General features: G+C 65.8%; 103 protein-coding genes (2 of these 103 only partly in view). 53 read left to right on the top strand and 50 right to left on the bottom strand.

The features are described 5' to 3' along the window. On the top strand, window positions 1-287 hold the 3' end of the coding sequence (locus AC27VL_RS06230; RefSeq protein WP_089236174.1) for a superoxide dismutase. 325 nt of this gene lie to the left of the window's left edge; the window shows 287 of its 612 coding nt (coding positions 326-612); the start codon falls outside the window, past its left edge; it ends in the stop codon at window positions 285-287. 142 nt (window positions 288-429) lie between these two features. Here AC27VL_RS06230 and AC27VL_RS06235 read toward each other — a convergent pair whose 3' ends face one another. Beyond that, window positions 430-1,266, bottom strand: a complete 837-nt coding sequence (locus AC27VL_RS06235; RefSeq protein ID WP_100553004.1) for an endonuclease/exonuclease/phosphatase family protein — start codon at window positions 1,264-1,266, stop codon at window positions 430-432. A gap of 162 nt (window positions 1,267-1,428) precedes the next feature. On the opposite strand from AC27VL_RS06235, the gene AC27VL_RS06240 reads away from it, so the two are divergent. Both AC27VL_RS06240 and AC27VL_RS06245 read left to right on the top strand, forming a co-directional pair. Further along, window positions 1,429-2,994, top strand: coding sequence for a POT-type proton-dependent oligopeptide transporter (locus tag AC27VL_RS06240; RefSeq protein ID WP_191077864.1), 1,566 nt, complete (start codon window positions 1,429-1,431; stop codon window positions 2,992-2,994). Window positions 2,995-3,001: 7 nt separating this feature from the next. Continuing rightward, a complete protein-coding gene (locus tag AC27VL_RS06245; RefSeq protein WP_025876742.1) occupies window positions 3,002-3,628 on the top strand; it encodes a rhomboid family intramembrane serine protease in 627 nt (208 codons plus the stop codon). Window positions 3,629-3,686: 58 nt separating this feature from the next. On the opposite strand, the gene AC27VL_RS06250 is transcribed toward AC27VL_RS06245, so the two are convergent. After that, on the bottom strand, window positions 3,687-3,848 hold the full coding sequence (locus tag AC27VL_RS06250; protein WP_488765845.1) for a hypothetical protein: 162 nt from the start codon (window positions 3,846-3,848) through the stop codon (window positions 3,687-3,689). A gap of 208 nt (window positions 3,849-4,056) precedes the next feature. On the opposite strand from AC27VL_RS06250, the gene AC27VL_RS06255 reads away from it, so the two are divergent. Genes AC27VL_RS06255 through cfa form a run of 3 tightly spaced genes read left to right on the top strand, consistent with a single transcriptional unit; the run spans window position 4,057 to window position 6,415 of the window. Next, window positions 4,057-4,359 (top strand): GNAT family N-acetyltransferase, encoded by a 303-nt coding sequence (locus AC27VL_RS06255; protein WP_089236171.1) that lies wholly within the window; start codon window positions 4,057-4,059, stop codon window positions 4,357-4,359. 36 nt (window positions 4,360-4,395) lie between these two features. Further along, the gene (locus AC27VL_RS06260) at window positions 4,396-5,277 is read left to right on the top strand and encodes a DUF3298 and DUF4163 domain-containing protein (RefSeq protein ID WP_488765846.1); all 882 of its coding nucleotides are present in this window, start codon (window positions 4,396-4,398) and stop codon (window positions 5,275-5,277) included. Between the two features lie 19 nt (window positions 5,278-5,296). Next, window positions 5,297-6,415: a cyclopropane fatty acyl phospholipid synthase gene (gene cfa / locus AC27VL_RS06265; protein ID WP_488765847.1), complete on the top strand. Its 1,119-nt coding sequence runs from the start codon at window positions 5,297-5,299 to the stop codon at window positions 6,413-6,415. Window positions 6,416-6,554: 139 nt separating this feature from the next. Here cfa and AC27VL_RS06270 read toward each other — a convergent pair whose 3' ends face one another. Continuing rightward, window positions 6,555-8,720: a M3 family metallopeptidase gene (locus AC27VL_RS06270; RefSeq protein WP_488765848.1), complete on the bottom strand. Its 2,166-nt coding sequence runs from the start codon at window positions 8,718-8,720 to the stop codon at window positions 6,555-6,557. 162 nt (window positions 8,721-8,882) lie between these two features. On the opposite strand from AC27VL_RS06270, the gene AC27VL_RS06275 reads away from it, so the two are divergent. Beyond that, window positions 8,883-9,362, top strand: coding sequence for a glutathione peroxidase (locus tag AC27VL_RS06275; protein WP_488765849.1), 480 nt, complete (start codon window positions 8,883-8,885; stop codon window positions 9,360-9,362). Between the two features lie 111 nt (window positions 9,363-9,473). On the opposite strand, the gene AC27VL_RS06280 is transcribed toward AC27VL_RS06275, so the two are convergent. The 4 genes from AC27VL_RS06280 to AC27VL_RS06295 form a co-directional block, all read right to left on the bottom strand. Beyond that, window positions 9,474-10,253: a ferredoxin--NADP reductase gene (locus tag AC27VL_RS06280; protein WP_100552998.1), complete on the bottom strand. Its 780-nt coding sequence runs from the start codon at window positions 10,251-10,253 to the stop codon at window positions 9,474-9,476. 79 nt (window positions 10,254-10,332) lie between these two features. Beyond that, window positions 10,333-12,204, bottom strand: a complete 1,872-nt coding sequence (locus tag AC27VL_RS06285; protein WP_488765850.1) for an ABC transporter ATP-binding protein — start codon at window positions 12,202-12,204, stop codon at window positions 10,333-10,335. A 455-nt stretch (window positions 12,205-12,659) separates the two neighbouring features. Beyond that, window positions 12,660-13,109, bottom strand: coding sequence for a carboxymuconolactone decarboxylase family protein (locus AC27VL_RS06290; RefSeq protein WP_100554153.1), 450 nt, complete (start codon window positions 13,107-13,109; stop codon window positions 12,660-12,662). A gap of 36 nt (window positions 13,110-13,145) precedes the next feature. Next, complete coding sequence (locus AC27VL_RS06295; RefSeq protein ID WP_488765851.1) at window positions 13,146-14,042, bottom strand: RNA polymerase sigma-70 factor; 897 nt, start codon at window positions 14,040-14,042, stop codon at window positions 13,146-13,148. Between the two features lie 148 nt (window positions 14,043-14,190). On the opposite strand from AC27VL_RS06295, the gene AC27VL_RS06300 reads away from it, so the two are divergent. The 4 genes from AC27VL_RS06300 (at window position 14,191) to AC27VL_RS06315 (ending at window position 17,282) form a co-directional block, all read left to right on the top strand. Next, a complete protein-coding gene (locus AC27VL_RS06300; protein WP_100552995.1) occupies window positions 14,191-15,708 on the top strand; it encodes a fumarate hydratase in 1,518 nt (505 codons plus the stop codon). Window positions 15,709-15,997: 289 nt separating this feature from the next. Further along, the gene (locus AC27VL_RS06305) at window positions 15,998-16,234 is read left to right on the top strand and encodes a hypothetical protein (RefSeq protein WP_488765852.1); all 237 of its coding nucleotides are present in this window, start codon (window positions 15,998-16,000) and stop codon (window positions 16,232-16,234) included. 14 nt (window positions 16,235-16,248) lie between these two features. Beyond that, window positions 16,249-16,593 (top strand): hypothetical protein, encoded by a 345-nt coding sequence (locus AC27VL_RS06310; protein WP_100552994.1) that lies wholly within the window; start codon window positions 16,249-16,251, stop codon window positions 16,591-16,593. A 53-nt stretch (window positions 16,594-16,646) separates the two neighbouring features. Next, on the top strand, window positions 16,647-17,282 hold the full coding sequence (locus AC27VL_RS06315; protein ID WP_488765853.1) for a glutathione S-transferase family protein: 636 nt from the start codon (window positions 16,647-16,649) through the stop codon (window positions 17,280-17,282). 88 nt (window positions 17,283-17,370) lie between these two features. On the opposite strand, the gene arsC is transcribed toward AC27VL_RS06315, so the two are convergent. The 3 genes from arsC to AC27VL_RS06330 all read right to left on the bottom strand — a co-directional run bounded on the left by arsC (window position 17,371) and on the right by AC27VL_RS06330 (window position 19,474). Further along, window positions 17,371-17,712: an arsenate reductase (glutaredoxin) gene (gene arsC, locus AC27VL_RS06320; RefSeq protein WP_488765854.1), complete on the bottom strand. Its 342-nt coding sequence runs from the start codon at window positions 17,710-17,712 to the stop codon at window positions 17,371-17,373. Further along, window positions 17,712-18,866, bottom strand: coding sequence for a phospholipase A (locus AC27VL_RS06325; RefSeq protein ID WP_032951931.1), 1,155 nt, complete (start codon window positions 18,864-18,866; stop codon window positions 17,712-17,714). Before AC27VL_RS06325 ends, arsC begins: the two co-directional genes overlap by 1 nt. A gap of 122 nt (window positions 18,867-18,988) precedes the next feature. Continuing rightward, window positions 18,989-19,474 carry a DUF456 domain-containing protein gene (locus AC27VL_RS06330; protein WP_099821145.1) on the bottom strand — a complete coding sequence of 162 codons (486 nt, stop codon included), beginning with the start codon at window positions 19,472-19,474 and terminating at the stop codon, window positions 18,989-18,991. A 237-nt stretch (window positions 19,475-19,711) separates the two neighbouring features. On the opposite strand from AC27VL_RS06330, the gene AC27VL_RS06335 reads away from it, so the two are divergent. Further along, window positions 19,712-19,921: a cold-shock protein gene (locus AC27VL_RS06335; protein ID WP_025876765.1), complete on the top strand. Its 210-nt coding sequence runs from the start codon at window positions 19,712-19,714 to the stop codon at window positions 19,919-19,921. 88 nt (window positions 19,922-20,009) lie between these two features. Here AC27VL_RS06335 and AC27VL_RS06340 read toward each other — a convergent pair whose 3' ends face one another. Together AC27VL_RS06340 and AC27VL_RS06345 are read right to left on the bottom strand one after the other, a co-directional pair. Next, window positions 20,010-20,507, bottom strand: coding sequence for a glycine zipper 2TM domain-containing protein (locus AC27VL_RS06340; protein WP_099821144.1), 498 nt, complete (start codon window positions 20,505-20,507; stop codon window positions 20,010-20,012). A 130-nt stretch (window positions 20,508-20,637) separates the two neighbouring features. Continuing rightward, window positions 20,638-21,072, bottom strand: a complete 435-nt coding sequence (locus AC27VL_RS06345; protein WP_488765855.1) for a hypothetical protein — start codon at window positions 21,070-21,072, stop codon at window positions 20,638-20,640. Between the two features lie 79 nt (window positions 21,073-21,151). On the opposite strand from AC27VL_RS06345, the gene AC27VL_RS06350 reads away from it, so the two are divergent. Next, on the top strand, window positions 21,152-21,979 hold the full coding sequence (locus tag AC27VL_RS06350; protein ID WP_089236156.1) for a tRNA threonylcarbamoyladenosine dehydratase: 828 nt from the start codon (window positions 21,152-21,154) through the stop codon (window positions 21,977-21,979). Window positions 21,980-22,058: 79 nt separating this feature from the next. Here the strand turns inward: AC27VL_RS06350 and AC27VL_RS06355 are convergent, their stop codons facing one another. Further along, entirely contained in the window at window positions 22,059-22,832 is a 774-nt protein-coding gene (locus AC27VL_RS06355; RefSeq protein ID WP_488765856.1) for a TatD family hydrolase, read from the bottom strand. After that, entirely contained in the window at window positions 22,829-23,044 is a 216-nt protein-coding gene (locus AC27VL_RS06360; RefSeq protein WP_100460497.1) for a DUF6116 family protein, read from the bottom strand. The genes AC27VL_RS06355 and AC27VL_RS06360 overlap by 4 nt, the downstream gene beginning before the upstream one ends. Before the next feature lie 163 nt (window positions 23,045-23,207). Between AC27VL_RS06360 and AC27VL_RS06365 the strand changes: the two genes are divergently transcribed. The 11 genes from AC27VL_RS06365 (at window position 23,208) to AC27VL_RS06415 (ending at window position 36,836) form a co-directional block, all read left to right on the top strand. Further along, window positions 23,208-24,047: a glycine zipper 2TM domain-containing protein gene (locus AC27VL_RS06365; protein WP_488765857.1), complete on the top strand. Its 840-nt coding sequence runs from the start codon at window positions 23,208-23,210 to the stop codon at window positions 24,045-24,047. Window positions 24,048-24,149: 102 nt separating this feature from the next. Further along, window positions 24,150-24,698 (top strand): GNAT family N-acetyltransferase, encoded by a 549-nt coding sequence (locus tag AC27VL_RS06370; RefSeq protein ID WP_488765858.1) that lies wholly within the window; start codon window positions 24,150-24,152, stop codon window positions 24,696-24,698. A 164-nt stretch (window positions 24,699-24,862) separates the two neighbouring features. After that, window positions 24,863-25,522 (top strand): glutathione S-transferase family protein, encoded by a 660-nt coding sequence (locus AC27VL_RS06375; protein WP_488765859.1) that lies wholly within the window; start codon window positions 24,863-24,865, stop codon window positions 25,520-25,522. Between the two features lie 89 nt (window positions 25,523-25,611). After that, window positions 25,612-27,891: a thiamine pyrophosphate-dependent enzyme gene (locus tag AC27VL_RS06380; RefSeq protein ID WP_488765860.1), complete on the top strand. Its 2,280-nt coding sequence runs from the start codon at window positions 25,612-25,614 to the stop codon at window positions 27,889-27,891. A 3-nt stretch (window positions 27,892-27,894) separates the two neighbouring features. Then, a complete protein-coding gene (gene asnB, locus AC27VL_RS06385) occupies window positions 27,895-29,838 on the top strand; it encodes an asparagine synthase (glutamine-hydrolyzing) (protein ID WP_488765861.1) in 1,944 nt (647 codons plus the stop codon). A gap of 66 nt (window positions 29,839-29,904) precedes the next feature. After that, window positions 29,905-30,465 carry an NADPH-dependent FMN reductase gene (locus AC27VL_RS06390; RefSeq protein WP_099821135.1) on the top strand — a complete coding sequence of 187 codons (561 nt, stop codon included), beginning with the start codon at window positions 29,905-29,907 and terminating at the stop codon, window positions 30,463-30,465. Between the two features lie 213 nt (window positions 30,466-30,678). Continuing rightward, window positions 30,679-32,109 (top strand): replicative DNA helicase, encoded by a 1,431-nt coding sequence (locus tag AC27VL_RS06395; RefSeq protein WP_100552983.1) that lies wholly within the window; start codon window positions 30,679-30,681, stop codon window positions 32,107-32,109. Window positions 32,110-32,310: 201 nt separating this feature from the next. Next, window positions 32,311-34,554, top strand: a complete 2,244-nt coding sequence (locus tag AC27VL_RS06400; RefSeq protein ID WP_205405961.1) for a TonB-dependent receptor — start codon at window positions 32,311-32,313, stop codon at window positions 34,552-34,554. Next, entirely contained in the window at window positions 34,554-36,146 is a 1,593-nt protein-coding gene (locus AC27VL_RS06405) for an alkaline phosphatase D family protein (RefSeq protein ID WP_488765862.1), read from the top strand. Before AC27VL_RS06400 ends, AC27VL_RS06405 begins: the two co-directional genes overlap by 1 nt. A gap of 214 nt (window positions 36,147-36,360) precedes the next feature. Then, complete coding sequence (locus AC27VL_RS06410) at window positions 36,361-36,579, top strand: hypothetical protein (RefSeq protein ID WP_100552980.1); 219 nt, start codon at window positions 36,361-36,363, stop codon at window positions 36,577-36,579. Beyond that, entirely contained in the window at window positions 36,576-36,836 is a 261-nt protein-coding gene (locus tag AC27VL_RS06415; protein ID WP_099821130.1) for a hypothetical protein, read from the top strand. Before AC27VL_RS06410 ends, AC27VL_RS06415 begins: the two co-directional genes overlap by 4 nt. A 62-nt stretch (window positions 36,837-36,898) precedes the next feature. On the opposite strand, the gene AC27VL_RS06420 is transcribed toward AC27VL_RS06415, so the two are convergent. The 7 genes from AC27VL_RS06420 to purB form a co-directional block, all read right to left on the bottom strand. Further along, window positions 36,899-37,135, bottom strand: coding sequence for a hypothetical protein (locus AC27VL_RS06420; RefSeq protein ID WP_488765863.1), 237 nt, complete (start codon window positions 37,133-37,135; stop codon window positions 36,899-36,901). 277 nt (window positions 37,136-37,412) lie between these two features. After that, the gene (gene lpdA / locus AC27VL_RS06425) at window positions 37,413-38,849 is read right to left on the bottom strand and encodes a dihydrolipoyl dehydrogenase (RefSeq protein ID WP_100552977.1); all 1,437 of its coding nucleotides are present in this window, start codon (window positions 38,847-38,849) and stop codon (window positions 37,413-37,415) included. Between the two features lie 63 nt (window positions 38,850-38,912). Further along, entirely contained in the window at window positions 38,913-40,112 is a 1,200-nt protein-coding gene (sucB, locus tag AC27VL_RS06430) for a dihydrolipoyllysine-residue succinyltransferase (protein ID WP_089236140.1), read from the bottom strand. 39 nt (window positions 40,113-40,151) lie between these two features. Continuing rightward, window positions 40,152-42,983, bottom strand: coding sequence for a 2-oxoglutarate dehydrogenase E1 component (locus AC27VL_RS06435; RefSeq protein WP_488765864.1), 2,832 nt, complete (start codon window positions 42,981-42,983; stop codon window positions 40,152-40,154). Between the two features lie 187 nt (window positions 42,984-43,170). Then, on the bottom strand, window positions 43,171-44,073 hold the full coding sequence (locus AC27VL_RS06440; RefSeq protein ID WP_488765865.1) for a GNAT family N-acetyltransferase: 903 nt from the start codon (window positions 44,071-44,073) through the stop codon (window positions 43,171-43,173). 3 nt (window positions 44,074-44,076) lie between these two features. Then, window positions 44,077-45,474: a JmjC domain-containing protein gene (locus tag AC27VL_RS06445; RefSeq protein WP_488765866.1), complete on the bottom strand. Its 1,398-nt coding sequence runs from the start codon at window positions 45,472-45,474 to the stop codon at window positions 44,077-44,079. A 751-nt stretch (window positions 45,475-46,225) separates the two neighbouring features. After that, window positions 46,226-47,593: an adenylosuccinate lyase gene (gene purB / locus AC27VL_RS06450; RefSeq protein ID WP_488765867.1), complete on the bottom strand. Its 1,368-nt coding sequence runs from the start codon at window positions 47,591-47,593 to the stop codon at window positions 46,226-46,228. A gap of 235 nt (window positions 47,594-47,828) precedes the next feature. Here purB and AC27VL_RS06455 point away from each other — a divergent pair, with 235 nt between their 5' ends. Continuing rightward, window positions 47,829-49,268 (top strand): class II fumarate hydratase, encoded by a 1,440-nt coding sequence (locus AC27VL_RS06455; protein WP_488765868.1) that lies wholly within the window; start codon window positions 47,829-47,831, stop codon window positions 49,266-49,268. A gap of 82 nt (window positions 49,269-49,350) precedes the next feature. Here the strand turns inward: AC27VL_RS06455 and AC27VL_RS06460 are convergent, their stop codons facing one another. From AC27VL_RS06460 to AC27VL_RS06485, 6 genes are all read right to left on the bottom strand, one after another. Next, complete coding sequence (locus AC27VL_RS06460; RefSeq protein ID WP_100552971.1) at window positions 49,351-49,776, bottom strand: hypothetical protein; 426 nt, start codon at window positions 49,774-49,776, stop codon at window positions 49,351-49,353. A gap of 106 nt (window positions 49,777-49,882) precedes the next feature. Continuing rightward, window positions 49,883-50,485 (bottom strand): DUF2884 family protein, encoded by a 603-nt coding sequence (locus AC27VL_RS06465; protein ID WP_488765869.1) that lies wholly within the window; start codon window positions 50,483-50,485, stop codon window positions 49,883-49,885. 30 nt (window positions 50,486-50,515) lie between these two features. After that, window positions 50,516-51,400, bottom strand: coding sequence for a GIN domain-containing protein (locus AC27VL_RS06470; protein ID WP_488765870.1), 885 nt, complete (start codon window positions 51,398-51,400; stop codon window positions 50,516-50,518). A 23-nt stretch (window positions 51,401-51,423) separates the two neighbouring features. Next, window positions 51,424-52,446: a hypothetical protein gene (locus AC27VL_RS06475; RefSeq protein ID WP_100552968.1), complete on the bottom strand. Its 1,023-nt coding sequence runs from the start codon at window positions 52,444-52,446 to the stop codon at window positions 51,424-51,426. Further along, window positions 52,443-53,333, bottom strand: a complete 891-nt coding sequence (locus AC27VL_RS06480) for an ABC transporter ATP-binding protein (protein WP_089236130.1) — start codon at window positions 53,331-53,333, stop codon at window positions 52,443-52,445. The genes AC27VL_RS06475 and AC27VL_RS06480 overlap by 4 nt, the downstream gene beginning before the upstream one ends. Then, the gene (locus AC27VL_RS06485) at window positions 53,333-53,692 is read right to left on the bottom strand and encodes a GntR family transcriptional regulator (protein ID WP_012511573.1); all 360 of its coding nucleotides are present in this window, start codon (window positions 53,690-53,692) and stop codon (window positions 53,333-53,335) included. The genes AC27VL_RS06480 and AC27VL_RS06485 overlap by 1 nt, the downstream gene beginning before the upstream one ends. Before the next feature lie 622 nt (window positions 53,693-54,314). On the opposite strand from AC27VL_RS06485, the gene AC27VL_RS06490 reads away from it, so the two are divergent. The 5 genes from AC27VL_RS06490 to AC27VL_RS06510 all read left to right on the top strand — a co-directional run bounded on the left by AC27VL_RS06490 (window position 54,315) and on the right by AC27VL_RS06510 (window position 58,275). After that, on the top strand, window positions 54,315-54,902 hold the full coding sequence (locus tag AC27VL_RS06490) for a glutathione peroxidase (RefSeq protein WP_100552965.1): 588 nt from the start codon (window positions 54,315-54,317) through the stop codon (window positions 54,900-54,902). Between the two features lie 96 nt (window positions 54,903-54,998). Next, window positions 54,999-55,976 carry an FKBP-type peptidyl-prolyl cis-trans isomerase gene (locus AC27VL_RS06495; RefSeq protein ID WP_100552964.1) on the top strand — a complete coding sequence of 326 codons (978 nt, stop codon included), beginning with the start codon at window positions 54,999-55,001 and terminating at the stop codon, window positions 55,974-55,976. Between the two features lie 23 nt (window positions 55,977-55,999). Further along, complete coding sequence (locus tag AC27VL_RS06500; protein WP_100552963.1) at window positions 56,000-57,349, top strand: UDP-glucose dehydrogenase family protein; 1,350 nt, start codon at window positions 56,000-56,002, stop codon at window positions 57,347-57,349. After that, on the top strand, window positions 57,342-57,581 hold the full coding sequence (locus AC27VL_RS06505; protein WP_025876828.1) for a SlyX family protein: 240 nt from the start codon (window positions 57,342-57,344) through the stop codon (window positions 57,579-57,581). Before AC27VL_RS06500 ends, AC27VL_RS06505 begins: the two co-directional genes overlap by 8 nt. Window positions 57,582-57,591: 10 nt before the next feature. Beyond that, window positions 57,592-58,275 carry a DUF2058 domain-containing protein gene (locus AC27VL_RS06510; RefSeq protein WP_488765871.1) on the top strand — a complete coding sequence of 228 codons (684 nt, stop codon included), beginning with the start codon at window positions 57,592-57,594 and terminating at the stop codon, window positions 58,273-58,275. An 80-nt stretch (window positions 58,276-58,355) separates the two neighbouring features. Here AC27VL_RS06510 and metH read toward each other — a convergent pair whose 3' ends face one another. Genes metH through AC27VL_RS06525 form a run of 3 tightly spaced genes read right to left on the bottom strand, consistent with a single transcriptional unit; the run spans window position 58,356 to window position 63,129 of the window. After that, window positions 58,356-61,040: a methionine synthase gene (metH, locus tag AC27VL_RS06515; protein WP_488765872.1), complete on the bottom strand. Its 2,685-nt coding sequence runs from the start codon at window positions 61,038-61,040 to the stop codon at window positions 58,356-58,358. 57 nt (window positions 61,041-61,097) lie between these two features. Next, complete coding sequence (locus tag AC27VL_RS06520) at window positions 61,098-62,192, bottom strand: homocysteine S-methyltransferase family protein (protein WP_488765873.1); 1,095 nt, start codon at window positions 62,190-62,192, stop codon at window positions 61,098-61,100. A gap of 7 nt (window positions 62,193-62,199) precedes the next feature. Further along, window positions 62,200-63,129, bottom strand: coding sequence for an ArsR/SmtB family transcription factor (locus AC27VL_RS06525; protein ID WP_100460457.1), 930 nt, complete (start codon window positions 63,127-63,129; stop codon window positions 62,200-62,202). A 163-nt stretch (window positions 63,130-63,292) separates the two neighbouring features. Here AC27VL_RS06525 and AC27VL_RS06530 point away from each other — a divergent pair, with 163 nt between their 5' ends. After that, window positions 63,293-64,441 (top strand): acyl-CoA dehydrogenase family protein, encoded by a 1,149-nt coding sequence (locus AC27VL_RS06530; RefSeq protein WP_089236120.1) that lies wholly within the window; start codon window positions 63,293-63,295, stop codon window positions 64,439-64,441. 351 nt (window positions 64,442-64,792) lie between these two features. On the opposite strand, the gene AC27VL_RS06535 is transcribed toward AC27VL_RS06530, so the two are convergent. From AC27VL_RS06535 to AC27VL_RS06550, 4 genes are all read right to left on the bottom strand, one after another. Continuing rightward, entirely contained in the window at window positions 64,793-65,443 is a 651-nt protein-coding gene (locus tag AC27VL_RS06535; RefSeq protein WP_488765874.1) for a hypothetical protein, read from the bottom strand. Between the two features lie 325 nt (window positions 65,444-65,768). Next, complete coding sequence (locus tag AC27VL_RS06540) at window positions 65,769-68,942, bottom strand: multidrug efflux RND transporter permease subunit (RefSeq protein ID WP_229978598.1); 3,174 nt, start codon at window positions 68,940-68,942, stop codon at window positions 65,769-65,771. Window positions 68,943-68,956: 14 nt separating this feature from the next. Next, on the bottom strand, window positions 68,957-70,222 hold the full coding sequence (locus tag AC27VL_RS06545) for an efflux RND transporter periplasmic adaptor subunit (protein ID WP_488765875.1): 1,266 nt from the start codon (window positions 70,220-70,222) through the stop codon (window positions 68,957-68,959). Continuing rightward, a complete protein-coding gene (locus AC27VL_RS06550) occupies window positions 70,222-70,878 on the bottom strand; it encodes a TetR/AcrR family transcriptional regulator (protein WP_488765876.1) in 657 nt (218 codons plus the stop codon). Before AC27VL_RS06550 ends, AC27VL_RS06545 begins: the two co-directional genes overlap by 1 nt. A 250-nt stretch (window positions 70,879-71,128) precedes the next feature. Here AC27VL_RS06550 and AC27VL_RS06555 point away from each other — a divergent pair, with 250 nt between their 5' ends. The 3 genes from AC27VL_RS06555 to AC27VL_RS06565 all read left to right on the top strand — a co-directional run bounded on the left by AC27VL_RS06555 (window position 71,129) and on the right by AC27VL_RS06565 (window position 77,988). Continuing rightward, window positions 71,129-76,105: an NAD-glutamate dehydrogenase gene (locus AC27VL_RS06555; RefSeq protein WP_488765877.1), complete on the top strand. Its 4,977-nt coding sequence runs from the start codon at window positions 71,129-71,131 to the stop codon at window positions 76,103-76,105. Between the two features lie 118 nt (window positions 76,106-76,223). After that, entirely contained in the window at window positions 76,224-76,997 is a 774-nt protein-coding gene (locus AC27VL_RS06560) for an NAD kinase (protein WP_089236114.1), read from the top strand. 46 nt (window positions 76,998-77,043) lie between these two features. Beyond that, on the top strand, window positions 77,044-77,988 hold the full coding sequence (locus AC27VL_RS06565; RefSeq protein ID WP_033831508.1) for a 5'-nucleotidase: 945 nt from the start codon (window positions 77,044-77,046) through the stop codon (window positions 77,986-77,988). Window positions 77,989-78,063: 75 nt separating this feature from the next. Here AC27VL_RS06565 and AC27VL_RS06570 read toward each other — a convergent pair whose 3' ends face one another. From AC27VL_RS06570 to asnS, 11 genes are all read right to left on the bottom strand, one after another. Continuing rightward, window positions 78,064-78,615: a DUF2939 domain-containing protein gene (locus AC27VL_RS06570; protein WP_488765878.1), complete on the bottom strand. Its 552-nt coding sequence runs from the start codon at window positions 78,613-78,615 to the stop codon at window positions 78,064-78,066. 73 nt (window positions 78,616-78,688) lie between these two features. Continuing rightward, entirely contained in the window at window positions 78,689-79,375 is a 687-nt protein-coding gene (locus AC27VL_RS06575) for a DUF2461 domain-containing protein (RefSeq protein ID WP_488765879.1), read from the bottom strand. Continuing rightward, window positions 79,372-80,811 carry an exodeoxyribonuclease I gene (sbcB, locus tag AC27VL_RS06580; RefSeq protein WP_100552953.1) on the bottom strand — a complete coding sequence of 480 codons (1,440 nt, stop codon included), beginning with the start codon at window positions 80,809-80,811 and terminating at the stop codon, window positions 79,372-79,374. Before sbcB ends, AC27VL_RS06575 begins: the two co-directional genes overlap by 4 nt. Beyond that, window positions 80,811-82,178: an FAD-dependent oxidoreductase gene (locus AC27VL_RS06585; protein ID WP_488765880.1), complete on the bottom strand. Its 1,368-nt coding sequence runs from the start codon at window positions 82,176-82,178 to the stop codon at window positions 80,811-80,813. Before AC27VL_RS06585 ends, sbcB begins: the two co-directional genes overlap by 1 nt. A gap of 29 nt (window positions 82,179-82,207) precedes the next feature. Next, on the bottom strand, window positions 82,208-83,482 hold the full coding sequence (gene kynU, locus AC27VL_RS06590) for a kynureninase (protein WP_100552951.1): 1,275 nt from the start codon (window positions 83,480-83,482) through the stop codon (window positions 82,208-82,210). A gap of 167 nt (window positions 83,483-83,649) precedes the next feature. Next, complete coding sequence (locus AC27VL_RS06595; protein WP_089236108.1) at window positions 83,650-84,171, bottom strand: 3-hydroxyanthranilate 3,4-dioxygenase; 522 nt, start codon at window positions 84,169-84,171, stop codon at window positions 83,650-83,652. A 23-nt stretch (window positions 84,172-84,194) separates the two neighbouring features. Next, window positions 84,195-84,857: a carbonate dehydratase gene (gene can, locus AC27VL_RS06600; RefSeq protein ID WP_089236107.1), complete on the bottom strand. Its 663-nt coding sequence runs from the start codon at window positions 84,855-84,857 to the stop codon at window positions 84,195-84,197. A gap of 73 nt (window positions 84,858-84,930) precedes the next feature. Continuing rightward, window positions 84,931-85,569 (bottom strand): FMN-binding negative transcriptional regulator, encoded by a 639-nt coding sequence (locus AC27VL_RS06605; RefSeq protein WP_375070060.1) that lies wholly within the window; start codon window positions 85,567-85,569, stop codon window positions 84,931-84,933. 9 nt (window positions 85,570-85,578) lie between these two features. After that, window positions 85,579-85,893, bottom strand: coding sequence for a hypothetical protein (locus tag AC27VL_RS06610; protein ID WP_089236105.1), 315 nt, complete (start codon window positions 85,891-85,893; stop codon window positions 85,579-85,581). A 7-nt stretch (window positions 85,894-85,900) separates the two neighbouring features. Further along, window positions 85,901-86,200, bottom strand: coding sequence for a hypothetical protein (locus AC27VL_RS06615; RefSeq protein ID WP_006376524.1), 300 nt, complete (start codon window positions 86,198-86,200; stop codon window positions 85,901-85,903). A 33-nt stretch (window positions 86,201-86,233) separates the two neighbouring features. After that, entirely contained in the window at window positions 86,234-87,628 is a 1,395-nt protein-coding gene (gene asnS / locus AC27VL_RS06620) for an asparagine--tRNA ligase (RefSeq protein WP_099820767.1), read from the bottom strand. Between the two features lie 130 nt (window positions 87,629-87,758). Between asnS and AC27VL_RS06625 the strand changes: the two genes are divergently transcribed. From AC27VL_RS06625 to zipA, 6 genes are all read left to right on the top strand, one after another. Next, entirely contained in the window at window positions 87,759-88,097 is a 339-nt protein-coding gene (locus AC27VL_RS06625) for a HesB/IscA family protein (RefSeq protein WP_033831500.1), read from the top strand. 223 nt (window positions 88,098-88,320) lie between these two features. After that, entirely contained in the window at window positions 88,321-88,758 is a 438-nt protein-coding gene (gene rpsF, locus AC27VL_RS06630) for a 30S ribosomal protein S6 (RefSeq protein ID WP_025876882.1), read from the top strand. A gap of 11 nt (window positions 88,759-88,769) precedes the next feature. Then, window positions 88,770-89,000 carry a 30S ribosomal protein S18 gene (gene rpsR, locus AC27VL_RS06635; protein ID WP_002804494.1) on the top strand — a complete coding sequence of 77 codons (231 nt, stop codon included), beginning with the start codon at window positions 88,770-88,772 and terminating at the stop codon, window positions 88,998-89,000. A 105-nt stretch (window positions 89,001-89,105) separates the two neighbouring features. Continuing rightward, window positions 89,106-89,558, top strand: coding sequence for a 50S ribosomal protein L9 (gene rplI, locus AC27VL_RS06640; RefSeq protein WP_089236101.1), 453 nt, complete (start codon window positions 89,106-89,108; stop codon window positions 89,556-89,558). Window positions 89,559-89,948: 390 nt separating this feature from the next. Further along, window positions 89,949-93,452 (top strand): chromosome segregation protein SMC, encoded by a 3,504-nt coding sequence (gene smc / locus AC27VL_RS06645; RefSeq protein WP_488765881.1) that lies wholly within the window; start codon window positions 89,949-89,951, stop codon window positions 93,450-93,452. 46 nt (window positions 93,453-93,498) lie between these two features. After that, the gene (gene zipA, locus AC27VL_RS06650; RefSeq protein WP_089236099.1) at window positions 93,499-94,236 is read left to right on the top strand and encodes a cell division protein ZipA; all 738 of its coding nucleotides are present in this window, start codon (window positions 93,499-93,501) and stop codon (window positions 94,234-94,236) included. A 77-nt stretch (window positions 94,237-94,313) separates the two neighbouring features. Here the strand turns inward: zipA and AC27VL_RS06655 are convergent, their stop codons facing one another. Next, a complete protein-coding gene (locus AC27VL_RS06655; RefSeq protein WP_488765882.1) occupies window positions 94,314-95,438 on the bottom strand; it encodes a pyridoxal phosphate-dependent aminotransferase in 1,125 nt (374 codons plus the stop codon). A gap of 182 nt (window positions 95,439-95,620) precedes the next feature. On the opposite strand from AC27VL_RS06655, the gene ligA reads away from it, so the two are divergent. From ligA to AC27VL_RS06700, 9 genes are all read left to right on the top strand, one after another. Beyond that, a complete protein-coding gene (gene ligA, locus AC27VL_RS06660) occupies window positions 95,621-98,092 on the top strand; it encodes an NAD-dependent DNA ligase LigA (RefSeq protein ID WP_488765900.1) in 2,472 nt (823 codons plus the stop codon). Window positions 98,093-98,143: 51 nt separating this feature from the next. Beyond that, complete coding sequence (locus AC27VL_RS06665; protein ID WP_488765883.1) at window positions 98,144-98,629, top strand: GNAT family N-acetyltransferase; 486 nt, start codon at window positions 98,144-98,146, stop codon at window positions 98,627-98,629. Next, entirely contained in the window at window positions 98,626-99,582 is a 957-nt protein-coding gene (gene epmA, locus AC27VL_RS06670) for an EF-P lysine aminoacylase EpmA (protein ID WP_488765884.1), read from the top strand. The genes AC27VL_RS06665 and epmA overlap by 4 nt, the downstream gene beginning before the upstream one ends. A 137-nt stretch (window positions 99,583-99,719) precedes the next feature. Further along, window positions 99,720-100,454: a DUF3011 domain-containing protein gene (locus AC27VL_RS06675; RefSeq protein ID WP_488765901.1), complete on the top strand. Its 735-nt coding sequence runs from the start codon at window positions 99,720-99,722 to the stop codon at window positions 100,452-100,454. 46 nt (window positions 100,455-100,500) lie between these two features. After that, complete coding sequence (gene mtnA / locus AC27VL_RS06680; RefSeq protein ID WP_100552941.1) at window positions 100,501-101,565, top strand: S-methyl-5-thioribose-1-phosphate isomerase; 1,065 nt, start codon at window positions 100,501-100,503, stop codon at window positions 101,563-101,565. 232 nt (window positions 101,566-101,797) lie between these two features. Next, window positions 101,798-104,512: a DNA gyrase subunit A gene (gene gyrA / locus AC27VL_RS06685; RefSeq protein ID WP_100552940.1), complete on the top strand. Its 2,715-nt coding sequence runs from the start codon at window positions 101,798-101,800 to the stop codon at window positions 104,510-104,512. Window positions 104,513-104,643: 131 nt separating this feature from the next. Continuing rightward, window positions 104,644-107,175 (top strand): membrane-bound PQQ-dependent dehydrogenase, glucose/quinate/shikimate family, encoded by a 2,532-nt coding sequence (locus AC27VL_RS06690; protein WP_488765885.1) that lies wholly within the window; start codon window positions 104,644-104,646, stop codon window positions 107,173-107,175. Window positions 107,176-107,298: 123 nt separating this feature from the next. Further along, on the top strand, window positions 107,299-108,387 hold the full coding sequence (locus tag AC27VL_RS06695) for a lysozyme inhibitor LprI family protein (protein WP_488765886.1): 1,089 nt from the start codon (window positions 107,299-107,301) through the stop codon (window positions 108,385-108,387). Between the two features lie 47 nt (window positions 108,388-108,434). Further along, complete coding sequence (locus AC27VL_RS06700; RefSeq protein ID WP_488765887.1) at window positions 108,435-110,066, top strand: peptidoglycan-binding protein; 1,632 nt, start codon at window positions 108,435-108,437, stop codon at window positions 110,064-110,066. Between the two features lie 50 nt (window positions 110,067-110,116). Here AC27VL_RS06700 and AC27VL_RS06705 read toward each other — a convergent pair whose 3' ends face one another. After that, entirely contained in the window at window positions 110,117-111,106 is a 990-nt protein-coding gene (locus tag AC27VL_RS06705; protein ID WP_488765888.1) for a zinc-dependent alcohol dehydrogenase family protein, read from the bottom strand. Window positions 111,107-111,228: 122 nt separating this feature from the next. On the opposite strand from AC27VL_RS06705, the gene AC27VL_RS06710 reads away from it, so the two are divergent. The 4 genes from AC27VL_RS06710 (at window position 111,229) to AC27VL_RS06725 (ending at window position 112,993) form a co-directional block, all read left to right on the top strand. Beyond that, window positions 111,229-112,137, top strand: a complete 909-nt coding sequence (locus AC27VL_RS06710) for a LysR family transcriptional regulator (RefSeq protein WP_488765889.1) — start codon at window positions 111,229-111,231, stop codon at window positions 112,135-112,137. 82 nt (window positions 112,138-112,219) lie between these two features. After that, complete coding sequence (locus AC27VL_RS06715) at window positions 112,220-112,474, top strand: DUF4952 domain-containing protein (RefSeq protein ID WP_488765890.1); 255 nt, start codon at window positions 112,220-112,222, stop codon at window positions 112,472-112,474. Window positions 112,475-112,498: 24 nt separating this feature from the next. Next, entirely contained in the window at window positions 112,499-112,684 is a 186-nt protein-coding gene (locus AC27VL_RS06720) for a hypothetical protein (RefSeq protein ID WP_488765891.1), read from the top strand. 96 nt (window positions 112,685-112,780) lie between these two features. Continuing rightward, window positions 112,781-112,993 (top strand): energy transducer TonB, encoded by a 213-nt coding sequence (locus tag AC27VL_RS06725; protein ID WP_488765892.1) that lies wholly within the window; start codon window positions 112,781-112,783, stop codon window positions 112,991-112,993. A 4-nt stretch (window positions 112,994-112,997) separates the two neighbouring features. On the opposite strand, the gene AC27VL_RS06730 is transcribed toward AC27VL_RS06725, so the two are convergent. The 3 genes from AC27VL_RS06730 to AC27VL_RS06740 form a co-directional block, all read right to left on the bottom strand. After that, window positions 112,998-113,390: a DUF3037 domain-containing protein gene (locus tag AC27VL_RS06730; RefSeq protein ID WP_447935141.1), complete on the bottom strand. Its 393-nt coding sequence runs from the start codon at window positions 113,388-113,390 to the stop codon at window positions 112,998-113,000. Then, entirely contained in the window at window positions 113,368-114,144 is a 777-nt protein-coding gene (locus tag AC27VL_RS06735) for a HipA family kinase (protein WP_488765893.1), read from the bottom strand. The genes AC27VL_RS06730 and AC27VL_RS06735 overlap by 23 nt, the downstream gene beginning before the upstream one ends. 64 nt (window positions 114,145-114,208) lie before the next feature. Next, window positions 114,209-114,303: the final stretch of an XVIPCD domain-containing protein gene (locus tag AC27VL_RS06740; protein WP_100552933.1), read on the bottom strand. Its footprint extends 1,336 nt past the window's final position; only the last 95 of its 1,431 coding nucleotides appear in the window; its start codon lies off the right edge, out of view; its stop codon occupies window positions 114,209-114,211.

Consider the following 114,303-nt stretch of genomic DNA (forward strand, 5'->3'; position numbering starts at 1 on the left):
GCGGTTTCGACAAGTTCAAGGATGCCTTCACCAAGGCCGCGCTGACCCGTTTCGGCAGTGGCTGGGCGTGGCTGAGCGTGACCCCGGACAAGAAGGTCGTGGTCGAAAGCAGCGGCAACCAGGACAGCCCGTTGATGGAAGGCAACACCCCGATCCTCGGTCTGGACGTGTGGGAACACGCGTACTACCTGAAGTATCAGAACCGCCGTCCGGAATACATCGGCGCGTTCTTCAACGTCATCGACTGGAATGAAGTCGAGCGTCGTTACCAGGAAGCGATCGCCTGATCGTAGTGCCTGCGTGAACGCGAAAAGGCCGGGGGAGACCCCGGCCTTTTTGTTTGTCTGTGACCGCACCCGCCGGGCATGGCCCGGCGCTACCGGAAACGGGGGTAGCGCCGGGCCGTGCCCGGCGAGCGCAGCGGCGCGCTCATTCGGTGGTGGCGGGCACGTCCTGCAGCCGCAGCGTTGCCATCACGCCCAGGCGCAGGCCGGGCAGGTCACCATCGGCGGGCAGCAGGATCGCCTGTTGGCGGATGCCGCCGAAGTGCTTGACCTGGAACAGCACATCCAGCCCATGGCCACTGGCACCACCGCCGCTGGCCGTCGGTGCGCCAGGATTGCGCCGAGCCGGCTGGAAGCCGGGCGTGCTGCGCACCAGCTCGACGGTGCTGGCGGAGAAATCCCCGGCGATCAGGCTCGGCATGCCCTCGGCCGTGGCGCCGATCCAGGTCATCAGGTCGCTGGTCTGATGTTGCCGGGCATTGACCTCGTCGGGATCCGGGCGCAGGCGCGCGATGTAGACGTTGACGTCGTTGTCGCCCAGCCGCAGGCGCATCATGCCGGCGGCGCTGAAGGTGCCCGGCGGATGCAGCAGGGTGACCCCGTCCTCGCTGACCGGCAGCCGGCTGAGCATCGCGTTGCCGTGCCGGACCGGCTGGCTCGGCGGGTCAGCGGTGACGAAATCGCAGCTGTAGCGCAGCCGGCTGGCCAACCAGCAGGCCGGATTGCGCCCCTGCTGCTGCAGTACCTGCTGCACCGAAATCACATCCGGCTGCAGATCGGTCAGCAGCTGCAGCACCTGTTCGCGGCGCTGCTTCCATTGGCCTTCGTCACGGCTGGGCAGTTCCAGCGCGGCGACAGTCAATTGCCGCACCTCTGTGGCAAGGCCTGTGGCCGGCGGCGCCTGTGGCCGGGCCAGCGCAGGCACGGCCAGCATGAGGGCAAGGCAGCTGGGCAGAATGCGGGCAAAGGGCAGGGGGCGCATAACGATAAGTTTACGCTTTTGCCGTGCAGGTTCCGTGACTTCCGGCAGGGCTGCATGTGCCTGCCATGCTTTGGCGCGGCTGTCATGCAGCCCTGCAGCGTGCTTCGCACGCACAGGTTCCGGTACTCTTGCGCCTTTCGTTTTGCAGGAATGCCTTACAGGATGAGCCACGACGCAGTCGCCCCCATCGCCGGCCAGGGAAAGATGCCGCGCCAGATCCCGTACATCATCGGCAATGAGGCCTGCGAGCGGTTCAGTTTCTACGGGATGCGCAACATCCTGGTGCAGTTCCTGATCACCTCGCTGCTGCTGCAGGAACTCACTGCGGAAGGCCGTGCCGGTGAAGCCAAGGACATCATGCACAGCTTCATGATCGGCGTGTATTTCTTCCCGCTGCTCGGTGGCTGGCTGGCCGACAAGTTCTTCGGCAAGTACCACACCATCCTGTGGTTCAGCCTGGTCTACTGCATGGGCCACCTGTGCCTTGCGTTGTTCGAGGGCAGCCGTGAGGGCTTCTTCCTCGGCCTGGGCCTGATCGCGCTGGGTGCCGGTGGCATCAAGCCGCTGGTGGCCTCGTTCATGGGCGACCAGTTCGACCAGAGCAACAAGCACCTGGCCAAGATCGTCTTCGACGCGTTCTACTGGATCATCAACTTCGGCTCGTTGTTCGCCTCGCTGCTGATCCCGCTGGTGCTGAAGAACTGGGGCCCGCAGTGGGCGTTCGGCATTCCGGGCATCCTGATGTTCATTGCCACCTTCGTGTTCTGGCTGGGCCGCAAGCGCTATGTGCTGGTGCCGCTGCCGCCGAAGGATCCGCATTCGTTCGCCAATGTGGTGCGTACCGCGCTGACCGCGCGCGTCGCCGGCCAGGGCCGTCCGGGTCTGGTGATCGCCGTGGTCGGGCTGGTGCTGGCCGTGGCCTCGTTCGGTCTGGTCGGCTCGCTTGGCATCGTGATCTGCCTGTGCCTGGCGCTGGTGTCGATCCTGGCAGGCATCGGTGGTGGCACCTGGCTGCAGCTGGACCGCGCCCGTGGCCAGCACCCGGCCGAAGCCGTGGAAGGCGTGCGCTCGGTGCTGCGGGTGCTGGTGATCTTCGCGCTGACCACCCCGTTCTTCTCGCTGTTCGACCAGAAGGCCTCGACCTGGGTGCTGCAGGGCCAGCAGATGCAGATGCCGAGCTGGTTCACCGCCTCGCAGATGCAGGCGCTGAATCCGCTGCTGGTGATGATCCTGATTCCGTTCAACAACCTGGTGCTGTACCCGGCCCTGCGCCGTTTCGGCTTCGAGCCGACCGCGCTGCGCCGCATGACCGTTGGCATCGCCTTCAGCGGCCTGGCCTGGATCGTGGTGGGTGGCATCCAGGTGGTGATGGACGGTGGCAACGCGATGTCGATCTTCTGGCAGATGCTGCCGTACGCGCTGCTGACCTTCGGTGAAGTGCTGGTCTCGGCCACCGGCCTGGAGTTCGCCTACAGCCAGGCACCGCAGGCCATGAAGGGCGTGGTGATGAGCTTCTGGAACCTGACCACGACCATCGGCAACCTGTGGGTGCTGCTGTCCAATGCGGCCGTGCGCAATGACACGGTCACCCACAGGATCGCCAGTACGGGCCTGAGTGAGGCGGCATTCCTGATGTTCTTCTTCGCCGGTTTTGCTTTCGTCGCGGCGTTGGCCTTCGGTTGGTATGCGAAACGCTATCGTATGGTCGACAACTACCGCACCGCCTGAGCCTGACATGACCCCCGTCAATCTGCTGTTGATCGCCATCACCGCCATCCTGTCGTGGATGGCGTTCAACAACCGCAAGCTGGCTGACCGCCTGATCCTGTGGCCGCCGGCGGTGGATCGCCACCGCCAGTACGACCGCCTGATCACCTACGGCTTCATCCACGCCGACTGGTCGCACCTGATCTTCAACATGATCACCCTGTTCTTCTTCGGGGGATTCATCGAGAGCGTGATGGTGCAGCTGACCGGCAGCTACCTGGTCTATCCGGCGTTCTACGTCGGTGCGCTGCTGGTCTCGATCCTGCCCAGCTACCTGAAGAACCAGAAGAACCCGAACTACCTCAGCCTCGGTGCGTCGGGGGCGGTGTCGGCGGTGCTGTTCGCCTTCATCCTGATCAAGCCGTGGTCGATCATCCTGGTGTTCTTCATCCCGGCGCCGGCGATCGTCTATGCCGCGTTCTACGTCGGCTACAGCATCTGGATGGACAAGCGCGGTGGCGATCGCATCAACCACAGCGCGCACCTGGCCGGTGCGGCGTTCGGCGTGATCTTCATGCTGGCCATGCAGCCGAGCATCTTCAGTCACTTCCTGCGCGAGCTGTCCAACCCGACCTTCCGCCTCGGCGGCGGCTGAGGGTGGCTGGGGTCGGATCCACGGGATCCGACCCCCGGGGCTGCGGCCCCGCTCCGGGTCAGGCCCGGGTTTCCTGACCGTAGGTATCGAGCAGGCGGGAGAACACTTCCTCGCCGATGCTCTGGAACGCCTGGTCTTCGGTCTGTCCCTCCACGGCCAGTTGCAGCAGGCCCTCCAGCAGGGCGTGATCGGTATCGGAATGGGAATCGATGGGGTGCATCGCGGGCCTCCACGGCAGATCGCTTGGTCGACTGTCGCAAGGGGCATGCCAGCCTGGCGCACCCCTGCAGAGGGGTTAGCGGCCGGCCGGGCTGCAGCTTGAGGGCGATAACTGACGCAGCAGGCACAGACTTGTCCCTGTTCAGGCTTCACGCGATCATGGCGCCCGTCTGCGCACCATCCACGCAGTCGCCGCAGGAGACAGTCCCATGGCTTCGGTCACGCCCCCAGGTCTGGCTTACGAGGTCGAACACGATCAGGTCAACCACCGGTTCACCGCCCGCGTGCGCGGGCAGGTGGCACTGCTGGACTACCAGATCAAACGCAGGCGGATGGTCATCACCCATACCGAAGTGCCCGAGCCGATCGCCGGCCGTGGCATTGCCGGTGAGCTGACCCGGGTCGCACTGCGTTTCGCCCGGGAGCAGAAGTACAAGGTGGTGCCGGCATGTGCCTATGCGGAGGCCTTCCTGCAGCGGCACGAGGAGTATCACGATCTGCTTGTGGGCTGAATCCAGCGGGCCACGCTTCAGCCAGGGCAGGCGATGATGTATGAACATGAACAGGGGATCCCGATGAAGATTGGAAACAACCGGCCACTGCACGCCAGCGTGCTGGCCGGCGCTATGGGCGTGCTGTTGCTGGCCGGTTGCCAGCGCGAGAACGAGGCGGCACCGGCCACCGACGCCGCGCCTGCGGCCGAAGCCACTGGCACCGCCGAGACACCCGCAGCGGAAGCGCCGTTGGATCTGCGCGATGTGATCGAGAACAATGAACGTGAAGTGGTCGGCATCAGCTACCCGGCGGGCATCGATCGCTATCCGGGGCTGGCGCGCGCGCTGCAGGCCTATGCCACCTCCGCCCGCGGCGATCTGCAGCAGGCGCTGGACGGGCTGGGCAACGACAAGCCGACCATGCCCTATGAGCTGTCGCTGAGCTTCGAGAAGCTGCTGGAGACGCCGCAGCTGGTGGTGGTCAGTGCCGACGGCAGCCGCTACACCGGTGGCGCCCACGGCGAACCGCTGGTTGCGCGTTTCGTGTGGCTGCCGGCGCAGCAGCAGATGCTGAACGCTGACAAGCTGGTGACCGATGCCAAGGGCTGGAAAGCGATCAGCGATTTCGTCGCCGACCAGCTGCGTGAGCGCGTGGCCACCCGCCTCAGCGGCGAGGACATGGACCCGTCGCAGCTGCAGGAATCGCTGCGCAATGCCTCGCGGATGATCGCCGACGGCACCGGTCCGCAGGCCGATAATTTCAGCCAGTTCCAGCCGCTGACCGACGACAAGGGTCAGATCACCGCGCTGCGCTTCGTGTTCCCGCCCTACCAGGTGGGTCCATACTCGGATGGCACCCAGACCGCCGATGTACCGGCCTCGGTGGTGTTGCCGCACGTGGCCAAGGACTACGTGGAGCTGTTCGCGCGCGGGTAACCGCAGACGAGGAGGTGTCGTGGATACAGGGTTGCAGGAGCGGGTCACCGGCCTGCTCCACGAAGCCGGGGTCCAGATCGATGGAACCCGGCCGCAGGATATCCAGGTGCATGACCCGCGCTTCTTCGCGCGGGTCATGGCGCACGGCTCACTCGGCCTGGGCGAGAGCTACATGGACGGCTGGTGGGATGGCAACGTCCTCGATGAATTCCTGTTCCACCTGATGCAGGCGCACCTGGACGAGCGGGTGCACGGCTGGCGCGAGGTGGCCGACGCCCTGAAGGCGCGCCTGTTCAACCTGCAGGCCGGGCAGCGCAGCTATGAAGTCGGCCGCCGCCACTACGACCTGGGCAATGATCTGTACCAGGCCATGCTCGGCCAGCGCCTGGTCTACAGCTGTGGCTACTGGCGCAACGCCAACGATCTGGATGCGGCGCAGGAAGCCAAGCTCGATCTGGTGTGCCGCAAGCTCGGGCTGCGCCCCGGGCAACGCGTGCTGGATATCGGCTGCGGTTGGGGCGAGGCGCTGAAGTTCGCGGCCGAGCGCTACGGTGTCAGTGGTGTCGGCGTCACCATTTCGCAGGAGCAGGCCGACTACGCGCGTGAGCTGTGCGCTGGCCTGCCCATCGAGATCCGGCTGCAGGACTATCGTGAGCTAGACGAGCCGTTCGATGCGATCTTCTCGATCGGCATGTTCGAGCACGTCGGCGACAAGAACTACCGCAGTTTCTTCGACGTGGCGCGGCGTTGCCTGTCGCCGCGTGGCCTGCTGCTGTTGCACACCATTGGCAGCAACATCTCGCGCCATCGCACCGACCCGTGGATCGCGCGCTACATCTTCCCCAATTCGATGCTGCCGTCGGCGGCGCAGATCAGCCGCGCATTTGAAGGGCGTTTCGTGCTGGAGGATTGGCACAACTTCGGCACCGACTACGATCTGACGCTGCAGGCCTGGCGACGCAATGTGGAAGCGGCGTGGCCGACACTGGATGCGCGACGCTATGACGAGCGGTTCCGTCGCCTGTGGCGGTTCTACCTGGCTGGATCGATGGCGACGTTCCGCAGCCGGCATGCGCAGCTGTGGCAGCTTGTGCTGTCGCCGCAGGGCGTGCCGGGGGGATATGTGGCGCCGCGGTGATCTGGAAGAGCATCCACGCATGGCGTGGATCTACTGGGATCACGCAACCCTGCGGTAGATCCACGCCATGCGTGGATGACGCGTAAAAAAACCGCCCGGTCTCCCGGGCGGTTTTCATTTCACGCTACGGTGCCGGCGATCAGTTGCCGGTGCCGGTCAGGCCACGCTTTTCCAGCAGCGGTTCGATCTGCGGCTCGTGGCCGGCAAAATCGCGGAACAGCTGCATCGCGTCCACGCTGCCACCCTTGGACAGCAGGGTCGCGCGGAAGTGGTCGCCGTTCTTGCGGCTCAGGCCGCCGTTGTCGCGGAACCACTTCTGGGTGTTGGCGTCCAGCACTTCCGACCAGATGTAGGCGTAGTAGCCGGCCGAGTAGCCGCCCATGATGTGGCTGAAGTACGGGGTCTTGTAGCGCGGCGGAACCGGCGCGTAGTAGATGCCGTCCTTCTCCAGCGCGGCGCGCTCGAAGGCCATCACGTCCTTGGCGGCCGGCACCTGGTCCGGGCCGATCTGGTGCCAGCGCTGGTCGAGCATGGCAGCACCGAGGTACTCGGTGGTGGCAAAGCCCTGGTTGAACTTGGCCGCGGCCAGCACCTTGTCCAGCAGCGCCTGCGGCATCGCCGAACCGTTCTGGTAGTGCTTGGCGTAGTTCTTCAGGATGGCCGGGTTGTCGGCCCACATCTCGTTGACCTGTGAGGGGAACTCGACGAAGTCGCGCGGCACCGCGGTGCCCGAGAAGTACGGGTACTTCACGTTCGAGAACATGCCATGCAGGGCGTGGCCGAACTCGTGGAAGGTGGTGCTCACTTCATCCCAGGTCAGTAGGGTCGGCTGGCCGGCCGGCGGCTTGGGAATGTTCAGGTGGTTGGCCACCACCGGCTTGAAGCCGGTCAGCTTGGACTGCGAGACGTACGAGTTCATCCATGCACCACCGCGCTTGGAGGCGCGTGCGTACGGGTCGAAGATGAAGATCGCCAGCTGGCTGTCGTCAGCATCGAACACGTCATAGACGGTGACGTCAGCGTGGTACACCGGCAGGTCGGTGCGCTGCTTGAAGGTCAGGCCGAATTCCTGGTTGGCGGCGTAGAACACGCCGTTTTCCAGCACGTTCTTCATCTCGAAGTACGGCTTCAGCTGCGACTCGTCGAAGTTGTACTTGGCCTGGCGCACCTTTTCGCTGTAGAACGCCCAGTCCCACGGTTCCAGCTTGAAGGTCGGCTTGCCGGCGGCCTTCTGTTCCTGGTCGATCATCGCCTGCAGGTCGGTGGCTTCGCGCTTGGCATTGGCCACCGCGGCCGGGGCCAGCTTGCCCAGCATCGCGTTGACCGCTTCGGGGGTCTTGGCGGTCTGGTTGGTCAGGTTGTAGGCGGCGAAGTTGGCAAAGCCCATCAGCTTGGCCTTGTCGGCGCGCAGCTGCATGATGCGCGCGACCAGCGCGGTGTTGTCGAACTCACCGCCGCGGCTGCCGCGGGTGGTCGAGGCTTCGTAGATCTTCTGACGCAGGGCGCGGTTGGCCAGGTTGGTCAGCGGCGGCTGGCCGGTGGTGTTGAGCAGGGTGATCACGTACTTGCCGTCCAGGCCACGGGCCTTGGCGGCTTCGGCGGCGGCGGCGATCTGTTCCTTGGACAGGCCGTCCAGTTCCTTGACGTCGTTGACGGTGATCGCTGAGGCGTTCACCTCCGACTGCACGTTCTGGCTGAACTTGGTGCCCAGGTTGGCCAGCTCGGCGTTCATTTCCTTCAACTTGGTCTTGTCGGCCTCGGACAGCTTGGCGCCGGCGCGCACGTAGTTGTCGTAGTACTTCTCGACCAGGCGCACGCCTTCAGCGTCCAGGCCCAGGGTGGTGCGGCTGTCATACAGCGCCTGGATGCGCGCGAACAGCTTGCCGTTCAGCGCGATCGCATCGCTGTGCGCGGCGAACTTTGCCGAGTATTCGGCCTGCAGCTTCTTGCGGGTGTCGTTGGTATCGGCGCCGACCAGGCTGAAGAAGACGGTGGTCGCGCGGTCCAGAGTGTCACCGCTCTTTTCCAGGGCGATGATGGTGTTGTCGAAGGTCGGCTTGGCCTTGGTGTTGGCGATCGCCTCCACTTCCTTCAGCTGCTGCGCCATGCCGGCGTCGAACGCCGGGGCGAAGTCGCTGTCCTTGATCTTGTCGAACTGCGGGAAATGCAGCGGCAGCGGGCTGTCGGCGAAGAACGGATTGGCCTGCTGGGCGTTGGCGGCGGCCGGGGTGGCGGCGCTGGCGGAATAGGCGGGCAGGGCAAGGCCGAGGGTCATGGCCACGGCAAGGGCAAGGCGGGTGGTCAAGGTCGATACTCCGGTAAGGCAAACAAGGGCCCGAGGGTAACCCGGCCCGGCGCGCCTGCACTTGTGTCAAAAGGCATGTTGGCAACGCAGCCCTGCTGCAGAGTCACTCCATGGGTGGCTGCCCGGGTACCATGGAGAACACCGCCCTCCAGGCCCGTTGCCATGACCACCGCCTACGATTTCAGCTTCCGCGACCTCGACGGCCAGCCGCAGGCGCTGGCGCAGTACCAGGGCCGTCCGCTGCTGCTGGTCAACGTGGCCAGCCGCTGTGGTTTCACCCCGCAGTACACCGGGCTGGAACAGCTGTGGCAGGACTACCGTGATCGCGGCCTGGTGGTGATCGGCTTTCCCTGCAACCAGTTCGGCGCGCAGGAACCGGGCGACGCCGCGCAGATCCGCCAGTTCTGTTCGATCGATTACCCGGTCAGCTTCCCGCTGTCGCAGAAGATCGAGGTCAACGGTGAGGGAGCCGACCCGCTGTGGGCGTGGCTGTCGCACGAGAAGCGCGGGTTGCTGGGCATCGCCCGCATCAAGTGGAACTTCAGCAAGTTCCTGCTTGATCGCAAAGGGCAGGTGGTGGACCGCTATGCGCCGACCACCAAGCCGGAGCAGCTGCGCGGCGGCATCGAAGCGCTGCTGTAGCCGCTCTCTGTAGAGCCGAGCCCACGCTCGGCTTGCGCGCGCAGCGTGCGTGCCTGCCATGGTCGGCCGGCAGAGCAGCCGAGCGTGGGCTCGGCTCTACCACAGCCCGGCTTATTTCTCGACGAACGCGCGCTCGAACACGTAGTGGCCGGGCGTACCGATGCGCGGCGAGGTCTGGAAGCCGCGGCTGTCCAGCACGGTGCGCAGGTCGGCCAGCATCTGCGGGCTGCCGCAGATCATCGCGCGGTCGTTTTCCGGGCTCAGCTCCGGCAGGCCGAGGGTGCGCTGCATCTCGCCGCTTTCCATCAGCTGGGTCAGGCGGCCCTGGTTCGGGAACGGTTCGCGGGTCACCGCCGGGTAGTACAGCAGCTTGTCACCGACCATTTCGCCTAGGAACTCATGCTCGCGCAGTTCCTTTTCGAAGTAGTCGCGGTAGGCCAGGTCCTTTTCGTAGCGCACGCCATGGCACAGGATCACCTTGTCGAATCGCTCGTAGGTTTCCGGGTCCTTGATGACCGACAGCCACGGCGCCATGCCGGTGCCGGTACCCAGCAAGTACAGGTTCTTGCCGGGGTGCAGGTCGCTGATCAGCAGGGTGCCGGTGGGCTTCTTGCCGACCAGCACCTTGTCGCCCGGCTTGATGTGCTGCAGGCGCGAGGTCAGCGGGCCGTCCTGCACCTTGATGCTGAAGAACTCCAGGTGCTCTTCCCAGTTGGCGCTGGCGATGGAGTACGCGCGCAGCAGCGGCCGCGCGTCGGTCTCCAGGCCGATCATCACGAACTGGCCGTTCTCGAAGCGGAAACCGCTGTCACGGGTGAGGGTGAAGCTGAAGTAGGCGTCGGTCCAGTGGCGGACCTCAAGCACCGTTTCGGCGCCGAAAGCGGAGGACATGGGCGTATCTATCGGAAGTCGTCGGGACAATTCTATCTCAAATGAGACAGGTTCTCATTAGGCGGAACGAGAGGCGTTCTCAGCGGTAACCTGCCGCCTGCAGTTCGAACAGCTCGGCATAGCGGCCACCCTGTACCATCAGCTCCTGGTGGGTGCCGCTGGCCTCGATCCGGCCATCGGCCAGTACCAGGATGCGGTCTGCCATGCGCACGGATGAGAAGCGGTGGGAAATCAGCACTGCAGTGCGATTATCCGCCAACTCCCTGAACCGCTGGAACACCTCGAACTCGGCGCGGGCATCCAGCGCCGCGGTGGGCTCATCCAGGATCATCACCTGTGCATCGCGCATCCACGCGCGGGCGATCGCGATCTTCTGCCACTGGCCCCCGGACAGGTCCACGCCCTGCTTGAAGCGGCGGCCGATCTGCTGGTCGTAGCCGCCGGGCAGGGCAGCGATCACTTCCTCGGCCATGCCGCGGCGGGCAGCATCGGTGATCCGCGCACGGTCGTCCATCGCTTCCACCTGGCCGACACCGATGTTCTCGCCGGCACTGAGGTTGTAACGCACGAAGTCCTGGAAGATCACGCCGAGGTTGGCGCGCAGGTCGTCCAGGTCGTAGTCGCGCAGGTCGCGGCCATCGAGCAGGATGCGGCCTTCGTCCGGTTCGTACAGGCGTGCCAGCAGCTTGACCAGGGTGGTCTTGCCTGCACCGTTCTCACCGACCAGTGCCAGCACTTCGCCCGCGTGCAGCTGGAAATCGAGGTGACGCACGGCCCACTGCTCGGCATCGGGGTAGCGGAAGCCCACGTCTTCGAACACGAAGCCTTCGCGGATCGGCTGCGGCACGCGCACCGCGTCCTTGCGCGAGTGGATTTCCGGTTCGATCTGGAAGAACGAATACAGGTCGTCCAGGTACAACGCCTGGCTGGCCACCTGCGAGAAGCCGATCAGCAGGCCTTCCAGCAACTGGCGCAGGCGCAGGAAGCTGCCGGCGAGGAAGGTCAGGTCACCGATCGAAAAATCGCCGCGCACCGTGCGCCAGGCGATATAGGCATACGCGGTGTAGTAGCCCAGCGTGCCCAGCGCGGCCAGCAGCGTGCCCCAGAACGCACGCCGCCGGGCGAGCGCGCGGTTGGCCAGGAACAGTGCCGCCGACAAGCTGCGGTAACGGTCGACCAGGAACCGGTGCAGGTTGAAGATCTTTACTTCCTTGGCCGTCTCCACACTGGCACCGAGCTGGCGCAGGTAGTCCAGCTGGCGGCGTTCCGGCGTCCACAGGAAATTGAGGCTGTAACCGGCGGCATTGAAGTGCGATTCGCCGATGAAGGCCGGCACCAGCGCCAGCGCCAGCAGCAGGATCAGCCACGGCGCGTAGACCAGCAGGCCGACGGCCAGGCTGGCGACGGTGATCGCATCCTGCACCTGGCCGAACAGCTGGCTCATCAGGTTCATCCGGCCCATGGTCTGGCGCCGCGCACGGTCCAGCTTGTCCTGCAGGTCCGGGTCCTCAAAGTCCTCCAGGTCCAGGGTCGCCGCATGTTCCATCAGGCGCACGCTGGTGGCGTTGGCGAACAGTTCCGACAACAGCGCATCGGCGTAGCTGACCAGACGGCCGAGCAGGTCCGAGGCGATGGCCAGGCCCAGTTCCAGCGCCAGCAGGCCGAGCAGCGGATTGAGCAGCCCACTGGACAGCGCCTCACCCAGCGGCGGGAAGCCGGCATCGTGCTGGCTGAGATGCAGTGCGGTATCGATGATCAGCTTGCCGACGTACAGCATCGCCACCGGCAGCAGCGCACGGATCAAGCGCAGGCCAAGGCTGGCGATGGTCAGGGCGCGGCTGGTCTGCCACACCTGGCGCAGGAACGGCGGCAGGTTGCGCATCGCCTTGAAGCGTTGACGCAGGCTGGGTTTCTTGGCGCCGGCAGCGCCGGCAATGGGGGAAGCAGGCATGCCGCCATTGTGCGCGCCTGATGCGTGCAGATGGGGTCAGTGCAGCCGTGTGGCAGCGCGGGGTCGGATTCCTTTGCTGCGCAAAGGGCTCTGACCCAACCACATCCACGCGTGGCGTGGATCTACTGTGTCGACCAAGGTCGACAGCTACCGAACAGCCGCAGGAAACTGTCGAAGGCGGGGTGGGGCAGGTCGCAGGGGCGTGAGCCGCATGGGCCCGAGGCATGTCTCGGGCGGGTTGGGCAGGACGCCCAACCCCGGTCTTGCCGTGTGCGCAGGACAGCGCATACGCGCAAGCGGCGACCGAGCTTACATGGACGTACTTGCAGCGTCCCCTGCGACCTGCCCCACCCCGCCATCCCGCAGGAAGCCAGCTTCTGCTGTTGCTGTTGAGGTTGCCGGCCAGCGGCCGGCACTACAGGCGGGTGCCGGGCGCAGCCCGGCCGGCAACCCCCTTACGGCAGCGGCGGCAGCAGCCCGGCGCCCAGCCGGTTCCAGGCATTGATCACCGCAATACCCATGCTCAGGTCGCTGATGCCCTTCTCATCGAAGTGCGGCGCCAACGCATCGAACGTCGCCTGCGACGGCGCACCGTCGGTCAACCGGGTCAGCGCCTCGGCCCAGCCCAGCGCCGCGCGCTCGCGGTCGTCGAAGAAGCGGCTTTCGTGCCAGGCAGGCAGCGTATCCAGCTTGCGCGGTTCGATGCCGCCCTTGCGCAGCGTGGTGGCATGCATATCCATGCAGTAGCCGCAGCCGTTGAGCTGCGAGACGCGCAGGAACACCAGTTCCATCAGGGTCGGATCGATCGAACTGTCATGCACCGCCTTGCTGGTGGCCAGCAGACCCTTGAAGGCTTCGGCTGCGAGGCGGGTGTAAGGAACGCGGGGAGAGGCATGGTTGGACATCTTCAGCTCCACGGCGACCACCATGGCCGCCTTTCGTTACAAGGACGCCGCAGTGTCGGCGCGCGTGACAACCGCAGGCAGCTTTTCCGGATTCAGCACGCTGTAGAGATTGGCGATGCGGCCATCGACCACCTCGATGGTTGTGATCGAGTGCAGGTGGTCACCTTCGAAACGCAGGATCGCCGGCTCGCCGTTGACGTAGCCGAGCTGTGCCGGATGCGCTGCGCCGCGGCGGGCGATCGCCCAGTACAGGCGGCCAATGCGCTCGGCGCCCAGCAGCGGACGCACCGCCGCGGTAACCACGCCACCGCCATCGGAGACCAGCAGCGCATTGGCATGCAGCAGCGCCTGGATCGCTTCGCTGTCACCGCGCTGGGAGGCATCCATGAAGCGCGCCAACAGTTGCCGGTGCTGGCTGGCGTCGGCGTTGAAGCGTGGCCGCCCCGCCTGCAGGCGCTGCCGGGCACGGTGCACCAGCTGCCGGCAGTTGGCCTCGCTGTGGCCGATCAGATCGGCGATTTCGCGGTAGTCATGGTCGAAGGCTTCCTTCAGCAGGAACGCGGCGCGCTCTTCCGGGCCGAGCTGCTCGAGCAGGGTCAGGAAGGCCACCGAGACATCGTCGGCCAGCGCGTGCAGCTGCGCCGGGCCGGGCGCCGGATCAGGTTCGAGGGTGATCGCCAGAGGTTCAGCCAGCCACGGGCCCACGTAGTGCGCGCGTTCGCGCTTGGCCGTGCGCAGCCGGTCCAGGCCCAGGCGGGTGGTGGTGGTCACCAGCCAGGCCTCGGGGTCGACGATGGCCGCCGTATCGGTGCCTGACCAGCGCAGCCAGGCATCCTGGACCACGTCTTCGGCGTCGGTGCGGCTGCCCAGCAGGCGGTAGGCCAGCGCCATCAGGCGCGGGCGGTGGGTATGGAAGGCGGTTTCGGCGTTCATATGGGCAAGGACGCCGGGGCAGGCGCGGGTGTGACAGAGGGCAGGGCTCAGATCTTGCCGGCCGGCGGCCGGCACTGCCACCCCGCGGCCGAGGGAGGGGGTAAAATGGGCGGATTACCCCCGCCAGCCTTCAGCAAGCGAGCAATCCGTGACATCGATCAAGCAGGAAGACCTCATCCAGTCCGTCGCCGACGCGCTGCAGTACATCTCGTACTACCACCCGGTCGACTACATCAAGAACCTTGCCGCCGCCTACGAGCGCGAGGAGTCGCCGGCAGCGAAGGAGGCGATCGCGCAGATCCTGATCAACTCGCGGATGTGCGCCGAAGGCCACCGGCCGATCTGCCAGGACACCGGCATCGTCACTGTGTTCCTGGAAATCGGCATGGACGTGCGCTGGGATGACGCCACCATGGGCGTGGAGGACATGGCCAACGAGGGCATCCGTCGCGCCTACCTGTACCCAGACAACAAGCTGCGCGCTTCGGTGCTGGCCGATCCGGCCGGCAAGCGCATCAACACCAAGGACAACACCCCCGGCGTGGTCAACGTCAAGGTGGTGCCGGGCAACACCGTCGAGGTGATCGTCGCCGCCAAGGGCGGTGGTTCGGAAGCCAAGACCAAGTTCGCCATGCTCAACCCGTCCGACTCGATCGTCGACTGGGTGCTGAAAACCGTGCCGACCATGGGCGCAGGCTGGTGCCCGCCGGGCATGCTCGGCATCGGCATCGGTGGCACCGCCGAGAAGGCGATGCTGCTGGCCAAGGAAGCGCTGATGGAGCCGATCGATATCACCGAGCTGCAGGCCCGCGGTGCGTCCAACCGCATCGAAGAGCTGCGCCTGGAGCTGTACGAGAAGGTCAACGCGCTGGGCATCGGTGCGCAGGGCCTGGGTGGTTTGACCACGGTGCTCGACATCAAGATCAATGACTACCCGACCCACGCGGCCAACCTGCCGGTGGCGTTGATTCCGAACTGCGCCGCCACCCGCCACGCGCACTTCACGCTGGACGGCAGTGGCCCGGTGATGCTGGACCCGCCGTCGCTGGAAGACTGGCCGAAGCTGACCTATGACGCCTCCAAGGGCACCCGCGTGGACCTGGACACGATCACCCCGGAAGACGTGGCCAACTGGAAGCCGGGCCAGACCCTGCTGCTCAACGGCAAGCTGCTGACCGGCCGCGACGCCGCGCACAAGCGCATGGTCGACATGCTCAACAAGGGCGAGCAGCTGCCGGTCGATCTCAAGGGTCGCTTCATCTACTACGTCGGTCCGGTCGATCCGGTGCGCGACGAAGTGGTGGGCCCGGCCGGTCCGACCACCGCCACCCGCATGGACAAGTTCACCGAACAGGTGCTGAGCGAAACCGGCCTGCTGGGCATGGTCGGTAAGGCCGAGCGCGGCCCGGCCGCGATCGAAGCGATCAAGAAGCACAAGTCGGCCTACCTGATGGCCGTCGGTGGTTCGGCCTACCTGGTGTCCAAGGCGATCAAGGCGGCCAAGGTCGTCGGCTTCGCCGACCTGGGCATGGAAGCGATCTACGAGTTCACCGTGGAAGACATGCCGGTGACCGTGGCCGTCGATTCCACCGGCGAGTCGGTGCACAAGACCGGCCCGCGCGAATGGCAGGCCCGCATCGGCAAGATTCCTGTCGTGGTGGAGTGATCGGCGCGGCGACATCCACGCCTGTCCGATTGCAGAACGGCGCCCTGGTGGCGCCGTTTTTCGTTTAACGCATGCGCATGCGCTGCTTTGCTAGGGTGTGCGCGTTGCCACGGAAGGGAAGCTGCTTGTGCGTCAAGGAACAAGTGCAGTTCTTGTTGTAGTTGCCACCCTGTTGCTGGCGGGCTGCGCGCCGCAGTACTACGTGGAGCAACCCACCAGCGAGGCAGGCCGCGTGTGTGCGGCAGGGTGCGCACAGCGGCATCTGCAATGTGCGGGTCAGGCGCGCTCGATGGCCGAAACGGCGCAGCAGGGCTGTCAGGCGGACAAAGCACGTGTCATCGACAAGTGCAGCGATATCGCTGACGAAAAGATGCGGCATCGTTGCGAGGGCGCACGTGGCGCCGGCGCGTACTGCGCCGTTGCAGCCGATACGCGCGCCTGTGATGCGACCCGGGCCCAGTGTGTGCTCGATTGCGGCGGATCGGTGAGCGAAACCCGTTCTTCCGGCAGTCTTCCGGTCTATTGAACAAGGAGTGTCCTGTGAACCTGTTGCGCAGCCTTTGCTTTGTCGGCCTGCTGGTTCTTGCCGGATGCAGTACATCGTCTTTGTCGTATGACGGTGGGGGCGGCTTCAGCGCCGGTGCCCAGTGCCAGATGCAATGCCAGGCCAGCTATCGCAGCTGCATGGCCGAGGACCAGGGGATCGGCAGCCGCCAGTCCAGTTGCGAGCAGCAGGTGGCACCAACGCCGGACAAGCGCTGCAAGGACATCGAGCATCCGGAACTGCGACGTTCCTGCGAATTGAAAGCGCACGACTGCACGCTGCGGGCGCCGATGATGGGCTGCGGCGAGCGTCGTGATACCTGCATGAGCAGCTGCGGCTGACCACGCCGGTGACAGCGCGCATAATCAGCCGTTCCCCGCACAGGACCGGTCATATGCGCACCACCTTGTATGGTTCCACCAGCACCGCCTCGCTGGTGGTGCACTGGCTGCTGATCGAGCTGGGTATCGAGCACGAACTGGTGCTGCTCGATTTCGACACGCGCGAGCACAAGTCGGCCGACTACCTGGCCCTGAATCCGGCCGGCAAGGTGCCGACCCTGCTGATCGACGGCCAGGTGCTGACCGAGGCGGCCGCGATCGCGCTGTATCTGGCAGACCGTCATCCGCAGGCGGGGTTGTTGCCTGCCGTCGGCACGCCGGCACGCGGCGAGGCCTATCGTTGGATGTTCTGGTGTGCCAACACCGTGCAGCCGGCGTACCGCGCCTGGTTCTACGCGCACGAAGCGGCGGGTGGCGAGTGCATGGAGGCCGTGCGTGCGATGGCGCGGCAGCAACTGGAAGCGGCGTGGCAGCACGTTGCCACGCACCTGCAGGACGGCGGCCCCTACCTGCTCGGCGATGCGCCGAGCGTGGTCGATTTCATGCTGGTGATGTTGATGCGCTGGTCACGCAACATGCCCACGCCCAGCGACCACTGGCCGGTGTTGAAGGCGTATGCGGACCGCCTGAAGGCGCGCCCGGCGTTCGCCGAGGTCTATCGCCGCGAAGGCATCACCGACTGGCGGTAAATCGTTCTGTAGAGCCGAGCCATGCTCGGCTGCATTTAGCACGCGGATCGCAGCCGAGCATGGCTCGGCTCTACCAAAGCGGGGCGGGTTACAGGATCTCCAGCACCGTTTCCGGGGGCCGGCACAGGCGGGTGCCCTTGGTGGTGCGTACTACCGGGCGGTTGATCAGCCGTGGGTGGGTGGCCATCGCGGCCAGCAGGGCGTCGTCGTCGCTTCCCTGCAGGCCCAGTGCGGCGAACTCGGGTTCCTTGCTGCGCACCAGTTCGGTCGCTGTCAGGCCGGATTCGGCCAGCACCTGGCGCAGCGTGGCCACGTCGGGTGGGTTGCCCAGATACTCGATCACCACCGGTTCGACACCCGCGTCGCGGATCAGTTTGAGCGCCCCGCGCGAGTTGCTGCACGCGGGGTTATGCCAGATGGTCACCTCCATCAGAACCATTCCAGCAGCGACACGCCCACGCCGACATAGGTCGCCTTGTGGTTGTAGTCGATCAGGCTTTCGCCATAGCCGTCGAAGATCTGCACATGGCCGCGCAGCAGGTTGCTGATCGGGAAGCCGTAGTCCAGCTGCAGGGCGCCGTGCGAGCGGTCACCGGTACGCAACGAGTGACGCGCCATCAACGAGACCTCGTGACCCTTGTGGTTCCAGGTCAGGGTCGCGTCGCCGCGGCCCATGTAGTCCTCGATGTCCGGGTTGTTGTCGTCGCTGCGGGTCTCGGGAATGCGGTACCAGGGACGCAGCACCAGTGCCCAGTTCTCGCGGTCCAGGCCGACATTCAGGATCACCCGGTTCCAGCTGCGCGACAGCGGATCGGCACGGCCGTTGGACTGGTGGTTGAGGCTGATGCCGGTCATCCGCCCACGCCAGCCACCGATCGAGTAGCCGTTGCGGAACACCATCATCACTTCCGGCTCGTAGTTGGTCTCGCGGAACGGGCGCGAGTCCTCGCCGTTGTAGGCCTGCCAGCGCGAACTCTGGGTGTAGCCGGCCCAGATGTCGCCGTTGTCGCCGAACAGGTTCTCGGCGATCTTGGTCTTGAAGCTGATCTGGAATTTCAGCTCGGCACTGTCCAGCACCTGCGGGGTGGTCACGCTGTTGGCCGGGTTCGGCGAGTGCGGCATGGTGTTGCGATCGCTGGTCCAGAAGGCCGGCAGCAGGTACACGGGCTTGTACGCACGCAGCTGGAACGGGCCCAGCTTGGAGTCCTCGGCCAGTTCCCAGCGGCTGTCCAGCAGCGAACCACGGCCGGCGTTGGCAAGTGCGCTGTCCGGCGCTTCGGAACGGAACAGATCGCTGACACGTTCGCGCAGTTTTTCTTCGCCCTGGCTTACCCGCGTGGTGTCGCGCTGCTCGCGGCGCGCCTGGGCGGCGGCTTCGGCGGCCGCATCAGCTTCGGCGGTGGCCTGCGGCGTGCGCCCGAACTGGCGGTCGTAGCAGGCCAGACGTGCCGCATCGGTGGTGATGGCTGCGCAGGCGGCCGGCGAGGCCTCGGCACTGGGCGCGAATTCCTGCGCTGCCACTGGCGCGCTGGCCAGGGCCAACGCCAGCGGTGCAAGGCGGGGGAACAACGGAGAGAGGGTCATTGCAGCAGGCCCTTCGGAATGAATGCGGAAAGAGGGACAGTGTGGCGGTTGCATCCGGTAACGGCCAGCCCCACGGGTTTATGCCCGGCGTGTGCGTGCGCGCTGCGTGAAGGCCGCCTGCCTCACAGGAACCAGGCGAAGGCGAACAGGCCCAGCATCGCGATCACCAGCGCCAGCTTCAGCGCCAGACCCAGCAGGATGCCGAGCCACGTGGCCAGCCCGACCTTGGTCGAGCGGCCGAGCTCGCGGGTATGCCAGTACTCGCCCAGCAGGGCGCCGAGCAGGGGTCCGGCGAACAGGCCGATCGGCATGAAGAACAGACCAACGATGCTGCCGATGAACGTGCCCCAGAGCGCTTTGCGGCTGGCGCCCACGCGCTTGGCGCCAACCACGGTCGCCAGCACGTCGACCAGCAGCGACAGCGCAGTCAGTACGCCGAGGATCAGCAGGGTCGGCCAGCCGACATGGACGAAGCCGTCTGCCCACGCAGCAAGTACCAATCCGACGAAGACCAGCGGGATGCCCGGCAGGGCCGGCAGGACGATGCCTGCGATGCCGATCAGGACAAAAATGACCGCTAGCAGATACAAGATGAATGAGAGGTCCATGCTGTCCAGTATGGTTGTGTTTTTGGGGTTGACAGTGAAAGGTTTTTGCCAGTTGCTTTTTCGTTTTGGTCGGGTTAAGTTGCAGTCGCTGAGCTTGGCAAGGTCACCGTGGATCGTGGCCTGATGAAGCAAGATCGTTCCGATCCGCTGCATCGATGCACCTCGCTTCCCCCTTGCTTGTCAGCCGCCCAACAGGCGTATCCAACAACAAGTAGAGAGTCAAAGGGAGTTAGTGAGATGGCTGATCGCGAGAACGGTACCGTGAAGTGGTTCAATGATGCCAAGGGCTTCGGCTTCATCAGCCGGCAGAATGGCGAGGACGTGTTCGTGCACTTCCGTGCCATCGAGACCCAGGGCTTCAAGAGCCTCAAGGAAGGCCAGGCTGTGAGCTTTGAAGTCGTGCAGGGCCAGAAGGGCCTGCAGGCCGACAAGGTCCAGCCGGCGTAATTCCTGCCGCTTGCCGGCATGAAAAAGGCCCGCGCAAGCGGGCCTTTTTTTGTTGCTCCGGTTCTGTTCGGCCGGGGCCCGCTTCGGTTCAGCGCAGGATGACCTTGCCGTTGACCACGCGGACATAGGTGTTTTCGCGGATGCCGCCGAGGTCGCGCTGGTTGACCACGATGGTGCGGCCGTCATCCATGCGCACGCTGATGTCATACGTATCGCTGGTGACGTTCTTCTGGATCTGATTGCCCGCCAGTGCACCACCCACGGCGCCGGCGGCGGCGGCGATGTTCTTGTTGCCGCGGCTGCCGCCGGTGTGGTCGGAGATCTCATGGCCGGCAACCGCGCCGACGATGCCGCCGAGGATCGCGCCGGTGGCGGAAGGCGCGGTACGGCCAGACTGCACGGCATTGATGCGGGTGACGATGCCGCAGTCGGCGCAACGGCCCTGGTTGTAACCGGAGTTGTTGCCGTAGCCGCCGTTGTTGTAGCCGCTGTTGTTGTAACCACCACCGCCATAGCCCGGCGAGGTGGCACAGCCGGCCAGGGCGAGGGTTGCGATGACACTGGCGGCGATGAGCTGGATCTTCATGGGGCGTCTCCTGGCCGTGAAGGCGGGTGCGTTGGGTGGTACTGCGTCATGCAGCAGGGTGAGCGAATCCTCCTCTTTTCAACGTGAACAAGGCGCCAACCACATCGGCCTTCGCCCACTCGAAGATGAATCAGCGGAAATCCTGATGACAGGCCCGGCAATCGTCCTTCAGGGCCTGCACCTGCTGCGCCAACGCGGTGCAGTCAGTGGGAGGGCTGGCCAAGGCCGCATTGAGGTCGGCGCGGTACTTGCTGGCGTGCTGCTGGAACTGCCGGCTGTCCTTCAACCCGGGGAAGGCCAGGTCCAGGTCGTTGGACAGCAGTCGCAGCACCTGCAGGCGCGGGACGCTGTCGGCCAGGCTGCAGCGGTTCTGCTGCTGCGCCTGCTGCAGCAGATCCGCCTGCCGCTGCATCACCTGCATCAGGCTGTCCGGAAACGGATCGCGGCGCGCCTGCAGGGCACGGCCGACCATCACCGTGGCAATCAGGCCGATCAGCAGGCCCATACCGAGTACGAACAGATAGCGGTAGGCGGTGGACGGGCGGCGGGGTGGGCTGGCACTCATGGCGGGCGCTCCGGGCATGCAACGGTGGGTTCGGTGTCGGCGTGCAGTAGTGAGGGGATCTGCACGCTAAAATAGCCCGATGAACGAACAGGTCAAACAACGCTTCGCCGGCATCGAACGGCTGTATGGCGTCGGCGCGCTCGAGCGCCTGCAGGGCAGCCGTGTCGCCGTGGTTGGCATGGGCGGCGTCGGCTCGTGGGTGGTGGAGGCGCTGGCGCGCTCGGCGGTCGGCCATCTGGCCCTGATCGATGCCGATGACATCTGCGTATCCAACACCAACCGGCAGCTGCCGGCGCTGGAGGGCAACTACGGGCGCAACAAGGCCGAAGCCATGGCCGAGCGCTGCCGGGCGATCAATCCGCAGATCGAGGTCGACGCCGTGCAGGCGTTCCTGACCCCGGCCAACATGGCCGAACTGCTGGACCGCGGTTTCGACCTGGTGATCGATGCCTGCGACAGCTTCCGGGTGAAGGTGGAAACCATCGCCTGGTGCCGCCGCCGCAAGCTGCCGTTGCTGACCGTTGGCGCGGCCGGCGGCCGTACCGACCCCACCTTGGTGCGTATCCGCGATGTCTCGCGCACCGAGCACGACGCGATGCTGGCGCTGATCCGCAAGAAGCTGCGCAGCGAATTCAACTTCCCGAAGAATGCCAAGCGCTATTTCGGCGTGCCGGCGGTGTATTCGCTGGAGAACGTGAAGTATCCACAGGCCGACGGCAGCGTCTGTGGCCTGCGGCCGAACCTGGGCGCGGATGCGGCCCTGAAGCTGGATTGCGGCGCAGGCCTGGGCGCGGCCACCCACATCACCGGCGCGTTCGCGTTCGCGGCGGTGGGCAAGGCGCTGGAGATGCTGCTGGAGCCGAAGAAGGTGAAGGCCGAAGCGGTTGAGGCAGAGGCCGGGGTGTGATCGGGTAGTGCCGGCCGCTGGCCGGCATCTGCGCTGATTCAAGCGTTCCGGGGTTGCCGGCCAGCGGCCGGCACTACCTTCACGGGGTGGGCAGGTTGAACAGCCGCCGCGCGTTGTCCGTGGTGACCCGCGCCACGTCTTCAATGTCCATTCCGCGCAGCGCGGCGATGTGGCGGGCAATGACCGCCAGCCGCGCCGGCTCGTTGCGCTGGCCACGGATCCCCGCGTCGGGCTGGTCCGGCGCATCGGTCTCCAGCAGCAACTGCTGCAGTGGCATCTCGCGGACAAGCCGTTGCAGGCGCTGCGCGCGCTCGTAGGTCAGTGGTCCGCCCAGGCCGAGCAGGAATCCCAGCTTGTGCAGCTGCGCGGCCTGTTCCGGGCTGCCGGAAAAGCTGTGCACCACTCCGCGCAGGCCACCGATGCGGCGGATCGCGGCGATCACCGCATCCACTGCACGGCGGGCATGCACGATCACCGGCAGATCGAACTCGCGTGCCAGCGTCAGCTGGCCGAGGAAATACGCCTGCTGGGCCTCGGCATCCAGGCCCTCGACGAAGAAATCCAGCCCGCATTCGCCGATCGCGCAGGGTCGCTCCTGCTCGATCCACGCACGCAGTTGCGGCAGGTGTTCAGGCCGGTGCTGGTCCAGGAACATCGGGTGCAGGCCATAGGCGGGGTAGAGCCCCGTAGCCTGCTGGCAGACTTCGCGCAGCTTCGGCCAGTTGGCCGCAGTGACGGCCGGAACCACCTGCCACTGCACGCCGGCAGCGCGTGCGCGGTCGATGACCGCCTCGCGGTCACCGTCGAATTCGCTGGCATCCAGATGGCAGTGGCTGTCGACCAGCAGGTTCAACGCTGCTCCAGCGGTGGTGGCGTGGTCGCGCTGCGGCTCTTCCAGTTGGCCAGCAGCAGGGTGCCCAGGCCCAGCATCAGTTCGTCGACGAACGGAATCGGGTCGGGGATGAACAGGGTCAGCGCGAACAGGCCGGCGGTCAGCTTGAACAGGGTGGGGTAGCGCAGCCGGCGCGCCCACTGCAGGACCGGCAGCAGCATCGGGTTGGCCATGACGGGGTCCTCCTGGGGGAATGTGCAAACGCTACCACGGGCCCAGCATTTCCCGATGCTGAATGGGTTACGGCGGTGAGCAGGAAATGTGGAGATTCCGTTCAGGCACCGCATGCTGCAATCTGGCCTGAGAACGTTGCGGACGGTCCGCAAGGAGCAGGTCATGAAAAGCACAACTACAACTGTCCTGGTCGCAGCGGGCGCGCTGCTGGTCGGTGGTATCGCAACCGCCGCCTTCATGAAGAGTGGCGACAAGTCGCCTGAGCAGCTGAGCGCCGGAAACCCGAGTGAATCGCGTCTGGTCGATGGCAATGCCACCGACGATGGCGCGCGTGGCGACGCAGTGGACGCCACTGCGCCGCGTGGCCTGGAATACGCCGATGTGCTGAAGGTCGATCCGATCACCGAGAAGCAGAAGGCCTATGCCACCGTGATCGGCACCGATCCGGTGCGCGAGACGTCCACTACCCAGACCCCGCATGAGGTCTGTCAGGACGTGGTGGTGCAGGAGCGCCTGCCCGAGCGTGATGGCAACGTCGGTGGCACCGTGGTCGGTGCAGTGGTCGGCGGCCTGCTGGGCAACCAGGTGGGCGGCGGCAACGGCAAGAAGGCTGCAACTGCCGCCGGTGCCGTGGCCGGTGGCTTCATCGGCAACCAGGTCGACAAGCGCCACGTGGGTGGCCGCGTGGTCAATCGCACCGAGCGCCAGTGCCACACCGAAACGGCGACTTCCGAGTCGAGCCGTGTCACCGGCTACAACGTGACCTACCGTAATGAAGACGGCACCACCGGCACCATGCGCATGGGCAGCAAGCCGGGCAACCGCATTGCCATGGGCACCAGCGATGTGGTCAAGGGCTACAACGTGACCTACCGCTACGACGGTGCAGAGAAGACCGTGCGCCTGGACGACAAGCCGGCCAGCGATCGCCTGCCGGTGGTGGATGGGCAGCTGGTCACCCAGACCGCCGCCGCCGCGGATTCGACGGCCAACCGCCAGTAATCCCAGGCTACGACGCAGCATCGAACAGGCCGGCTTTTGCCGGCCTGTTTTTTTTGCAGGGATGGGGTTCATCCACGCGTGGCGTGGATCTACCATGACCCCATGAGCATCTTCGACCTGCGCATCGAAACCGAACGCCTGATCCTGCGCCCGCCGCAGCGGCAGGACTACGCACCCTATCAGGCGTTCTGTGCCGACGAAGAGGTGATGCGCACGCTGGGTGGCGTGCAGGCACCCTCGGTGGCATGGCGCGGCTTCTGCAGCCTGGCCGGCGCATGGCAGTTGTTCGGCTTCTCGATGTTCAGCGTGATCGAGAAATCCAGCGGTGAATGGATCGGCCGCATGGGACCGTGGCAGCCGCAGGACTGGCCCGGTACCGAGGTCGGCTGGAGCATCCGCCGTGCCAGCTGGGGCAAGGGCTACGCACCGGAGGCGGCGATCGCCGCCATCGACTGGGCGTTCGATACGTTGGGCTGGGACGAGGTGATCCACACCATCGCCGAAGACAACGAGAACTCGAAAGCGGTTGCGCGCAAGCTGGGCAGCACGCTGTTGCGCATGGGGCAGTTGCCACCGCCGTATGAAGGCAAGCCGTTGGAAATCTGGGGGCAATCGCGCGAGCAGTGGCGACAGCGCCGTTCGCCGTTGTAGAGACGAGCCGATGCTCGACTGCATTTGGCGAGCAGCAGCCGAGCATGGGCTCGGAATCTACAGGATGCATCGCCCGCCATGCTGCACCCGCGCTTGGCAATCGCCAGGCTGCTTGCCAGACTGCGGGCAGCCGGCTGCAGGCCGGAACCTCACTGGAGCAGGCAATGGTGGAAGAGCGCATTCCGTTGACGGTGCATGGCATGTCGGTCTCGGGCAATTGCCACAAGGTGCGCCTGCTGCTGGAACAGCTGGGCAGCCGCTACCGTTGGGTGGAGGTGGACAGTGCCCACGGCCAGACCCATAGCGCGGAATTTCTCGCTCTCAACCCCAACGCCAAGGTGCCGTTGATCGTGCGCGACGACGGCCGCGTGCTGACCGAATCCAATGCGATCCTGTTCTGGCTGGCCGAGGGCACGCCGTATCTTCCGGCCGACGGTTGGCAGCGTGCGCAGGCATTGAGCTGGATGTTCTTCGAGCAGTACACGCATGAGCCCTGCGTGGCGGTGGCGCGCTTCATCCGCGGTTGGACACCTTCCGACTCACCACGCCGTGCTGAACTGCCGTGCCTGCATGAGCGCGCTGCCAGCGCGCTGGCGGTGATGGAACAGCATCTGCAGCAGGCGCAGTGGTTCACCGGCGCCGACTACGGTATCGCCGATATCGCCCTGTTCGCCTATTCCGATGTCGCCGCCGACGGTGGCATCGCGCTGGATGCATTCCCGCAGGTGCGGGCCTGGTTGCAGCGGGTGCGCGCGCAGCCTCGCTTCGTGGCCATGCCTGCGGTGACCGCCGAGGTGCGCGCGCGGTTCAACGCACCGGATTGATTCCCCTGCAGCGTCGGGCGTGCGCGACCGGCGGAAGGGTCGTGCAGGCCTGGCGCCACGGTTCGCAACAACGGCACGGAGGGTGTTCGATGTTCGCTGTGGTTCCAGATCCCATTCCCGCACGCATGCGCGGTCTCAACCGCGCCGAAGTCTGTGACGTCAATTTCCTCGAGGCCGTGCGCGCCTGGCGCGGCATGCCGCGACCGCGCCCGGCGCCGGATGCGCCGATCCTGCCGGGCAGCACCCTGACGGCCGCCGCCTTCTGCGAACTGTTCGAAGCGCAGCTGCTCAGTCGCCAGCTGGACCTGATGGCGCGCGTGCTGCGCGTGCAGAACAAGGTCTTCTACACCATCGGCTCGTCCGGTCACGAAGGCAACGCGCTGCTTGCGCGCGCCTGCCGGCACACCGATCCCGCCTTCCTGCACTACCGTTCCGGCGCCTTCATGGCCGAGCGCGCTCGGCTGGTGCCCGGCATGGATCCCGTGCGCGACGCCGCGCTGTCCTTCGCCGCCAGTGCCGACGATCCGGCCAGTGGCGGCCGTCACAAAGTGTGGGGCAGCAAGCCGCTGTGGGTGCTGCCGCAGACCTCGACCATCGCATCGCACCTGCCCAAGGCGCTCGGTACCGCGCTGGCGATCGAAAGTGGCAGGCGCCTGAGCCAGCCACTGCCGATTCCGGCCGACAGCATCGTGATGTGCTCCTTCGGCGATGCCTCGGCCAACCATGCCACCGCGCAGACCGCGTTCAATACCGCGATGTGGTCGGCCTACCAGAAGCTGCCAGTGCCGATCCTGTTCGTGTGCGAGGACAACGGCCTCGGCATTTCGGTGAAGACGCCTGAAGGATGGATCGCAGAGCGTTTCAGCCGGCAACCGGGCCTGGACTATTTCTTCGCCGATGGCCTGGACCTGGCGGCCGGGCACGCGCAGGTGCAGGCGGCGGTCGAGCATTGCCGGCGCATGCGTCGGCCCACCTTCCTGCACCTGCGGACCACGCGGTTGATGGGCCACGCCGGCACCGACTTCGAAGTGGAATGGCGTGCGCTGGCGGAACTGTGCACGGCCGAGGCGCAGGACCCGCTGCTGCGCTCGGCGCAGATCGCTCTGGAATCGGGCTGGATGGATGCGGCGGGTGTGGAAGCCGCCTATGAAACCCTGCGCGCGCGCTGCATGGCCGCTGCTATCGATGCCGATACGCGTCCGAAGCTGCAGACATTGCAGGAAGTGATCACGCCGTTGGCACCCTATACGCCGGCAGCGGTACAGGCCGAGGCCGAGCGCGTGGCGCCCGTCGAGGCCCGGCAGGCGCTGTACGGCGGTGCCGACGCGCTGCCCGAACGGCAACCGCCGCGGCACCTGGCGATCCAGATCAACCACGGGCTGCAGGAACTGCTGGGCAAGTATCCGCAGGCGCTGCTGTTTGGCGAGGACGTCGCGCAGAAAGGCGGCGTCTACACGGTGACGCGCGACCTGCTGCGCCGCTTCGGCCCGCGCCGGGTATTCAACACGCTGCTGGACGAGACCATGATCCTGGGCATGGCCCAGGGTCTGGCCAACATGGGCATGTTGCCGATTCCGGAAATCCAGTACCTGGCCTACCTGCACAACGCCATCGACCAGCTGCGCGGCGAGGCCTGTTCGCTGCAGTTCTTCTCCAATGACCAGTTCCGCAACCCGATGCTGGTGCGGGTGGCCGGGCTGGGCTACCAGAAGGGGTTCGGCGGCCATTTCCACAACGACAACTCGATCACGGCGCTGCGTGACATCCCGGGGCTGGTGGTGGGCTGTCCGTCGCGTGGCGATGATGCGGTGATGATGCTGCGCACATTGGCGGCATTGGCCCGCGTGGATGGCCGGGTGGCGGTGTTCCTGGAACCGATTGCCCTGTACATGACCAAGGATCTGCACGCGGCCGGCGATGGCCAGTGGTTGTTCGACTACCCCGCACCCGGGCAGGCGCTGGTGCTGGGCGAGGGCAGGGTGTACGCGCCGGATGCCACCGATCTGGTGATCTTCACCTACGGCAACGGTGTGCCGATGGCGCTGCGCGCAGCGACCGCTATCGAGCAGAAGCTGGGCTGGCAGGTGCGGGTGGTCGACCTGCGCTGGCTGGTGCCGTTGAATGCCGCCTTCATCGGCGCCCAGGCCGCCACCGCGCAACGGGTGCTGGTGCTGGACGAGGGGCGGCAGAGCGGGGGCGTCGGCGAGGGCGTGATCACCGCGCTGGTCGAGGCCGGCCATGGCCACCTGCCGGTGCGCCGGGTCTGTGGTGCCGATACCTATACGCCGCTGGCGGGGGCAGCAATGTTCGGGCTTCCAAGCGACAATGCAGTGATTGGCGCCGCCCTCGACCTGGCGCAGGAACCCTGATGCATGTGTGGATTGGCGGGAATGTTGTTGCCGGCGGCTCAGACGCCGGCCGAGGTCCTGCAGGCGCAGGCGCTGGCCATGGGCCAGGCGCTGCACCATCGCGGGCCGGATGACGGCGGTACCTGGGTCGATGCCGCCGCCGGCATCGCCCTGGCCCACCGGCGCCTGAGCATCCTCGATCTTTCACCGCTGGGCCACCAGCCGATGGCCTCGGCCGACGGCCGCTATGTGATGGCCTACAACGGCGAGGTTTACAACTTCGCCGAGCTGCGCGCGGAACTGGAGCCGCTCGGCCATGCGTTCCGTGGCCATTCCGATACCGAGGTGCTGCTGGCCGCGATCCTGCAGTGGGGCGTCGAGGACACCCTGCAGCGCGCCAACGGCATGTTCGCCATTGCCTTGTGGGACCGCCAGGAACAGTGCCTGTGGCTGGCCCGCGACCGGGTCGGCAAGAAGCCGCTGTACTACGGCTGGGCTGGTGACGCGCTGGTGTTCGGCTCCGAGCTGAAGGCGCTGTGGCAGCACCCGGATTTCGACAACGATATCGACCGCGATGCGCTGACGCTGCTGCTGCGGCTGGACTACATCCCCGCACCGCACAGCATCCACCAGCGCTGCTACAAGCTGATGCCCGGCCGCGTGCTGCGGCTAGATGCGGCGGCGGTGGCGGCAGGGGCCAGCGCCCATCGCCCAGAGCAGGCACAGCGTCCGTACTGGGACGCGCGTGCGCGCATGCAGGCCGCACTGGCCGCACCGTTCCAGGGCCGCATCGAGGAGGCCGAAGAGCAGCTGGATGACCTGCTGCGGGATGCGGTGGCGCTGCGCATGGTGGCCGACGTGCCGGTGGGCGTGTTCCTGTCCGGCGGCACCGATTCGTCGCTGGTGGCGGCGCTGATGCAGGCGCAGAGCGGGCAGCCGGTGCACAGCTTCAGCATCGGCTTCAGCGGCTCCCACCATGACGAGGCGCCGTTGGCCAGGGAAGTGGCTACTCACCTTGGTTGCGATCACACCGAACTGTACGTCAGCGGCGCTGATGCGCTGGCGGTGGTACCGCAGCTGCCGGCAATGTTCGATGAACCCTTTGCCGATGCCTCGCAGGTGCCGACCGCGCTGGTCGCCCGCCTCGCCCGGCAGGGCGTGACCGTCGCGTTGTCCGGTGACGGTGGCGATGAACTGTTTTTCGGCTATACCCGCTATGTACGCGCGCTGCGCAACTGGCAGATGCTGGGACGGGTGCCAGCGCCGCTGCGGCGCTGGATGGGCGCGCGTGCACACCAGCAGGGTGAAGCGTCGCGCACCGGCGGGTTGGCCGCGTTGCTGGCCGAAACCGGCGCGCGCGGCATCGGCGATGTGTATCGCAACCGCATTTCGCGCTGGCGCGATCCGGCGGCGGCGGTGATCGGTGCACGCGAGGCGGGCAGCTTCTACGATCTGGCCGATCCGCTGCATGGTGCCGGTACGCCGGCCGACGCGATGATGCTGGCCGACTTCGTCAGCTATCTGCCCGACGACCTGCTGTGCAAGGTCGACCGTACCTCGATGGCGGTCAGCCTGGAGGCGCGCGCGCCCTTGCTGGACTGGCGCGTGGCCGAATTCGCGTGGTCGCTGCCGCTGGGCTTCAAGCGCAGTGAATCGACCAGCAAGGTGCTGCTCAAGCGCGTGCTGGGGCGGTACGTGCCGCAGTCGATGGTGCACCGGCCCAAGCGGGGATTCGGCGCGCCGGTCAGTGATTGGCTGAAGGGCGATCTGAAGCCCTGGGCGGACGAGCTGCTGCAGCCGGCGCGGCTGGAACGCGAGGGCGTGCTGTCGGCTGCGGCCGTGCAGCCGCTGTGGCAGCAGTTCCTGGGTGGCCAGCGCAAGTGGCACACGCACCTGTGGAACGTGCTGATGTTCCAGGCCTGGCAGGACCATTGGCGGCAGGTGCGCGCAGGCGTACAGCGCGGCTGATCTTCACCGGTGGGGAAGGGCGCGGCCGCTAGGCTGGCTCTTCCGCACCGTGAGGAGTATGTCCTGATGTCCGTCCCCACCATTGCCGTTTTCGTCGGCAGCCTGCGCAAAGAGTCCTGCAACCGCAAGCTGGCGCACGCGCTGGAGAAGCTGGCCGGTGACAAGGCGCGCTTCCAGTACGTGCAGATCGGCGACCTGCCGCTGTACGACCAGGATTTCGACGCCAGCTACCCGGCGCAGGGCACGCGCCTGAAAGACCAGGTGCGTGCCGCCGACGCCGTGCTGTTCGTTACCCCTGAGTACAACCGTTCCGTGCCCGGTGTGTTGAAGAATGCGATCGACATCGGCTCGCGCCCCTACGGCGACAGCGCCTTCGCCGGCAAGCCAGCGGCAGTGATCGGCGCCTCCATCGGCCAGATCGGCACGGCGGTGGCCCAGCAGCACCTGCGCAACAGCCTGGCCTTCCTGGACATGCACGTGCTTGGCCAGCCCGAGGCGTTCATCCACTTCAAGGATGGCCTGATCGATGCCGACGGCACGATCCACAATGAGGGCACGCAGAAATTCCTGCAGGGCTATGTGGACCGGTTCCTGGCGCTGATCGCGGTACATGCCAAGGGCGATTGACGCCAGCGGCCGCGGTCGCCATCTGCGATAATGCTCCGCTGCGGGCGTCGCAACGACGCCCGTCGCAGGCAATGCGACGCCTCCGCGCCAGTCTGGACAGGCTCAGGCGGATATCCCCCGTTCTTCCACGGCTTATCCACAGATTTGTCCATGGCCGCCGGGGTCGGCGCATGCCTACACTGGTCTGGCCCCTTTCGCAGGAAACACCGCAGCATGTCCGCCCGTTCCGGCTTCCGTTCCAACCGCAGAGAGCGCGGCGAAGGCTTCGATCGCGATCGCGATGAATCGCGTATCGACCAGTTGCGCGTGCCGCCGCACTCGGTGGAGGCCGAACAGGCGGTGCTGGGCGGCCTGATGCTGGCACCGGACGCCTACGACCGGGTCAACGACCAGCTGACCGAGGGTGACTTCTACCGCCGCGACCACCAGATGATCTACCGGGCGATCCGCGAGCTGTCCGAGCGCGAGCGCCCGTTCGATGCGGTGACCCTGGGCGAGTGGTTCGAATCGCAGGGCAAGATGGAGCTGGTGGGCGATGGCGCCTATCTGATCGAACTGGCCAGCACCACGCCGTCGGCGGCCAACATCGTGGCCTATGCGGAGATCGTGCGCGACAAGGCGGTGCTGCGGCAGCTGATCCAGGTCGGCACCGACATCGTCAACGATGGTTTCCAGCCCGAGGGCCGCGACAGCAGCGAGCTGCTGTCCGCTGCGGAAAAGAGCGTGTTCGCCATTGCCGAACAGGGCGCGCGCGGCCGTACCGACTTCGTGGCCATGCCCGGTGCGTTGAAGGACGCGTTCGAAGAGCTGCGCAACCGCTTCGAGAATGGCGGCAACATCACCGGCCTGCCGACCGGCTACACCGATTTCGATGCGATGACCGCCGGCCTGCAGCCGACCGACCTGATCATCCTTGCCGCGCGTCCTGCGATGGGCAAGACCACCTTCGCCCTGAACATCGCCGAGTACGCGGCGATCAAGTCGAAGAAGGGCGTGGCGGTGTTCTCGATGGAAATGTCCGCATCGCAGCTGGCGATGCGCCTGATCTCCTCCAATGGCCGCATCAACGCGCAGCGCCTGCGTACCGGCCAGCTGGAGGACGAGGACTGGAGCCGGGTGACCGGTGCGATCAAGATGCTGAAGGAAACCAAGATCTTCATCGACGATACGCCGGGCGTGTCGCCGGAGATCCTGCGTTCCAAGTGCCGCCGCCTCAAGCGCGAGCACGACCTGGGCCTGATCGTGATCGACTACCTGCAGCTGATGAGCGTGCCGGGCAACAGCGAAAACCGCGCGACCGAAATTTCCGAGATCTCGCGTTCGTTGAAGGGCCTGGCCAAGGAACTGCACGTGCCGGTCATCGCGCTGTCCCAGCTCAACCGCTCGCTGGAAACGCGTACCGACAAGCGCCCGGTGATGGCCGACCTTCGCGAATCGGGCGCAATCGAGCAGGATGCGGACATGATCGTCTTCATCTACCGCGACGATTACTACAACAAGGAAAATTCGCCGGACAAGGGCCTGGCCGAGATCATCATCGGCAAGCACCGTGGTGGCCCCACCGGCTCGTGCAAACTGAAGTTCTTCGGCGAGTACACCCGTTTCGACAACCTGGCCCACGACTCGGTCGGTTCGTTCGAATAACCGATGATTCCGGCGTGCCCTGTAGAGCCAAGCCCATGCTCGGCTCTTTCCGTTCGGGCGCGCGACGTCATGTAATCCATCCGGATCGCCAAAAATCCGTATGTGGCGTGTAAATGACATGTAACGCAACGCTTCTACGATTCCGCCGCTGCTGCCCTTTTGACGCCGCCCTTCGGCGTCCAGCGCGCCCAAGGAATCCCCATGTCTTGCCATGCTCCGCTTCGCCGCAATCTGCTGGCCCTGCTGGTCTGTGCCTCACTGCCTTCGCTGGCCGCCGCTGAAACCGCTCCTGCCGTCGACGCACAGTCGGCCACTACCCTGGATTCGGTCTCGGTGATCGGCCGGGGCGAGGCGCGCCAGGTCCAGCGCGTGACCGCCGAGGACATGAAGGTGCTGCCACCCGGCGCCAACCCACTGAAGCTGCTGGCCAGCAAGCCGGGCGTGCATTTCGAATCGGCCGACGCCACCGGTGCCTACGAGTGGTCCACCAGCATCAGCCTGCGCGGCTTCAACCAGAACCGCCTGGGCTACACGCTCGATGGCATCCCGCTGGGCAACATGAGTTATGGCAACAGCAACGGCCTGCACATCAGCCGCGCGGTGATCAGCGAGAACCTGGGCGGTGCCGAGGTCTCCACCGGCATCGGCGCGCTGGGTACGCCGTCGACCAGCAACCTGGGCGGCGTGTTCCAGTTCTATTCCATCGATCCCTCCACCGAGTACGGCGTCGTGCTGGCGCAGAGCCTGGGCAGTGACAGCGCACGCCGCAGCTATGCCCGCCTGGAAACCGGCGAACACCAGGGCTTCGCCGCCTACCTGTCCGGTGCGTATTCGGAGAGCGACAAGTGGAAGGGCAAGGGCTCGCATGAACTCAAGCAGTTCAACGGCAAGGCGACCTACAACTTCGGCGTCGACAGCCGCATCACCGCGCTGTTCAACGCCTCGCGCCGGGTTGAGGCCGATTACCAGGACCTGTCGCTGGAGATGATCGATCGCCTGGGCTGGAACTGGGACAACTATGCGCCGGACTGGAACCGTGCCCTGGCCGCTGCGCGTGGCCAGTACAGCGGCGGCGTCAACAGCCCGTGGGATGCGTATTACTCGGGTCACGGCCTGCGCAACGATGATGTCTCCAGCATCGCCGGTGACTTCGGCCTCAACGAGACGATGCGCCTGAAGGTCAACGTCTACAACCACAGCAACCGCGGCCAGGGCCACTGGTTCAGCCCGTCCAATCCGTCCAACCCGGGCACCAGCCGCGAGATTCCGATCTCGATCCGCACCACCGAATATGCGATCGACCGCACCGGCGTGACCTCGGCGTTCACCTGGAACGTGGGTGGCCACGAGCTGGAAGCGGGCCTGTGGTACGAAGACAACGGCCACAGCGTGCAGCGCAACTTCTACTACATCGATGGGCCGATCACCGACGACTTCTTCCTGCGCAACCCGGACCAGCGCGTGTGGCACCAGCGCTACACCACCATCACCCGCCAGTTCTACGTGCAGGACCGCTTCCGCCTGTTCGATGACCGCCTGACCATCGACGTCGGCGCCAAGTCGCCCAACACCCGCACCAGCGTGCGCACGCCGCTGGGCAGCTATGCCAGCAACAGCAGCCTGACCGCGAAGAAGGGGCTGCTGCCGCAGGCCGGCTTCAACTTCAAGCTGGACGAGCGCAATGAAATCTTCGGTTCCTATGCGAAGAACATCGCGGCCTATGCGCTGGGCGTGGGCAGTCCGTTCAATGTCCCGCAGGTGGCGTTCGATGCCAGTGCCAAGGACCTGAAGCCGGAACAGTCGCGCACCATCGAACTGGGCTGGCGCGGCTACGGCCAGGGCTATGAAGCCTCGGTCGCGGTGTACGACGTCAAGTTCGACAACCGCCTGCTGGCCATCGCCCAGTGCGTTGGCATCCTGGGTTGCCCGGCGCTGTATTCCAACGTGGGTTCGGTAACCAGCCGCGGTGCCGAGGCGACCCTGCAGCTGAAGCCGATGCGCGACCTGAGCTGGTCCAATGCGCTGTCGTGGAATGACAGCAGCTACGACAACGACTACGTCAACAACGGCGTGGTGCCGACCCGCGGCAAGAAGACGGTCGACACGCCGGAATGGATGTTCGCCAGCACCCTGGCGTGGACGCCGGGCCCGTGGGACCTGCGCCTGGCCGCCAACCACGTCGGCAAGCGCTACGTGACCTACACCAATGACGTCTCCGTGCCGAGCTACTGGCTGATCAATGCGTCGGTGGCCTATGACATGGGCAAGCTCGGCCCGGCGCAGAACCTGACCCTGGCACTGAACCTGACCAACCTGGCCGACAAGCAGTATCTGGCAACCATCAACACCAACGGTACCTACGCCGCTGATCCCACCCGCAGCCTGGCGACCATGCAGGTCGGTGCGCCGCGGCAGGTGATGGCCACCGCAACCGTGCGCTTCTGATGAAGCACATCGCCGATCCGGAAACCCGCCGTCGTCTGCTGCGCCTGGCCTGGCAGGGGACCGGAGCGGCGATCGCACTGGCGGCCATGCCCGGCGTCGCCGCCACCGGTCCGCGGCCGCGACTGGGGCGCGATCCGTTCACCCTCGGCATCGCCGCAGGTGATCCGGATCCGCAGGGCGCGGTGCTGTGGACGCGTCTTGCACCGGATCCCCTCAACGGCGGTGGCATGCCGTCGCGGGCGATCCCGGTGCGTTGGTTCGTTGCCGAAGATCCGTCGATGCGCCGGCTGGTGCAGCGTGGCGTGGCGGCGGCCGTGCCGGAGCTGGCCCATTCGGTGCACGTGGAAGTGACCGGCCTGCGTCCAGGGCGCGATTACTACTATCGATTCGCCTGCGACGGCGGCGAGGAGAGTGCGGTCGGGCATTTCCGCACCGCGCCGCTGCCGGATGCGCAGCTGCAGCAGCTGCGGCTGGCGCTGTGCACCTGCCAGGCCTGGAACAGCGGCTACTACCCGGTACTGGCGGATATCGCCCGCAGCGATGTTGATCTGGTGCTGCATGCCGGTGACTACCTGTACGAATACAGCCCGTTGCAGAACGCGCGTGGCAGCACCCTGGATGCACAGCGCTTCAGCGGTGAAACCCTCAGCCTGGAGCGTTATCGCGACCAGTACGCGCTGTACAAGCTCGACCCGGACCTGCAGGCTGCGCACGCCGCGCACGCCTTCGCGGTGATCTGGGACGACCACGAAGTGCAGAACGATTATTCCGGGATCCATCCGGAAAAGAGCGACGTGCCGACCGAGGACTTCATCGTTCGCCGCGCCGCTGCGTATCGCGCGTTCTACGAACACCTGCCGATGCGTAGCACGCCCACCGGCAACGGTGGCCTGCGCGTGCACCGTCGCCTGCGCTACGGCGACCTGGCGCAGCTGACGCTGCTGGATTGCCGTCAGTTCCGTCCCGCCAATCCCTGTGGCGTCGGCGAATCGGCGCGCTGCGAGGCGACGCTGGACCCGCGCATGAGCATGCTCGGCGTGGGGCAGGAGGCCTGGTTCGCGCAGTCGATGGCGGCCGCGGCGGGAACACGCTGGAACGTGGTGGTGCAGCAGCTGCTGATGGCGCAGTTGCGGTTGGAGCAGGGCACGCCGCGCGAGCGTTTCTGGAACGACGCCTGGGATGGCTACCCGGCCGCCCGCAAGCGCCTGCTGCAGGCGATGCAGGCCGGTGGGCAGGGCAACGCCATCGTGCTGGGCGGCGACTGGCACTCCACGTTCGTCAATGACCTGAAGCTGGATTTCGATGCCGCGGACGCGCCGGTGATCGCCACCGAGTTCATCGCCCCGGCGATCAGCAGCGGTGGCGATGACACGCCGTATGGCCCGTACTACGGCCCGTCGATCCCGCAGAATCCGCACATCCGCTATTTCGATGGCGACCGGCGTGGCTGGTGGAAGCTGCAGCTGAACCGGCAGACCGTGGACGCGGAACTGCGCTTCGCCGACAGCGTGCTGCGGCGCGATGCGGAAGTTCGCACGGCCGCGCGCTTCCAGGTGAACCACGGTCGTCCGGGGGCCGTGCCGGTACTGTAGAGCCGAGCCCACGCTCGGCTGCTCTTCGTGGCGATCGCAGAAAACCCGCGCTGCGCGCGACTGGTAGTGCCGGCCGCTGGCCGGCAACCCAATGAACCGGCGGCACCACCGGTTTCGTCGCCCCCAGCCGGGTTTCATCGCAAACCGTTTGCCCGGGCCGGGGCAGGGCGCCAAGGTGACGACAGGCGGCGGGGTGCCGCCGAGGGAGCCTGTGATGAAGACCTTGTTCGCGCTCGGTGTGTGGTGCCTGCTGTTCGTGCTGTGCTGGCCGTTGGCGATCCTGGCGCTGGTGGCCTGGCCGTTCGTGTGGCTGCTGAGCCTGCCCTTCCGCCTGGTCGGCATCACGTTCTCGGCGCTGTTCGCCTTCCTGCGCGCGCTGTTCATGCTGCCGGCACGCCTGCTGGGCGGTGGCCGCGGCGCGGTGACGGCATGAGGCCGCTGCCCATCGCGATGCTGGCGCTGCTGATGGCGGCGCCGGCCTGGGCCAGGCAACCGCCGTCGGCCTACCTTGAGCGTCAGCACCCTGCCGGCAAGACGGAAGCCAAGGCGACCGACAAGGACGCCGGCAAGGAGAGCTGCCGGGTGGTGAAGGAATGGAAGGTGGGTGAGGTGATCGCCCAGCACCGTATCTGTGACGATCCGCCGAAGCCGGACACTACGGACCGGGAAACTGCACCGCCGCAGCGTTGATGCGCGACCCGCGATGGGTGCAGGCAGTCCCGGTGTGCGGCAGGACCCGGACGACGAACGACTCAGCCCGATGGCGGTCGGCTGATGGCCAACGACCGGACCAGCTCTTCGCCGGTAGCGGCGATTTCGAAATCCACGCCGTTGAAGGTTACCGAATTGCCGTTTGCCAGCGCATACGTCGGCAGGCCTTCGACCAGGCTTGTGCCGGGAAGAATCGTTGCGTCGAAGTGCGGCCAGAACTTGAATACCAACACTCTTCGGCCATCTTCGCCGCGGGTCTCGATTCGTTCGTTTTCCATGGAGATCTCCACTGTCTGAGCAGCCCCACGAGCAGGTGCGGGAGCACCACCTGTCGCGCATCCGTGGCTTGGCGATGCAACGCGACCTCAGGGCTGAGCCTACAGCACTGGAGGTCGACGCCCGTGTGAGGGCGAGGGTGACACCGCTTGCCTGCCACGCGCCGAGTGCCAATGGGCTCCGCCCTTGTGCTGCAGTCATCGTGCAACAAAAAACCCCGCCGAGGCGGGGTTTTCAGCATCCGGGGATGCCAGCCAGCGGCCGGCACCATCAGATGGATCAGTTCGCCTTGTGGATCGCGCGCTTGCTCACGGCCATTGCCGCGTCGTGCACCACTTCCGACAGCGACGGGTGGGCGTGGCAGATGCGCGCCAGGTCGTCGGCCGAACCGCTGAACTCCATGGTCAGCACGCCTTCGTGCACCAGCTCGGACACATTGGCGCCGACCAGGTGCATGCCCAGGATGCGATCGGTTTCGGCGTGGGCCAGAACCTTCACGAAGCCTGCCGGCTCGATCATCGCCACGGCACGGCCGTTGGCGGCGAACGGGAAGCTGCCGGCCTTGTACGGAATGCCCTCGGCCTTCAGCTGCTGCTCGGTCTTGCCGACCCAGGCCAGCTCCGGCTCGGTGTAGATGACCCACGGAATGGTGTCGAAGTTGACGTGGCCCGGCAGGCCGGCGATCAGTTCGGCAACCGCGATGCCTTCCTCGAAGCCCTTGTGCGCCAGCATCGGGCCGCGCACGCAGTCACCGACCGCCCAGACGCCGTTGACGCCGGTGTGGCAGTGCGCGTCGACTTCGATCTGGCCACGCTCGTTGATCTTGACGCCGGTACCTTCGGCCAGCAGGCCCTTGGTGGCAGCGCGACGGCCGACGGCTACCAGCAGCTTGTCCACCACCAGCGACTTCTCGCCTTCGGCGTCGGTGTAGGTCAGGGCGACTTCCTTCTTCTTGCCCTTGCCGGTCACTTCGGCCTTGGAGACCTTGGCACCCAGGCGGATGTCCAGGCCCTGCTTCTTGAATTCCTTGGCGGCGGTCTTGGCCACTTCGGTATCAGCCGCCGCCAGGAAGTCCGGCAGCGCTTCCAGGATGGTCACTTCCGAACCCAGGCGCTTCCACACGCTGCCCAGTTCCAGGCCGATCACACCGGCGCCGATCACGGCCAGGCGCGCCGGTACTTCGGTGAAGTCCAGGCCGCCGACGTTGTCGACGATGGTGTCGCCGTCGAACTTGGCGAACGGCAGTTCGATCGAGTCCGAACCGGCGGCGATGATGACGTTGGTGCCCTTCAGCTCGACGACCGAGCCGTCATGCTGGGTGACCTTGACCACGTTGCCCGGCTGCAGTTCGCCGAAGCCGTAATAGGCGGCGACCTTGTTGGCCTTGAACAGCATGGCGATGCCGCCGGTGAACTGCTTGACGATCTTGTCCTTGCGGCCAACCATCGCCTCGACGTCCATCTTGGCATCCTTGAAGCTGATGCCGTGGTCGCCAAAGATGTGGCCCATGTTCCAGAACTGGCGCGAGGAATCCAGCAGCGCCTTGGACGGGATGCAGCCCACGCGCAGGCAGGTGCCACCCAGGGCCGGCTTGCCGTCCTTGCCCAGCGCTGCATCGATGCAGGCGGTCTTCAGGCCAAGCTGGGCCGCGCGGATGGCAGCGTGGTAACCGGCCGGGCCGGCACCGATGACGACGACGTCGAATTGTTCAGCCATTGAAATAGTCCTTGTTGCATTACCAGAACCCCTCCGCGCAGGCGCGGAGGGGCGGGAGGTCTCTTACAGGCCGAACAGCATGCGGCCCGGGTTTTCCAGCTGGTTCTTGATGTCCACCAGGAACTGCACCGAGTCCTTGCCGTCGATGATGCGGTGATCGTAGGACAGCGCCAGGTACATCATCGGCGCGATCACGACCTGGCCGTTCTGGGCGATCGGGCGCTCCTTGATGGCATGCATGCCGAGGATGGCGCTCTGCGGCGGGTTGATGATCGGGGTCGACAGCAGCGAACCGAAGGTGCCGCCGTTGGTCACGGTGAAGGTGCCGCCCTGCAGTTCTTCCAGGCTCAGCTTGCCGTCACGGGCCTTCTTGGCGTAGTCGGCGATGGTCTTTTCGATGTCGGCGAACGACATGCGCTCGACGTTGCGCAGCACCGGCGTGACCAGGCCCTTCTCGGTCGACACGGCGATCGAGATGTCCGAGTAGCCGTGGTAGATGATGTCTTCGCCGTCGATCGAGGCATTGACCAGCGGGAAGCGCTGCAGCGCGTTGGCGGCAGCCTTCACGAAGAAGCTCATGAAGCCGAGCTTGATGCCGTGTGCCTTGACGAACTCGTCCTGCAGTTCCTTGCGCGCCGCCGAGACCTTGGACAGGTCGACTTCGTTGAAGGTGGTAAGCATGGCGGTGGAGTTCTTCGACTCCATCAGGCGCTCGGCGATGCGCTTGCGGATGCGGGTCATCGGCACGCGTTCTTCCGGACGTGCGCCACCGGCCTTGCCGGCACCGCCGTTGCGGGCGAAGTTGACGATGTCTTCCTTGGTGACGGCGCCACGACGGCCGGTGCCATCGACGTCGGCCGGATTCACGCCTTCGGTGATGGCGCTGAAACGGGCGCCCGGCGGCAGTGCATCGGCAGCCGACTTGGCAGCCGGGGCCGGAGCAGCGGCGGCGGCCGGAGCAGCAGCGGCCGGAGCGGCCTCGGCCTTCTTCTCTTCGGCAGCCGGAGCCGGGGCAGCGGCCACGGCGCCTTCTTCGATGATCGCCACGACCTGGCTGGAGGTCACGGTCGCGCCTTCGGCGAACTTGATTTCCTTGATCACGCCATCGACCGGCGACGGCACTTCCAGGACGACCTTGTCGGTTTCCAGGTCAAGCAGGTTTTCGTCGCGCTTGACGGCGTCGCCCACCTTCTTGTGCCAGGTGGCGATGGTGCCGTCGGCGACGGATTCGGGCAGTACCGGGGCTTTGACTTCGGTGGCCATGCGGGAGCTTCCTGGTTTGTCTTCTAAATAGGGGGAGAGTTATTCAGCGAACGAGTCGTTGAACGGGTTGACCAGTGCATCGGCGACCAGCTGCTGCTGTTCGCGGACGTGGTCAGCCATGTGACCGGCAGCCGGCGAAGCCGAACGTGCGCGACCGGCGTAGTGCAGGCTCTGGCCATCGGCCAGGCAGAACTGCAGGTGGTGGCGGATCTGGTACCACGCCCCTTGGTTCTGCGGCTCTTCCTGCGTCCACACCACGTCGGTGGCCTTGCCGTACTTCTTCAGTTCGGCAGCCAGCAGCGCACGCGGGAACGGATACAGCTGCTCCACGCGGATGATCGCCACGTCGTCCTGGCCACGCTTGGTCTGGTCTTCCAGCAGGTCGTAGTAGACCTTGCCCGAGCACAGCACCACGCGCTTGACCTTCTTGGCATCTGCATTGGCATCGCCGATCAGGTGCTGGAATTCGCCATTGGCCAGCTCGTCCAGGGTCGACACGGCCAGCTTGTGGCGCAGCAGCGACTTCGGCGACATCACCACCAGCGGCTTGCGGGTGGTGAGGTGCTGCTGGCGACGCAGCATGTGGAAGGCCTGCGCCGGGGTCGACGGCACCACCACCAGCATGTTCTCCAGCGCGCACAGCTGCAGGAAGCGCTCCAGGCGCGCCGAGCTGTGTTCCGGACCCTGACCTTCATAACCGTGCGGCAGTAGCAGGGTCAGGCCGGAAATACGGCCCCACTTTGCTTCACCGGCGGCGATGAACTGATCGATCACCACCTGGGCGCCGTTGGCGAAGTCGCCGAACTGGCCTTCCCAGATGCACAGGGTGTTCGGATCGGTGGTCGAGAAACCGTACTCATAGGCCATCACGGCTTCTTCGCTGAGCAGCGAATCGATGATGGTGGCCTTCTCCGGCGAATCCACCAGCTGCCGCAGCGGCAGGTAGTAGTTGTCGGTCTTCTGGTCGTGCAGGATCGCGTGGCGGTGGGTGAACGTACCGCGGCCGACGTCCTGGCCGACCAGGCGCAGGGCACTGCCTTCATCCAGCAGGGTGGCGTAGGCCAGGTTCTCGGCAAAGCCCCAGTCGCCCGGGATCTCGCCGGCAGCCATCTTGCGGCGGTCGTCGTACACCTTGGACACGCGCGAGTGCAGCTGCACTTCTTCGGGCACGGTGTTGATCAGCTTGGCCAGCGCGAGCAGCTTGTCCTTGTCGACCTTCGTCGACACCGGGTCGGACAGCTTGCCTTCCAGCAGCTTCGGCCAATCAACGAACAGCGGGCTGGTCGGCGGGGTCTTTTCGACCTTGGCCAGCTCGGTGGTCACTTCACCGGCATCGAGCTTCTCACGGTACGCATCGACCATCGCCTTGCCGGCGCCGGCGGCGATCACGCCCGCCTTTTCCAGCTGCTCGGCGTACATCTCGCGGGTGGTGGCGTGCTTGCGGATCACCTGGTACATCAGCGGCTGGGTGATCGCCGGCTCGTCGGCCTCGTTGTGGCCCCAACGGCGGTAGCACATCAGGTCGATGACCACGTCCTTGGCGAACTTCTGGCGGAACTCGAAGGCCAGCTGCGCGGCGAATACCACCGCCTCCGGATCATCGCCGTTCACGTGCAGCACCGGTGCGGCGATCATCTTCGCCACGTCGGTGGCATAGCGCGTGGAGCGCGTATCCAGCGGATTGGAGGTGGTGAAGCCAACCTGGTTGTTGACCACGATGTGCACGGTGCCGCCGACGGCGAAGCCGCGGGCCTGCGACATCTGGAACAGCTCCATGACCACGCCCTGGCCGGAGAAGGCCGCGTCGCCGTGGATCAGGATCGGCATCACCTGCTTGCGCGCGGTGTCCTTGCGGCGTTCCTGGCGCGAACGCACGGAACCGGCAACCACCGGGTCGGCGATTTCCAGGTGCGACGGATTGAACGCCAGCGCCAGGTGGACCGGGCCACCTTCAGTGGCGACGTCGGCGGAGAAGCCCATGTGGTACTTCACGTCGCCGGCCGAGGCGTGCTCGTCGTGCTCGAACTTGCCTTCGAATTCGTCGAACAGCTTGCGCGGGTTCTTGCCGAGGGTGTTGACCAACACGTTCAGGCGGCCACGGTGGGCCATGCCCACCACCACGTCCTTGACGCCATCCTTGCCGGCGCTGCGGATGATGGTGTCCATCATCGGGATCAGCGAGTCGCCGCCTTCCAGCGAGAAGCGCTTCTGGCCGACGTACTTGGTGTGCAGGTAGCGCTCGAGGCCTTCGGCGGCGGTCAGGCGCTCCAGCGTACGGCGCTGGGTGTCAGCGTCCAGCTGGTAGTTGCCACCGGCCAGTTCCAGCTTCTTGTAGATCCACTGGCGCTGCTCGACCTCGGAGATGTGCATGAACTCCGCACCGATCGAACCGGTGTAGGTCGCCTTCAGGCGCGCCAGCAGGTCACGCAGCTTCATGCGCGGCTGACCGCCCACGCCGCCGGTGCTGAACTCGCTGTTGAGGTCAGCATCGGACAGGTTGTGGAAGGGCAGGCCCAGGTCCGGGGTGTTGACCGGAGCGGCCAGGCCCAGCGGGTCCAGGCGGGCGTCCAGATGACCACGCGAACGGTAGGCGGTGATCAGGCGACCGACATTGCGCTCGCGCTCATCGCCTGCACCGGTGCCGGTGCCTGCTTTCAGCGCATCCTTGGCCGCGTCCGCGATGTGGGAAATGACGGCCGAGTGCGGAATGTCGCCTGCTTCGCGGCCCTTGAAGCCGTCGAAGTAGGTTTTCCATTTGGGATCGACACTATCCGGGGAGACCAGGTACTGCTCGTACAGGTCCTCGACATAGGAGGCGTTGCCGCCGGCGAGTTGCGAAGATTGCGCAAACTGCTTCAGTTGATTGTCCACGATGGAGGGTGCTGATTCGCTTTGTGGGGTATGGCTTCAGAAGGACCCGGCACGAAGATGAATAGCCATGCACGGGCGCGTTCAAACGGCCAAATTGTACCCCCATCCGGACACGAAGGGGGCAGCGACGAGGGCATCGGGCGTCCCCCGGTGTCGGTCCCAGACAGGTTGAGCGCACCGGTCGCGGTCAGATGCCGAGTGCGCGCAATTCGCTGCATTCGCGCGAACGGTCCCAGACACGCTGCAATTGCTGCTCGAACGGCTGCGAACGTGCCGGCAGCGCGATTGCGGATTCGCCGTCGAGGCGATGACCGATGAGACGAAAGTAGAAGTCGCCTGCATCGTTGAGCAGGCAGGCCGAGGCCAGGGCGCGATCGATCGGATCGGCCACCTCGCGGAACTGGATCACACTGGGAAGGCGCTGGAACAGCGCCAGCAGCGGCGCACCGGCGCTGGCGATGGCGGCGGCGTCATGCACGATCACCCGCAACTGCTTGTCGTGGCGGGCGGTGACGAAGCGGCGCAGGGCCGCCTGCACCGGTGGCGCATCCAGCAGGCCGGGGTCCAGCTGCCGGCTGTGCAGCCACAGCCGGCGGCGTGCGCGGTGGATGATTGCCGTGGTGATCGCCACCGCTTCAGCGCGGCTGTCGATGGCGGAAACGGCTTGCAGCCGGCGGCGCATCTGCTGGTGGCCGATGCCGGCTTCTTCGAATTCCGGGCCTTCCGGCAGGAAGCCCAGGCGGGCGTAGAAGTCGCGCGCCGGCAGCTGTGCATGCAGGTGCAGCTCGGCCAGGCCGAGCTGGTGCCCGGCCTGTACCAACGCCTCAAGCAGGGCCTCGCCGACGCCGAGACCGCGATACGCAGCCAGCACCGCCATGCGGCCGATACGACCATCCGGCGCCAGCCGCCCGGTGCCGACCGGTTGCCCGTGGGCATCCAGCGCCAGCACGTGGGCGCAGACCGGGTCCAGGGCATCGCGCTCCAGGGCGGCGTCGATGCCCTGTTCCTGCACGAACACCCGCTGGCGCACGTCGTGGATGGCGACGTGGGCCTCGGCGTGGCGTACCTGCTGGACCCGGAGGGCAGTCATGGCTCAGCCGCGGCTGGGGTCGCTGTCGTCTTCGTCGTGGTCGTCGAAGTTGACGATCACTTCAATGCCGTCGTCATGTACGGTCACCAGATGGACGTCATCGGACATGGCGTCAGCGTCGATGACCTCGACCTGCTCGCGGCCCTCGATCACCTCACCCAGCACCTCTTCCTCCTCGTCGGCATACACCTCGTTCGGATCGATCAGCTGGAACACGCCGCCGACCAGCAGCTGCTGGAGTACTGCGCGGCCCTTGTCGGACAGGCCGCGGTAGGCGGCAGCATCGAGCTGCTCGGCACCTGCCAGGCGTTGTGCGTCCTTGATCGGCAGGGCGAAATCCTGGCCGCTGACATACAGGCTTGCGCCACGCTTGGCCCGGCGCCAGGCCAGTCGCGCCCACGGGTGACGCTGCAGCAGCAGGCCCGACAGCAGGGACTCAAGCACTTCTTCCTGCGGCGGCGCGGCCTGGTGGGCCATCACCTCGCCGGCCGCGCGGTAGGTGGTGATGAAGCGGCCGAACCAGTCGCCCAGCTTGTCCGGGTCGTTCATGCGGATGGCGTTGAGCGCGGTGATCACCCGCGCCATCGCCACGGTGTCGATTTCGTTCGGATCGGCCGGTGCCTTCAGGTCGGCATCCTGGTAGCGGATGTTCTCGTCGGCATCGGCGATCAACGTGTCCAGATAATCACTGATCAGCTCGGCCGAGGACGGCGCGCGCATGCCGAACGAGAAGGTCAGGCAGGGGTCTTCGGCGACGCCGTGATGCGGCACGTTCGGCGGCAGGTACAGCATGTCGCCCGGCGCCAGCACCCAGTCGTGGGTCGGCTTGAACACCTGCAGCAGCTTCAGTTCCACGTCGGGGCGGAAGCCCAGCGGCGGGCGCTTGCCCTTGATCGATTCACTGGCATCGATCTGCCAGCGGCGGTGGCCGTGGGCCTGCAGCAGGAATACGTCGTACTGGTCGACATGGGCGCCGACCGAGCCACCGGTGGCGGCGAAGCTGATCATCACATCGTCCATGCGCCAGCGCGGCAGGAAGCTGAAGTGTTCGATCAGGGCGCGCACGTCCTTGTCCCACTTGTCCACGTCCTGCACCAGCAGGGTCCAGTCGTGGTCGGGCAGGGCCGGGAAGATGTCTTCCTGGAACGGGCCGCTGCGCACGCGCCAGCTGTCCTGGGCCTTGTCGTGCTCGATCAGGCGGGCCAGCACGCCCTCTTCGCAGGCCAGGCCCGCCAGGTCTTCCGGCTGTACCGGGGTCTGGAAGTCGGGAAAGGCGTTGCGGATCAACAGCGGACGTTTCTGCCAGAAGTCGCGCAGGAACACGGCCGGGGACATGCCCAGCGGCTGGCCACGACGGGCGTGGACTTCGATCAGGGGGGAGGTGGACTTGCGGGCGGCCATGGGGGAGTTCCTTGCAGCGGAAAGCGGGAGGGGCGGCGTGGCGGGCCGCCAAGGCCTCCATTGTCCGACGTTCCTTGGGATTGCGCACGTGTGGTGGTTTGTCGCGGGGTTCCGGCCAACGGCTGAGCCCCTCGTGGCGGTCGGGTTCAAAGCAAAAGCCGCGCTTGGCCTGGCGGGTGGGCTGCGCGGGGGACGCTGCAAGTACGTCCTTGTAAGCTTGGCCGCCGCATCCATGCGGCGGACACCCCCGCGCAGCCCACCCGCCCGGCCCCTGACAGTTTCCTGCGTGGCCCGCCACGGAATGGAAGAAGAAAATCAAAGGCAAGAGCGGGTCGCGCGCTGCGCTTGCTCGTGCATCTGTAGAGACGAGCCCACGCTCGGCTTGCAGCTGGAACAAGCAGCCGAGCATGGGCTCGGCTCTACAAAGACCCCAAAACCCAAAACCAAAGAGGGACGCGGCGAAGCCGCGTCCCTCTTTCAAATTCCGTCCCGACAACCCAATGCTCTTCGATCCGTCACCGGGAATCTGTCAAAGGTGGGGCGGGTTGGGTTCGCGGGGGTGTCCGCGGCATGGATGCCGCGGCCAAGCCCCCAGGGACGGGTTTACGGCGTCCCCCGCGAACCCAACCCGCCCCGCCAAACACGGCAAAAACCCAGAGCCGCTTTTGACGTTGCAGTTGCCGTTGCCGTTGCCCTGGCAGTACAAGCCTGCCGCAGGCAGCGCACGCGGCCGCCGCCGCAAGGAAACCCCTTAAATCTTCTTCGCCAGCGACTCGGCCAGGCCGGTATAGCTGCCCGGGGTCATCTCCAGCAGACGCTGCTTGGCCTCGGCCGGCAGCTCCAGTCCCTGCACGAACGTGCGCATCGACTCGGCCGTGATGCCCTGGCCACGGGTCAGCGCCTTCAGCTGCTCGTACGGATTCGGCAGGCCATGGCGGCGCATCACCGTCTGCACGGCCTCGGCCAGCACTTCCCAGGCCGCATCCAGATCGGCGTCGAGGCGCTGCGGGTTCACTTCCAGCTTGCCCAGGCCCTTGGCCAGCGAATCCAGCGCCACCTGGCTGTGGCCGAATGCGGTGCCCAGCGCGCGCAGCACGGTGGAATCGGTCAGGTCGCGCTGCCAGCGGCTGATCGGCAGCTTCGCGCTGAAATGCTCGAACAGCGCGTTGGCGATGCCGAAGTTGCCTTCGGCGTTCTCGAAATCGATCGGGTTGACCTTGTGCGGCATCGTCGACGAACCGACTTCGCCTTCCTTCAGGCGCTGCTTGAAGTAGCCCAACGAGACGTAGCCCCAGATGTCGCGGGCCAGGTCGATCAGGATGATGTTGGCGCGACGGGCGGCATCACCGATTTCGGCGATGTTGTCGTGCGGCTCGATCTGCGTGGTGTACGGGTTGAACACCAGGCCCAGGCCGGTGACGAAGCGCTCGGCGAAAGCCGGCCAGTCCACGTCCGGGTAGCTGGCGACGTGTGCGTTGTAGTTGCCGACCGCGCCGTTGATCTTGCCGGTCAGTTCGACTGCGGCAATCTGCCGGCGCTGGCGCTCCAGGCGCGCGACCACGTTGGCCAGCTCCTTGCCCAGGGTGGTCGGCGAGGCGGTCTGGCCGTGGGTGCGCGACAGCATCGGCTGACCCGCCTGGGCGTGGGCCAGCGTGCGCAGTGCATCGGCGACGCCGTCCAGGGTCGGCAGCACCACTTCGCGACGGGCCTGTTCCAGCATCAGGCCGTAGCTGAGGTTGTTGATGTCTTCGCTGGTGCAGGCGAAATGCACGAACTCCAGCGCCGGTGCCAGCTCGGCGTCGTCCTTCAGCTGTTCCTTGATGAAGTACTCCACCGCCTTGACGTCGTGGTTGGTGGTGCGCTCGATCTCCTTCACGCGCGCGGCCTGGGCCGGGCTGAAGCCGCTGGCCAGCGCACGCAGGCGGGCGACGGCGGCGTCGGAGAACGCGGCCAGCTCGACGATGCCCGGCTCGGCGGCCAGGGCCAGCAGCCACTCCACTTCGACCGTGACACGGGCCTTGATCAGGCCGTACTCGGAGAAGATCGGGCGCAGGGCGTCGACCTTGCCGGCATAGCGGCCATCGAGCGGGGACAGGGCGAGCAGGGCGGATTCGGACATGTCGGCAGGGAAGGGCGAGCGGCGGGGGCCATATTCTACGACGTGCCGGTGAGGTAGTGCCGGCCGCTGGCCGGCAACCCATGGAATCGCGGGCCCCGCGTGGTTGCCGGCCAGCCGCCGGCACTACCGTGCACCGGACAAGGGAGTATCGTTGTCGCAGCCGCCAGCCCGGGAAGCGACACCCTGCCAGCCGCCGCTTCCCTTTCCCCAACCGAAGTAGTGCGGAGTTGATGCAATGAGCAAAGCTGCAAGCAAGAGCGCCCCCAAGGGTTTCCGGATCGAGCACGACAGCATGGGCGAGCTGCAGGTGCCTGCCGACGCCCTGTGGGGCGCGCAGACCCAGCGCGCTGTACAGAATTTCCCGGTGTCGGGCCAGCGCATGCCGCGTGGCTTCATCCGTGCACTGGGCCTGGTCAAGGGAGCCGCCGCCGGCGTCAACGCCGAGCTGGGGCATCTGCCGAAGACCGTGGCCAAGGCCATCCAGTCTGCCGCTGCTGAAGTGGCGGACGGCACGTGGGACGCGCAGTTCCCGATCGACGTCTACCAGACCGGCTCGGGCACTTCCTCGAACATGAATGCCAACGAGGTCATCGCCACGCTGGCCAACCGTGCCGGCAAGGCGGGCAAGACCACGGTGCACCCGAATGATCACGTCAACCAGGGGCAGAGCTCCAACGATGTGATCCCGACGGCGCTGCGCGTGTCGGCCGTGTTGGCCACTCACGAGCAGTTGCTGCCGGCGCTGGTGCACCTGCGCAGGACGCTGGACAAGAAGGGCCGCAGCCTGCGCAAGGTGGTCAAGACCGGCCGCACCCACCTGATGGACGCGATGCCGCTGACCTTCGAACAGGAATTCGGTGCGTGGTCGGCGCAGCTGGCCTCGGCACAGGAGCGCATCGAGGACAGCCTCAAGCGCGTGCGCCGCCTGCCGCTGGGCGGTACCGCCATCGGCACCGGCATCAATGCCGACCCGCGCTTTGGCGTGCAGGTGGCCAAGGCACTGAAGCAGCAGACCGGCTTCAAGTTCGACAGCGCCGAGAACAAGTTCGAAGGCCTGGCCGCGCAGGATGATGCGGTGGAACTGTCGGGCCAGCTCAATGCGCTGGCGGTGGCCCTGATCAAGATCGCCAACGACCTGCGCTGGATGAATGCCGGTCCGCTGGCGGGCCTGGGTGAGATCGAACTGCCGGCGCTGCAGCCGGGGTCCTCGATCATGCCGGGCAAGGTCAATCCGGTGATTCCGGAGGCGACGGTGATGGCCTGCGCACAGGTGATCGGCCACCACACGGCGATCACCGTGGCCGGCCAGACCGGCAACTTCCAGCTCAATGTGACGCTGCCCTTGATCGCGGTGAACCTGCTTGATGGCATCGGCCTGTTGGCCAATGTGTCGACCCTGCTGGCCGACAGCGCCATTGCCGGGCTGAAGGTGCGCGAAGACCGTGTGGCCGAAGCGCTGGCACGCAATCCGATCCTGGTGACCGCGCTGAACCCGATCATCGGCTACGAGAAAGCCGCAGCGATCGCCAAGCGTGCCTACAAGGAACAGCGCCCGGTGCTGGACGTGGCGCTGGAAGACAGTGGCCTGGCCGAATCGGAGCTGCGCCGGCTGCTGGATCCGGCCGCGTTGACCGCCGGTGGCATCCAGGCCGGTGGCGGTGGTGCCGGCGGCTGATCTGGAATCTGCACTCTGTAGAGCCGAGCCTATGCTCGGCTCTACAAACGGAAACGCCGCCCGGGAGGGCGGCGTTCTCGTTTCAACGACGGTCGGCGACGATGTTGCCGAAGGTCTCGGTGTAATCCTTGAACTCGGGAATGGTCTGCACCAGGTCCGGCGGAATCACCTGCATGCCTTCCGGTGGCACGATCTTCACCGGCTGCATGTTGGGGTCGGCCGGTGCAGCCACCAGCGTGTTCTGGCGCAGCACCTGCAGCGTGCCGAACATCGTCTGCAGCATCTGCTTCTGCTCGGCGTTGAGCGGAATCAGGATCTCGTCGATCTTCATCTGCCCGTCGGGCAGGATGATGATGTTCGGCGCCGGCTGGCGACGCACGGTCACGATGCTTTCGCTGACCGAGATCTTCGGTTTGCCGCGCTCGGCGCGGTGGTTGCGGTAATCCTGGTCACAGCCGACCAGGCCCAGGCAGAGCAGGGCGGCCAGCAGCAGAAACAGCTTTTTCATGGCGGTTCAATGAAGTGCATCCGGGGCCGCCATTGTAAGCCCGCCGGGGCGCAGCGGCCGGCAACGCCTGCGCGCTGCCGGCCGGGTGCGCTGATGTGTCACAGGGTCAGCGGTTGACGACGGTGTCCTTGCCGCAGTCGTCCACATCACTCTGGTCCATCGTGGCGTAGGGCTTGAACGCTGGCAGCGAGGCAGCCAGGGCCTGCTGGCTGGCCAGCATGGCCGGCATGCGGTCGCAGATGCGCTTGGCCTGCGCCTCGATCTTGGCGGCCTCGGCGTTGATCCGCTTCTCGATGCCTTCGCTGTCGCCGCTGAAGATGCCCTTCAGTGCTTCACCGGCAGCGTTGGCACCGAGCTTGGCGCCGGCCAGACCGATATTCATGCCATCCATCGCCACCGCCACCACGTGGCCGCGGTAATCGAGCAGCTGGCGGCGCTGGCCATCGTCCAGCGTTACCTGCTTGCCGCCGATCAGCAGCTGTCCCTGCGGGGTGATCTCCGCGCGCGGCTGGTTGTCGGCGGAGATCTTGATGTTGCCTTCAGCAATTTCCTTGCGGGCATCGTCCATCGCTTCCTTGACGGTCTGGCCGACGCCACCGGAGGTCTCGGCCACCGCCTTGCCGGCGGTCTTGTCGGGGCTGGAGGTGCCGCCACAGGCGATCAGCGGCAGGCACAGCAGGGCAGCAGGCAGCAGGCGCAGCAGGTTCATGGCATTCCCCTCGAATCGGATGGTTGGGCGTTACTTGCCGCGCGGCAGGGTGACGGTGCCGGTCACACTGCGATGCTGGACGTCGCCGCTGCCGCTGTGCTCGACGGTGAGATTGCCGCGCACGCCATCGACATCGATATCACCCGAGCCGTGGCTGCGTACACGGACATTGCCGCCGACCTGCTCGATCTCGACATTGCCGGAGCCGACCACGCCGACCTCGACGTTGCCCTGCACCTGCTTGAAGCCGATGTCGCCGGAGCCGACGGTATCCAGCCGCGCGTTGCCACGCACGTCGGTCACCTTCAGATCACCGGAGCCGACGGTGCCGACGCTGGCATCACCGCCGATGTTGCGGGCGTTGACGTCGCCCGAACCCAGCGAGAGCAGGTTGAACGATGCGGCGCCATCAACGTCCAGGTCGCCCGAGCCCACGGCGGCATGCACGCTGCCACGGGTGCCGCGGGCGATGCCATCACCGGAGCCCACGTCCATGCTCAGCGACTGCGCGTTCTCGATGCTGCCATCGCCGGAACCGATCTTGAACTGCAGCGGCAGGTTGTCCGGCACGCTGCCACGGATGTCCAGCCAGGCATAGCTGTTGCCCATCGACAGCGAGCCGCGGCTGTCGCGGCGCAGGCTTACCACCAGCTTGTCGCCCACGCGCCGCTGGTCCAGTACCAGCTGTTCCAGCCAGTCCTTGTTGGACGCGCAGGCGCGGCCCTCGAGCTGGCCGCCGCCAGCGCTGGCGACCACCTTCAGGTCATGCTGGTTGATCTCGAACACCACCGCCTTGGCGCCGGCCGTGTCGATCTTCAGCGCGCGTGGCGCGGAGAACTTGCAGTTCGGTGCATCGGCGGCCAGCGCCGACAAGGGCAACAGCAACAGCGCACTACAGGCAATCAAGGAACGCATGGGTGGTGCCTCCAGGTTGAAGATCAGATTTCGCCAGCGCGCTTGCGCAGGCGGATGGCGATGAAGATGAAGACCACGCCGAAGGCCGCGCCGATCCACAGGCCGGGCATTGCCAGCGACTTCAGCTGCGCGGCGGGCGACATCAGGGCAACGATCGAGTTCAGATCCTGCCTGGATTCGCCGCCGGCGCGGTACAGCAGGTCCATCCCCGGCATCGCACCCAGCAGCAGGCGGCCGACGATGTGCTGCCAGAACCAGCCGGTGGTCAGGTCGAACAGGTGCATCAGCTTGGTGGTGCTGACGATGATGCCGGCGAACAGCGGCAGCATGACCGCCCACAGGAACGGCTTGCTCTTGGCCCAGGCCGAGCACAGCAGCAGCCAGCCGGCGGTAGGCAGCGCCCACAGGGCGTACACCGGGATGGACACGAACATGCCCAGCACCAGGCTCATCGGGTTGGCCGGGCCGACGATCAGCTGCATCGCGTCGCCGCCGTGCGAGACCACTACCAGGCACAGCACCAGCATGAACACGAGCAGGGTCAGGCTGGACGCGATGATGGCGATCAGCGGTGCGACAATCAGTGCACTGAACACCTTGGACAGCACGGTCTGGGTGTCCGACAGCGGCAGCGATTTCCAGAACAGGATGCTGCGGTCGCGACGGTCGTCATACAGCGCGCCCAGGCAGTAGAAGAACACCACGAACGCGAGCACGATCAGCGGCCAGGACGAGGTCAGTACCATCGCCAGGTCGAGGCCGTTGCCCAGGTCGGCCATGTCCTTGGTGCTGATGTCGCGGGTCAGCACGGCCAGATCCAGGCCGTTGATGTTCACGTTCTCGCCGTCGATGTGCAGGCCGCCATCGCGCGCGGCACGATGCAGGGCGAACAGGCCCAGGCCGATGCCGATGCCGCTCATCAGCAGCGAGACGATGCCGGCGATCACCGGGGCGTACAGGAAACCACCGCGGTTTTCCCAGTATTCGCGCTTGAGCAGCCAGCGCAGGGTGCCTGCAGGGCTGACAGGATGGTTGACGGCATTCATGCGTAGGTCCCCTTCATGACAGCGACGAACAGATCGGCAAGGCCGGCGTTGCGGGTTTCACCCAGGCTGGCCAGCTGGCTGCGTGGCACGCCGTCGAACAACAGGACCGTCTTGCCGAAGGCCTGGCTGCGCTCGTCGATGGGCTTCAGTGCGCGGGCGGTTTCAAGCTGGTCGGCACCGACCAGCAGTTCGGTATAGCGCTCACCGACCTCGTCCATTTCCGCATTGAGCACGATGCGGCCGTCGCGGATGAACATTACGTCGGTGAGGATGTGCTCGATCTCCTCCACCTGGTGGGTGGTGACGATGATGGTCTTCTGCTCGTCGAAGTAGTCTTCCAGCAGGCGCTGGTAGAACTCCTTGCGGTACAGGATGTCCAGGCCGAGCGTGGGTTCGTCCAGCACCAGCACCTTGGCGTCGATGGCCATCACCAGAGCCAGGTGCAGCTGCACGATCATGCCCTTGGACAGTTCGCGCACGCGCTGCTTCGGCTGCAGCTTGGTGTTGGCCAGGAAACGTTCGCAACGGGCACGGTCGAAGCGGGGGTGCACGCCGGCGACGAAGTCGATCGCCTCACGCACCTTCAGCCAGCGCGGCAGCACGGCGACATCGGCGATGAAGCAGATGTCGTTCATCAGATCGTCGCGATGCGCGCGCGGGTCACGGCCAAGCACGCTCAGCTCGCCTTCCACCGAGGTCAGGCCGAGCACCGCCTTCAGCGCGGTGGTCTTGCCGGCACCATTGGGGCCGATCAGGCCGATGATGCGGCCTGCCGGAATGGAGAAGCTGGCGTTGTCGAGCGCGAGCGTGTTCTTGTAAGCCTTGCGAAGGCCACGGGCGGTAATGACAGCGTCGCTTGGCACAGCGGTAGTGGGACTGGCATTCATCAGAATTTCCCCTGGGGCAACAATTCGTCGAGACTCAGGCCCAGTCGCTGGATGCGTTCCAGAACGGCCGGCCATTCTTCATTGAGGAAGCGTTCGCGCTCGCTGCTGCGCAGCTGCGTGGCCGCCTGTTCGGTCATGAACATGCCCAGACCGCGGCGCTTCTCGACCAGGCCTTCATCGGCCAGCTCCTGGTAGGCGCGCGAAACGGTGATGGGGTTGAGCTGGTAATCGGCGGCCACCTGGCGCACCGAAGGAAGGGCATCGCCCGGCTTGAGGATTCCGTCAAGCATCATGGCGATCACGCGTTCCTTCAGCTGGCGGTAGATGGGAGCGCCGTCGCTCCACTGGATGTCGCTCATATTCAGCTCCGTGGGGTCAGCGGCTGTGCGAACGAGAAATACGGCATGGACAGGGAGCTGTGCAGCCGACGCGGGGGGGAGGGGGAGGGAGCGGCATTCCCTGCCGGGGGTACTGCTGCGTCCTGCGTACTGTCTTCGGAGAGGGCGGGGGAGGAAGCGGCCGGTGGGGCCGGCATGGCCAGCCAGACCAGGACGAACAGGGTTGATACCGCGGTGACCGCGGGGGCGGTGAGGCTGCGACGCATCCGGGTGTTCATGGTTCCCCCTGTCTCAGGTGACTGGTGTTGTATGCAACTATAACACCGGCACGCCTGTGTGCAAGTCCTGCCCCTACCCAACTGATGGCAGGGGTGGTCATGGCACCGAAATAATTATTCAACCAGTTGATTTACATTGGGAAAACTAGATTTCGGAGGGCCGTTTTTGGCCAGTCTCCCATTCAGCCATGTCCATGCTATGTCATCAGCTGAGGGCTGAGGAGCACTGCCAATGACTTCCGCCACGCCGTGCAAAGCGCAACAGCGCCTGTGCTCCAGAGGGGGCAGACCCCGGTGCTATAGTTCGGCCGATTCCCGGCCGGCCACGGCCGGACCCCTGGAACGGCTACCGCGGAACGTCTCCCATGCCCTTGTCGACTGCCTCCTCGCGCCGCCTTCGCGGCCTGTCCCTGTTGACCCTGCTGGCCGCAGGCCTGGCCACGTCGGCCGGCGCGTTTGCCGCCGATCTGCTGGATCTGTCGTATCGGCCGCTGGCGGGCAAGCAGCAGGTCAACCTGCAGCAGCGTTACCACGGCCAGGTGCTGCTGGTGGTCAATACGGCAAGCAAGTGCGGCTATACCCCACAGTACGAAGGTCTGGAAGCGCTGCAGAAGCAGTACGCCGGCAAGGGATTTGCAGTGCTCGGCTTCCCGTCCAACGATTTCAAGGGGCAGGAGCCCGGTGACGAAAAGCAGATCCAGGATTTCTGCACGCTTACTTATGGTGTGAAGTTCCCGATGTTCGAAAAGGTGCACGTGACCGGCGCGCAGGCTACGCCGCTGTATCAGCGCTTGACCGCCGCCACCGGCGTGGCGCCCGCCTGGAATTTCCACAAGTATCTGGTCGGGCGCGATGGCAGGGTCATTGCCCAGTTCGCCAGCAAGGTCACCCCGGATGATCCGCAGCTGAAAGCGGCCATCGACAAGGCGCTTGCAGCACCAGCTGCACATTGAATGCCGGCATGGATGCCTCGACATCGACGGCATGCGTGCGACAATACGTGTTTTCGCGCCGACGTCGGCGTCCAGTCACTTCCAGGAATGCAGCGAATGAAAATGGGAATGCGCGGCGCCGCGGCGTCGGTTCTGATTCTGGCGATGGGCACCTCCGGTGTCGCCCTGTCGCAACAACCGGCCGCTCCCTCGGCCGCCAAGGAGACCGCACCCTTGAATTCCCCCAAGCAGAAGCTCGGCTACGCCATTGGTCTGGATGTGGCCAAGTCGTTCGCGCCGATCGCCGATGAAATCGATGCGGCCGCACTGCGCACTGCCGTTGAACGTTCCTTCGAAGGCCTGCAGCCGCAGATCACCCAGGAACAGGCCAAGGCCACCGATGCCGCCCTGCGCCAGGTCGTGATGGCCCGCAGCGGCCAGCAGGTGCCGGGCGTTGCGCCGGGCTCGCAGCCGGCGAAGGTCGACCGGGTCAAGGTCGCGCAGATGATCGGCTCCTATTCGGTCGGGCCGTCGCTGGCACAGCTGAAGGACGATATCGATACCGCCTCGCTGTTTGACGCGATCAACACTGGCCTGAGCAAGGGCCAGCCGAAGATGACCGAAGCCGACGCCACTGCCACCATCCAGGCGTTCATGGGCGCCAAGCAGGCCGAGATGCAGGCCAAGGCCGCACAGGCCGCTCAGACCAACCGTCAGGAAGGCAATGCGTTCCTGGCCAAGAACAAGACCCAGCCGGGCGTGGTGACCACCCCGTCGGGCCTGCAGTACCAGGTGATCCGTCCGGGCAGCGGCGAGCGTCCGTTGCCGTCCAGCAAGGTGCGCGTGAACTACGAAGGCAAGCTGCTCAACGGCACCGTGTTCGACAGTTCCGCGGGCCGTGGTCCGGCCGAGTTCGGTCTGGACCAGGTCATCAAGGGCTGGACCGAGGGCGTGGCCCTGATGCCGGTCGGCTCGAAGTACCGCTTCTGGATTCCGGGTGAACTGGCATACGGCGAGAACGGCACCCCGGGTGGTCCGATCGGTCCGAACGCCACCCTGACCTTCGACGTCGAGCTGCTGGGCGTTCTGCCGTAAGCCACCACGGAGTCAGTACGGATATGCGCGTTGCGATTTTTGGTACCGGCTATGTAGGCCTGGTGACCGGCACCTGCCTGGCCGATGTCGGCCACCAGGTGGTCTGCGTCGATATCGACCAGGCCAAGGTGGATGGCCTCAACCGGGGCATCATCCCGATCTACGAGCCCGGCCTGGAGCCGATGGTGAAGGCCAACCACGCCGCGTCGCGGCTGGCGTTCACCACCGACGCGGCGACCGCCATCGGCCACGGCCAGGTGGTGTTCATCGCCGTGGGCACGCCGCCGGACGAGGATGGCAGCGCCGACCTGCAGTACGTGCTGGCCGTGGCCCGCACCATCGGCCGGTACATCTCGGTGCCGACCGTGGTGGTCAACAAGTCGACGGTGCCGGTGGGCACCGCCGACAAGGTCCGCGCGGCCATTGCCGAGGAACTGGCTGCGCGTGGCGCGGATATCGCCTTCGATGTGGTGTCCAATCCCGAATTCCTGAAGGAAGGCGACGCCGTTGCCGACTGCATGCGGCCTGACCGCATCATCATCGGTGCGACCAGCGCCGAGTCGGTCGCCGTGATGCGTCGCCTGTACGCACCGTTCAATCGCAACCACGATCGCGTGGTGGAGATGGACGTGCGTTCGGCCGAGCTGACCAAGTACGCTGCCAATGCAATGCTGGCGACCAAGATTTCGTTCATGAATGAAATCGCCAACATCGCCGAGCGCGTGGGCGCCGACGTCGAGCAGGTCCGCCAGGGCATCGGTTCGGACCCGCGCATCGGCTGGCACTTCATCTATCCGGGTGCGGGTTACGGCGGTTCGTGTTTCCCCAAGGATGTGCAGGCACTGGCCCGCACCGCGCAGCAGGCTGGCCTGGAGCCGAAGCTGCTGAACGCAGTGGAGGCGGTCAATGAATCGCAGAAGGGGCACCTGTTCGCCCTGATCCAGCGGCACTATGACAAGGGCGAAGACGAAGGCGTGCGCGGCAGGACGTTTGCCGTGTGGGGCCTGGCGTTCAAGCCGAACACCGACGACATGCGCGAGGCCTCCAGCCGCCGCCTGCTGGCCCAGTTGTGGGAAGCCGGTGCAACGGTGCGTGCCTACGATCCGGAGGCGATGCATGAATCGCAGCGGATCTTCGGCGAGCGCGACGATCTGGTGTTCTGTGACAGCGCCGACGACGCGCTGCAGGGCGCCGATGCATTGGTCGTGGTGACCGAGTGGAAGCAGTTCCGCAGCCCCGATTTCCAGATGCTGCGCGAGCGGCTGAAGGATGCGGTGGTGTTCGATGGCCGCAATCTGTACGAGCCGGCCGAAGTCGAGGCCGCTGGCCTTGCGTATTACGGCATAGGCCGGGGACGTTCGCTGCATGTCTGAAGTGCCGACCGAACGCGAGCAGGCGCTGGAAGCGCGCCTGGTCGAACTGGAGATGCGCGTGTCCTTCCAGGAACACGCGCTGGCCGAACTGAGCGATGCGCTGGCAGACGCGCGTATGGAAGGCAGCCGCAATGCCGGCATCCTGCGCGTGCTGCTGGAGGACCTGGGCAAGGTCCGCAATGCATTGAATTCTTCTGATCCGGCGAGCGAACCGCCGCCGCCGCACTACTGATCCATATCCTATGAGCGATACCCTCCGCGACCAGCTGATGGGCCTGGGCTTCAAGCCCGCGCCCAAGCCCGAGCGCAAGAATGATGGCCCCCGCCGTGATGGCCGCCCGCAGGGCAAGGGTGGCGCTGGCAATGGAAAGCCGCAGCACGCAGGCAAGGGCGAACACAAGCCTGGCGAGCGGCGGGCGCATGGCAGTGGCGGCCCGGGCAAGCCCGGCCAGCAGCGTGGCCAAGGCCACGCGCAGGGGCCGCGCAAGCCGCGTACCGCTGAGGAAATGGATCTGGCCAAGGCCTACGCGATCCGTGCGCAGCGCGAAAAGGAAGAGCGCATCGAGACCGAGCGCCTGAAGCAGGAAGAAGCACGCCAGCGCCGCGAGGCCAAGGTGAAGCTGGAAGAACTGCTGAAGGACAAGAGCCTGAATGCCGAAGCGGCTGATATCGCGCGCCACTTCCCGTACGGCGGCAAGATCAAGCGCATCTACGTCACCGCCGAGCAGCTCAAGGCACTCAACGCAGGCGAACTGGGCGTGGTCCAGCTCAACGGTCGCTACCTGCTGGTGACGGCCGAGGTTCTGGTCCAGTCTGAAGCGGTGTTTGCGGCGTCGGTGGCGTTGAAGGTCGACCCGAATGCGCCGGCCGAGGACGATCCCTACGCCGACCCGCAGTACCAGGTGCCAGACGACCTGGTCTGGTAAGCACCGGCATAAATTAAAGGGGGACGGAGGGGATTAAGTCGTTTATCGCACAAACGACGTAATCCCCTCCGTCCCCTTTTTCATTCCGGGTCGTAGTCGAGGTTCGATGCCAGCCAGCGTTCGGCCTGCGCGCGGTCCACGCCCTTGCGGCGTGCGTAATCGATGACCTGCTCGCGACCGAGACGGCCGACCACGAAATACTGGCTCTGCGGGTGGCTGAAGTAATAGCCCGACACTGCCGCGGTCGGCAGCATCGCGAAGCTCTCGGTCAGCTGCATGTCGGCGTTGGTTTCCGCGCCCAGCAGGTCGAACAATCGGCGCTTTTCACTGTGTTCGGGGCAGGCGGGGTAGCCGGGCGCGGGGCGGATGCCGCGATATTTCTCGTCGATCAGCGCTTCGTTGTCGAGTGTCTCGGCGTGGTCGTAACCCCAGAATCCGGTGCGTACGCGCTGGTGCAGGCGTTCGGCCAGTGCTTCGGCAAAGCGGTCGGCGAGCGCCTTCAGCAGGATCGCGTTGTAGTCGTCGTGGTCGGCCTCGAAACGGGCCACGTGCGCGTCGATGCCGATGCCTGCGGTGACTGCGAAGGCGCCGATCCAGTCCTGCTTGCCGCTGTCGATCGGGGCGATGAAATCGGCAAGGCAGAAATCCGGGCGTTCGGCAGGCTTGTCCACCTGTTGCCGCAGGAAGTACAGGGTGGCCTCGCCATCGGGATGCTGCACACGTACGTCGTCGCCGATGCTGTTGGCGGGCCACAGGCCGAACACGGCCTTGGCCTGCAGCCACTTCTCGTTGACGATGCGGTCCAGCATCGCGCGCGCGTCCTGGTAAAGCTCGCTGGCCTGGGTACCGACGATCTCATCGGTGAGGATGGCCGGGTACTTGCCGGCCAGTTCCCATGCCTGGAAGAACGGTGTCCAGTCGATGTAGGGCACCAGTTCGGCCAGCGGGTAGTCATCGAATACATGCAGGCCCGGCTGCTTCGGTGCGGGTGGCGTGTACGCCTCCCAATCGCACTTGAACTTCTGGCCGCGTGCATGCTCCAGCGAGACCAGACGCTTGGCGTCGCCGCGGTTGCGATGGCGGGTACGGATCTCGGCGTAGTCGGCCTCGTTGGCGGCGACGAACGCATCGCGCAGCTCGCGCGAGATCAGCGACTGCGCCACGCCCACGGCGCGCGAGGCATCCTTCACCCATACCGTCGGCGCTTTGTAATGGGGGTCGATCTTCAACGCGGTGTGCGCACGCGAGGTGGTCGCACCGCCGATCATCAGCGGCAGGTCAAAGCCCTGTCGCTGCATTTCACGGGCGACATGGCTCATTTCCTCCAGCGACGGCGTGATCAGGCCGGACAGGCCGATGATGTCGGCGTGGTGCTCGCGCGCGGCATCGAGGATCTTCTGCGCCGGTACCATCACACCGAGATCGATCACCTCGAAGTTGTTGCAGGCCAGGACCACGCCGACGATGTTCTTGCCGATGTCGTGCACATCGCCCTTGACCGTGGCCATGATGATCCTGCCATTGCTGCGGGCGGTGTCGCCGCTGCGTGCCTTTTCAGCTTCGATGTAGGGCAGCAGGTAGGCCACCGCCTTCTTCATCACCCGTGCCGACTTCACCACCTGCGGCAGGAACATCTTGCCGGCGCCGAACAGATCGCCGACCACGTTCATGCCATCCATCAGCGGGCCTTCGATCACGTCCAGCGGGCGGCTGGAACGCTGCCGGGCTTCTTCGGTATCGGCTTCCACCCATGCGTCCAGGCCATGCACCAGCGCATGCGCCAACCGCGCATCCACCGGCTTCTCGCGCCAGGCCAGGTCTTCGGTCTTCGCCGCGCCCTTGCTGCCCTTGTAGCGCTCGGCGATTTCAAGCAGGCGCTCGGTGGCATCACGGCGGCGGTTGAGGATCACGTCCTCCACCCGCTCGCGCAGGTCCGGCTCCAGTTCGTCGTAGATCGGCATGGCGCCGGCGTTGACGATGCCCATGTCCATGCCCGCGGCGATCGCGTGGTACAGGAACACCGAGTGGATCGCCTGGCGCACGGTCTCGTTGCCACGGAACGAGAACGATACGTTCGATACGCCGCCGGAAACATGGCAGTGTGGCAGCGTCTGCTTGATGATGCGGGTGGCTTCGATGAAATCGACCGCGTAGTTGTCATGCTCTTCAATGCCGGTGGCGACGGCGAAGATGTTCGGGTCGAAGATGATGTCCTGCGGCGGGAAGCCGATGTCATCGACCAGCAGGCGATAGGCGCGGGTGCAGATTTCGACCTTGCGCGCGCAGGTGTCGGCCTGCCCGGCCTCATCGAAGGCCATCACCACTGCGGCGGCGCCATAGCGCAGCACCTTGCGCGCATGCTCGCGGAACAGCTCCTCGCCTTCCTTCAGCGAGATCGAATTGACCACGCTCTTGCCCTGCAGGCACTTCAGGCCAGCCTCGATCACGCTCCATTTGGAGGAATCGACCATCACCGGAATTCGGGCGATGTCCGGCTCGGACATGATCAGGTTGAGGTAGCGGGTCATCGCCGCTTCCGAATCGATCAGGCCCTCGTCCATGTTGACGTCGAGGATCTGCGCGCCGCTGGCCACCTGCTGCCGGGCCACGTCCACCGCTTCCTCGTAGCGGCCTTCCTTGATCAGCTTGCGGAACTGCGCACTGCCGGTGACGTTGGTGCGTTCACCGACATTGACGAACAGCAGGTCCGGGGTGATGACCAGCGGTTCCAGGCCGGACAGGCGGGTAGGGCGGACAGGCGTCATGGCAGGCGGCGGCTCAACGGCAACAGGGCGGAAGGTGGATGGCGATGGCAGTGCTGCTCATGCGGCCTGGACCTGGGCGGCCGGCAGGGCGCGCGGCGGCAGCCCCGCTACCGCAAGCGCGATCGCGCGGATATGGTCCGGGGTGGAGCCGCAGCAGCCACCGACCAGGTTCAGCAGACCATCTTCGGCAAAGCCGCGCAGGGTGGCCGCCATTTCCTCGGGTGTTTCGTCGTACTCGCCGAACGCATTGGGCAGGCCCGCATTGGGATGGGCACTGACGTAGCAGTCCGACACCTGCGACAGGGTTTCCACATGCGGACGCATCGCGTCGGCGCCGAGCGCGCAGTTCAGGCCGATCGACAACGGCCGTGCATGCGCGAGTGATGCCTGGAAAGCCTCGGCGGTCTGCCCGGACAGGGTGCGCCCGGAGGCATCGGTGATGGTGCCGGAAATCATGATCGGCAGCCGCGCGCCACGTGCATCGAAGGCTTCCTCGATGGCATACAGCGCGGCCTTGGCGTTGAGCGTATCGAAGATGGTCTCGACCATGATCGTGTCGGCGCCGCCATCGATCAGGCCATCGATGGCTTCGCGGTAAGTGCCGCGCAGTTCGTCGAAACTGGTGTTGCGGAAACCAGGATCGTTGACGTCCGGGCTGATCGAGGCGGTGCGGCTGGTCGGGCCGAGGACACCGATGACGAAGCGTGGCTTGCCCGGCGTGGTCGCCTCCACCGCATCACAGCAGGCACGGGCGACGGCAGCGCCTGCCTTGTTCAGCTCGTACACCAGGTGTTCGAGGTGGTAGTCGGCCTGGCTGACCGAGGTGGCGTTGAAGGTATTGGTTTCCACCAGGTCCGCGCCGGCTTCCAGATACGCACTGTGGATGCCGGCGATGACCTCCGGTCGGGTCAGCAGCAACAGGTCGTTGTTGCCTTTCAGGTCGTGGCCTTCCGGTGTTGCGCCATGGTCGCAGCCAGGGCCATGGGCATGGTCGTAGCCGCCGGCGAAGCGCTCGCCCCGGTAGTCGTCTTCCTGCAGGCCGTGTCGCTGGATCATCGTGCCCATTGCGCCGTCGATGATCAGGATGCGATCACGCAGGGCGGCGAGCAGCAATTCCACGCGTTCCGGGTGCAGCCAGGGCAGGGCGGACATGTCGACCTCAGGGCTTGTTGGCGATCAGCGAGATCACTTCGAAATGCGGCGGGCGCTTTTCGCGGGTGACCGTTTCCAGGTTGGAGACCTGCAGGCCGGCCTTGTCGACGAACTTCTTCAGTTCCTTGTCGCTGAAGCCGAGGTTGACGTGGCCATAGGCATCGACCGCGGCCTTGTGCTCGTGGCGGGCCAGGCTGCACAGCAGCAGGCGGCCGCCCGGGCGCAGCACGCGTGCGGCCTCGGTGACGGCCTGCGCCGGCTTGCTGGCGTAGGTCAGTGCGTGCATCAGCACGACCAGGTCGAAGCTGCGGTCCTTGAAGGGCAGGGCATGCATGTCGCCCTCGCGCACTTCCACATTGGGCAGGCGGCGCAGGCGTTCGCTGGCGGCAGCCACCACGCGCGCGCTGGTATCGATGCACACGTAACGCCTGGCGTGCGGGGCGACCAGTTCGGCCAGCACACCGTCGCCGGAGGCGATATCCAGCACGTCGCCGGTTTCCAGCAACGGCAGCGCGGTACGCGCCAGCGCTTCCCAGGTGCGGCCCGGGGAATAGTGGCGTTCCATGTCGCCGGCCACGCTGTCGGCCCAGTTCTGGTCGGAAGCGCGGTGGGCAAGCACCGCAGCGACCCGTTCAGCATCCTGGCGCAGCAACGGATCGTCGCTTCCGTTGCTCAGGGCATGCCACAATGCACGCTGCGCCGGGTCCAGCTGGCCTTCGTCGAAGCGGTAATAGGCCGACACGCCCGCACGGCGGTCGCGCACCAGGCCGGCTTCCTTCAGGCGCGCCAGATGAGTCGATACCCGCGGCTGCGCCAGCCGGGTGATGGCCGAAAGCTCGGCCACGGTCAGCTCTTCCTGCTCCAGCAGCGCCAGCAGGCGCACACGGGTGGCATCGGCGAACACCTTCAGGCGGGTCGACCAGTCTTCCAGATCCATAAATATCTACCTATCGCGATATAGAGATATATTCGCTGACCGCACCCCTTCCGGTCAAGCCGCAGCTCCGCGCGAGTCAGCCGCCGATGCCCGGCCCCGGTACAATCGGGGCACCTGGGCGCGCGCTGCGCGGCCCATAACATCATGTACCCGGGAGGGTGTTGTGGATTTCAGCTTTACCGAAGAGCAGTTGATGCTGCAGGACGTGGCGCGTCGCATCGCGCAGGAGAAGATCGCCCCGAGTGCGGAGCACCATGACCGTACGGGTGAGTTCCCGCTGGACAACATCCGCCTGCTGGGCGAGAACGGCCTGATGGGCATCGAAGTGCCGGCCGAATATGGCGGCGCAGGCATGGACCCGATCGCGTACGTGCTGGCGATGGTGGAGGTCGCCGCCGGTGATGCTGCGCATTCGACCATCATGTCGGTCAACAATTCGCTGTTCTGCAACGGCATCCTGACCCATGGCAGCGAAGCGCAGAAGCAGAAATACGTGCGTGCCATCGCCGAGGGCGAGGCCATCGGTGCATTCGCACTGACCGAGCCGCAGTCGGGCTCGGACGCCACGGCGATGCGTTGCCGTGCGATCAAACAGGCCGACGGCAGCTACGTCATCAATGGCAAGAAGAGCTGGATCACCTCCGGCCCGGTGGCCAAGTACATCGTGCTGTTCGCGATGAGCGAGCCGGACAAGGGCGCGCGTGGCATCACCGCCTTCATGGTGGACACCGACAAGGCCGGTTTCGGTCGCGGCAAGACCGAACCGAAGCTGGGTATCCGTGCCTCGGCTACCTGCGAGATCGAGTTCAACGATTACGTGGCGCAGCCGGAAGACGTGCTGGGCCTGGAAGGCGAGGGCTTCAAGATCGCCATGGGCGTGCTTGACGCTGGTCGCATCGGCATCGCCTCGCAGGCGATCGGCATTGCGCGTGCCGCCTATGAAGCGACCCTGGAGTACGTGAAGGATCGCAAGGCCTTCGGTGCGGCCATCGGTACCTTCCAGATGACCCAGGCGAAGATCGCCGACATGAAGTGCAAGCTGGACGCGGCGCTGCTGCTGACCCTGCGTGCGGCATGGGTGAAGGGCGAGGGCAAGCGCTTCAGCAACGAAGCCGCCATCGCCAAGCTGACCGCTTCGGAAGCGGCGATGTGGATCACCCACCAGGCCGTGCAGATCCATGGCGGCATGGGCTATTCCAAGGAAATGCCGCTGGAGCGCTACTTCCGTGATGCCAAGATCACCGAGATCTACGAAGGCACCTCGGAGATCCAGCGCCTGGTGATCGCCCGCAACGAGACCGGGCTGCGTTGACAGCCATCGGGTAGATGCACGCCATGTGTGGATGGTGCGGACCAAGGTCCGCACCCACCTCGAAGCGCAGGAAAAAATGCCTTGGGTCACCCCAAGGCATTTTCATCGGAGTGTACTTCCCGATCAATTGCCTCCGCAGGTCAGCGTCCGTCCATCCCAGCGACAATCCAGCCCGCCTGCGATGCCGCTGCCTTCAATGACCGTCACGCCGTAGAGGCGTGCGGTATCGATCCAGCGCTGCATCGCTTCCCTGTCCTCGAACTGATAGACACCAGCAAAGTCTTGTGCAGTGTCCGGATTGCTGGCGGCGCCGTCTGGGATGCGGTTGCCTGAGGCGTCAATGCTCTCACCTTACACATATTTTGCGCGGTCAACGAGGTCCGGATGGATCACCAGCGTGGTTTTGGAGCCATCCCGCCAAGTGATCACATAGGTCGCACCGTCGATTCCCAACAGTCGGCTGACGAAGCTCAATCCGATGGATGACAGGAACGTAGCCATGCTGTTCCATGCGGTGGAAGACGTCGTCGCGCCAGAAAAAGCCTGGCCGATGGCCTGCTCCAGCTGGAACCGCGTTGTAGCCATCTGGGCAACATCGTAGGCATTGAGATTCTTGTGCGCGTCCGGAAATGAGATCCCGTTGGCTCCTCCGGGATTGTCCGGATGAACGTCGAAGTGCGCTCCGCGGCCCCCGGCGCGCGGGGCATCGAGCATGCCCATGATGCGATTGAAGGCCGCGATGATCTCCGGTGGGATGGATGTAGTGACTGCCCGGTACCTGCGCAGCTCGCGGTCGTACTCCACCTCGTAGCCATGAAGTCTGCGCTGGCTGAAATCTGCGACGATGGTGGGACCGGTGCCGGATGTGAGCGCGAGCGCGCGTGGGTCGGTGCAGTTGTCACAGACCAGCACACCTGCGGCATGTGTCAACGGTGAGAACAATGCGCTCAGCCCCAGCAGCGCAAGGAGTTGGGCAGCTCGCGGGACAAACGAATTACGCATGGGATCCTCCCTGATGTTCCTGTGGTAGAGACCCTTGGTTAAAGCGCTGTTCCGGTGGAGGTTGTGATGGATTGCGCGGTATTGGATTTGTTGATGGATGGTGCCAACTAGTGACGCATATGGCCCAAAAACCGAGGGGGATCGCGATATCCATCGCCTGATCTGTAGATCTATGCGCACGCATGGCTGTCAGAGGCGACACTTGCAGTTGATGAATCCCGCTCCGGCATGAGTGGCCGAACATGGGCCCGGCCCTACAGAAAAGCAGCAAAGAAAAAGGCCCCGGATCGCTCCGGGGCCTTTCTCGTTTCAACTCACTGTTGGATCAACGATCCGGGCGGTGGGCGGATTCCGCATCACGCTGGCGGCCGAGGAATTCCTTCGACGGTTCATCCAGTTTGTCGCCCAGCATGCGCCGCACGACCACGAAGAACACCGGGATCATCAGCAGGCCGAGCAGGGTGGCGAACAGCATGCCGCCGATCACGCCGGTACCGATGGCGTGACGCGAGTTGGCGCCGGCACCACTGGAGATCGCCATCGGGATCACGCCCATGATGAACGCGAAGGACGTCATCAGGATCGGGCGGAACCGCAGGCGCGCCGCTTCGATGGTGGCATCGCGCAGGGTCTTGCCCGCCGCACGCTGCTCCACCGCGAACTCCACGATCAGGATCGCGTTCTTCGCGGCCAGGCCGATCACGGTGATCAGGCCGATCTTGAAGAACAGATCGTTCGGCAGGCCACGCATCATCGACAGGGCGAGTGCACCCAGTACGCCCAGCGGTACCACCAGCAGCACCGCCACCGGAATCGACCAGCTTTCATACAGTGCGGCCAGGCACAGGAACACCACCACGATGGACAGCACCAGCAGCAGCGTCGCGGCGTTGCCGGCCAGGATTTCCTGGTAGGACAGGCCGGACCAGTCGTAGCCGAAGCCCGCCGGCAGGTCGTCGTTGACGATGCCTTCCATCGTCTGCATCGCTTCACCCGAGCTGGTGCCCGGTGCCTGCGAACCGACGATGTTGATCGCCGAGTAGCCGTTGTAGCGGCTCAGCGACGGCGGTGCCGAGACCCATTCGGACTTGACCACCGTGCTCAACGGGATCATCGCGTTGGTGCCGTCGGTATTGGTGGTCAGGCTGGACGGGCTGTAGAAGCTCTTCAGCGATTCCTGGCCGGTGCGGTACGGACCATCGGCCTGCATGGTCACGCGCTTGATGCGGCCTTCGTAGAAGAAGTCGTTGACGTACACCGGGGCCAGCATCAACTGGATGGTGCTGTACACGTCCGACACCGACATGCCCATCGACTGCGCCTGCACGCGGTCCACGTGCAGCTGCAGCTGCGGGGCGTTTTCCAGGCCGTTCGGGCGCACGCCCACCAGATGGTCCGGCTTCTGCGCGGCCTGGCCAAGCAGGATGTTGCGGGCCTGGGTCAGCTGCTCGTAACCGGCACCACTACGGTCCTGCAGCCACATGTCGAAGCCACCGAACTGGCCAAGGCCCTGCACGGTCGGCAGGTTGACCACGAAGATCTGCGCCTCCTTGATGCCGTAGAACGCGCCGTTCATGTTCTGGATGAATTCCGGAGCAGTGAACTTGCGCTCTTCCCACGGCTTCAGGCGGATGAAGCCCATGCCCACGTTTTCGCCGGAACCGACGAAGCTGAAGCCGGCCACCTGCAGCATGCCTTCATAGCCATCCTGCTTTTCCAGGATGCCGCGCATCTGTGCGAACGCTTCGTTGGTCTGGCTCTTGGTCGAGCCCGGCGGCAACTGCACGATCGCCAGTGCATAGCCCTGGTCTTCTTCCGGCAGGAAGCTGCCCGGCATGCGGGTGAACAGGAAGCCGCACAGCGCGGTCAGCACCACGAACAGGATCATCCAGCGCGGTGCATGGCGCACCGCGGAGGTGATGTGGCCCACGTAGGTGTGGCTGATCTTGTCGTAGTACTTGTTGAAGGTGCGGTAGATGATGTTCGGGTTGTCGTTGTGCGTCGGCTTGAGGAACGTCGCGCACAGCGCCGGGGTGAAGCCCAGTGCCAGGAACGCCGAGAACGCCATCGAGATGGCGATGGTCAGGGCGAACTGTTTGTAGATCTCACCGGCCGCACCGCCCTGCAGGGCCGAGGGGATGAACACCGCCGCCAGCACGACGGTGATGGCCACCACCGCGCCGGTGATCTGGGTCATCGCCTTCTGCGTGGCCGGCTTCGGCGCCAGGCCTTCCTCGGTCATGATGCGTTCGACGTTTTCGATCACCACGATCGCGTCATCGACCACGATGCCGATCGCCAGCACCATCGCGAACAGGGTCAGCTGGTTGATCGTGAAGCCGATCATCCACATGCCCAGGAACGTACCCAGCAGCGCCACCGGGATGACCAGCGTCGGGATCAGGGTGGCGCGGAAGTTCTGCAGGAAGATCAGCATCACCAGGAACACCAGCAACACGGCTTCGAACAGGGTCTTGACCACTTCCTGGATCGAGATCTTGACGAAGGTGGTGCTGTCGTACGGCGAGAACCAGGTGACGCCGGACGGGAAGCTGGGCTGCAGCTCGTCCATCTTGCCGCGCACGGCCTCGGCCACGTTCAGGGCGTTGGCGCCCGGCAGCAGCTGGATCGCGAAGGCGCCGGTGGGCTTGCCGTTGTACTGGGTATCGAAGCCGTAGTTGTTGGCACCGAAGGCAACGCGGGCGATGTCCTTCAAGAGTACGCGCGAGCCATCAGCGTTGGCCCGCAGGATGATGTTCTCGAACTCCTGCGGCGAGCTGAAGCGGCCTTCGGCCGATACCGTGGCGGTGAAGTGCTGGCCTTCCGGCGACGGGTCGGAGCCCAGTGCGCCGGCGGCGAACTGCACGTTCTGCGCGCGTACCGCCGCCAGTACCTGGCTGGCCGACAGGCCATAGCCCTGCATCTTTTCCGGGTTGAGCCAGATGTTCATGGCGTACTCGGAACCGAACTGCTGGGTGCTGCCGACGCCGGGGATGCGCGAGACCTGGTCGAGCACGCGCGAGCCGACGATGTCGTTCAGCGCGTCACGGTTGATGGTCGGCGTATCGGACTGCAGCGCCACCACCATCAGGAAGCCGGCGTTGGCCTTGGCCACCACCACGCCCTGCTGGGTGACTTCCGAAGGCAGTCGCGGCGTGGCCAGCGAGACCTTGTTCTGCACCTGCACCTGGGCGATGTCCGGATCGGTACCGGTCTCGAAGGTCAGGGTGATCGAGGCGCGGCCATTGGACGCGGACGAGGAGCTGAAGTACAGCAGGTGATCGATACCGGTCAGCTGCTGCTCGATCACCTGGGTGACCGATTTCTCCGTGGTGTCCGCGCTCGCGCCCGGGTAGGTGGCCGAGACGGTCACCTGCGGCGGGGCGATGTTGGGGTAGGACTCTACGCCGAGGTTGAGGATCGCGATCACGCCGCTGAGCGAGATCAGGATCGCCACCACCCAGGCGAAGACTGGATGTTCGATGAAAAATTTAGGCATGACGGAAGGTCCCGTTACTGCTTGTTCGATTCGGTGGCGGCCGGCTCGGCCTTGTCGGCCTGGTCAGCCTTGGCCGGTGCCTTGGCGTCGGCCGGAGCCGTGGCCGCCGCGCCCGGAGCAGCCGCGCCGGCGGCAGGCTTGCCGTTGGCGTCCTGGCCCGGGGTCCACGGCTTGGCCGTGGCCGGCGTACCTTCCTTGACCTTCTGCACGCCGGCAACGACCACCTTGTCACCGGCAGCCAGGCCTTCGCTGACCAGCCAGTTGCCGTTCTGCGCGCCGTCGGTCTTGACGTTCTTGCGGATGACCTTGCCGTCGGCGCCGACCACCATCACATAGCCGCCGGTGGTATCGCGCAGCAGCGCCTGCTGCGGCACCAGGTAGGCGTTGTTGCGTTCGCCCAGGTTGGCCTGGAAGCTGACGAACGCACCCGGCAGCAGGATCTTCTGCGGGTTCGGCAGCACCGCGCGCAGCGACACCGCGCCGGTAGCCGGGTCGACCGTGGTCGAGGAGAAGTCCAGCGTGCCTGGCTCGCTGTAGGTGCTGCCGTCGGCCAGCTTGACGTTGACCGTGGCCTTGCCGTCGCCGGACAGGGCCAGCGTGCCCTTGGCCTGCTGCGCACGCAGCTGGGTCAGTTCATCCACGCTCAGCGAGAAGTTCACGTACAGCGGGTCGAGCTGGTCCACGGTGGTCAGCAGGGTCACATCGCCCTGGCCGACCAGCGCGCCTTCGGTGACCTGCTGCTTGTTGGCCACGCCGCTGATCGGGGCAGTGACGTTGGTATAGCCCAGGCTGATGCGGCTGCTGGTCACCGAGGCTTCGGCCTGCTTGACCGCGGCCAGCGCGGTGCGCTCGGCCGACTCGGCGTTGTCCAGGTCGGCCTTGGACACGAACTTCTGCGGTGCCAGCGAACGGGCGCGGTCAGCGGCGACCTTGGCGTTGGCGTAGGTCGCGCGTGCCGAAGCCAGCTGGGCTTCGGAGGCGCTGAGCGAGGCGCGCAGCGGTGCCGGATCGATCAGGAACAGGGTCTGGCCCTGCTTGACCTCGCTGCCTTCCTGATAGACGCGCTTGAGCAGCACGCCGGGTACGCGGGCGCGCACATCGGCGCTGCGGAACGGCGACAGGCGACCGACCAGCTCGCGCTGCAGCGGCAGGGTCTGCGGCTTGGCATCGATCACGCCCACCTCCGGCGGTGGAGGCGTCGGCTGTTCCGGCTTCTTGCAGGCAGCTACGGCGACAGCAACGGCGCACGTCAAGGCAAGGGTGCGGAGTGGGGCGGTCATCAGGAGGAACTCCGGGGTTGGTTTGAAGACGGGGCCGGCGAGGGCTGCGGCGCGAACGCGCGCAGGAAGCCATCGACGGAGAACTCTGCCCAGCGCCGACGCAACGCTGCGTCATCACGATGGGGGGTATGGAAGCGCTGTTTGTCGAAATCCTGACCGGCGATCATGCTCAGCAGCAGTTCGGCCATGAAGTGCGGGTCGTCATGCCGCAGCAGCCCGCGACTGCAAACGGTTTCAATCCATTCAGCAAGATGAAACGTCAACGCGCCGGCGCCATGCCGGTACAGCGTACGCGCCTCTTCGGGAAACTGTGCTGCATCGGCGGCGATCAGGCGGCAGGCCTGGCCGACGTGGGGCTGGTTGAAGTGCTCCAGGAAGTCGGTGGCGAACTGCAGCAGGCTGCCACGCAGGTCGTCACCGCGGAGTGCACGCAGCATGGCCCCGGTCGCGTGACCGACGTGGCGCTGCATCACCCGCCGCAGCAGGGCCTGCTTGTTGCCGTAGCGCGAGTACAGCGTCTGCTTCGAGCAGCCAGCATGCTGGGCGACCGCATCCATGCTCATCTGCATGCCCTGTTGGGCAAGCAGTTCGCGCACGGCATCGAACACGCGCTCATCACGCGCGTCGAGGGCGACAGGAAGGTAGGCCGGATTCACGCGGTGGACTATACCGTCCAGTTCAGGATTGTGGAATCGCGCCGATGTTGCCGCATGTGTCTTCCGGTAACACGTTTTGCCGATCCTGTCGGCAACGCTGTGCGACGGCGATGCCCATACCGGTGCGAACTGAATAGGGCGTCTAAACCGCAGCAAACCCGAATCTGGTTATTCCGTCCTGCAGCAAGGCCTTTTCGTGCGGTAGGGCTACAATTTCATTTTCCCAACTGAGCAAGCGCGCCGCTCTGCCATGAAACCGCAAAAAACCGCAGCCAAGACCGTGAAAAACAAAAGCAAACCAGTTGAGTCGGAGGTCGCAGTGACCGCTGGTTTCTCCCTGGAGCCGGTGTACACGGCCTTGCGCAAGCGTTACCCCGCGGCCGCTCAGGCCGAGGCAGTGGCATTCGCAGCCGATTTCTACAAGCGCATGGAGGCGGACGAGTTCCCCCACCACAGCGCTGAGGAGTGGGCCGCGCTCGCAGCCGAAACGCTGGAATTCGCCCGTGCCCGCAAGGCCGGCAAGGCCAATGTCCGTGTGTTCAATCCGACCGCGAAGGCCAATGGTTGGGAATCGCCGCACACCGTGCTGCAGATCATCAACGACGACATGCCGTTCCTGGTCGACACCGTGACCATGTCGCTGGCCGAGCATGGCGTTGGCGTGCATGTGCTGGGCCACCCGGTGCTGCATTTCACCCGTGACAAGGCCGGCAAGCTGACCAAGGTCGGCGAGGGCCAGCTGGAATCGGTGATGCTGCTGGAGATCGACCGCCAGCCGGCCGAAGCCATGGCAGACATCGAGCAGGCCATCAACAAGGCGCTTGATGAAGTGCGCGCCATCGTGCGCGACTGGCAGCCGATGCAGGACAAGGCGCTGGCGCTGGCCGACGACCTCGGCAGCCGCCAGCTGCCGGTCGACGCTGCCTCGCGCAAGGAAGCACAGGAATTCCTGCGCTGGGCCGCCGACAACCACTTCACCTTCTTCGGCTACCGCGAGTACCGCGTCGAGAAGCAGGGCAAGGAAGACGTGCTGGCGCCGCTGAACGATACCGGCCTGGGCCTGATGCGCGGCAAGGACAAGTCGGCCGCACGTCCGGTCAAGACCCTGGCCGCCCAGGGCCTGAACACCACGTCCGGGCTGAAGGACGCGTTGATCCTGACCAAGACCAATGCCCGTTCGCGCGTGCACCGTGCCGGCTACATGGACTACATCGGCGTGCTGGAATTCGACGCCAAGGGCAAGATCATCGGCGAACAGCGCTTCCTTGGCCTGTTCACCTCCAGCGCCTACAACCGCCGCCCGTGGGAAATCCCGCTGGTGCGTCAGCGCTACGAGCACGTGATGAAGCAGTCCGGCCTGGCTGGCTCCAGCCATAGCGGCAAGGCCCTGCGCCACATCCTGGAAACCCTGCCGCGCGAAGAACTGTTCCAGTCCAGCGAGGACGAACTGTTCCGCACCGCGATGGGCGTGCTGGGCCTGCAGGAGCGTGTGCGCAGCCGCCTGTTCCTGCGTCGCGACAAGTACAGCCGTTTCATTTCCGCGCTGGTCTACCTGCCGCGCGAGCGTTTCAACACCGACGTGCGTCTGCGCATCGAAGCGATGCTGAAGGAAGCACTGCACGGTGAGTACGTGGACAGCTCGGTGGTTCTGGGTGAATCGCCGTTGGCGCAGGTGCACCTGATCGTGCGTCCGAAGCCGGGCGAAATGCTCGACGTCGATACCGCCGAACTGGAGCAGAAGCTGGCCCAGGTGCTGCGCAACTGGCAGGACGACCTGCGCGAAGCGCTGGTCACCCGCCACGGCGAAGCTGAAGGCCTGCGCATCGCTGCGCGTATCGGCAAGGCTCTGCCGGCCGGTTACATCGAAGACAACAGCACCGCCGTTGCCGCCAACGATGTCAGCCAGCTCGACGCGCTGACCGGCCCGGACGACCTGCGCCTGAGCCTGCAGGCCGTGCCGCGCGAATCCGGCGATGGCCTGCGCCTGAAGCTGTATCGCCAGCTGGATGACATCCCGCTGTCGGACGCGTTGCCGATGATGGAAAACATGGGCCTGCGCGTGATCGCCGAGCGTCCGTACCGCCTGTCGGTGGACAACGCGCCGGTGTACGTGCAGGACTTCGAGGTCGAATCGACCGCCGGTGCGATCGATGCCGCCAGCGTCGATGAAGCCTTCGGTGAGACCTTTGCCCGCGTCTGGCACGGCGATGCCGAGAACGATGCCTTCAACCGTCTGGTGCTGGCTGCCGGCCTGCACTGGCGCCAGGTCGCCATGCTGCGCGGCTACTGCAAGTACCTGCTGCAGACCGGCGTGCCGTTCTCGCAGGCTTACGTCGAAGGTACCTTCACCCGCTACCCGCTGCTGGCACGCCTGCTGGTCGAGCTGTTCGAAGCCCGCTTCGATCCGGCCACCGGTCATGAAAGCAAGGAAGACATCGCCACTGGTCAGGCGCAGCTGAAGGCCCACCTCGACGTGCTGGCTGCCGGCGACGAGGCCACCCTGAAGGTGCTCAAGACCGTGGTCGACGCCCGCAAGGGTGACCGCGATGCGCAGATGCAGGCCGCGCGCGAAGCGCTGCTGAAGCTGATGGACCGCGTGTCGAGCCTGGACGAGGACCGCATCCTGCGTTCCTTCATGGGCGTGATCGATGCGACCCTGCGCACCAGCTACTACCAGACCGATGGCAACGGCCAGCACGGCCATGTCATCAGCTTCAAGTTCGATTCGGCCCTGGTGCCGGACCTGCCGAAGCCGCGTCCGTACCGCGAAATCTTCGTGTACGGCCCGCGCGTGGAAGGTACCCACCTGCGCTTCGGTGCCGTCGCCCGTGGCGGCCTGCGCTGGTCGGATCGTCGCGAAGACTTCCGTACCGAAGTGCTGGGCCTGGTCAAGGCGCAGATGGTCAAGAACACCGTCATCGTGCCGGTCGGCGCGAAGGGCGGCTTCTTCGCCAAGATGCCGCCGGTGAATGGTGATCGCGATGCGATCTTCGCCAACGGCGTGGCCTGCTACAAGCTGTTCATCCAGGGCCTGCTGGACATCACCGACAACATCGTCAACAACAAGATCGTGCCGCCGGTGGATGTCGTGCGCCATGACATGGACGATCCGTACCTGGTGGTGGCCGCTGACAAGGGCACCGCGACCTTCTCCGACATCGCCAACGGCCTGGCCATCGCGCACGGCTTCTGGATGGGCGATGCGTTCGCCTCCGGCGGTTCGGTCGGTTACGACCACAAGGGTATGGGCATCACCGCGCGCGGCGCGTGGGAGTCGGTCAAGCGCCACTTCCGTGCACTGGGCCGTGACAGCCAGACCCAGGACTTCACCGCGGTCGGCGTCGGCGACATGTCCGGCGACGTGTTCGGCAACGGCATGCTGCTGTCGCGCCACATCCGCCTGCTGGCCGCGTTCGATCACCGTCACATCTTCCTGGACCCGAACCCGGATGCAGCGACCACGTTCGTCGAACGTGAGCGTCTGTTCACCGTGCCGCGTTCGAGCTGGGCGGACTACGACGCCAAGCTGATCAGCAAGGGCGGCGGCGTGTATCCGCGCAGCCTGAAGTCGATCGAGATCACCCCGCAGGTGCGTGAGGTGCTGGGCCTGGACGAGAGCGTCAAGGCGCTGTCGCCGAATGACCTGATGAGCGCGATCCTGAAGGCGCCGGTCGACCTGCTGTGGAACGGCGGCATCGGTACCTACGTCAAGGCCGCCAGCGAGCAGCACAGCGATGTCGGCGACCGCGCCAACAACGCCCTGCGCGTGAACGGTGGCGAGCTGCGCTGCAAGGTGGTGGGCGAGGGCGGCAACCTGGGCATGACCCAGCTGGGCCGCATCGAAGCCGCCCAGGCTGGCGTGCTGCTCAACACCGACTTCATCGACAACTCGGCCGGTGTGGATACCTCCGACCATGAAGTCAACATCAAGATCCTGCTCAACGATGTGGTGCGGGCCAAGAAGCTGACCGTCGAGCAGCGCAACAAGCTGCTGGCGTCGATGACCGACGAAGTCGCTGCGCTGGTGCTCAACGACAACTACCGCCAGAACCAGGCCCTGAGCCTGATGGAGCGGATGGCGGTCAAGCGCCTGGGTTCCAAGCAGCACTTCATCCGTACGCTGGAACAGCAGGGCCTGCTGGATCGCCAGATCGAGTTCCTGCCGTCCGATGCCGAGCTGTCCCAGCGCAAGGCGCGTGGCCAGGGCCTGACCCGTCCGGAACTGTCGGTGCTGCTGTCCTATTCCAAGCTGGTGGCGTTTGCTCAGCTGCTGGATTCGGATATCCCGGAAGATCCGTACCTGTCCAAGGAACTGCAGCGCTACTTCCCGACCCCGCTGCAGAAGAAGTACGCCGACGCGATGGAGCGTCACCGCCTGAAGCGCGAAATCATCGCCACGGCCGTGACCAACCAGACCATCAACCGCATGGGCGCCACCTTCCTGATGCGCATGCAGGAAGACACCGGCCGTTCCATTGCCGAGGTCGCCAAGGCGTACACCATCAGCCGCGAAACGCTGGATGCCCGCGCGCTGTGGGCGCAGATCGACGCCCTCGACGGCACTCTGCCGGAGTCGGTGCAGATCGATGCACTGGAAGTGATCTGGAAGCTGCAGCGTTCGTTCGTGCGTTGGCTGCTGTCGCGCCCAAGCCCGATGCCGGGCATCACCGAGGCGGTCAACCGCTACCAGGGTCCGTTCAACGACATCCGTGTTGCTTCGGGTGTGCTGCCGGATTCGCAGCGTCCGACCTACGAGGCCCTGGTGGCCGAGTGGAAGGAAAAGGGCCTGCCGTCGGCATTGGCACAGCAGCTGGCCGAACTGCACTTCCTGGAACCGGCGTTCGACATCATCGAACTGGCCCGTACCCGCAAGCTGAAGCCGGTGGATGTCTCCAAGATCCACTTCCGCCTGGGCGACGCCCTGCAGCTGCCGTGGCTGTTCGAGCAGATCGACGCGCTGGAGGTCAACGGCCGCTGGCACGCGGTGGCACGTGGCGTGCTGCGCGACGAACTGGCCGCGCACCACCGCAGCCTGGCTGGCCAGGTGCTGGCCACCAAGGGCAGCACCGCTGAAGCCAAGGTGGCCGCGTGGATCGGTCGTGACGACAGCAGCCTGCGCTTCACCTTGGCGATGCTGGCTGAACTGGCCGAGCAGAAGACCCTGGACTACCCGACCGTTTCGGTCGCAGTGCAGCGTCTGGGTCAGCTCGCTGCCCACGGCGCGTAAGTGAAGTAGTGCCAGGCCATGCCTGGCATGAGTAAAAAAAGGAACGGCCCCGCGAAAGCGGGGCCGTTCTTTGGTTTGGAGGGTATGCTCTTGCTGGCACACCCACCCGGATCCACCGATGAGCGACACCCCCCGCATCGCTTTCCTGGCCAGTACCACCGAACCTGCGCAGATGGCCCGCGCGGCGATGGTCTCGCGCTATGGCGACCACGCGCCCGACCAGGCCGACGTGCTGTGTCCGCTCGGTGGCGATGGCTTCATGCTGCAGACCCTGCATCGTCACGGACACCTGGGCAAGCCGGTATTCGGCATGAAGCTGGGCACGGTGGGTTTCCTGATGAACCAGTACCGTGGCGACGACGACGTGCACGCGCGTATCGCCCGTGCCGAGCCGGCCCACCTGCGCCCGCTGGAAATGGTGGCGCTGACAGAATCGGGCACCACCACCGGGTCGCTGGCCTACAACGATGTCTCGCTGCTGCGGCAGACCCGGCAGGCGGCGCATATCGGCATCGACCTCAATGGCCAGGAGCGGGTGGGCGAACTGATCGGTGATGGCGTGCTGGTGGCCACCCCGGCTGGAAGCACCGCCTACAACTACTCGGCGCATGGACCGGTGCTGCCGCTGGGCTCGCACACCATTGCCCTGACGCCGCTGGCCCCGTATCGCCCGCGGCGCTGGCGCGGCGCCATCCTCAAGGCCGACACCGAAGTGCGCTTCCGCGTGCTCGATCCCTACAAGCGTCCGGTCAGCGTCACCGCCGATTCGCACGAGACCCGTGATGTGGTCGAAGTGACGATCCGCGAGTCGCGCGAGCACCGGGTGACCCTGCTGTTCGACCCGGAGCACAACCTGGAAGACAGGATCCTGAGCGAACAGTTCGTTTTTTGACGACAATAGGCGGCCGGCACTGCCGACCGCTTGAAGGACCCCACCGATGGGCGACAATTCCCCCCGTTTGCTGACCGTCGCGGTGACCTCGCGTGCGCTGTTCGACCTGGAAGAAAGCCATGCACTGTTCGAGAGCGATGGCGTGGCCGCCTATGCCGAGTACCAGCGCCAGCACGAGGACGACATCCTCGGGCCGGGCGTGGCCTTCCCGGTGGTGCGCAAGCTGCTGGCGCTGAACCAGGGCGCCAGCCCCGAGAACCCGCGCGTGGAAGTGATCCTGCTGTCGCGCAACTCAGCCGATACCGGCCTGCGCATCTTCAATTCCATCCAGCACTACGGGCTGGGCATCATCCGCGCGACGTTCACCGCCGGTGAGCCAACCTGGCCATACGTGAAGCCGTTCGGCACCGACCTGTTCCTGTCGGCCAATCCGGAATCGGTGCGCAGCGCGCTGCGCCATGGCATCGCCGCTGCAACCATCCTGCCCAAGCCACCGGGCGAGACTGCCGCCGCTGCCGCCGACCAGATCGACATCACCCGCCCGGCCGGGCAGCTGCGCATCGCCTTCGATGGTGATGCGGTGATCTTCGGCGATGAGAGCGAGCGCATCTCGCGCGAGCAGGGCGTGGAAGCCTTCGGCCGGCACGAACGCGAGCGTGCACGCGAGCCACTCAGTGGCGGTCCGTTCCGTGGTTTCCTCTCTGCGCTGCACACGTTGCAGGAAGTATTCCCGGCTGGCGACAGCGCGCCCATCCGCACGGCGCTGGTGACCGCGCGTTCTGCGCCGGCGCATGAGCGGGTGATCCGCACCCTGCGCGAATGGGGCGTGCGCCTGGACGAGGCGCTGTTCCTCGGTGGGCGGCACAAGGGCCCGTTCCTGCAGGCGTTCGGTGCGGATATCTTCTTTGATGATTCGCAGCACAACATCGACAGTGCGCGTGAACACGTGGCGGCCGGCCATGTGCCGCATGGTGTCGCCAACGAGGGCTGAAACCATGGCCGGTGGGTGCCAACCGTTGGTTGGCACTGCCATGCATCGGCGCCCACCAAGGTGGGCGTCTACCGATCAAGGCGTGGCTGACATCCCCAGCTGCAGGTCCACCACCTTCCAACGCAGGCCCTGCGGTTCCAGCACTACCTTCAACGGTGGCTGGCCGGGACCGCGATCGACGTCGACCACGAAGCGGTCCAGCGCTTCGAAGTGGTGTTCGGCGTTCTTCAGCGGTCGCGCCGGTTCGGTCGTGCCGAAGGCATCACCACCCTGTAGTTCATTGCGGCCGCGCTTCCACAGCACGTGGCCCTGCAGCATCGCGCCGATGCCGGTGGGGGTGACCATGGTTTCCACCGCGGCACCGCCCAGCTGGTCGCCCAACCCGTACAGCAGGGCGCCGAAGGGGCTGGCAGCCACCTCGGGCCCGGCCTGGCGCACCAGGTAATCATTGAGCTGGGCGCGCAGGCTGGTGCGCACGCGTGGAAAATCCACGTAGCGCTCCAGGCGCGCGGTGTCGCGTTGTTCGATGGCCTTGGACAGGCCATGCACGGTCAGGTACGGGCCGCCGAACCACCAGCCCGCCACCACGACGATCAGCAGAACGAGGATGCCAATGAGCTTCTTCATGGTGCACAGCCTGCCGCAAGTGGGGGTGCCGGTGGTGAACGACGGGTGATGCCGGTGACGGCGCCGGTGCCGGTCAGAACTCCAGATCCAGCGCGGCGCAGAGGTAGTCGACGAACGGGCCCAACCCTGCCAGATCCTTGCCAAGCGTGGACAGCAGGCGCGGGCCGGTCATCGTGGCATCGTCCAGCGAACGCCACATCACCCAGTTGCGATGCTTGAGGTCATCGATGAACTCGAAGTCGGCGGGGAAGCCGCGCGGTGGACGCACCAGCTTCTCGGTTTCCTCGAAGTCGAAACGCTTGCGCAGCGCCGGTGCATGCGCGGCTGCCTTCCAGCTACCGGGGTTGTCGAGGATGAAGTGGCGGACGCGGCGCTGGGTTTCCGGTTCGGGATGCCACAGCCCGGCGCCGACGAAGCTCTCGCCCGGCTGCAGGTGCACGTAGAACGAGGGCGCGGCCACTTCGCGGCGGCGCTCATGGAACAGGCGCGCGCCCTGCCAGGTTTTGTACGGCGACTTGTCATGGGAGAAGCGCGCATCGCGGTGGATGCGGAACAACGAGCCGCCCACGCCACGGGTGTCTGCGCGGAAGTGTCCGCTCACCTCTGTCAGCGCCGGCTGCAGGTCGCCCAGCAGGCGCAGGAACGGCTGCCGCACATGGTCTTCGTACTGCTGACGATGGTCGTTGAACCAGGCCTTGTCGTTGTGCAGCGCCAGGCTGCGCAGGAACTTGAAACTGGCATCGGAGAAATAGGTGCTCACAGGTCCTCCTGCAGGTGCTGGCCCCAGTCACGCAGCGACTGCAGCAGCGTGGCGCGGCGAACGTCGTCGGGCGCTTCGGCCGCCAGCGCATCAAGCTGCTGTTGGTATTGGGCCAGGTTGAGTTCGCCCAGGCCTTCCTCGCCGGACAGGCGCTGGCGGCGATAGGCATTCCAGCGCTCGCGTTCTTCCGGTGCGAGGCTGCCGGGATGATTGCGGGCGCGGTAGCGGAACAACAGCTCGGGCAGCCGCGGGTCGCGGAAGCGGCCTTCCAGTGCAGCCAACTGTTCCGGTGGCGTGGTCCGTGCCAGTGCCAGCAGCGGCTTGTCGCCGGCACCGAGGAAGCCGTCGTACAGCGAAGCGTCCACGTCGGAGACGCTCGCCGCGCGCGGCTGGTTGTAGACCTGGCGCGCCTTCTCGGCCAACTGTGGTGCGAACGCGCGCAGTCGTTCGGCCTTGGCTTCGATCGCTGCCACGTCCAGCCCGAGTCGTGCGTGGTCATCGGCGCGCAGGTGGTTCCAGGCCACCAGCGCCGGCACCTTGTTCAGGTGCACTTCCTTCAACGGCACCCGGGCTACGCCTTCGGGCAGTTCGCTGGCACGCAGGTACAGGCGCTGGGCGATCACCTCGGCAGGCAGCTCCAGCAGGTCGTCGATATCGCCGTCGAGGTCGAACACGATCACCCGGTTGTTGATGGTCGGATGTACCGCCAGCGGCAACACCGGCGCCGCGCACAGGCGGCTGGCCGGGTAACGCATCGAGATATGCAGCACCGGCTTCAGCGCGGTGATGTCGAGCAGGCTGCCGACGAAACGCTTGTCGCGCAGCTTCAACGCGTAGTCCCACAGGCGCGGCTGCGACTGCTTGAACAGGCGCGCCATGCCGATCGTCGCGCGCACGTCCGACAGTGCTTCGTGGGCATCGCCCTCGCGCACGCCGTTGGCCTCGGCCAGGTGTTCGAGTTTGAACGACGTGGCGCCGTCCTCGCGCTTGGGCCAATGGATGCCCTCCGGACGGATGGCATGCATCAGCCGCAGCATGTCCAGCAGGTCCCAGCGCGAATTGCCATTGCGCCACTCGCGTTCGTACGGGTCGTGGAAGTTGCGGAACAGACCGTAGCGGATGAACTCGTCATCGAAGCGCAGAGTGTTGTAGCCCAGCGCACAGGTGCCGGGGCGCGACAGCTGCTCGTTGATGCGATCGAATGCTTCAGCTTCGCTGATGCCTTCGGCCAGCGCCTGCTGCGGGGTGATGCCGGTGACCATCGTGGCCATCGGCGAGGGCAGCAGATCGTCAGCCGGGCGAACAAAGAAGCTGACCGGCGTGTCGATCTCGTTGAGATCGCTGTCGGTGCGGATCGCCGCGTACTGGGCGATGCGGGTGCGACGCGGATCCTGACCGAAGGTTTCCAGGTCGTAGAACAGGAAGCTGTCGGCCATCAGTGCGCGCCCTCCAGCACCGGCAGCCGCGCATGGATCTGCGCCTCCAGTGCGTTCCAGTCGATGTTGTCCAGCGTGTCGTGGCCCGCTGTGGCGGTGATCAGCATCTCGCGCTGGATGTCGGTGCGGCGCAGTGCCTCGGCATAGGGCGTGTGCAGGAAGGTCACCATCGTGTAGTGCGGGACGAAACGCGTCGGCCAGCGCCGCTGCAGTTCCTGTTCCAGCTCGCGCTGCAGCAGGAAGGCCGGATCGGCCACCCGGTCGCGCATTTCCAGATAGTTCTCCAGCGCCATCTGCTGGATCGCACGCGCGTTCGGTTTGCGCTCGGCTTCGAACGCAGCGAACGCGCTCTGCAGGTCGTCCGCCTCCATCAGATGCCTGGCCAGTGCCACGCAGTCCTCGAACGCACAGTTCATGCCCTGGCCGTGGAACGGCACCATCGCGTGCGCGGCATCACCGATCAGCACGGCGCGGTCCTGCTGGTGCCAACGTTCCAGGGTGAGCGTGCCGAGCAGGCCCGGCGGATGCTGCTCCCAGTCCGCGCGCAGGTTGGGAATCAGCGGTAGGGTATCGGCGAACTCGCGCGCGAACAGTGCTTCCGCCTGGATGCCAGTGTTGACCGTAGCGAAGCTCGGATCGCCCTGGTTGGGCAGGAACAGGGTCACGGTGAACGTGCCCTCGTGGTTGGGCAGGGCGATGCACATGTAGTGGCCGCGTGGCCAGATGTGCAGCGCATTGCGCTCGATGCGGAAGCCGCCATCGTCGGTGGGCGGGATTTCCAGTTCCTTGTAGGAATGGTCGAGGAAGGCAATGTCCTCGCCCAGCGGTTCGCGCCGGTTCATCGCCGCACGCAGCGCCGAGCCTGCACCGTCGGCACCCACCAGCGTGTCGAAGCGGATATCGTGCGGACTGTCGTCGCGATCATCGATGAAGCGCGCGTAGCCGGCATCGAAATCGACCGTGTGCAGGCGGCGGTGGAAATGCACGGTGGCACCGGCCTGCTCGGCCAGTTCCAGCAGTGTGGTGTTGAGGTCGCTGCGATGGATCGACCAGATCACTTCGCTGTCGTCGCGACCGTAGCGCTGCAACTGCGGCTCGCCTTCGCGCGGATGCACCATGCGCCCGCGCATCATCACCGCACGCGCCATCACTTCGACTTCCACACCGGCCTGGCGCAACGCGTTGCGTCCGCGCTCGGCCAAGGCCAGGTTGATCGAGCGACCGCTTTCGTAATCGGCGATGCGCGGATCGCCACGGCGTTCGTACAGGGTGATGCGCCAGCCCTGCCGTGACAGCAGGATGGCCAGCAGGGATCCGGCCAGGCCGGCGCCGACAATGCTCAGCGAGCGGGATGCATGTGCGATCAACGAACTGTCCAGCAGTAGGGGAGGGCGGCTTACAGGCCGGCCCAGGCTTCCACTTCCTCGACGAAGTGGTGCACGTCCAGGTAACGGTTGTAGAGCGGGGTGGGCGAGATGCGGATCACGTCCGGCTCGCGCCAGTCACCCAGCACGCCGATGGCGCGTAGATGCTCGAACAGGGCGCGTCCGCGCTCGCGGCCGCCGATCACCCGCAGCGACAGCTGGCAGCCGCGGCGCTCGGGTTCGGCCGGGGTGACGATTTCGAGTACCTGCGGCAGGCGCGCGCGCACCAGTGCGTCGAGCATGCCGGTCAGTGCCAGCGACTTGCTGCGCAGCGAGTCCATGCCGGCACGTTCGAACAGGTCCAGCGACGCACGCAGCGGCGCCAGGCCGAGGATCGGCGGATTGCTCAGCTGCCAGCCCTCGGCGCCAACCGCGGGCTGGAACTGCGGCGCCATCTGGAAGCGGGTGGCTTCGTCATGGCCCCACCAGCCGGCAAAACGCGGCAACGTGGTGTCGCGATGATGGCGTTCGTGCACGAAGGCACCGGCCACGGCGCCCGGGCCGCTGTTGAGGTATTTGTAGTGGCACCACACGGCGAAGTCCGGGGCGACGTCATGCAGGTGCAGCGGAAGGTTGCCGACCGAGTGCGCCAGGTCGAAGCCGATGCGCGCGCCCTGCAGGCGTGCCGCGCGGGTGATCGCATCCAGGTCGAAGGCCTGGCCGCTGCGGTACTGCACGCCAGGCCACAACACCAGCGCCAGGCGCGGACCGTGCGCGGCGATCGCGCGTTCGATCGCGGCCATCGAGATCGTGCCGTTGGCTTCATCCGGCTGCACTTCCACCAGGCAGTCGGCCGGGTCGAAGCCATGGAAGCGGATCTGCGCTTCCACCGCATGGCGGTCGGTCGGGAACGCGCCGGCTTCCATCAGGATCACCGGGCGTTCGGCCGTGGGCCGGTAGAAGCTGACCATCATCAGGTGCAGGTTCACGCTCAGCGTGTTCATCGCCACCACTTCGCTGGGCAGTGCGCCGACGACGCGTGCCAGCTGCGCGCTGACCAGACGGTGGTACGACAGCCATTGGGTCGGCCCGGTGAAGTGGCCTTCCACCGCCAGCTCGCCCCACTGCTTCATCACTTCCTGCACCGCCGCCTGCGCGCCGCGCGGTTGCAGGCCCAGCGAGTTGCCGACGAAGTAGGTCTGCTCACCACCGCCGTGGCGCGGAATCAGGAATTCCTGCCGCAGCGGCCGCAGCGGATCGGCGGCATCAAGGGCAATGGCGTGGGTGCGGCTGAGCAGGTCGGACATGGTCGGGCAACAGGCTGCAACGGGACTGCCAGTGTAGCGCCTGGGGCATGACCCGGTGCCTGCCAACCCAACACCAGCACCGCATGATGCGGTAGTCGCCAACCTTGGTTGGCGCACGTGCGACCGAGTGCCCACCAAGGTGGGCATCTACCAGCGCGGCGTCGCTGTCAGGCCGTCGCTGGTGCGGGCAACGGATCCACGTGGCCGCACTCGCTGCAGGTACGCAGTTCCAGGCTGGCCTGGTAGCGCGCGAATACCTTCGGCAGGTCGGTCTCGATGTTCTGCAGCGTGAAGTACTCTTCGTACAGCTTGTGGTTGCAGCGCTCGCAATGCCAGATCACGCCGTCGCGCTCATGCGGCAGGCGCTTGCGTTCCACCACCAGGCCGACGCCGCCGGGTGGGCGCCGCGGTGAGTGCGGCACCTTGCCCGGCAGCAGGAAGATTTCGCCGGCGCGGATCGGGATATCGCGCACCGCGCCATCCTCCTGCACCTTCAGCACCATCTCGCCTTCCAGCTGATAGAACCACTCCGGGCCTTCGTCGTAGTGGAAATCGGTGCGGCTGTTCGGCCCGCCGACCACCATCACGATGAAATCGCCGTTGTCGATCATCTTGTTGCCGACCGGCGGCTTCAACAGATGCCGGTTTTCCTCGATCCAGCCCAGCAGGTTGATGGGGGAGGCAAGCATGGGAGTGTCCGTGGGAGGGAGGGTCAGTCGCGGCGGCCGCGGCGCGGAACGTAGGACAGGGCCTTCTCGTATGCAGGCTGCAGGTCTTCCGGTGCGCCCACGTCGATGCCCATTTCGCGCACGCGGCCATCCTTCAGGCTGTACACCCAGCCGTGCACCATCAGCTTCTGGCCGCGTGCCCAGGCGTCCTGCACGATTGTCGAGCGGCAGGCGTTGACCACCTGCTCGATCACGTTCAGTTCGCACAGGCGTGCGTGCTTCAGCTCCGGCTCCTCGATCGCATCCATGATCGCCGCGTGCTTCTGTGCCACGTCACCGACGTGGCGCAGCCAGTTGTCGGCCAGGCCCACCCGCGTGTTGTTCAAGCTGGCGTGCACGCCGCCGCAGCCGTAGTGGCCGACGATCAGGATGTGCTTCACCTTCAGCTGGTCCACGGCGTACTGGATCACGCTGAGGCAGTTCAGGTCGGTGTGCACCACCACGTTGGCCACGTTGCGATGCACGAACACCTCACCCGGGGCCATGCCGATGATCTGGTTGGCCGGCACGCGCGAGTCGGAGCAGCCGATCCACAGGTATTCCGGATGCTGCTGCTTGGCCAGCTGATGGAAGAAGTCCGGATCTTCCTTCTCGATCCGGTCTGCCCATTCGCGGTTGTTCTGCAGCAGCTTGTGGATGTCTTTCATGTTCGGGGTCCCTGACGTCGGGTGGGGGCAAGGCGCGGCCGTTCTGGTCGCGTCGTCGCGGGAAACAGGGCGCTCAGCTGCCTGCGGCGGCTTCGTCGCGATACCGGCGCATCCACTGCGCCAGTTCGGTGGAATGGGGATTGTCCAGGCGTTCCAGTTCGGCCATCACCGCCTGCTGGTTGGCCTCGGGGTGGTTCTGGCTCAGCTTCAACGTCAGCTGCACCTGTTCGACGGTGAAGCGGAAGCCGATGATGCCGCGCAGCTGGCGGCGGTGATCGTCACGCTCGGGTTCGAACCGCCAGTCCTGGCCGACGCTGGCTTCGAAGCGGTCGCCGGTATCGCTGACCAGCTGGGCCAGCGCATCGGTATCGTCGAACGTCTGCAGCTGGCCGCGCAGCTCGGCGGCGGCGTAGTTCCAGGTAGGCACCCGCGCGGCAGGCTCCTTGTCCGGGTACCAGCTGGCCGATACATAGCCATGCGGCCCGTCCACCAGCACCTTGGCCGCACCGCTGTGGCGTGCCTGTGGGTTGGCGCGGGCCCAGTGGCCGCGCAGCTCGATGTGGTCGCCGTCGCGCTGGTACAGCACCGGCAACCGGGTCAGCTCCGGCAAGCCATCGCCACCGGCGGTGAGCACGGTGACGAATGGATCACGCGCCAGCAGGCGATCCAGCCACTGCAGGTCGGTCTGTGCGAAAGCGCGCGGGGTGAACATCGGTTGGCCTCAGGCGCGGCTGCCGAGCGACTGCACCATGCGCCCGCGCAGGCCTTCGTCGCTGCCCGCCTGCGGTGGCTGCACTTCATGCAGCGAGAATCCGCGCACCAGCGCATCTTCTTCGTCCAGGCCTTCGTACTCGACGAACTCGGCGTCGAACAGCTGCGAGCGGGCGGTGTCCTCGCTGTCGTAGCTCAGCGTATTGCCATCGCTGTCGAGCACTTCGGCGGTGCCGGCCTCGCGGATGCGCAGGCGTGCCCAGATCAGGGTGTTGCCGAGGCTGGCCAGCCACCAGCTGTCACGGACGTGGGAAAGGTCGTTCATGTGTGTATTACCAGAGCGAGGCCAGCCAGAGCAGGGCAGCCATGCCCAGTCCAGCCAGCAGGGTCAGCAGCGATACCCAGGCGGGCGTCGCCAGCCCGGACAGCGACCGGTCCGGCTGGGTGCGGTATTCGCGCCGCAGCAGCCAGCCCAGCGCGTCGGGCTTGAGGAAGGCGCCACTGCCGAAGCGCTGCGCCAGCGCCGGATGGCGATCGCGCACATGCACCAGGGTCAGCGGCCAGAAAATCACGAAGGCACTGAACCCGGCCACTGCAACGCCGACGAAACACAGGGCGAAGAACAGGGTCATGGGGGCAGTACCTCCGTGGTCGTGCGTGTGGGCTTAGAAGTCCGCGCTGCCCGGGGCGCGCGGGTAGGGGATCGCATCGCGGATGTTGGACAGGCCGCAGACGTAGACCACCAGGCGCTCGAAGCCGAGGCCGAAACCGGCGTGCGGCACCGAGCCGTAGCGGCGGAAATCGCGGTACCAGCTGTAATGCTCGCGATCCAGGCCGAACTGCGCCATGCGTGCATCCAGCACATCCAGACGCTCTTCGCGCTGGCTGCCACCGATGATCTCGCCGATGCCGGGGGCCAGCACGTCCATCGCGGCGACGGTCCTGCCGTCATCGTTCAGGCGCATGTAGAAGGCCTTGATGTGCTCGGGGTAGTTGGTCACCACCACCGGGCGGCCGACGTGTTCCTCGGTCAGCCAGCGCTCGTGCTCGGTCTGCAGGTCCAGGCCCCATTCGACCGGGAAGTCGAACTTCTTGCCGGACTTCTGCAGCAGGGCGACCGCATCGGTGTAGTCGATGCGCTCGAACGGCGCGTTGATGAAGTCTTCCAGCTTGGTGATCGCGTTCTTGTCCACGCGCTCAGCGATGAAGGCCAGGTCGTCGCCGCGCTCGTTGAGCACCGCGCGGAACAGGTACTTCAGGAATTCTTCGGCCAGGCGTGCGTCTTCGGCCAGGTCGGCGAAGGCGATTTCCGGCTCGATCATCCAGAACTCCGCCAGATGGCGGGTGGTGTGGCTGTTCTCGGCGCGGAAGGTCGGGCCGAAGGTGTACACCTTGCTCAGCGCCAGGCAGTAAGCCTCGACGTTCAGCTGGCCGGACACGGTCAGGAAGGTTTCCTTGCCGAAGAAGTCGCGGCTGAAGTCGATCCCGCCCTGGGCATCACGCGGCAGGTTCACCATGTCCAGGGTGGACACGCGGAACATCTGGCCGGCGCCTTCGGCGTCGGAGGTGGTGATGATCGGGGTGCTGATCCAGTTGAAGCCGTTCTCGTGGAAGAAGCGGTGCACGGCCTGGGCCAGGCAGTTGCGGATGCGGGTGACCGCGCCGAACAGGTTGGTGCGCGGGCGCAGGTGCGCCACTTCACGCAGGAACTCCGGCGTCATCGGCTTGGGCTGGATCGGATAAGTGAGCGGGTCTTCGACCCAGCCGACCACCTCGACCGCGCTGGCCTGGATCTCAAACGACTGGCCCTTGCCCTGCGACTTCACCAGGGTGCCGGTGGCCACCAGCGAGCAGCCGGTGGTCAGGCGCTTGATTTCGTCGAAGTTGGCCAGCGCGTCGCCGGCCACGACCTGGATCGGGGCGAAGCAGGAGCCGTCGGTCACATTCACGAAAGCCAGATTTGCTGAACCGCGCACCGTGCGCACCCAACCGCGTACCGTGACTTCGCCACCTTCCGGGATCTTCCCGGCAAGCGCATGTTCAACGCTGACCACCGTCATGACTTGAATCCTCTGCTGATCGACTCGATCTCTGAACACGGGAGTTTACCGGTTGCAGCGTTCTGCTTGCGAGGCATTTCTGCGGTCATCGGCTCCCTATAATGTCCCGGTACCTCTGGAGTGATCCACCATGGCTGTCAGCCTGACCCCTATTGCCTTCGAGCGCGTGCAGCGCTTCGTCGCCCAGACCCCCGGCGCGCTGGGCCTGCGTTTTGGCGTGACCAAGACCGGCTGCTCGGGCTGGGGCCACATCACCGACCTGGCCCGCGACGAGCGCGCGGACGACACCGTGTTCGACCAGGACGGGGTGAAGATCTACGTCGACGCCAAGAGCCTGGCCTTGGTGGACGGCACCGTGATCGACTTCGGCAAGCACGGCCTGAGCGAGACCTTCACGTTCAGCAACCCGAATGCCACCGCCGAGTGCGGCTGCGGCGAGAGCTTCACCACCGACGCCGACAAGGCCTGAGTGCTGGCGGGGCCAGGCCCCGCTTTGGTAGCTGCCGACCTTGTCGGCACGGGAGCAGGGCGCCCCCGGTTCAGGTGGCCCGCTTACCCACCGGTTGCCCAGTCCCCCCATCTGCGCCATAATGCGCGGCTTCCTGCCTCCCTGGCAGGATCCCTTGCCCCACCGCGGTATCAACGGCGGGGGGCTGTCCGGCCGCAAGGCCACATCCGAAAGGTAGAAAAACATGAGTCGTCATTACGAAATCGTGTTCATGGTCCACCCGGACCAGAGCGAGCAGGTCCCGGCCATGATCGAGCGCTACAAGTCGCTGGTCGAGAACGGCAACGGCACCATCCACCGTCTGGAAGACTGGGGCCGCCGCCAGCTGGCGTACCCGATCCAGAACCTGGTGAAGGCGCACTACGTGCTGCTGAACATCGAGGTCGACCAGGCCGTTCTGACCGAACTGACCGAGAGCTTCCGCTTCAACGACGCCGTGCTGCGCAACCTGGTCATCAAGCGTGACGAGGCTGACACCGAGCAGTCGCTGATCATGAAGAGCAAGGACGAGAAGGGCGACAAGCCCGAGCGTGGTGAGCGTCGTCGTCGTGATGACGAAGAAGGCGAAACCACCCCCGCCGCTGACAACGATGCCGGCGACGACGCCGCTTCGGCCGCCTAAGGAGCACTGACATGTCCAAGTTCTTCCGTCGCCGCAAGTTCTGCAAGTTCACGGCTGAAGGTGTCAAGGAGATCGACTACAAGGATCTCAACACCCTGCGCCAGTACCTGACCGAGAACGGCAAGATCGTGCCGAGCCGCGTCACCGGTACCAAGTCGAAGTACCAGCGTCAGCTGGCGACCGCCGTCAAGCGCGCTCGCTTCCTGGCCCTGATTCCGTACACCGACAACCACGACGTCTGATGCCGGCGGGGCGGCTCCGCGCTGCCCCCGCTGTGCCAGCTATTCGGACAGCCTTTGTTGCGGGGCCCGCGCCTCGCTAACGAATAACTTATCTGGAGCAATACCATGCAGCTGATCCTCCTGCAGAAAGTCACCAACCTCGGCAATCTCGGCGACCTGGTCGACGTGAAGCCGGGCTACGGCCGTAACTTCCTCGTGCCGCAGGGCAAGGCCGTTCCGGCCACCGAGAGCAACAAGGCCGAGTTCGAAGCCAAGCGCGCTGATTACGAAGCCAAGGCCCAGTCCATCCACGCCGACGCTGAAGCCCGCAAGGCCAAGCTGGAAGGCGCGAGCGTGACCGTCGCCGCCAACGCTTCGACCGAAGGCAAGCTGTACGGCTCGGTCGGCGCGCGCGAAATCGCCGATGCCTTCACCGCTGCCGGCCTGCCGCTGAGCAAGAGCGAAGTCATCCTGGGCGAAGGCGCCTTCCGCAACATTGGCGAGTACGAAGTCCTGGTGCACCTGCACGCGGACGTCGAGACCACCGTCAAGGTCGTGGTTGAAGCCGAAAAGGCCTGATCCCACGCCGTAAGGCTTGGCATCACCAGAACGGGCGCCCGCAAGGGTGCCCGTTTTGTTTTGGGCGATGGAGGCCGGGCCGGGTCGGTGCTTGGCGGGTGACGCATGTGCCGGCGGCCCCAGGATGAATCCATGAATATCAACACGTTGCTCTCATTTTCCGGGCACGGGTCGATGTACTGGGCTGTTTGCGGCGACGCCGGAGAGCAGGAGCGGGCATGAGCGCGGAGCTTCCTCCCGCCCGTGGAACATTCGCCCCGCTATACTCATTCCATTGCGTCACCCTTGGCCTTGTTGAATTCTTTTGAAATCAAGGGCTTGAGGTGCTGGCTGACCTGACATCCACTATGGTGGCGGCCGTAAGGCCCTTGCCCGGAACCCAATCACGCCATGCGTCTTTCCACGATCAAGCTGTCCGGTTTCAAGTCCTTCGTCGATCCGACCACGCTGCACCTGCCGACCAACATGACCGGCGTGGTGGGGCCCAATGGCTGCGGCAAGTCGAACATCATCGACGCCGTGCGCTGGGTCATGGGCGAAAGTTCGGCCAGCCGCCTGCGGGGTGACTCGCTTACCGACGTGATCTTCTCCGGTTCCAATGCCCGCAAGCCGGTTTCGCAGGCCACCGTCGAGCTGATCTTCGACAACTCGGATCACACGATTTCCGGCGAGTACGCTTCGTTCAACGAGATCTCGGTCAAGCGCACCGTCAGCCGTGACGGCAGCAGCAACTACTACCTCAACGGCACCAAGTGCCGCCGTCGCGACATCACCGACCTGTTCCTCGGCACCGGCCTTGGCCCGCGCAGCTACTCGATCATCGAGCAGGGCATGATCAGCCAGATCATCGAGGCGCGCCCGGAAGACCTGCGCGTGTACCTGGAAGAGGCTGCGGGCATCTCCAAGTACAAGGAGCGCCGCAAGGAAACCGAGACGCGCATCCGCCACACCCGCGAGAACCTGGACCGCCTTGGCGATCTGCGCGAGGAAATCACCAAGCAGCTCGAACACCTCAAGCGGCAGGCCAAACAGGCCGAGCAGTACCAGGCGCTGCAGGAAGAGCGCCGGGTCAAGGATGCGGAGTGGAAGGCGTTGGAGTACCGCGGACTGGACGGTCGCCTGTCCAAGCTGCGCGAAGGGTTGTCGCAGGAAGAAACCAAGCTGCAGCAACTGATCGCCGACCAGCGTGACGCCGAGGCGCGGATCGAGACCTCGCGCGTTCGTCGCGAGGAGGCCGCCGATTCGCTCAACGCCGCGCAGGCCGAGGTCTATCAGGTGGGCAGCACGCTGGCCCGTCTCGAACAGCAGATCCAGCACCAGCGCGAACTGTCGCAGCGCCTGCACAAGGCGCGCGATGAAACCCGCCAGGCACTGGCCGAACTGGGCCAGCACATCAGTGGTGACGAAGCCAAGCTGATGGTGCTGCGCGAAGCGGTCGATGCGGCCACCCCGCAGTTGGAAGAACTGCAGGAAGAGAACGAGATCAAGCAGGAAGGCCTGCGTGAGGCCGAAACGCGGCTGTCCGATTGGCAGCAACGTTGGGAGCAGCACACTTCGCAGAGCTCGGAAGCCTCACGTGCGGGCGAGGTCGAGCGCACCCGCGTGGACTACCTGGACAAGCAGATCCTTGACGCCGACCGTCGCCGCGAAGCGCTGGCGGCCGAGCGCGCAGGCCTGGACGTGGATGCGTTGGATGAAGTCTTCGAACATCTGCATCTGCAGCACGACACGCAGAAGACCGCGCTGGATGAACTGACCGAACAGGTCGAGGAGCGCAAGCACGGTGTTGCCGCGGTGCAGGAGCAGCAGCGCAGCGGCCAGAACGAACTGGCCGAACTGCGCAAGCAGGTCAATGGTCTGCGCGGTCGCCTGTCCTCGCTGGAAACCCTGCAGCAGGCCGCACTCGGCCAGGAGCAGGGCGCGGCGGTGGCCTGGCTGAAGTCGCGTGGCCTGGATTCGGCCGCACGCGTGGGCGAGCGTCTGGATGTCGATGCCGGTTGGGAAAACGCGGTGGAAAGCGCCCTCGGCCAATTGATCGAAGGCGTTCTGGTCGATGACCCCGCCAGCCTGGTCGACGCGCTGGGCGAACTGGGCGAAGGCCGCATCGCACTGGTCGCCAATGACGGCGCGGACCTGAAGGTCGCACCGACCTCGCTGGCTGCACGTGTGCGTGGCCCGGCGCCGATCCGTCGCCTGCTTGCGCGCCTGCACGGTGCGCGCGACCTGGCCGAAGCCAATGCCCTGCAGGCCAGCCTGCCTGAGGGCGATTCCATCATCACCCAGGGCGGTGAGCGTCTGGGCGAGGGCTGGGTGCGCGTATCGCGCTCCGGCGCCGCCAAGCAGGGCGCGCTGCTGCGCGAACGCGAAATCAATGAACTGCGCGAGCAGATCGAGCAGCTGCAGTCGCGCGAAGCCGAACTGGAAGAACAGCTGGCCGGTTTCCGTGAGCATCTGTTGGCCGCCGAACAGCAGCGCGAGGATGCGCAGCGGGCGCTGTACCTGGCGCACCGCGCGGTATCCGAACTGGCTGGCCAGCTGCAGGGCCAGCAGGGCAAGGTCGAGGCCGCACGCACACGCATCGACCGCATCGAAGGCGAGCTCAGCCAGTTGCTGGAGACCCTGGACATCAATCGCGAGCAGGCGCGTGAAGCGCGTTCGCGGCTGGAGAATGCGGTCAACAGCATGGGCGACCTGGAGTCGAACCGGCAGGGTCTGGAGGGCGAACGCCGTCAGTTGACCGAGGCGCGCGATCTGGCCCGCGACGCCGCCCGTGCGGTACGCGAGCGTTCGCATGCGTTGGCGCTGACCCTGGAATCGCAGCGTGCCCAGGTGGCCTCGTTGAGCCAGGCACTGGAACGCATGAGCACCCAGCGTGGCCAGCTTGATTCGCGCCTGGGCGAACTGCATTCGCAGCTGGACGAAGGCGATACACCGGTCGAGTCGCTGCAGGCAGAGCACCAGAACGCGTTGGAAGAGCGTGTGCGTGCCGATCGCGTGCTGACCGAGGCGCGCACGCTGCTGGATGGCATCGACGCCGAGCTGCGCAATTACGAGCAGACCCGCCACCAGCGCGACGAGCAGGCGTTGTCCCAGCGCGAGCGTATTTCGCAGCGCAAGCTGGACCAGCAGGCATTGGTGCTCAGTGCCGAAACCCTGCAGGGCGCAGTGGAGAAGGCCGGTTTCGTGCTGCAGGATGTGATCAACACGCTGCCCGAAGAGGCGCGCCTGGGCGACTGGGAACAAGCCGTGCACCAGATCGATGGCCGCATGCGCCGGCTGGAGCCGGTCAACCTCGCCGCGATCCACGAATATGGCGAAGCATCGCAGCGCTCGGAATATCTGGATGCCCAGCACATGGATCTGACCACGGCGCTGGAGACCCTGGAAGATGCGATCCGCAAGATCGACCGCGAGACCCGCGGCCGTTTCAAGGACACCTTCGATCGGGTCAACGCCGGTGTGCAGGCGCTGTATCCGCGCCTGTTCGGTGGTGGCCACGCCTACCTGGAACTGACCGGTGAAGACCTTCTCGACACCGGTGTGACCATCATGGCGCGCCCCCCGGGCAAGCGGGTGTCGAGCATCTCGCTGCTGTCCGGTGGCGAAAAGGCGATGACCGCCGTGGCGCTGGTGTTTGCGATCTTCCAGCTCAACCCGGCGCCGTTCTGCCTGCTGGACGAGGTGGACGCGCCGCTGGATGAAGCCAACGTCGGCCGCCTGGCCAACATGGTCAAGGAAATGAGCGAGAAGGTGCAGTTCCTGTTCGTCAGCCACAACAAGGCCACGATGGAAGCGGCGCACCAGTTGTCGGGCGTGACGATGCGCGAACCGGGCGTCAGCCGCCTGGTCAGTGTGGACCTGGAAGAAGCCGCGCGATTGGCGGGCGCGGCCTGACGTGCCATCCTAGTTACCTGAATGAACTAGCCGGAGAACCTAACGAATGTCCGACACGGCACTGTTGCGCATCGGCATCCTGGCCGCCGGCCTGCTGTTGGTCGCTGCGATCTTCCTGTTTGGCCGTCCCAAGAAGAAGCCCCAGGGCCGTCGTCTGGACAGCGCCGAGCCGACCAGCGGCGAGCGCCGTGAGCCGGTGCTGGGCGAGGATGGCGTGCCCGTGGCCGATGCCCGCGTCGAGCCTGGCATGGGCGATGCGGTCGAGCAGGCCGAACTGGGACTGCCCGACGTCGATGGCGCGGCCAGCGACCTGGGCAAGCGCGCGACCCAGGATTTCGACAAGATCGTTTCATTGTTCGTGGCCGCCCGCGCCGGCGAACAACTGCGTGGCGAAGACATCGTCGTGGCAGCGGAGAAGACCGGCCTGGTGTTTGGCCACATGAATGTCTTCCACCGGCTGGTCGAGGGTCATCCCGAACGTGGCCCGATCTTCTCGATGGCCAGCATCATGAAGCCGGGCAGCTTCGACATGGGTAACATCCGCGCGATGGAAACCCCGGCCATCGCCTTCTTCCTGACCCTGCCCGCGCCGCTGACCGCGCTGGATGCCTGGGAGAAGATGCTGCCGACCGTGCAGCGCATGGCCGAGCTGCTGGATGGCGTGGTACTGGATGACGGCCGCAACGCGCTCGGTCGCCAGCGCATCGCCCATATCCGTGATGAGCTGCGCGCCTATGACCGCCAGCACCAGGCCCCGCCGCTGACCAAGACCCCGCGCTGGTAAGCGCAGCAGGTCCTGGCGTGCCGACCAACGGTCGGCACCCACCAGACCAGTAGATCCACGCCATGCGTGGATGCGGTCTACGCCGGTACGCCCGCCACCTTCGCGAACGCGCTGCGGAAGCGCGCCATCTCTTCCTCGGTGCCCACGGTCACGCGCACGCGCTGGGGCCAGATCGGCCAGCTGCGGCCGATCACCACGCCGTTGTCCGCCATGGCCTTGGCGAAGGCAGCGCCGTCACGCTGCACATCCACCACGAAGCAGTTCGCTTCCGTCGGCAGGCAGTCGAAGCCACGCTTGCCCAGCCAGGCGATGGTGCTCTGCCGGGCCTTGGCATTCTGCAGGCGTCGCTGCGGGATCAGTTGCGGGTCACGCAGGCTGGCCAGTGCCGCTGCAAGTGCGGGCACGGGCAGCGGGTTCTCGCCCAGGCTGGCCAGCTCGCGCAGGCGCTCGGGATGTGCCGCCGCCACGCCAAGGCGCAGGCCGGCCATGCCGTACAGCTTGGAGAACGTGCGTAGCACGATCAGGTCATCGCGCCGGGCCACCTGTGCAATCAGGCTGGGCTGTTCGCTGTACTGCAGATAGGCCTCGTCCAGCAGCACGAGGGTACCGGCGGGCTTGTTGGCCAGCAGCCAGGCCAGTTCGTCGGCGGGACTGATCGAGCCGGTGGGATTGTTGGGATTGCACACGTACAGCAGGCCGGTTGGTCGCGCGCGCGCGGCTGCAACCATCGCGCGCAGGTCGTGCGCACCATCGTTGCGCAGTGGCACCTTCTGCACCTGGGCGCCGCGCGCGGCTGCCATCTCGCCCAGCGTCTCGAAGGTCGGGTCGGCCACCACCAGGCCCGCCTGTGGGCCGGTCCACAGCGTCGCCGCACGGTTCAGCGGTTCGCTGGAGCCCGGATACAGGCGCACGTGGTCGGCGGGAATTCCGGCCAGGGCGACGAAGGCATCGCGCACCTCACCGGCCAGGGCGAAGCGGTAACGCCCGCAGCTGGCGATGCTGTCGCGCGCCGCCTGCTGGGCGGCGGGCGAGGGGCCATACGGGCATTCGTTGAAGTTCAGCTGCACCGCGCCGACATCGGCGTTTGGCGCGGCCACAGTCGCTGGCTGTGCCTGGGGCGACCGGGGCAGGCCGCTGCTGGCGAGCGCGAGGCCGGCGCCGGCCAGTTGCAGGAAGTGGCGACGGGAGGCGGGCAGGGTCACAGGGGCGGTTCCGGAAGGGCGACCGACGCACGCTAGCGCTGGCAGCGAGTGCCGGCAAGCGGTTGCGTGGAGCCGATGCCACGCTTGACTGCTGTTCGCCGCCCGCTGAGCCTGGCTCGACGCTACAGACAGGGCCTGACGCGCAGGCGCGGTAGAATTCCCGGCCATCCCAGAACCCGCGGATTCCGATGAGCCCCAGCCCCGCCGAACGTGCCGAAGACCTGCGCCGGCAGATCGCCCAGGCCAATCGTGCCTATCACGAGCTGGATGCGCCGGAGATCCCCGACGTCGACTACGACCGTCTGGTGCGTGAGCTGGAGGCGCTGGAGCGCGAGCATCCCGATCTTGCCCGTGCCGACAGCCCGACCCAGCAGGTGGGCGCCCGCCCGTCGGGACGCTTCGCCGAAGTCACCCATGCGGTGCCGATGCTGTCGCTGTCCAATGCCTTCAGCGATGAGGAAGTAGCCGACTTCGTACGCCGCATCGATGAGCGTCTGCGCCGCGGCACCCTGCGTTTTTCCGCCGAGCCGAAGATGGATGGCCTGGCGATCAGCCTGCGTTACGAGGACGGCCATTTCGTGCTGGGCGCCACCCGCGGCGATGGCAGCACCGGCGAGGACGTGACTGCCAATCTGCGCGAGATCGGCGACATCCCCAAGCGGCTGAAAGGCAAGGGCTGGCCGGATGTGCTGGAGGTGCGTGGTGAGGTCTACATGGCCCGCGCCGACTTCGAGGCCTACAACGAGCGCGCGCGCCTGCACGGTGGCAAGGTGCTGGCCAATCCGCGCAATGCAGCCGCCGGTTCGCTGCGCCAGCTCGACCCGAAGATCAGCGCGCAGCGCAGGCTCAGTTTTTTCACCTACGGTACCGGTGAAGTGCAGGGCGGTGAGCTGCCCGATACGCATTCGGGCACGCTGGCACAGCTGCGCGAATGGGGCTTCCCGGTCAGCGACCTGTGCAAGGTGGTGGAGGGCAGCGACGGCCTGCTGGCCTATTACCGGGACATCGGCGAGCGTCGCGACAGCCTGGCATTCGATATCGATGGTGTGGTCTACAAGCTCGATGATCGCGCCGGTCAGCAGACCATGGGTTTCGTTTCGCGCGCACCGCGCTGGGCCATCGCGCACAAGTTCCCGGCGCAGGAACAGAGCACCACGCTGGAGGCCATCGAAATCCAGATCGGCCGCACCGGTGCTGCCACGCCGGTGGCACGTCTTGCGCCGGTCGCGGTGGCTGGGGTGATCGTCTCCAACGCCACCCTGCACAACGCTGACCAGATCGCGCGGCTGGACGTGCGCGTGGGTGACAGCGTGATCGTGCGCCGTGCTGGCGATGTGATCCCGGAAGTGGTCAGCGTCATCCTCGACCGACGCCCTGCGGGCACCACGCCTTGGCAGATGCCGACCAGCTGCCCGGTGTGCGGCTCGGAGATCGTGCGCGAGGAGGGGGCCGCCGCGTGGCGCTGCTCGGGCGAGCTGTCCTGCCCGGCGCAGCGCAAGGAAGCCATCGCCCACTTCGCCTCGCGACGGGCGATGGATATCGACGGCCTTGGCGACAAGTACATCGAAACCCTGGTGGACGCCGGCATCGTCAAGAGCGTGGCCGATCTGTACCGCCTCACCCGTGACCAGCTGCTGCACCTGAAGCTGGTGCTGGATGCTGAAGACCCTTCGGCACTCGCAGCCAGCCTGAAACTGCACCTGCCGGCCGAAGGCAGCGGCGCGGTGCTCAACGCCGTGTTGAAGCTGGATGGCAACGATGCCGGGTGGCGCGCGCAGGCATTGGCACAGCCGGCCGCCTTCGAATGGAATACGAAGAAGATCGCCACCAAGTGGGCGGACAACCTGATTGCTGCGATCGACGCCAGCCGTGATGCGACGCTGGAGCGACTGCTGTTCGCGCTGGGCATCGAGCACGTTGGCGAGAGCACCGCCAAGGCACTGGCACAGTGGTTTGGCGATCTGGCGTTGATCCGCCGTCTGCCGTGGCCGCTGTTCAAGCGCGTGCCGGATATCGGTGGCGAGGTGGCGCGCTCGCTGGGCCACTTCTTCGAACAGGAAGGCAACCAGCAGGCCATCGATGCGCTGCTGCAGGTGGGGCAGGTACGCATCAGCGACGTGCACCCGCCGAGCGCAAAGCTGCGCGAAGGTCTTGACCTGGCCCAACTGCTGGTTGAAGCGGAGATTCCCGGCATCACCCGCCTGCGTGCCGAGAAGCTGGTCGCCGCACTGCCCAGCGCACAATCGGTGCTGGACGCCGAGCACGGCCAGTTCGTCAACGCCGGCCTGCCCGATGACACCGCGCGCGGCGTCGCCGACTGGCTGGACAGCGAGGGCCATGGCGCGATGCTGCTGGCGGCCGAAGTGGAGATGAAACACATCCTGGCCAATGCACCGGCCCTGGCCGAAGTGGTGGCCGGCCCGCTGGACGGGCAGACGGTCGTGCTCACCGGCACGCTGGCCCAGCTCAATCGCGATACCGCCAAAGAGCGCCTGGAGGCGCTGGGCGCCAAGGTGTCCGGCAGCGTGTCGAAGAAGACCAGTTTCGTGGTGGCCGGCACCGAGGCCGGTTCCAAGCTGGACAAGGCGCAAGCGCTGGGCGTTCCGGTGTGGGATGAAGAGCGCCTGCTGGCCTACCTCGCCGAACACGAATGATGAACCGGCCGGGTGTGCAGGCGCCCGGCACGCAACCGCAGAGGAACACTGATGCAGACCGCTCCGCTGGATTTCCGCCTGGCCACCCGTGCCGACGAGGAACTGCTGATCGCGCTGATGCGCGATTTCTACGCCGAAGACAAGATCGAATTCGAAGATGTGCGCGTGCGCCGTGGCGTCGATGCGCTGCTGGCCGATCCGCGCAACGGTGAAGTGCTGCTGTGGCTGGACGAGGCCGCAGCCGTCGTCGGCTATGCGGTGATCGCGATGGGCTTCAGCCTGGAGCAGGGCGGCCATTTCATGCTGCTGGACGAGCTCTATCTCAGCCATCGCGCACGCGGCCGTGGCCGTGGCAAGCGGGCACTGGCCATCTGCGAACAGCGCGCGCGGGGGCGCGGCGTGAGCCGGCTGCGGTTGGAGGTCAATCATCACAACGAACTGGCGCGCCGCCTGTATCTGGCCAGCGGCTACATCTATGACACCCGCGATCTGCTGACCCTGCCGCTGGACCATCCGCGCCCGGAGGGCATCCTGTGAGCGAGGCGCTGCTGCGCAGCCTGCAACAGCGCGCCACACTCAATGCACTGGTGCGGCGCTTCTTTGCCGAGCGTGGTGTGCTGGAGGTGGAAACGCCGATCCTGTCGGTGGCCGGCAACACCGAGCCGAACATCGACAGCTTCCACACCGATTTCAGCGGTCACGTCGATGCGGGCGGTCGCCGCCGCTGGCTGCGCACCTCGCCGGAGTTTCCGCTCAAGCGACTGCTCGCTGCCGGCGTGGGCGACTGCTATGAGCTGGGCCGGGTGTTCCGCAACGGCGAAGCGGGCGGCCGCCACAATCCCGAGTTCACCATGCTGGAGTGGTATCGGGTTGGCTGGGACCACCATCGGCTGCTGCAGGAAACCGCAGAACTGGTGGGGCAGGCACTGGCGCTGGTGGGACGCAGCGCGACGTTGCGTGTGCTGAGCTATCGCGAGCTGTTCCAGCAGCACGCAGGCGTGGACCCGTTCGATGCCGATGAGGCAGTGCTGCGCGCCGCGCTGGGCGAAGTGCACATCGATCCGGTGGGCCTGACCCGCGATGACTGGCTGGATCTGTTGATGACCCACCGTATCCAACCGCATTTCGATGACGCGGTCATGACCGTCGTCCACGACTGGCCCGCCAGCCAGGCGGCACTGGCGCGCATCCGTGCCGGCACACCGCCGTTGGCCGAGCGTTTCGAGCTGTACCTGGGCGCGGTGGAACTGGCCAACGGTTATCACGAACTGAACGATGCGGCTGAACAACGCGCGCGTTTCCAGCATGACCTGCAGCGCCGCCACGCGCGCGGACAGGTACAGCCCGCATTGGATGAAGCGTTGCTGCATGCACTGCCTTTGATGCCCGACTGTGCCGGCGTTGCCGTTGGCATTGATCGCCTGTTGATGGCGATGCACCGTACACCGCGCATTGCAGATGTACTTGCATTCGATTTCGCCCACGCATGACCCGACGATTTCCCATGGACCTGGCAGGCTGAACGAAAACGCGTTTTGTCGCGCTTGATTCAGCAAGCACGATGATGCTCTTATCACAGCCGATACCGCACACTTGCGTCGTGGTTCATCCATTCATGGGGAAGGCTTTGGTCAAGTGGTTCGCGGTCGTAGCGGCACCGATGTACTCCGTGGCGATATGGGGTGGTCTGCTTCCGTCGACCGCATCGGCGCAGTCGCTTGGCTATGACAGCGAAGTGGTGACCTGCGAATCCCGCGACATGGGCTGGGTGCACTGTGATATCGATGTCAGCAACGGCGTCGATCTGATCCGCCAGTTGTCCAGCAACAGCTGCATCCGTGGCAGCGAGTGGGGCACCGACCGCAGTGGCGTGTGGGTGACCCTGGGCTGCCGTGCCGAGTTCCGCGCGCGCCCGGCCGAGACGGATGCAGCGGCGCCGTCGACCGAGGGTCGCAAGCGTCTGGTGCGACGGGTCGTGCGCTGTGAGTCCAACGGGCGCCCGCAGAGTTGCCCGGTACGCCTGGATGGCGCGCCGGTGCGGCTGCTGCGGCAGCTGTCGGTGCTGCCGTGCCGGGAAGGGCAGGGCTGGGGCTACAAGCGCAATGAGGTATGGACCACCCGGGGGTGCCAGGGTGACTTCGAGGTGGCCGACGAGCAGGGCCGTTTCGTCGACATGCCGCGCCGGCTGACCTGCGAATCCAAGTCCAAGAAGCGCCGCTTCTGTGGCGCCAGCATCTCCACCAGCGCCACCATCTCCAACCAGCTTTCCAGCACTCCGTGCGAAGAAGGCAATACCTGGGGCTGGAACCGCAACGGCATCTGGGTCGACGGCGGCTGCCGCGCCGAATTCTCGGTGAACTGAGTTCCGACGGGTCCATCCGCGCGTGGCGTGGCCCTACAATGGGCCCATGACTACCGCCACCGACCTCGACTACGCCCGCTACGACCACATCCGCCCGATCCTGTGGACCGGCGATACCCTGCAACTGCTTGACCAGCGCAAGCTGCCGTTCGTGGTCGAGCATGTGGCCTGCCATGACAGCGATGAGGTGGCCGCCGCCATCCACGCCCTGACCGTGCGCGGCGCGCCGGCCATCGGCATCGCTGCCGCCTGGGGTGTGGTGCTGGCCGCACGTGATGTGCAGGCCGCCGACGGCGCGCATGCCCTGCAGCAGCTGGAACCGGCACTGCAGCGGCTGAACGCCTCACGCCCGACTGCGGTGAACCTGGCCTGGGCGCTGGCACGCATGCGACGTTGCCTGAGTGCCGCCGGTGCTGACTGGAAGGCGCTGCTGGAGGCTGAAGCACAGGCCATCGCTGAAGAAGACCTGGCCGCCAACCGTCATATGGGCGCCCTCGGTGCCGGCCTGATCGAGGCCGGCAGCGGCGTGTTGACCCATTGCAACACCGGTTCGCTGGCCACCGCCGGCTTCGGTACGGCGTTGGGCGTGATCCGCGCCGGGATGGCCCAGGACCGCATTGCCCGGGTGTTCGCCGGCGAGACCCGGCCGTGGTTGCAGGGTGCGCGCCTGACCGTGTGGGAGCTGCAGCAGGATGGTATCGACGCGACGCTGATCGCCGACTCGGCCGCTTCGCACCTGATGAAGACCGGTGCCGTGCAGTGGGTGATCGTGGGCGCTGACCGGATCTGCGCCAACGGCGATACCGCCAACAAGATCGGCACCTACCAGCTGGCCATCGCGGCCCGCCACCACGGGGTGAAGTTCATGGTCGTGGCACCGTCCTCGACGGTGGACATGGATACCGTGGACGGCAGCCAGATCGAGATCGAACAGCGCGATCCGGGCGAACTGTACGGCGTGGGCGGCACCCGCACCGTGGCCGAGGGCATCGCTGCCTGGAACCCGGTGTTCGATGTCACCCCGGGCGAGCTGATCGATGCCATCGTGACCGAGCGGGGGGTGATCCTGAACCCGACCGCAGAGAACATGCGCGCCGCCTTCGGCGGCTGACGCGGGCAGGGGCGGGAGCCTTTCCACGGGAAAGCGCCCCGGCCCGGCGTCCGGTAGTGCCGGCCGCTGGCCGGCAAACCCCTAAGTTCCTGATTTGTGCCGGTAAAATCACCGTAAAAGCAGGCGGAAAACGGCCCCGTGTGGTAGAATCCAGCGGTTGAATCGAGGTTCCGGCACGACCGCCCCCGGGTGGATGCGCCGGACTGGACCGCTACCAGACAACGGAACCCGAATGGCAGAAACCGCCAAGGAAATCATCCAGGTCAACCTGGAAGACGAGATGCGCAAGAGCTACCTCGATTACGCCATGAGCGTGATCGTGGGGCGCGCGCTGCCAGATGCGCGCGATGGCCTCAAGCCGGTGCATCGTCGTGTGCTGTTTGCGATGAATGAACTCAACGCGCACAGCAACAAGCCCTACTTCAAGTCGGCACGTATCGTCGGTGACGTCATCGGTAAGTACCACCCGCATGGCGACCAGTCGGTATACGACACGCTGGTGCGCTTGGCACAGCCGTTCTCGCTGCGTTACATGCTGGTCGATGGCCAGGGTAACTTCGGTTCGGTCGACGGCGACTCCGCCGCGGCGATGCGATACACCGAGGCGCGCATGTCGCGGCTCGCGCATGAGCTGATGGCGGACATCGACAAGGAAACCGTCGATTTCCAGCCCAACTACGACGAAAAGGAACTGGAGCCGACGGTCATGCCGACCCGGTTCCCGAACCTGCTGGTCAATGGTTCGGCTGGTATCGCGGTGGGCATGGCGACCAACATTCCGCCGCACAACCTCACCGAATCGATCAATGCCTGCATCGCGCTGATCGACAATCCGGAAATCGATATCGACGGCCTGATGGAGTTCATCCCGGGCCCGGATTTCCCGACCGCAGGCATCATCAACGGCACCGCCGGCATCATCGCCGGCTACCGCACCGGCCGTGGCCGCGTGCGCATCCGTGCCAAGGCCGATGTCGAAGTTGCCGACAACGGCCGCGAATCGATCATCGTCACTGAAATTCCTTACCAGGTGAACAAGGCGCGTCTGATCGAGAAGATCGCCGAGCTGGTCAAGGAAAAGAAGATCGAAGGCATCAGCGAGCTGCGCGATGAGTCCGACAAGGACGGCATGCGCATCTACATCGAAATCAAGCGCGGCGAGTCGGCCGAGGTTGTGCTCAACAACCTCTACCAGCAGACCCAGATGGAGTCGGTGTTCGGCATCAACATGGTGGCGCTGGTCGATGGCCGCCCGCAGTTGATGAACCTCAAGCAGATGCTGGAAGCCTTCGTCCGCCACCGTCGCGAAGTGGTCACCCGCCGCACCGTGTTCGAGCTGCGCAAGGCGCGCGCCCGTGCCCACGTGCTGGAAGGCCTGACCGTTGCGTTGGCCAACATCGACGAGATGATCGAACTGATCAAGACCTCGCCGAACCCGGGTGAAGCACGCGAGCGCATGCTTGCGCGCCTGTGGGAGCCGGGCTTGGTCGGTTCGATGCTCGGCGCCGCCGGTGCCGAAGCCTCGCGTCCCGATGACCTGCCCAAGGGTGTGGGCCTGATCGAAGGCGGCTACCAGCTGACCGAGATCCAGGCGACCCAGATCCTGGAAATGCGCCTGCACCGCCTGACCGGGCTGGAGCAGGACCGCCTGACCGAGGAATACAAGCAGCTGCTGGAAGTGATCGCCGGGCTGATCCACATCCTGGAAGATCCCGACCGCCTGCTGCAGGTGATCCGCGAAGAGCTGATCAACGTGCGTGCCGAGTTCGGTGACGAGCGCCGTACCGAGATCCGCCACAGCGAAGAAGATCTGGACATCCTCGACCTGATCGCCCCGGAAGACGTGGTGGTCACCGTCTCCCACGCCGGCTACGTGAAGCGCCAACCGGTGAGCGTGTACCGCGCGCAGCGCCGTGGCGGACGTGGCCGCAGCGCGGCGTCGACCAAGGAAGAGGATTTCATCGAACAGCTGTGGCTGGTCAACACGCACGACACGCTGTTGACCTTCACCAGTTCGGGCAAGGTGTTCTGGCTGCCGGTGTACCAGCTGCCCGAAGCCGGTTCCAACGCCCGCGGTCGTCCGATCATCAACTGGATCCCGCTGGAGCCGGGCGAACGCGTGCAGGCCGTGCTGCCGGTGCGCGAGTACGCCGATGGCCAGTTCGTGTTCTTCGCCACCAAGAACGGTACGGTCAAGAAGACCCCGCTGGGCGAGTTCGCCTTCCGTCTGGCCCGCGGCAAGATCGCGATCAACCTCGACGAGGGCGATGCCCTGGTCGGCGTCGGCCTGACCGATGGCGAGCGTGACATCCTGCTGTTCGCCTCCAACGGCAAGACCGTGCGCTTCGGTGAAGACAAGGTCCGCTCGATGGGTCGTACCGCTACCGGCGTGCGTGGCATCAAAATGCCGGCCGGCGAGGAAGTGGTCAGCCTGATCGTGGCCGAGAGTGCTGGCGGCGTCGAGGATGAGAACGAGGACGACAACGGTGTCGAGGAAGCCATCGCCACCGGCGACGCGGTGATCGAAGGTGCCGACGACGCCAACCTGCGGTACATCCTCACCGCCACCGAAAACGGCTACGGCAAGCGCACCCCGCTGCCGGACTACCCGCGCAAGGGTCGTGGCACGCAGGGCGTCATCGGCATCCAGACCACCGAGCGCAATGGCAAGCTGGTCGCCGCGGTGCTGATGGGTACCGACGATGAAGTCCTGCTGATCTCCGACGGCGGCACCCTGGTGCGTACGCGTGGCTCGGAAATCAGCCGCGTCGGCCGCAACACCCAGGGCGTGACCCTGATCCGCCTGTCCAAGGACGAGAAGCTGCAGGCGGTGGAGCGCATGGATGCCTCGATCGACGAGGACGAGGACGAGGTGGCCGCCGCCACCCCGGCCGCGACCGACGGCGCACCGGCTGCTGCCAGCAGTGAGGACGCCGCGCAGGAGTGATCCTGCCGCGACACTGAGGTACCCGACGACGCCGGCCCAGTGCCGGCGTCGTCGTGTCTGCCGTCGAAAATACGCACGCACTTCACGGTGACGGTGGCATAAGGGCGCATGCTGCCCCCCGGAGAGCGTCGATGTCCGCCACGCCGCAGTCCGCTTCCGCCGCGACGCCCACCTCGCGCCACCCGCTGATCACCGTCCTGGCCTTGTTGCTGATCGTGCTCGGCCTGATCATCGGCGGGCTCGGTGGCTGGCTGGCCAGCCTCGGGGGCTCCTGGTACTACGCCATCGCCGGCCTCGGCCTGCTGGTGTGCGGCATCCTGTTGTGGGGCAATCGCCGTAGCGGTGCGCTGCTGTATGCACTGATCTTCCTCGGCAGCCTGCTGTGGACCTGGTGGGAATCGGGCAGCGATTACTGGCGCTGGGTGCCACGGCTGGGGCTGGTGACCGGGCTCGGCATCGTCCTGGCGTTGCTGGCGCCGACTCTGCAGACGCCGGTACCCAAGCGCCTTTCGCGCAGCGTGGCCGCTGTGCTGATGCTGGTGTTCGTGGTCGCCTTCGGCCTCGCGTTCGCCCCCCATGGCCTGGTTGACGGGCACCAGCCGTTCCCGGAGCCGGCGGTCAGCGCCGGGCTCGATCCAACCCGTGACACCACCGGTCTGCAGCCGGCCGACCAGCCGGCGGAGGGAGACTGGCCGGCCTGGGGGCGCAGCAATGCCGCCACCCGCTATTCGCCGCTGCAGCAGATCACCCCTGAAAACGTAGGCACCCTGCAATTGGCGTGGCAGTTCCGTACCGGCGACCTGCCGAAGAAGCGCTGGGGGGCGGAAACCACGCCATTGAAGATCGGTGATCGGCTGTACCTGTGCACCGCACGCAATCAGCTGATCGCGCTCGATGCCGGCAGCGGCAAGGAACTATGGCGGTTCGATCCAAAGGTGAAGGATGCCTCGATCCCGTACACGGCCGCCTGCCGTGGCGTGTCCTACTACGAACAGCCCAGTGCACCGACCCTCGCCGATGCCGCGCTGGCTGACGTGGCCGCCGATCTGGCGCTGCCCGCACCCCCGCCGACCCGTATCAGCCGGAGCGCGGCGCCCGGCAGCCGCGCAGCGTGCAGCGCACGCATCATCGAAGGCACGCTGGACGGCCGCCTGATCGCGGTGGACGCCGACAGCGGCCGTCCCTGCGCCGGGTTCGGCAACAACGGCCAGGTCGACATCACCCTGGGCATGGGCGAGGTGCCACCGGGTTACGTCTCGATCACCTCGCCACCCGCGATTGTCCGCGGCGTCATCGTCACCGGCCACCAGGTGCTGGATGGCCAGCGTCGCGACGCGCCCTCCGGCGTCATCCAGGCCTACGACGCGGTCAGCGGCAGGCTGCGCTGGGCGTGGGACATGGACCAGCCCGAGCGCAGCGGCCTGCCACCGCGCGAGCAGACCTACACGCGTGGCACGCCGAACATGTGGACCACCGCGACCGGTGATGAAGCGCTGGGCCTGGTGTACCTGCCGATGGGCAATGCCGCGGGCGACTACTGGAGTGGCTCGCGCACGGAAAACCAGAACAGATACGCGACCTCGCTGGTCGCCATCGATGTAGTCACCGGCAAGCCGGTCTGGCATTTCCAGGCGGTGCGCAAGGACGTCTGGGACTACGACCTAGGTTCGCAGGCCAGCCTGATCGACTACCCGACGGCATCCGGCAAGGTGCCGGCAATCCTGCTGCCCACCAAGCAGGGCGACATGTACATCCTCGACCGTCGCAACGGCCAGCTGCTGACTCCGGCCGAAGAGCGCAAGGTGCCACAGGGCGGCGTAGAGCCCGAGCAGCGTGCCGCCACCCAGCTGTTCTCGCTGTACCACACGCTGCGGCGCGATGATGCGCTGACCGAGCGCGACATGTGGGGCATCACCCCCATCGACCAGCTGGTCTGCCGCATCCAGTTCCGCAAGGCGCATTACGAAGGTTTCTACACACCACCCAGCAGCGATCACCATTCCATCGAATACCCCGGCTACAACGGCGGCTCGGACTGGGGCAGCGTGGCCATCGATACGCGACGTGGCGTGATCGTGGCCAACTACAACGACATGCCCAACTACAACCGGCTGGTGCCGCGCGCCGAGGCCGACCGTAAAGGCTGGCTGCCGCGCGAGCAGGTCCGCGCTGATAGGGGGGGTGCCGAAGGGGCAGGGGACCCGCAGGTGGGGACGCCCTATGGCATCGACGTCAACGCCGGTTGGCGGCTGCCGTTCACCGGCCTGCTGTGCAAGCAGCCGCCCTATGGCGGCATCCGTGCGATCGACCTGCGCAGCGGCAAGCTGCTGTGGGACCGGCCGTTCGGCAGCGCACGCGGCAACGGCCCGTTCGGCATCCGCTCCGGCCTGCCCATTGAAATCGGCACGCCGAACAATGGTGGCTCGGTGGTGACCGCCAGTGGCCTGATCTTCATCGCCGCAGCGACCGATGACCTGCTGCGCGCCATCGACCTGAAGACCGGAAAGGAGCTGTGGCATACCAAACTGCCAGCAGGTGGCCAGGCCAACCCGATGGTGTATGAGCAGGGCAGGCGGCAGTACGTGGTGCTCATGGCCGGCGGGCATCATTTCATGGAGACGCCGGCGGGGGATTATGTGATGGCGTATGCGTTGCCGGAATAGCGTCGGCGATCCGTGGGCGGCTGGTGGGAGGTGACCGCCGTCGCCGAAGTTGCGTGGGTGAGCGTGCACGATCCATCATCAGAACAGGACGGGGTTGGCCAAAGCCCCCAAGGAAGGAAACGCATGCTGAACTCTGAACGCCTGCCGGGGCGTGCCACTCGATTGCTGGCTGGGCTGCTTCTGCTTGGCCCTTGCCTGTGGGCAACCGCGCAGGCCTCGCCCCCGCCCGCCGTACGCAAGCTGCCCAGCGGCGCCGAACTGATCGCCGGCGATGCGCGCTTCCTGAGCCCCGCCTATGCGCCGTGCATGGCGAGCGCAGGCACGGTGGCGGACGCTCGCCGTCGCTGTGTCGATGCTGAATTCAAGGTGCACGACGATGCGCTCAACGTCGCCTACAGCGCTGCGCGCTCCACGATGGCAGCCGGTGATCAGCAGCTACTTCGCGATCTGCAGCGGCAATGGCTGCGCCAGCGCGACAGCCGTTGCCCAGAGGGCGGCAATGCCGCTGCCCAACTGGATGCACAGCAGTGCCGTACGCACATGACCCTGCTGCGTGCCCGCCAGCTGCAGGATGGAGGTGCGGCGGCGCTGGTCGCTGAAGCAAAGGTCGCCCCCGCACCCCGCCAGGTCGCCCCCCATACCGCGGATGCCGCGCCTGATAGGCAGGGCAGGATCGTCCTGCAGCCCGGCGAGGGCAGGATCACGCCTGCGCTGCAGGTGGTCTTCCAGGTGGCCGACTGCAGCGGCACCGGCAACGTGACAACCTGCCAGGTGCGGAGCATGGGCGTGACCCGTGGCGGCCGAAAGGTTGCAGTCACGGGCGTGCAGCCACGCCTGACCCGCGCCGGTGCCAATGCCCATGCTGCGGCCGCCGTGCTGCTGACCGCTTCTGACTTCAACGGCGATGGCTTGCCAGATCTGCAGGTGTGGCAGGACAACAACGGTGTCTACAACGTTCCCGTCCACGCGTTCTACCTGTTCGATGCCAAGGGCAACCGCTACGTGCGTGCCAGGGCATTGGAAGACGCCATCGGCGGACGTGACATCGACCATATCGACAACGGACGGTTCATCCTGCGCGGCAAGGTCAGCCCGTGCGAGCGGGAGGACAAGGTCATCCAGCTGCGCGGAACCGAGCTACGCACGCTGCTGATGCGCCGCTATGACACCTGCAAGGGCGAGGCCCCTACCGAATCGGACCTGCTGAAGTAGGTCTTCCCCCGACGAACGGATGCGTACCGGAACTGGAGAGCTGAAGGATGAGCGAAGGCTATGGAAAGGGTGGGTCAGGCTTCGGCCTGACCCGGGACCAGTCGGTCGAGATGATCGTCCGTACCTGCATCGACAATGGCATTACCGACCACCGGCAGATTGCCTATGTGCTGGCCACAGCGCAGCACGAATCGCGCGATTTCGCCGCGCCCGAGGAAGACTGGGGCAGGAAGCAGGCGGTGGATCTGCGCTACTTCGGCGGTGAAGAGTATTTCGGCCGGGGCTTTGCCCACCTGACCCACGTCAACAACTACGAGCGGCTGGGCGAGGCGCTGGGAATGGGCCGCGAACTGGTCGAGCATCCGCAGCGGGCGGCCGAAGCGGAAATCGCCACCAAGGTGCTGGTGGTGGGGATGCGCGATGGCATGTTCGGCGCGCGGCTGTCCGACAACGTCAACGCCAACCATGTCGACTACCGGCAGGCGAGGGCCTCGGTCAATGGCGGTGAGCTGAACAACGGCAGCCCCCATCCAGACACCATCGCCACGCTCGCCACCGGATGGGAAGCGCAGGTCGCCGGCCTGGTCCAGCGCGTGCAGCAGCCGGGCTTCCAGATGCCGGTGCCGATCCATCAGGGGCCCGCTGGTGCGATGGACCTGCACCGTGGTGACGCCAACCAGCAGGTGCTGGAAGCACAGCAGTACCTGCAGCGGCTGGACATCCGCAACAACGCCAATGCCGCGATCAAGCCCGACGGTGACTTCGGTTCATCCACCGAGCAGGCCGTGCGCCGCTTCCAGACCGAACGGGGCATCAATCCGGCCAATGGCCGCATCGACGATGCATTGCTGGAGCGCATGCGCACCGACACGCTGGCGGTCGATCCGGACTTCAAGCGCCGGACGGTGACCGACCTGACCGGGCCACTGGCCGACGGTAACCTGCGCCCAGGTGAGAAGGGCGAGCCGGTGTTCGAGATGCGCCGCCAGCTGGAGGCGTTGGGGTACCTTGCCGAACCGAACCCACGTGCCGAGCGCGATGCGCGCACGTTTGATGCCGGCATGCAGGTGGCCATGCGCGACTTCCAGCAGGACTACGGCCTGCCCCTGCGCCCGGGCAACACCATTGATGAAGATGCGCGCCGGCAGTTGAACGACGCAGCGGTGGCGCGGGAGTTTGCCCCCACCACCGAATTCGACCGCGCGGAGAACTGGCCGCCGCAGCGTCCGCCCTATACGCGGGCGGAGTTCCAGCCGGAGCAGGTACAAGCGCGGCAGCAGGCTGCGGCGTATCCACCGGTCGCTGGCCCCGCCGCACAGGAACAGCTGCCGCAGCGCAGTGGCGTGGAGTCGCTGTCAGCCAAGGACGCAGCGCTGTTCGAGCGCATCCGCCAGGGAGTGCCCGGAGCCATTGGCGATGAGCACGTCATGCAGGCCGTGCTGGAGTCCAAGCGCAATGGCATCGACGACGCCGGGCGCGTCGACCGGGTAATGATGGCCGGAGATCGCCTGTGGGTCGCCGGGATGATTCCCGGTGAACGCGCCAGTGTGGATACGGCGCAGCCCGCACGTTCGATGGACGACATGGTGAGCGATCTGGCCGGTGACAACCGGCAGCGCGAGCAGCAACTCGCCCTCGACAGCCGCCAGCACGAGAACCGCGGGCCGTCACTGGCTTGAGACGGCGGCAGCGACGTGCCCGTGGTGGGTCCGTCGCTGCCGTCAGGGTGTTACAGCGTCACCACCACCTTGCCGATCTGCTCGTTCGATTCCAGGTAGCGGTGCGCGTCCTGGATCTGCGCGAACGTAAACACCTTGGCGATCAGCGGTGCCAGCACGCCCTTGTCCAGGCCATCGACGATGAACGCCTTCGCACGCGCCAGCACCGCGTCATCGGACACGATTTCCGAGTACAGGTAGCCCTTCAGCGTCAGCGACTTGCCCAATACGTTGAACAGCGGGAACGGCGTCGGCTCGCTGCTCAGCGCGCCATACTCCAGCAGGATGCCGCCGCGTGCCATCGCCTCGGTGAGCGGTACGAACTGCGGGCCGCCGATGGGATCGAATACCACGCGTGCGCCAGCGCCTGCGGTGATGCGGGCAACTTCGGCTACCAGGTCCTGCTCCTGGGTGGCGATGACATGAGCGGCGCCGGCATCGAGCAGCGCCTGGCGCTTGCCCGGGCCACGGGTCACCGCAATCGGCGTTGCGCCCACCGCATTGGCGATCTGGATGGCGGCCAGGCCAACGCTGCTTGACGCTGCAGTGATGATGACGAAATCACCGGCACCCAGCTTGGCCTGCTCCAGCAGCGCGCCCCAGGCGGTGACGTACTGCATCCACACCGCAGCGGCCTGCTCGAAGCCCAACGACGACGGATGCTTCACCACCAGTCGCGCCGGCACGTTGGCCAGCTCGCCGTAGGTGCCCCAGCGGGCGATATCCAGCGGCGGCACGACGCTGACGGCATCGCCTGCAGCGAAGCCGGTCACCGCGCTGCCGACGGCTTCAACCAGGCCAGCCGCCTCATAGCCCAGGCGGCTCGGGAACTCTACCTGCTGCAGATAGGCGCCGTTGCGGAACATCACCTCGGCGCGGTTCAGGCCGATGGCCTTGACCCGGATCTGGATGTCATCGGCGGCAGGAGCGGGTACGTCGATATCGTCAACGCGCAGCACATCGGCGTCGCCATAGGCGTGGATGCGGACAACCTGGGTCATGGGGGTCTCCAAAGGGAACGCCGGCTGGTGGCCGGGCAGGGGGAACAGAGCGCTACTGTGCGCGTGGCCGGCGAACGATAGAAGGGGTAATCTGGCGTTTCATTGGAAAACAATAGTTTGCAATGGACCTGATCGTACCCCTGCGCAGCTTCGCCAAGGTGGCCGAGGTGGGCTCGTTCGCCGCTGCTGCCGACGTACTGGACCTGTCGCCGCAGCTGGTCGGCAAGCATGTGCAGACGCTGGAACAGCATCTGGGCGTGCGCCTGCTCAACCGCACCACGCGCAAGCAGAGCCTGACCGACTTCGGGCAGGCGTACCTGGCCCGCGCCCGGGTCATCCTGGAGGAAGTGGAGAGTGCCGAGCAGTTGGCCGAAATCGCGCGCGGTCGACCGATGGGCCGGCTGCGGATCAGTGCGCCGGTCACCTTCGGCGTGCACGCGCTGGGGCCGGCGGTGGTGGCCTACATGCAGCAGTATCCCGACGTGCAGGTGGATCTGAACCTGTCCAACAGCCTGGTCAACGTGGTTGAAGACGGCTACGACCTGGTGTTCCGCACTGGTGATCTCGCCGACAGCGGCCTGGTCGCACGGCGGCTGGGGCCGTATCCGCTGGCCCTGTGCGCTGCCCCCGGCTATCTCGCCGCACGGCCACCGATCGTTCGCCCGCAGGACCTGAGCCGGCACGAATGCCTGGGCTTCGCCCACTCGGTGATCCGTACGCGGTGGAGCTTCCATGACCCGCAGGGCGGGGTGTTGACCGTGCCGGTCTCCAGTAGCTTCATGGTCAACCAGGCCGAGCCGCTGCTGACCGCTGCGGTAGGTGGGCTGGGACTCATCCTGCAGCCGTTCGAGATGATGTCCGCTGTTCTGGCGCGCGGCGAACTGGTGGAGGTGCTGCCTCGATTCGTGCCGGTGTCCACCTCGATCAACCTGCTGTATCCCCGCGATCGCCAGGTCACGCCGAAGCTGCGCAGCTTCCTGGATTTCTGCGTGGCGCGCTTCACCGAACAGAGCATGGCGCGTGAGCGTTGATCGAAGCATGCGCAGCGAGTGGTGGCGTCGGTCGTTTACGATGACGTCTTGCCACGCCTGCAGAGGATCTGCCATTACCCTGTTGCATCTTTTGCTGATCGGCAGCGTCGTCACTGCCAGCGCACAGACGCCCGCTGCTGCGATCGCCGAGTGGGCATTGCACGGCCGAGTCGAAGGCCTGGCCCGGCCGGACACCGTCTGCCAGGATTTCCTGCAGGCGATGGGCCGAAACCCCCCCGAACTGGAATACGTCGGCTGCACGCAGGACGATGCTTCCTATCTCCAGCCGATGGAAGCGCGGTATCGCGTCAGCGGCGCTTCGGCGGCGAGGATTTAAGCCTACCTGCAGCAGACCTTCGGCATGCCGTCATTGACGTACGTCTGCTGTGGCTGGAGCAACGGCGCGCCTTATTTCTGGCGCGAGCAGCCCGGCAGCGTGAACTACCAGATCGGCATGGGCGTGGAATCGCTGCATCATCCGCGCGGGCAGTGGAGCGCGATTCCCTACTTCACGGTGATTGTTGCGGTGAATCGAAAAAGTCCGTGATGGCGTGCGCTTGGGTACCGACCACAGGCGTACAGGGAATGATAACCATGCCTCCGAAGCTGCTCCGCATTACTGCGATATGCCGATCCCGGGCGTGTGCAGTTCGCAGAGGACGTGACCCTGGCCTATTCGGTAAACAAGCGCGGCCGCACCTATGACGTAAAGGTGCTGGATGCCCAGCCGTCGACGGTCTTCAGCGGCTGGGCGTTGAAGACGGTCAAGGCGATGCGCTTCACCGCCACGGACAGCAACACCGAGCGCACCCCGATCCGCAGCGAAATGACCGCGCGCTGGAGCAACGGCAGGTAACGCGCTAGGTCGGGACCCGTACCATCTTCGCCATCAGGTGTTCGACCACGCCGGCCGGATCTGCCGTGCGGCCCACATGTGTGCTGGACATCTGCACCACCGAGCTGCGCTTGGCGGTCAGGAAATGGAAGCGCGCGCGCGCGGGCAGCTGCGCAATCGGGCCGGCGTTGGCATCGCCCCGGCAGATCGCCACGATGGCATCCAGCCACGGCTGCAGCGCTTCAATATCCAGCGCCGGCGCGAAGGCCTGCAGGCGCGCAGCGTCGATCTCGATCGCCGCTTCGAGGTGACGTGCGCCGGGGCAGGACACGATCACGCCGACGTTGATGAACTCCTCGCGTTCCACCCGCGGTACCACGCGGATGACGGCATAGTCATACGTGTGCAGCGTGGGCACGGATGGCCTCCTGCACGAACACCGCACGTACCTTCAGGCGATGCTTCAGGTAATTGACGTAGCCCTGCCGGTAGGCGTGGGGGCTGTCGAAGGCCGGCTCATCGACCAGCCAGCTGTCCGGCACCAGGCCGACGATGCGCTCGATTTCCGCATCAGGCAGGCGCGCGGCCAGTTCGGCATCCACGTCGGCAATGCGGCTGGCGAACGACAGCAGCACGTGGTCGCGGATCAGCACGAAGGGCTTCTCGCAGGCATCGCCGGCGTTGGCCCAGTCGTGATGGAAGTACATCGCCGCGCCGTGGTCGATCAGATACAGCTTGCGGTGCCACACCATCAGGTTCGGATTGCGCGTGGTGCGGTCGACGTTGCTGGTGAACGCATCGAACCAGACGATGCGCGAGGCCAGGTCAGCGTCCACCGGCATTGCCGCCGGGTCGTAGTTGATCGCGCCGGGCAGGTAATCCAGGCCCAGGTTCAGGCCTTCGCTGGCGCGGATCAGGTCCTGGATCTCCGGGTCGGGCTCGGTGCGGGCGAACTCGCTGTCCAGCTCGACGAACAGGATCTCCGGAATCGGCAGGCCCACCGCGCGCGCCATCTCGCCCGCGATCAACTCGGCGATCAGCGCCTTTGGCCCTTGGCCGGCACCACGGAACTTGAGTACGGCCATGCCGTCGTCGTCGGTCTCGACCACGGCAGGCAGTGAGCCACCTTCCCGCAAGGGGGTGATGTAGCGAAGGGCATGGACGGTACGCATGCACGCATTCTAGCGTGGCCCATGCGCGGGTTGCGCCGGGCGATGCCCGGCGCCGTCCCTGACCTCAATGCGACAGCGCGCTGCGCTGCTGTTCCTGCACCTGCTGGCGCGTCTGCTCCTGCGAGGCGTGGTCGGCCTGGCGCTGGTTGACGATGGCGA

This window comes from Stenotrophomonas sp. 14P6.2.3 (genome assembly GCF_057799055.1).

Coding starts and splice junctions, on each gene's coding strand:
- kynU (WP_100552951.1), bottom strand. CDS start 83,482: ATGTCCGACCTGCTCAGCCGCACCCACGCCATTGCCCTTGATGCCGCC.
- AC27VL_RS06370 (WP_488765858.1), top strand. CDS start 24,150: ATGAGCATCTTCGACCTGCGCATCGAAACCGAACGCCTGATCCTGCGC.
- AC27VL_RS06245 (WP_025876742.1), top strand. CDS start 3,002: ATGACCCCCGTCAATCTGCTGTTGATCGCCATCACCGCCATCCTGTCG.
- sucB (WP_089236140.1), bottom strand. CDS start 40,112: ATGGCCACCGAAGTCAAAGCCCCGGTACTGCCCGAATCCGTCGCCGAC.
- AC27VL_RS06535 (WP_488765874.1), bottom strand. CDS start 65,443: ATGCGTAATTCGTTTGTCCCGCGAGCTGCCCAACTCCTTGCGCTGCTG.
- AC27VL_RS06460 (WP_100552971.1), bottom strand. CDS start 49,776: ATGAAAAAGCTGTTTCTGCTGCTGGCCGCCCTGCTCTGCCTGGGCCTG.
- AC27VL_RS06690 (WP_488765885.1), top strand. CDS start 104,644: ATGTCCGCCACGCCGCAGTCCGCTTCCGCCGCGACGCCCACCTCGCGC.
- AC27VL_RS06360 (WP_100460497.1), bottom strand. CDS start 23,044: ATGGCCAACCCGATGCTGCTGCCGGTCCTGCAGTGGGCGCGCCGGCTG.
- AC27VL_RS06445 (WP_488765866.1), bottom strand. CDS start 45,474: ATGGCCGCCCGCAAGTCCACCTCCCCCCTGATCGAAGTCCACGCCCGT.
- AC27VL_RS06415 (WP_099821130.1), top strand. CDS start 36,576: ATGAGGCCGCTGCCCATCGCGATGCTGGCGCTGCTGATGGCGGCGCCG.
- metH (WP_488765872.1), bottom strand. CDS start 61,040: ATGACGCCTGTCCGCCCTACCCGCCTGTCCGGCCTGGAACCGCTGGTC.
- AC27VL_RS06400 (WP_205405961.1), top strand. CDS start 32,311: ATGTCTTGCCATGCTCCGCTTCGCCGCAATCTGCTGGCCCTGCTGGTC.
- AC27VL_RS06260 (WP_488765846.1), top strand. CDS start 4,396: ATGTATGAACATGAACAGGGGATCCCGATGAAGATTGGAAACAACCGG.
- AC27VL_RS06625 (WP_033831500.1), top strand. CDS start 87,759: ATGGCTGTCAGCCTGACCCCTATTGCCTTCGAGCGCGTGCAGCGCTTC.
- AC27VL_RS06465 (WP_488765869.1), bottom strand. CDS start 50,485: ATGAACCTGCTGCGCCTGCTGCCTGCTGCCCTGCTGTGCCTGCCGCTG.
- AC27VL_RS06440 (WP_488765865.1), bottom strand. CDS start 44,073: ATGACTGCCCTCCGGGTCCAGCAGGTACGCCACGCCGAGGCCCACGTC.
- zipA (WP_089236099.1), top strand. CDS start 93,499: ATGTCCGACACGGCACTGTTGCGCATCGGCATCCTGGCCGCCGGCCTG.
- AC27VL_RS06695 (WP_488765886.1), top strand. CDS start 107,299: ATGCTGAACTCTGAACGCCTGCCGGGGCGTGCCACTCGATTGCTGGCT.
- gyrA (WP_100552940.1), top strand. CDS start 101,798: ATGGCAGAAACCGCCAAGGAAATCATCCAGGTCAACCTGGAAGACGAG.
- AC27VL_RS06285 (WP_488765850.1), bottom strand. CDS start 12,204: ATGCCTGCTTCCCCCATTGCCGGCGCTGCCGGCGCCAAGAAACCCAGC.
- AC27VL_RS06560 (WP_089236114.1), top strand. CDS start 76,224: ATGAGCGACACCCCCCGCATCGCTTTCCTGGCCAGTACCACCGAACCT.
- AC27VL_RS06700 (WP_488765887.1), top strand. CDS start 108,435: ATGAGCGAAGGCTATGGAAAGGGTGGGTCAGGCTTCGGCCTGACCCGG.
- AC27VL_RS06475 (WP_100552968.1), bottom strand. CDS start 52,446: ATGAATGCCGTCAACCATCCTGTCAGCCCTGCAGGCACCCTGCGCTGG.
- mtnA (WP_100552941.1), top strand. CDS start 100,501: ATGACTACCGCCACCGACCTCGACTACGCCCGCTACGACCACATCCGC.
- asnB (WP_488765861.1), top strand. CDS start 27,895: ATGTGTGGATTGGCGGGAATGTTGTTGCCGGCGGCTCAGACGCCGGCC.
- AC27VL_RS06735 (WP_488765893.1), bottom strand. CDS start 114,144: ATGCGTACCGTCCATGCCCTTCGCTACATCACCCCCTTGCGGGAAGGT.
- AC27VL_RS06255 (WP_089236171.1), top strand. CDS start 4,057: ATGGCTTCGGTCACGCCCCCAGGTCTGGCTTACGAGGTCGAACACGAT.
- AC27VL_RS06705 (WP_488765888.1), bottom strand. CDS start 111,106: ATGACCCAGGTTGTCCGCATCCACGCCTATGGCGACGCCGATGTGCTG.
- AC27VL_RS06720 (WP_488765891.1), top strand. CDS start 112,499: ATGCCGTCATTGACGTACGTCTGCTGTGGCTGGAGCAACGGCGCGCCT.
- AC27VL_RS06295 (WP_488765851.1), bottom strand. CDS start 14,042: ATGAACGCCGAAACCGCCTTCCATACCCACCGCCCGCGCCTGATGGCG.
- smc (WP_488765881.1), top strand. CDS start 89,949: ATGCGTCTTTCCACGATCAAGCTGTCCGGTTTCAAGTCCTTCGTCGAT.
- AC27VL_RS06240 (WP_191077864.1), top strand. CDS start 1,429: ATGAGCCACGACGCAGTCGCCCCCATCGCCGGCCAGGGAAAGATGCCG.
- AC27VL_RS06275 (WP_488765849.1), top strand. CDS start 8,883: ATGACCACCGCCTACGATTTCAGCTTCCGCGACCTCGACGGCCAGCCG.
- AC27VL_RS06520 (WP_488765873.1), bottom strand. CDS start 62,192: ATGTCCGCCCTGCCCTGGCTGCACCCGGAACGCGTGGAATTGCTGCTC.
- sbcB (WP_100552953.1), bottom strand. CDS start 80,811: ATGGCCGACAGCTTCCTGTTCTACGACCTGGAAACCTTCGGTCAGGAT.
- AC27VL_RS06565 (WP_033831508.1), top strand. CDS start 77,044: ATGGGCGACAATTCCCCCCGTTTGCTGACCGTCGCGGTGACCTCGCGT.
- rpsF (WP_025876882.1), top strand. CDS start 88,321: ATGAGTCGTCATTACGAAATCGTGTTCATGGTCCACCCGGACCAGAGC.
- lpdA (WP_100552977.1), bottom strand. CDS start 38,849: ATGGCTGAACAATTCGACGTCGTCGTCATCGGTGCCGGCCCGGCCGGT.
- rplI (WP_089236101.1), top strand. CDS start 89,106: ATGCAGCTGATCCTCCTGCAGAAAGTCACCAACCTCGGCAATCTCGGC.
- AC27VL_RS06305 (WP_488765852.1), top strand. CDS start 15,998: ATGGCCGAAACGGCGCAGCAGGGCTGTCAGGCGGACAAAGCACGTGTC.
- AC27VL_RS06290 (WP_100554153.1), bottom strand. CDS start 13,109: ATGTCCAACCATGCCTCTCCCCGCGTTCCTTACACCCGCCTCGCAGCC.
- AC27VL_RS06610 (WP_089236105.1), bottom strand. CDS start 85,893: ATGAACGACCTTTCCCACGTCCGTGACAGCTGGTGGCTGGCCAGCCTC.
- AC27VL_RS06555 (WP_488765877.1), top strand. CDS start 71,129: ATGAAACCGCAAAAAACCGCAGCCAAGACCGTGAAAAACAAAAGCAAA.
- AC27VL_RS06605 (WP_375070060.1), bottom strand. CDS start 85,569: ATGTTCACCCCGCGCGCTTTCGCACAGACCGACCTGCAGTGGCTGGAT.
- AC27VL_RS06380 (WP_488765860.1), top strand. CDS start 25,612: ATGTTCGCTGTGGTTCCAGATCCCATTCCCGCACGCATGCGCGGTCTC.
- can (WP_089236107.1), bottom strand. CDS start 84,857: ATGAAAGACATCCACAAGCTGCTGCAGAACAACCGCGAATGGGCAGAC.
- AC27VL_RS06350 (WP_089236156.1), top strand. CDS start 21,152: ATGAACGAACAGGTCAAACAACGCTTCGCCGGCATCGAACGGCTGTAT.
- AC27VL_RS06280 (WP_100552998.1), bottom strand. CDS start 10,253: ATGTCCTCCGCTTTCGGCGCCGAAACGGTGCTTGAGGTCCGCCACTGG.
- AC27VL_RS06410 (WP_100552980.1), top strand. CDS start 36,361: ATGAAGACCTTGTTCGCGCTCGGTGTGTGGTGCCTGCTGTTCGTGCTG.
- AC27VL_RS06490 (WP_100552965.1), top strand. CDS start 54,315: ATGCCCTTGTCGACTGCCTCCTCGCGCCGCCTTCGCGGCCTGTCCCTG.
- AC27VL_RS06250 (WP_488765845.1), bottom strand. CDS start 3,848: ATGCACCCCATCGATTCCCATTCCGATACCGATCACGCCCTGCTGGAG.
- AC27VL_RS06390 (WP_099821135.1), top strand. CDS start 29,905: ATGTCCGTCCCCACCATTGCCGTTTTCGTCGGCAGCCTGCGCAAAGAG.
- AC27VL_RS06505 (WP_025876828.1), top strand. CDS start 57,342: ATGTCTGAAGTGCCGACCGAACGCGAGCAGGCGCTGGAAGCGCGCCTG.
- AC27VL_RS06710 (WP_488765889.1), top strand. CDS start 111,229: ATGGACCTGATCGTACCCCTGCGCAGCTTCGCCAAGGTGGCCGAGGTG.
- AC27VL_RS06500 (WP_100552963.1), top strand. CDS start 56,000: ATGCGCGTTGCGATTTTTGGTACCGGCTATGTAGGCCTGGTGACCGGC.
- AC27VL_RS06485 (WP_012511573.1), bottom strand. CDS start 53,692: ATGAGCGACATCCAGTGGAGCGACGGCGCTCCCATCTACCGCCAGCTG.
- AC27VL_RS06375 (WP_488765859.1), top strand. CDS start 24,863: ATGGTGGAAGAGCGCATTCCGTTGACGGTGCATGGCATGTCGGTCTCG.
- AC27VL_RS06540 (WP_229978598.1), bottom strand. CDS start 68,942: ATGCCTAAATTTTTCATCGAACATCCAGTCTTCGCCTGGGTGGTGGCG.
- AC27VL_RS06405 (WP_488765862.1), top strand. CDS start 34,554: ATGAAGCACATCGCCGATCCGGAAACCCGCCGTCGTCTGCTGCGCCTG.
- AC27VL_RS06315 (WP_488765853.1), top strand. CDS start 16,647: ATGCGCACCACCTTGTATGGTTCCACCAGCACCGCCTCGCTGGTGGTG.
- AC27VL_RS06345 (WP_488765855.1), bottom strand. CDS start 21,072: ATGAGTGCCAGCCCACCCCGCCGCCCGTCCACCGCCTACCGCTATCTG.
- AC27VL_RS06480 (WP_089236130.1), bottom strand. CDS start 53,333: ATGAATGCCAGTCCCACTACCGCTGTGCCAAGCGACGCTGTCATTACC.
- rpsR (WP_002804494.1), top strand. CDS start 88,770: ATGTCCAAGTTCTTCCGTCGCCGCAAGTTCTGCAAGTTCACGGCTGAA.
- AC27VL_RS06330 (WP_099821145.1), bottom strand. CDS start 19,474: ATGGACCTCTCATTCATCTTGTATCTGCTAGCGGTCATTTTTGTCCTG.
- AC27VL_RS06395 (WP_100552983.1), top strand. CDS start 30,679: ATGTCCGCCCGTTCCGGCTTCCGTTCCAACCGCAGAGAGCGCGGCGAA.
- purB (WP_488765867.1), bottom strand. CDS start 47,593: ATGTCCGAATCCGCCCTGCTCGCCCTGTCCCCGCTCGATGGCCGCTAT.
- asnS (WP_099820767.1), bottom strand. CDS start 87,628: ATGACGGTGGTCAGCGTTGAACATGCGCTTGCCGGGAAGATCCCGGAA.
- AC27VL_RS06470 (WP_488765870.1), bottom strand. CDS start 51,400: ATGCGTTCCTTGATTGCCTGTAGTGCGCTGTTGCTGTTGCCCTTGTCG.
- AC27VL_RS06665 (WP_488765883.1), top strand. CDS start 98,144: ATGCAGACCGCTCCGCTGGATTTCCGCCTGGCCACCCGTGCCGACGAG.
- AC27VL_RS06365 (WP_488765857.1), top strand. CDS start 23,208: ATGAAAAGCACAACTACAACTGTCCTGGTCGCAGCGGGCGCGCTGCTG.
- AC27VL_RS06340 (WP_099821144.1), bottom strand. CDS start 20,507: ATGAAGATCCAGCTCATCGCCGCCAGTGTCATCGCAACCCTCGCCCTG.
- AC27VL_RS06495 (WP_100552964.1), top strand. CDS start 54,999: ATGAAAATGGGAATGCGCGGCGCCGCGGCGTCGGTTCTGATTCTGGCG.
- AC27VL_RS06595 (WP_089236108.1), bottom strand. CDS start 84,171: ATGCTTGCCTCCCCCATCAACCTGCTGGGCTGGATCGAGGAAAACCGG.
- AC27VL_RS06235 (WP_100553004.1), bottom strand. CDS start 1,266: ATGCGCCCCCTGCCCTTTGCCCGCATTCTGCCCAGCTGCCTTGCCCTC.
- AC27VL_RS06615 (WP_006376524.1), bottom strand. CDS start 86,200: ATGACCCTGTTCTTCGCCCTGTGTTTCGTCGGCGTTGCAGTGGCCGGG.
- AC27VL_RS06510 (WP_488765871.1), top strand. CDS start 57,592: ATGAGCGATACCCTCCGCGACCAGCTGATGGGCCTGGGCTTCAAGCCC.
- AC27VL_RS06335 (WP_025876765.1), top strand. CDS start 19,712: ATGGCTGATCGCGAGAACGGTACCGTGAAGTGGTTCAATGATGCCAAG.
- AC27VL_RS06545 (WP_488765875.1), bottom strand. CDS start 70,222: ATGACCGCCCCACTCCGCACCCTTGCCTTGACGTGCGCCGTTGCTGTC.
- AC27VL_RS06420 (WP_488765863.1), bottom strand. CDS start 37,135: ATGGAAAACGAACGAATCGAGACCCGCGGCGAAGATGGCCGAAGAGTG.
- AC27VL_RS06325 (WP_032951931.1), bottom strand. CDS start 18,866: ATGACCCTCTCTCCGTTGTTCCCCCGCCTTGCACCGCTGGCGTTGGCC.
- AC27VL_RS06570 (WP_488765878.1), bottom strand. CDS start 78,615: ATGAAGAAGCTCATTGGCATCCTCGTTCTGCTGATCGTCGTGGTGGCG.
- AC27VL_RS06525 (WP_100460457.1), bottom strand. CDS start 63,129: ATGGATCTGGAAGACTGGTCGACCCGCCTGAAGGTGTTCGCCGATGCC.
- arsC (WP_488765854.1), bottom strand. CDS start 17,712: ATGGAGGTGACCATCTGGCATAACCCCGCGTGCAGCAACTCGCGCGGG.
- AC27VL_RS06455 (WP_488765868.1), top strand. CDS start 47,829: ATGAGCAAAGCTGCAAGCAAGAGCGCCCCCAAGGGTTTCCGGATCGAG.